Source organism: Streptomyces sp. NPDC046862 (assembly GCF_040704615.1).
Lineage (GTDB): Bacteria > Actinomycetota > Actinomycetes > Streptomycetales > Streptomycetaceae > Streptomyces.
In genome coordinates, this window is the sequence record NZ_JBEYXP010000002.1 from 173,015 (window position 1) to 287,044 (window position 114,030).

Genomic DNA, 114,030 nt, shown 5'->3' on the forward strand with positions numbered 1-114,030 from the left:
ACCGAGATCTTCTCCCAGCTGCTCGGAACGCACGTCCAGCGACTGGCGACCATCGCCCACGGCGACGGCGTCTGCACGACGTTCATCCCCAAGATTTCCCACAACGCATCTGCAAGCACGGCCGGGAGGAACCCCGCATGACTCTCCCCACGGAGACTGCCCACCCCGAGCTCGAGGGCCTGGGTAAGTACGAGTACGGCTGGGCCGACTCCGACACCGCCGGAGCTTCCGCCAGGCGCGGTCTGAACGAGGATGTCGTCCGCGACATCTCCGACAAGAAGTCGGAGCCGGAGTGGATGACCAAGCTGCGCCTGAAGGGCCTCAGGCTCTTCGAGAAGAAGCCCATGCCGAACTGGGGCTCGGACCTGTCGGGCATCGACTTCGACAACATCAAGTACTTCGTGCGCTCCACGGAGAAGCAGGCGGAGTCCTGGGAGGACCTGCCCGAGGACATCAAGAACACGTACGACAAGCTCGGCATCCCCGAGGCGGAGAAGCAGCGCCTCGTCGCCGGTGTCGCCGCCCAGTACGAGTCGGAGGTCGTCTACCACCAGATCCGCGAGGACCTGGAGGAGCAGGGCGTCATCTTCCTCGACACCGACACCGCCCTGAAGGAGCACCCGGAGCTCTTCAAGGAGTACTTCGGGACCGTCATCCCCGTCGGCGACAACAAGTTCGCGTCGCTGAACTCCGCCGTGTGGTCGGGTGGCTCCTTCATCTACGTGCCGAAGGGCGTGCACGTCGAGATCCCGCTCCAGGCCTACTTCCGCATCAACACGGAGAACATGGGCCAGTTCGAGCGGACCCTGATCATCGTCGACGAGGGTGCCTACGTGCACTACGTCGAGGGCTGCACCGCGCCGATCTACAAGAGCGACTCCCTGCACAGCGCGGTCGTCGAGATCATCGTCAAGAAGAACGCCCGCTGCCGCTACACGACCATCCAGAACTGGTCGAACAACGTCTACAACCTGGTCACCAAGCGCGCCGTCGCCTACGAGGGCGCGACCATGGAGTGGGTCGACGGCAACATCGGCTCCAAGGTGACGATGAAGTACCCGGCCGTCTACCTGATGGGCGAGCACGCCAAGGGCGAGACCCTCTCCATCGCCTTCGCGGGCGAGGGCCAGCACCAGGACGCGGGCGCCAAGATGGTCCACATGGCCCCGAACACCTCCTCCAACATCGTCTCCAAGTCGGTGGCGCGTGGTGGTGGCCGGACGTCGTACCGCGGTCTCATCGAGATCGGCGAGGGCGCTCCGGGTGCGAAGTCCAACGTGCTCTGTGACGCTCTGCTCGTCGACACCATCTCGCGCTCGGACACCTACCCCTACGTGGACGTCCGCGAGGACGACGTGTCCATGGGCCACGAGGCGACCGTCTCCAAGGTCTCCGAGGACCAGCTCTTCTACCTGATGAGCCGGGGCCTGAGCGAGGACGAGGCGATGGCCATGATCGTGCGCGGCTTCGTCGAGCCGATCGCCAAGGAACTGCCGATGGAGTACGCGCTGGAGCTCAACCGGCTGATCGAGCTGCAGATGGAGGGCGCGGTCGGCTGACCCGCCGCCCGTCCCGTAGTCAACGGCCCGCCCCTGGGCGGGCCGAGGATCGCAACACGTAGGAAGAGAGCAGACCGACAGCCATGGCTGAGGCCCCTAACATCCCGGTGGGCTCCACCACCGCCGGCTCGATCGCCGTCGCGGCCGAGTCGACCGTCGTCTCGCGCATGAGCGCGTCCCCGTCCTTCGATGTGGCGGACTTCCCGGTGCCGCACGGCCGTGAGGAGGAGTGGCGGTTCACCCCGCTGGAGCGCCTGCGCGGCCTGCACGACGGCACCGCCGTCGCGAACGGCACCGGCGTGAAGGTGGACATCCAGGCCCCCGAGGGCGTCACCGTCGAGACCGTCGGCCGCGACGACGCCCGGATCGGCAAGGCGGGCACCCCGGTGGACCGCGTCGCCGCCCAGGCGTACTCCGCGTTCGAGAAGGCCGGCGTGATCACCGTCCCCAAGGAGACGGTCCTCACCGAGCCGATCCGCGTCGCCGTGCACGGCGAGGGCGGCACCGCCTACGCCCACCAGGTGATCGAGCTGGGCGCCTTCGCCGAGGCCGTCGTCGTCATCGACCACACCGGTGACGCCGTGCTCGCCGCCAACGTCGACTACCTCCTCGGCGACGGCGCCAAGCTGACCGTCGTCTCCGTCCAGGACTGGGACGACAAGGCCGTGCACGTGGGCCAGCACAACGCGCTGGTCGGCCGCGACGCGAGCTTCAAGTCGGTCGTCGTCACCTTCGGCGGTGACGTCGTACGCCTCCACCCGCGCGTGAGTTACGCGGGCCCCGGCGGCGAGGCCGAGCTTTTCGGCCTGTACTTCACCGACGCCGGACAGCACCAGGAGCACCGCCTCCTGGTCGACCACAACACCCCGCACTGCAAGTCGAACGTCGCCTACAAGGGCGCGCTCCAGGGCGACGACGCACACGCGGTGTGGATCGGTGACGTGCTGATCGAGGCCAAGGCCGAGGGCACCGACACCTACGAGATGAACCGCAACCTGGTGCTGACCGACGGCGCCCGTGTCGACTCCGTACCGAACCTGGAGATCGAGACCGGCGAGATCGTCGGCGCCGGCCACGCCTCCGCGACCGGCCGCTTCGACGACGAGCAGCTCTTCTACCTGATGGCCCGCGGCATCCCGGAGCACGAGGCCCGCCGTCTCGTGGTCCGCGGCTTCTTCGCCGAGCTGGTCCAGCAGATCGGTGTCGAGGACATCGAGGAGCGCCTCATCGCGAAGATCGAAGAGGAGCTGGAGGCCTCGGTCGCATGACGACCATCGACCCTGCCCGTTTCGTTCGGGCCTGTGGGCTGAGCGAGCTGGAGGAGGACACCCCCAAGCGGGTGGAACTCGACGGCACGCCGGTCTCGGTCGTGCGAACCGAGGGGGAGGTGTTCGCCATCTACGACATCTGCTCGCACGCGAACGTCTCCCTTTCCGAGGGCGAGGTGGAGGACTGCCAGATCGAGTGCTGGCTGCACGGTTCCAGCTTCGACCTCCGCACCGGCAAGCCGTCCGGCCTTCCGGCCACGCGCCCTGTCCCCGTATACCCCGTAAAGATCGAAGGGGACGACGTGCTCGTCTCCCTCACCCAGGAGTCCTGAGGCACCCATGGCAACGCTTGAAATCCGAGACCTGCACGTCACCGTCGAGGCCGACAACGCCACGAAGGAGATCCTCAAGGGCGTCGACCTCACCGTGAAGCAGGGCGAGACGCACGCCATCATGGGCCCCAACGGCTCGGGCAAGTCGACCCTCGCCTACTCGCTCGCGGGTCACCCGAAGTACACGATCACTTCAGGCACCGTCACCCTCGACGGCGAGGACGTCCTGGAGATGTCCGTCGACGAGCGCGCCCGCGCCGGCCTGTTCCTCGCGATGCAGTACCCGGTCGAGGTCCCCGGCGTCTCGGTCTCCAACTTCCTGCGCACCTCCGCCACCGCCATCCGCGGCGAGGCCCCCAAGCTGCGCACCTGGGTCAAGGAGGTCAAGGAGACCATGGAGCGCCTCTCCATCGACCCCTCCTTCGCCGAGCGCAACGTCAACGAGGGCTTCTCCGGCGGTGAGAAGAAGCGCCACGAGATCCTCCAGCTGGAGCTGCTCAAGCCGAAGATCGCGATCCTCGACGAGACCGACTCCGGTCTGGACGTCGACGCGCTCCGTGTGGTGTCGGAAGGTGTGAACCGCGTCCGCGAGAGCGGCCAGGTCGGCACCCTGCTGATCACCCACTACACGCGCATCCTGCGCTACATCAAGCCCGACCACGTCCACGTGTTCGCCGCCGGCCGGATCGCCGAGTCCGGTGGCCCCGAGCTCGCGGACAAGCTGGAGGCCGAGGGCTACGAGGCTTACACGAAGGGTGGCGCATCCGAGTGACACAGCTGCCGGGCCTCCTCGACACCGAGGCGATCCGCAAGGACTTCCCCATCCTGGACCGACAGGTCCACGATGACCGGAAGCTCGTGTACCTGGACAACGCGGCGACCTCGCAGAAGCCGCGCCAGGTGCTGGACGCCCTGAGCGAGTACTACGAGCGCTACAACGCCAACGTCCACCGCGGTGTGCATGTGCTCGCCGAGGAGGCCACGGCGCTGTACGAGGGCGCGCGCGACAAGGTCGCGGAGTTCATCAACGCGCCCAGCCGCGACGAGGTGATCTTCACCAAGAACGCCTCGGAGTCGCTGAACCTCGTGGCGAACATGCTGGGCTGGGCCGACGAGCCCTACCGCGTGGACTCCGAGACCGAGATCGTCATCACGGAGATGGAGCACCACTCCAACATCGTGCCGTGGCAGCTGCTGGCGCAGCGCACGGGCGCGAAGCTGAAGTGGTTCGGCCTCACCGACGACGGCCGCCTCGACCTGTCCAACATCGACGAGGTCATCACGGAGAAGACGAAGATCGTCTCCTTCGTGCTGGTGTCGAACATCCTGGGCACGGTCAACCCGGTCGAGGCGATAGTGCGGCGGGCGCAGGAAGTCGGCGCCCTCGTCTGCGTCGACGCCTCGCAGGCCGCGCCGCACATGCCGCTGGACGTGCAGGCCCTCCAGGCCGACTTCGTGGCCTTCACCGGCCACAAGATGTGCGCCCCGACCGGCATCGGCGTGCTCTGGGGACGCCAGGAGCTCCTTGAGGACCTCCCTCCGTTCCTCGGCGGCGGCGAGATGATCGAGACGGTGTCGATGCACTCGTCGACGTACGCTCCCGCCCCGCACAAGTTCGAGGCGGGCACACCGCCGATCGCCCAGGCGGTCGGACTGGGCGCGGCGATCGACTACCTGTCGTCGATCGGCATGGACAAGATCCTCGCCCACGAGCACGCCCTCACCGAGTACGCGGTGCGGAAGCTGGGCGAGGTCCCCGACCTGCGCATCATCGGCCCCACCACGGCCGAGGACCGGGGCGCGGCGATCTCCTTCACGCTCGGCGACATCCACCCGCACGACGTGGGCCAGGTCCTCGACGAGCAGGGCATCGCGGTCCGGGTCGGTCACCACTGCGCCCGCCCGGTCTGCCTCAGGTACGGAATTCCTGCGACCACGCGAGCGTCGTTCTATCTGTACTCCACGCCGGCCGAGATCGACGCTCTGGTCGACGGACTGGAGCACGTACGGAACTTCTTCGGCTGAGGGGTTGGCGAGCGATCGCATGAAGCTGGACTCGATGTACCAGGAAGTCATCCTGGACCACTACAAGAACCCTCATGGGCGTGGTCTTCGGGATGGCGACGCCGAGGTGCACCACGTGAACCCGACGTGCGGGGACGAGATCACGCTGCGTGTGAAGTACGACGGCACGACGATCAGCGACGTCTCGTACGAGGGTCAGGGCTGCTCGATCAGCCAGGCCTCGGCCTCCGTGCTGAACGAACTGCTGGTCGGCAAGGACCTCGCGGACGCTCAGAAGATCCAGGAGACCTTCCTGGAGCTGATGCAGTCCAAGGGCAGGATCGAGCCCGACGACGCGATGGAGGAGATCCTGGAGGACGCGGTCGCGTTCGCCGGTGTCTCCAAGTACCCGGCCCGAGTCAAGTGCGCCCTCCTCAGCTGGATGGCGTGGAAGGACGCGACGGCCCAGGCCCTGGGCGGAGCCGACGCCGAAAGGAAGACGGCATGAGTGACACCGTGGAGATGAAGCCGGCCTCGGAGGAGGAGCTCCGCGAGGCCCTGATGGACGTCGTCGACCCCGAGCTGGGCATCGACGTCGTCAACCTGGGTCTCATCTACGGCATCCACGTCGACGACGCGAACATCGCGACCATCGACATGACCCTGACGTCCGCGGCCTGTCCGCTGACGGACGTCATCGAGGACCAGGCCAAGTCCGCCACGGACGGCCTCGTGAGCGAACTGCGCATCAACTGGGTCTGGATGCCCCCGTGGGGCCCCGACAAGATCACGGACGACGGCCGTGACCAGCTGCGCGCGCTCGGCTTCAACGTCTGAGGACACCCGCTCGTCCCGCACGTACATGACTGTGGCCCCCGGCGCGCTGCCGGGGGCCACAGTCATGTACAGGTGTCAGCCGCCCGTATGAGGTCAGGCCAGACCCTTCACCAGCTGGAACGCCGTGTCCGCCCAGTACAGGCGGCTGTTCTCCATCGGTTCGAGGCGCACGACGAAGTCCTGGTGGCGCAGGAAGCGGCCGGGGTAGTTGACCGACTCCAGCATGATCGCGTCCGAGGAGAAGGAGCGGCGGGGGCAGAACGTGGCGTCCTGCTCGAACAGCCGCGAGCCGTCGTTGCGGTCGACGCGCAGGACGAAGTTGCGGTGGCGTGCGTAGCGGCCGTCCTCCATGCGGAAGGAGTAGCAGGAGGAGTCCGCGAGGCCGGAGACGACCTTGAAGGACGAGTCCTCCCTGGTCTCGCTTCCGCTGCCGGAGCTCACTCGGTCCAGCCGGATCACGCCGCTCCTCAGGTGCCAGTAGCGGTCCGGGTAGTTGACGGACCGTACGGACTTCCACGACGTGGTCGAGGGCTTGGAGGACGGCGGTTTCTTGCCGGGCGCCTTCGACGCCGACTTCGACGTCGACGGATCCGGCTCGGGTTCGGCCTTAGCCCCGCCCTGCTGGGAGTCGGACACGGCCGAGCTCTTCGACGAGGCGGGCTGCGGGGAGGACAGGCCGCTCTTGCCGTCCGGGGCGGTGGCGGCCACGGTGGGCACGATCGGCTCGTCGGCCGTCGTCGTGCGGCCCGTGCGCTCCCGCGCCGCGTTCTCGGTGTGCGGCTCCTGCAGGGCTATCGCGGTCACGCTGCCTATCAGGACCGCCACGGCGAGCACGCCGGCCCCCCAGAGCCTGCGTGTGCCCGGAACCCGGGTCTGATCCGGTGACTCACCGGTTTCCCACACTTTCGGGGGCGAGCTCCACGGAACGGGGAGCAGGTCCGGATCGGATCCGGGCTTTTCATCTGGCATGCGCGGTTCCCTCAGCGTCGCCACAAGGGGCGTACGCGATATCGGCACAGGAGGAAAGGGGAGCCACCGACACGGGCGTGCGGCTGTGGCCGCGATTACCGGGTGTGTGACCGGTGAAACAGTAGTGGAACTCGTGGGTAGCAGGGAGCCTTTCGGAGAGCGGTTTCTCAAGGAATCCTGGGTTCCTGAGGGTGAGTTGGGGCTTTACATCACATTCACATCCCTTTCTCAGGGTGCCCGCGGGCATGGTTCAGCGGCCGATGTCACACCGGTGCGGACGCGCGGTTCCCCGCGCCCCTAACGGGCGCTCAACTCGTCCGCCAGGCACGCCAGGTACAGGGCCATCGTCGTGCGGTGGTCGCGCAGGGGGCGGCCGGTGATCTGTTCGATCTTGTGCATGCGGTAGACGACGGTGTTGCGGTGGATGTGCAGCGCCGCGGACGCCCGTACGAGGTTGAAGCCGCTCTCGCACCACGCGGTGATCGTGTCGCGGAGCACCGGCCAGTCCGGCTGGGACCGCAGCTCCGCGGCCGTGCGGTCGAGCAGCCGGTTGCGGGCCGGCCGGCCCACCTCCGCCAGGACCTGATGGACCCGCAGATCCGTGATGAGGTGGACGGGCAGGATGCTCGCCCGGCGGGCGCCGAGGCGGAGGGCGTCGCACGCGTCCTGGTACGAGTCGTGCAACCCGCCCACGGAGGCGGCCGGTTCGCCTATCCCGGCCCGGGCGGTGAGGCCGTCCTGGGCGGCCACGATGTCCACCACCCGCCTGCAGTCGGCCGTCAGGGCGTCCACCGGCCGCCGCTCCGGCAGCCGGTGCAGCACACCGATCCAGCCGGGCGCCGTGGAGGCCACGATGTCCTGCGGATCGGCGAAGATCTCACGGACCGTGCGCAGCAGTTCGGAACGGACCAGGGCCATGTCCCGGGCGGGCGTGCCCTGCCGGCGGGTGCCCGCCTCGGGCACCGTCACCTCGAACGCCACCGCGGCCCGCCGCAGCCGCAGGTCGAACCCCAGTTCCGCGGCCCGGAACAGCAGGAACTCACCCTCCACGACCTGCGGATCGTAGGAAGCGATGTCCGCCAGCAGCTTCTCGGCCGCGCGCTCGGCGAGCAGCCGGGAGCGCAGCATCACGGACTCCCTGAGCAGGATCTCCGTCTGCCGCTTCACCAGCAGTCCGAAGCGCCGGACCTGCGCGGGCGTGCCCGTGATCCCGACCGTGCCCACGGCGCGCCCGCCCGTGACCAGCGGCAGGGTGATGCCGGGCCGCACCCCACGGAGGCGATGGGCCTCGGACGCGGTGTGGGCGGCGGGCTCCTGGGTGCGCAGGACCTCGACGGACGCCTCGTGGAAGGTGCCGACGCGGCTGGTGTCGCCGCTGCCGATGACCATGCCCTCCGCATCGGTGATCAGCACGTTGAATCCGATGACCGCGGAGGTGTCCCCGGCGATCTCCTGCGCGAGTGACGGGCTCAGCACGAGCGGTTCCTCCCGTCGAGGGCGGGCCCGGGTTGGACGCACCGTACAGGGGTGCGAGCGATTCCAGCCACAACTTCGTACGAAGTGAACGGTGACGCCCCGCGAGGAGGTCCCTAGCGTATGGGGACCATCACACCCCGCCGAGTGCACATCCCGGTGAACGGCGGGTGTTCTCACTTCCGGTACGGAAGGCCCACGCCGATGAACCGTGTGCGCTCACTTGCTGCCGCTTTGTCCTCGCTCCTGCTGGTTTCCACCCTCGCCGCCTGCGGCTCCGACGGCGACGACGCCCCGGCGAACGTCTCCGCCAAGACCGCCTCGCTGGGCACACTCGAACCCGGCGTCATCAAGGTCGCCGTCCAGCCGTACGCGCCGTACACCAGCGTCAAGGACGACAAGATCGTCGGACTGGACGGCGACATCCTCGCCTACGTGGCCAAGAAGCTGGACCTGAGGATCAAGCCCCAGGTGACGGACTTCGCCGGCATGCTCGCCGGAGTGCAGTCCCGGCGCGTCGACATCACGATCGGTGGCGTCGCCTGGTCCGCCGACCGGCAGAAGCAGGGCCTGTTCACCGACCCGCCCTACTACTCGCCCCCGGCGATGGCCGTGCGCAGCGGCAAGACGTACAAGACGGTCGACGACCTCAAGGGCCTGCAGCTCGGCACCGTCGAGGGCTACGTCTGGGTCAAGTCCATCCAGGCCGTGCCCGGCGCCAAGCTGCACGCCTACCCCGACGCCAACGGCGTGTTCGACGACCTCGGCGCCGGCCGCGTCGACGTCGGGTTCCTCGACCCGCTGATCATCATCGCCGCGCAGAAGGAACGCCCGGACCTGAAGATCAGCACCGAGTACCTGACGCCGCCGACCGCCGCCGAGGTCAAGGCCAAGCCCGCCTACCAGTACTTCCAGCCGTACCAGACCGGCTTCTACCTCCCCAGGAAGGCCACGAAGCTGGAGAAGGCCATCTCCGAGCAGATCGACGCCATGTACAAGAACGGCGAGATGGCGAAGCTCGTGAAGAAGTACGGCGGCGATCCCGAACAGTTCCTCAAGCCCGCCGCCGACGTCGCCAGCGCGCGCCGGGGCGTGGACCGGCCGCAGGACTGGACGCCGCCGTCCATCGGACAGTGAGGGGCGAGGTCATGTCCGGTCTCTTCCAGGTCCCCTGGTCCGACTACCAGTCCGACCTGCTCGACGCACTCGGGCGCACCGTCTCGTACACGGTCGTCAGTTTCGTCGGCGCGGTCCTCCTCGGTCTGGCGGTGGCGCTGCTCCGGCTGAGCAAGGCCTGGCCCGCGCGCGCCGTCGCCGCCGTCTACACCGAGGTCTTCAAGAACGTCCCGCTCCTCGCCATCATCTTCCTGGCCTACTTCGGCCTGGCCTCGGCGGGGCTCCGCCTGGACGTGTTCACCGCGGGCTGCCTCAGCCTGGTCGTCTTCTACGCGGCCTACCTCTCCGAGATCTTCCGTTCCGCGATCAGCGGCGTCCACGCCGGACAGACCGAGGCGGGCGAGGCGCTGGGTCTCGGCCGGGCGGGCATCTTCGGCCACGTCGTCCTCCCGCAGGCCGTACGGCAGGCCCTGCCCGGCACCAACACCATGCTCGTCGACCTGCTGAAGTCCACCTCGCTGCTCGTCACCGTCTCCGCCGCCGAGCTGATGTCCGAGGGGCGGCTCATCACCTCGGCCACCTTCCGGGCGCTGGAGGTCTACCTCGTCATCTCGGCGATCTACTTCGCCCTCTGCTACCCGCTCTCCCAGCTCCTGCTGCTCCTGGAGCGGAAGGTACGGGCCGGGGTGCCCCTCTCCCCGTGGCGCCGGCGACGCATGCGGGCGGCCCGGGAACTGCTCGCGGGCGACGTCCGAGGCGGGCGGGACATCGACCGGAAGGAGGCGACGGTATGACCGAGCCCGTCAGCCCCGTCGTCACGGAGAAGACCGCCGCACCGGACCCCACCGACGCCGTCGTCCGGATCGAGGGGCTGAGCAAGTCCTTCGACGGCCGCCTCGTCCTCGACGACGTGCACCTTCAGGTCGGCCGCGGCCGCATCGTCAGCGTCATCGGACAGAGCGGCGGCGGCAAGACCACCCTGATGCGCTGCGTCAACCTGCTGGAACGCCCCGACCACGGCACGGTCGAGGTCGCCGGCGAAGTGGTGCACAGCGGCGGCCGTACGGTCTGCCGCGACCTGCCCCGGCTGCGCCGCACCGTCGGCATGGTCTTCCAGAGGTTCAACCTGTTCCCGCACCTCACGGCCGTGGAGAACGTCGTCCTCGCCCAGCGCAAGGCGGGCATCCCCGAACAGGAGGCGCTGGAGAGGGCCGTCACGCTGCTGCGCCGGGTCGGCGTGGCCCACCGCGGCCTCGCCCAGCCCGAGCAGCTCTCCGGCGGCGAACAGCAGCGCGTCGCCATCGCCCGCGCGCTGGCCCTGAAGCCGGAGGTCCTGCTCTTCGACGAGCCCACGTCGTCGCTGGACCCGGAGGCCACCCGCGAGGTGCTGAGCGTGATGCGCGAACTCGCCGCGGACGGCATGACGATGCTCCTCGTCACCCACGAACTGCCCTTCGCCCGCGAGGTGTCCGACCACGTCGTCTTCGTCGACGGCGGCCGCATCGTCGAGGAGGGCGACCCACGGGACGTCCTCGACAACCCCGCCCAGGCCCGCACCCGGGAGTTCCTCGCCGCGTACGGGTCGGCCTCATGACGGGGGCACGGGACGCGGCCGGGGCCGTCGGCGACAGCCCCGTCGTGGTCGTCGGCGGCGGCGTCGTCGGGCTGTGCACCGCGTACTACCTGGCCCGGTCCGGACTGACCGTGGAGGTCGTCGAACGGCGAGCCCTGGGCTCGGGGGCATCCCGCGGCAACGCCGGCTGGGTCTGCCTCAGCCACTCCACGCCGGTCCCGGCCCCCGGAGTCGTGCGCTACGCCCTGCGGTCGCTGGGCCGGCCCGACTCGCCGCTGTATCTGCGGCCCCTGCCCGACCCGGCGTTCGTCCGGTGGCTGTGGCGGTTCTGGCGCAGCAGCACACCCGCCGCCTTCCGGCGCGGCTACGCGGCGATCGCCGAACTGAACCGCGACACCTTCGACCTCTTCGACGGCCTGCGCGACGCCGGGGTGACCACGACCCTGACCCGCCCCGGCATGGTGCACGCGTTCCTGTCACCGGCCGAGGCCCGCCACCACCTCGCCCTCCAGCGGGAGATGGCCGACGGCCGCTACCCACTGCCCGACGACGTCGTCACCGGCGACGAGGCCCGGCTGCTCGACGGCGCGCTGTCGCCGGGGGTGCGCGCGGCCTACCTCGTCGAGGGGGAGGGCGTGGTCGACCCGGAGGCGTTCGCCCAGGGGCTCGGGGAGGCGCTCGCCGTGGCCGGGGTGAAGGTCCACGAGAACGCGGAGACGACGGGTTTCCGGACGGCGGGTGGCCACGTCACCGCCGTACGCACCGGCCAGGGCGATATCCCGTGCGCGGCCGTCGTGATCGCGGCCGGCATGCGCTCCGCGCAGCTGCTGGGCTCACTCGGACAGTCGCTGCCCCTGCAGGCGGGCAAGGGCTACAGCTTCTCGGTGGACCTGGATCCGGCGCCCGGGCACACGCTGTACTTCGGCGAGCGCCGGGCCGTCGCCTCGCCGATCGGCGGCACCACGCGGATCGGCGGAACGATGGAGCTGAGCGGCAACAACAACCGGCTCGACTGGCGCCGCGTCGTCGCCGTCGCCCTCGCCAGCCGGCACTACCTGGGCCGCTGGTTCGACGACCCGGACGACCTGGTGGGCCTGATTCGCGACCCCTGGGTCGGCGGGCGCCCGTTCCTCCCCGACGGGCTGCCCGTCATCGACCGTGTCCCGGGCCACGACAACGCGTTCGCGGCCACGGGGCACGGCATGCTCGGCGTCACACTGGGCCCGGTCACCGGGCACCGGCTCGCCGAGTACGTCCGCACGGGCCGCCGCCCGAAGCCGCTCGCGCCCTTCGGCTTCGAGCGGCTGGGCGGGTGAGCCCGGGGACAGGCCCTGGGGTCCTAGGGTTTGTCCGCGAACGCCGACAGCCGTACGGAGATCTGCTCCCGGCCGCCGCCGTTCTGCACCGGCGCCGCCGTGAGGACGTCCAGGTGCTGGTAGCCGGGCAGGACGACGGGGTTCTCGTCGGCGGGGACACGGCCGGCGAGGATGCCGTCGCCCGCGAGGAAGGTGACCCGGGGGTTGGCGGTCAGGCCGTCCGGGTGGACCAGCTTGCGGGCGAGCTGGGGGTCGTCGATGAGCTGGATGTCCGTGACCAGCCGGGTCGGGAAGTAGTCCTCGGTGAAGTCCAGCGGCTGCTCGGCGAGGCTGCGGGCCAGCTCCCGGATGTCCGAGACCTCCTTGGCTGCGGTCGTGAAGGGCGTGCCGTCCTTGGAGCGGTGCACCGGGTCGTCGGGCGCGCCCACGCGGTCGAAGTTCCGCCAGGTGTAGAGCGGGCCGTCGGGCTGGTCCGGGATCGCCTTCAGCTCCGTACCGAACAGGGCCGGGGAGCCCTGGACGTCGTTCGAGACGGGGAACTCCTTGTCGGTGATCCGGCCGCCCCCGGGGCTGTCGAACAAGCCCACGCTGGTCTGGAGGAAGGCCAGCGGCGCCGAGTTGTCGTCCATGAAGGCGCCCAGCACCGCCGCGTTGGTGAGCCGGAAGTCCCGGATCGTCGGCTTGCCGCTGAGGAACACACCCGCGTCCTTGGAGAAGAGGGTGCGGGCCGTGACGTCCAGATTGGTGTTGCGGGGTACGGAGTCCAGCAGCGCGGACTCGGCGTCCGGGGCGTTGCGTGCCGCAAGGCCGCCGATCGCCAGGAGGTTCATCGTCTCGGGGTTGAGGACCACGGGCAGGCCGAGGAAGCGCGGCAGGATGCCCGTACGCAGCCCCGCCCGTACGGCGGTGAGGCCGAGGCCGGTGTCGGGGACGGTGCCCTTGGGCAGGAGGGTGCCGTTCAAGGACCCGTTCCCGTTCCCGTCCCCGTCGCCCGAGTTGCCCTGGAGGTCGTCCAGCGACGTGGAGATCGTCGTGTCCAGCGCGAAGTAGCCGGCGCACTGGTTGAACCCCGCGTCCGCCGTCGTCGTGGGGTTCCCGTCGAAGTCCCAGGTGGCGAAGACCCCGGTGAGCACTCCGCCCAGCGAGTGGCCGCCGCACAGGACCTTCTCCTTGCGCAGCCGCTGGTCGGGGAGTTCGGCGGCGAGCAGGTCGTACTGGTCGCGGACGGTCTGCTCCAGACCGACCTCCGAGAGCCAGCCGGCCTGGTCGCTGGTCACGAACCCGGAGAATCTGCGGCCGTCGACCTCGCCGCCGCCGTAGTAGTAGTCGACGGCCTTGGCGGTGTCTCCGCTCGCGATCCCGGTGTTGTCCTCCAGGCAGTTGGACCTGCGGTCCAGCGCCCAGAACTCGATGTGCCGACCCTGCCCGGCCGCCGCCCTGACCGTGTTGCGCGCCACGCTGTCGAAGGCGCCCGCGCCCTCCAGAATTCCCGGCTGGGCGACGAGGATCCGGTCCGCCGCGGCGGAGGCGGCCGGGCCCGACGCGGAACGGTAGCGCAGGTACGACAGCCGGTCGCAGCGCTCGGGATGGGGGCCGACGGAGGCGGGCAGCGGCACCCGCAGGGAGACCTGCGTCTCGACGACGTCCGTGACGGGAGAGGTGGACGCCACCGGCGTCTCGGTACGGGAAGCGGCCGCGGTACCGCTGTCGGCGGGGGCCGCGGTGGCGCCCTTCGCGGGCGTGCCGTCCGCCGCCGGTGCCGTGGCCAGCAACGCCACCACCAACGCCCCGGCAGCCCCGGCGCGTAACCATGACCTCGTGTGATGTGTGCCTGTTGCGCTCATGCTGCCGGACTGTAACCACCGGTAACACCTCGGGCTATTGCGGATTCCGAGCAAAAGCGGCGTCCGTCGGCTCACATCCCCGCAAGGCCTGTGGAGGAGGTCGTTCATCGATTGATGTGTACGGGCGTACGCATCGATGTGTACACTCGTACACATGGGATACGTACTCCTCGCCGGGGCCATCGCCGCCGAGGTTGCCGCCACGACCGCGATGAAGTACAGCGACGGCTTCAGCAGGCTGTGGCCGTCACTGATCACCCTCCTCGGATATGTCGTGTCGTTCGTGCTGCTCGCGCAGACCCTCAAGACCCTGTCGATCGGCACGGCGTACGCGATCTGGGCCGGGGCGGGCACCGCGACCATCGCCCTCCTCGGGCTGGCGCTGTTCGGGGAGGGCCTGAGCGTCGCCAAGATCACCGGGATCGCGCTGATCATCGGGGGAGTGGTCGTGCTGAACCTGGGAGGTGCGCACTGATGCCCCGCCGGTACGACCCCGAGCGGCGGCAGCGGATCATCGACGCAGCGATCCGCGTCGTGGGTGCGCGGGGCCTCGCCGGGCTGAGTCACCGGTCGGTGGCCGCCGAGGCGGACGTGCCGCTCGGCTCGACGACGTACCACTTCAAGACCCTCGACGAACTGATGGTCGCCGCGCTGCGCCAGGCCAACGAGGGTTTCGCCAAGGTGCTTGCCGCGCGGGGCGCGCTGGAGGATCCGGGGGCGGATCTCGCCGGTGAGCTGGCCTCGATGACCGGGGAGTGGCTCGCGGGGGATCGGACGGGGGTGGAGCTGGAGTACGAGCTGTACCTCGCGGCCCTGCGGCGGCCCGCCCTGCGGCCCGTCGCCGCCGAGTGGGCCCAGGAGTTCGCCGATCTGATCGCCCGCCGTACGGATCCGGTCACCGCCCGGGCCCTTGTCGCTCTGGTGGACGGGATCTGTCTGCAGGTGTTGCTGACCGGGGTGCCGTATGACGAGGGGTATGCGCGGGAGATGCTGGGGCGGGTGCTGCGCTGACGTGGCGCGGGTTTCTGTCGCCCCCGCCGCCCCTACCCGTCCCATCCTGTCCCTGGGGGCTGCGCCCCCAGACCCCCGCAATCGGCCTTGCGGCCTCGTCCTCGAACGCCGGACGGGCTGGTTGTGCTGGCCTCTGCTGAAAGTCCCAGCCGCAGCCAGGAAAACTCAGCCCCGGCCGGTGGAAATTCAGCCCCTTGGGGGCACCTCCCAGCGGTAGCTGGGGGAGTCTGAGGAGCGGGGTCCGGGGCGAAGCCCCGTGCGGGGTTGAAGGGGCGGAGCCCCTGGATGGGGGTCCCCCCGCTCGAGCGAAGCCGAGAGTGGGGGAGGGACGGGTAGAGGCGGCGGGGGCGAGACAAATCCGGCCCCCACGACCGGCACATGAGACGCCCTCCCCACCGGTTCGCCTCCGCACCCTCCCGCCGGTTAGGTTGCCCCCATGACCGACACGACTGCTCCTCGCACCACCGGCGCCGTGGCCGCCGGTCTCGCCACCATCGCCACCGACGGCACCGTTCTCGACACCTGGTTCCCCGCGCCCGAGCTCACCGCCGAGCCGGGCCCGGCCGGCAGCGAGCGGCTGTCCGCCGAGAAGGCCGTCGAACTGCTCGGCGAGGGCGCCGCGAAGGCGATCGGCCCGGACGCCCGCCGGGGCGTCGAGGTGGTCGCGGTCCGCACGGTCATCGCCTCCCTCGACGAGAAGCCGATTGACGCGCACGACGTCTACCTGCGCCTGCACCTGCTCTCGCACCGGCTCGTCCAGCCGCACGGCCAGAGCCTCGACGGCATGTTCGGCTTCCTCGCCAACGTCGCCTGGACCTCGCTCGGCCCGGTCGCCGTCGACGACATCGAGAAGGTCCGGCTCAACGCGCGCGCCGAAGGGCTGCACCTCCAGGTGACGTCCGTCGACAAGTTCCCGCGCATGACGGACTACGTCGCGCCGAAGGGCGTCCGTATCGCCGACGCGGACCGCGTACGGCTCGGCGCGCACCTCGCCGAGGGCACCACCGTGATGCACGAGGGCTTCGTGAACTTCAACGCGGGCACGCTCGGTACGTCGATGGTCGAGGGCCGCATCTCCGCGGGCGTCATCGTCGGCGACGGTTCCGACATCGGCGGTGGCGCCTCCACCATGGGCACCCTGTCCGGCGGCGGCAACGTGATCATCTCCATCGGCGAGCGCTGCCTGATCGGCGCCGAGGCGGGCGTGGGCATCGCGCTCGGCGACGAGTGCGTCGTCGAGGCCGGCCTGTACGTCACCGCCGGCACCCGCGTCACCATGCCCGACGGCCAGATCGTCAAGGCCCGCGAGCTGTCCGGGGCCTCGAACATCCTGTTCCGCCGCAACTCCGTCACCGGCTCGGTCGAGGCCCGCCCGAACAACGCGGTCTGGGGCGGCCTGAACGAGATCCTCCACAGCCACAACTAGCACCGCCGGGACCGACCGCGCGGTCCACGGACGAGGGCGCCCTCCTGCGAGCCGCAGGAGGGCGCCCGGCTTTTCCCGCAGTGGTTCGCGGCCGGTGGCATAGCCGCGCCCGGCCGCGCGCGTCACAAGGAGTACAGGGGTGGGGCACAGGGCACCGCCGGGGAAGAGAAGGTGACGATGGATGCCGAAGGGCAGGAGAGTTTCCGGGAGTTCGTGGCCGGCCGGTCGTCGGCGTTGCTGAAGACGGCCGTACTGCTGAGCGGCGGGGACCGGCACGCGGCGGAGGACCTGCTGCAGAACGCCCTGATCAAGGCGGCGGGACGGTGGCACCGTATCGACGAGCCCGAGGCGTACGTCCGCCAGGTCCTGTACCGGCAGCAGGTCAGCCGCTGGCGCCTGAAGTGGCGACGCCGCGAGGTCAGCGTGGCCGAACTGCCCGAGGAGAGCGGCCCCGGAGACGGCGCGGCCGCCGCCGAACTGCGCCTGCTCATGCGCGGGGCGCTGGCCCGGCTCACCGCCCGCCAGCGGACCGTGCTGGTCCTGCGCTACTTCGAGGACCTGCCGGAGGCCGACGTGGCCCGCATCCTCGGCTGCTCGGTCGGCACCGTACGGTCCACCACGCACCGCTCGCTCGCCCGGCTGCGCGCCCTCGCACCCGAACTGGCCGCTCTCGGCCCGGCCGACGCCGAGCGGGAACCGTCCCGCGACTACTCGCCCGTGGAGGTGCGTCCGTGAACGTCGATGAACTGGTCCGTGACTCCCTGCGCGAACAGGCTGCCGAGACCCTGACGGTCCCGCAGGGCTTCGCCGACCGAGTGCTGGCCGCCCGGCGGCGCCGACGCACCCGTACGTTCGCGACCGCTGTCGCGGCCACCGCCGCCGTGGTCGCCGTCGCGGTCTCCGTACCGCTGCTGGACGGCGGCGAGGACGGCGTGCGGCTCGCCAGCGAGATCAACAAGAGTGACATCATCGCCCACCCGAACCAGTCGCCTCCGCGTGATCTGATCGCGGCCGGAGACGTCGCACTGGCCGCGTACTACACCTGGGACATCGACAAGCAGACGCAGGACCGTGCCCTCCACGTCCGCGACTACTGGCTGCTGAACCAGGAGACGGGCAGGTACGAGAAGACCACCCAGTGGTCCTTCATCGCGGTCGCCCCCGGCATGCGCACCGCCGCCGTCCTGGAGAAGGACCTCCCGGCCAAGCGGATCGGCCTGCTCGACCTGTTCACCGGGAAGGTCGAGCGCTGGATCCCGGTCGACCGCGGGGTCGCGGGCATCGAGTTCTCGCCCGACGGCAGCAAGCTCGTCGCGACGACGTACGGCAAGAACCCCGACGTGCTGACCAAGGCGGACTACGACTCCGACGGCGACGGCAAGAAGAACGACTGGGAGCCGCAGTGGTTCGAGTCGAGCCGGACCGGCTTCTACATCGTCGACGTGGACTCCGGCGACAGTTCGTGGAGCGAGGTCCCGGCCGACACCCAGAACCTCAACGTCCGCCAGGACTTCGGCTTCAGCCATGACGGCAAGCTGGTCTACTCGGGCCTCACCAGCGCCCCCCACATGCAGTACTACGACTTCAAGGGCAACGAGGTCGACAAGCCCGCGAACGAGAAGTACAGGAACTGGTTCGACGACGCGGGGGTGTCCCCGAACGGCAGGCTCGTCGCGGAGAACGGCGCGGTCGCCGACGCCCACACGGGCAAGGTGGTCACCAGGGTGGCCGGCGGGCAGACGCCGCTGGCCTGGGCCGACGACAAGCGGCTCGTCGTCTGGGGCTGCGATCCCGCGAAGTGCAATGGCAAGAACGAGTTCCGCAACCAGCTCCTGCTGATCACCATCGGCACCGACAAGGTCGTCCCGCTCAGCGACTTCCGCAAGGCCTCGGCCGACTACGCGGGCCGCTGGACGCCGATGTTCAGCGAGCGCTGACCAGCCGGCGGTACGCCGCCACCAGCCCGTCGGCCGTCTCCCGGCCGGCGGGCCGCAGTGGCGAACGGACCGGACCGGCGGGCAGCCCCAGTCGCCCGAGCAGCGCCTTGGCGGTCACCGTACCGGGCAGTCCTGAGCCCATCATCAACTCGGTCAGCGGGATGGTGAGTTGCTGGCAGCGGGCGGCCTCTGCGGTGTCTCCGGAGTCGAACGCGTCGATGACCGCCCGGAAGTGACCTGGCGTCACGTTCGCCACGGTGCTGATGTAGCCGCTCCCGCCGATCGCATACAGCGCCAGCACGTACTCGTCGCAGCCCGTGTAGTACGCCAACTCCGTCTCCGCCAGCACCTTCTGGGTGCCGAGCAGGTCGTACGCGCAGTCCTTGACCGCCACGATCCGCGGGTGCCCGGCGAGCCGGATCATGGTCTCCGGCTCGATGCGGGTGCCGGTGCGGCCGGGGATGTCGTACAGGACGAGCGGCAGGTCACTGGCGTCGGCGAGCTCGCGGAAGTGGGCCTCGACAGCGTCCTGCGGCGGTCTGCTGTAGTACGGAGTGACCGCCAACAGACCGTCCGCGCCCGCCTTTTCGGCTGCCAGGGCGAGCTCCGCGCTGTGCCGCGTGTCGGCCGTGCCGACGCCCGCCACGATGTGGACCCGGTCCCCTGCCGCCGCGCGGACCGCGCGCACGAGCTCCGCCTTCTCCGTGTCCGACGTGGTGGGTGACTCACCCGTCGTACCCGACAGGACCAGACCGTCACAACCCCCGGTCACGAGCCGGTCGGCGAGCCGCTGCGCGCCGTCGAGATCCAGGGCGCCCTCCGGGGTGAAGGGCGTGATCATCGCGCACAGGGCGCGGCCGAAGGGCGCTGGGTCGGAGGGCGCTGGGCCGGAGGGAGCGGGCCGGGAGGAGTGGGGGCGTGGAGTCGTCATGGAAGTAGTCTCGGCAGAGGAAACGGTGAAGCTCCACTTAATTCTCCTACGATGTATTGGTCAGAGTTGCTACGCGGATGGGATGTGTGTCCTGGACGCGGGGCGCGAGGCCCTGGTGCCAAGCCGTCCCTTTTGGGTCACCATGGCGAAGAAGGTCGGCAACGTCAGGTCATGGTCATGGGAGGCGTCATGAGGCTCGGCAAGGCACTCGCCACCGGGGTCGCGGAGGAGCAGGACCAGCCGTACGAGGAGGAGCTGCGTCTCCCCGAGGAGACCGGGGAGCCGGAGACGGCGGCGACGGCCGCGGCCGAAGAGGTACCGGTAGCGCGATGAGACTGCGGCTCCCCGAGGAACGTCCGGCGGAGCCGCCGACCGGATACAAGATCGCCCACCCGATGCTGTCCCAGGACGGCACACGGGCAGGGTTCACCGGGGTGTCGCTGGGCGGCGCGCTGCCGTACGGGGTTCTCGACGAGGCTCGTTGCGTCTACGGACTCAGACACCGCGCCCCCGCGCGCCTGTGCGACTGCGGCTTCCACTGCGTGCACGACCGCGCGGCGGCCGAGGCCCTGCTGTGCACGGCCGAGCACCGTGCGGCCGTGCTGCTGGAGGTCTCGGTGCTCGGCTCGTACATCCGCTTCGAGCTCGGCTTCCGGTACGCGCGCCAGCGGGTGAGGTGTGCGACGGTCGGGCCGTGCGCGTGCGGCGCGGCGGCCGTGGCCCTGGCCGACGCCGGCTGGGGGCGACCGGGGTGGCGCGCCCTGGCCGGCACGTGCGCGGGCTGTGTCCGCGCCCGTACGGCGGTGTCGCTCGCCACCTTCGCCCGGCTGGCGGGGGAGGGGTTGCGGGTGCGGGAGGCCGGCGGGAGTGCGGTAGCCGGTGCGGGGGCGGGTGCGGGGGCGGGTGCGGGTGCGGGTGCGGGGGCGGGTGTGGAGGCGGGTGTGGAGACGCCGGCGAAGGGGCCGTCCCGTCATCCGTCTGCCGCGTCGAATCCGTCGGCCGGCCCATCTGGCTCGTTCAGTCCATCGGGCTCCTCCGGTTCGTCCGGGCTGCCCGGTGATCTGGGCGTCCCCGAACTCATCGCCGAGGCGGCGCTGCTCCAGGCGCGGCTCGACTGGTTCCAGAGCCAGCTGGCCAGACTCGGTGAGAGTGGACCCGGTTCGCCGCCGCGGGGATCGCCCCCGCAGGGGTAGCGCGGCCAGGGCCGGGTACCCGGAGTGACCCTGGACGAGAGGAGGCGGGACACAGTGACCGGGACTTTGGACACCAGGCCCGCGCGACCCACGGCGGCCGAGCACCACTCCGTCGGTGAACTGGTCGGGCAGGCAACCGAACAGCTCTCCACGCTCGTACGGCAGGAGCTAGCCCTCGCCAAGGAGGAGCTGGCCGAGAAGGGACGGCGCGCGGGCCGCGGCGGCGGGCTGCTGGGTGCGGCCGGCGCCGTTGGTTACGTGGGCCTGATGGCCCTGTCGGGCACCGGCGCGGCGGCACTGTCGCTGGTGGTGCCCGTGTGGGCCGCCGCGCTCATCGTCACGGGAGTGCTCTTCGTCATCGCGGCCGTGCTGGCGGCGACCGGGCGCGCCCAGTTGCGCCGTGCCAAGCCGGCCACTCCCGCGCAGGCCATCGACAGCGTCAAGGCGGACGTCGAGGAGATCAAGGGAAGGGCGCACCGATGACGAGTACCTCCGGTGGTTCGGCCGGCTCGGCCGGTTCGGCCGGTTCGGCCGGTTCGACTGGTTCGGCTGGTTCGGCTGGGGCCAAGGGGCCCGACGAGCTGCGGCAGCAGATCGAGATGACGCGTCATCAGCTCGGCGACACCGTCGAGGAGTTGGTCGCCAAGACCGATGTGAAGGCGCGGGCCAGGGCTCAGGTGGCCGAGTTGAAGGGGTCGGCGTCCCATGCGGCGCACTCCGTGCGGGAACGGGTGCCGAGTGTGCGTGCGCCGCGGTCGCGGGCCGTGGTGATCGGTGGTGTGGGCGTGGGTGTCGCCGCGGCGGCCGTCGGTGCGTTGGCCTGGCGACAGCACGAGGCTCCGCGGGTTCTGTTCAGTGGGCGTCGCCGTTCCTCCGCGGCGCTCCGCCGCGACGTCACCCGGCGTCTCCACCGGCTCCGGCACCGCTAGCGTTCTCGTCTGCCGGGCTGGTGTCGGTGGGCGGCTGCGGGGTTGTTCGTGGCTGGTCGCGCCCACGCGGCAGAGCCGCAAATCGACACAGCCCCGCGCCCCTGATGGGGCGCGCCCCTGGGGGCCGTTGAGTGGCTGCGGCTCCGTTGTGGCTCGGGCGCCTGCGGTTTGTCGTGGGGCGGGGGCGCGCCGGGAGGTCTCCGTCCTCGGTCCGGCGGTTTTGCGGGCCGTCCAGTTTCTCGGCGGCGGACGCCGGCCGCTGCGGGCGGACACCTCCCGGCACACCCCCTCGCGTGCGTACGCGGCTGCCGACCGCGTGGTGGTGGGGCGGGGCGGTGCGTTGTGGTGCCAGGCGCGGCCGTGGTTTTTGGCGCGTGTTGCTGACCCGGGTCCGACGTGCGTACCAGGTGGTTGAAGAGCCGGATCCGGTCCCCTCCGGTCCTACGCGTCGTTGGTGGCAGGGGCGCGGGAGTCGACGTCGTCCATGAAGCCGAGCATCCGGGCGTTGACGACCTCCGGGTGGTCGATCTGCGGTCCGTGGCCCGTCGCGGCGATGATCTCGGCGCGGGCCCCGGTGACGAGGCGCGGTACGCGTTGCAGCTGCCGCTTCGGGTGCACGAGCAGGCTGTGCTTGCCCATGATGAGGTAGAGCGGGGTCCGGACGGATCGCAACGCGTCCTCGGAAAGCGGCACAGGTGCGGGGCGGCGGATCCGGAAAGCACGCGCGCCGAGCTGGATCCACTTCCGCACCTCGGGGACGGCGATGACCGGTTGGTCCAGCCAGGCAGCGAGGCGCGGACGCAGCGCCTTGGGGGCGAAGGTGGTGAACAGGCCGACGAACACCCAGGCGAAGAAGCGCAGCCCCACCTTCTCCAGGCCGCCGGGGTCGAGGGCGGTGACGGAGACGAGCCGCTCGGGGCGCCGATGGGCCTGGTTGAGCACGAGCCAGCCGCCGTAGGAGGAGCCGACGAGGTGGACCCGGTCGAGGCCGAGTGCGTCGAGGGCTTCGTCCATCCACTGGGCGGCCCGCTCGGGCTGCCACATCGGCTCGCGGTGGACGCTGCGGCCCGCGTCGCCGGGGGTGTCGAGAGCGTAGACAGGGCGGTCGAGGCTGAGCCCGGGGGTGTTGGGGTACCACATGGCGGACGAGTAGCCGGCGCCGTGGATCAGGACGATCGGGGTGCGGGATTCGGCTGCGGGATTCATGGGGCCGTACCGGTAGACGTGCGTGGTGCCGAAGCTGGTCTCGAGGTCCGTCTCGGAGCGGACGGGCGCCCCCATCGCGAAGAGCACGTCGGCGGCGGCGAAGTAACGGTCGCGGAGCTCGTCGTTGACGTAGCGGCCGACGTCGCGGCGCACACGGGTCGTGTTCTCGGGCACAGGGCACCTCCGGGAGGATCCGTTCTTCGTGATACGACCGTACCATGATGTTGATACGGCGGTACCATAAACGAGGGTCCGGGGAGCCTGGACCGCGAACCCACCACTGACGGGCGGAGACACCGGAACATGCCGAAGCGCGTGGACCACGAGGAACGGCGCGCCCAGATCGCCGAGGCGCTCATCCGGGTCGCCGGACGGCGCGGGCTGCACGCCGTCGGCATGCGCGACGTGGCCGCCGAGGCTGGCGTGTCACTCCGGCTCGTGCAGTACTACTTCGAGACCAAGGAGAAGCTCCTCTTCTATGGGCTCCAGCACCTGACCGGCCGCTTCACCGAACGCGTCGGTGCTCGCCTGACCGCCGCGGGTCCGGACCCGGGCCCGCGCGCAACCATCGAGGCGCTGCTGCTGGCCTCCCTCCCGACCGACGAGGAGAGCCGCACCTTCCACCTCGTCTACAGCTCCTACTCGATCCTGTCCGTGACCGACGAGGCGCTGGCCGCCCAGCCGTTCATCGACAACCCCGACGCCGCGGAGAACGCCCTGACCGGCCTCCTCGAACAGGCTCGGGCGACAGGCGTGGCCGATCCCGGCATCGATGCCCGCACGGAGGCGATCAGCCTGCTCGCGATGGCCGCGGCCATGGGCACCAGCATCCTCGTGGGTCAGCGGAATCCGGAGCCCGCCATCGCGGTACTCCACCACCACCTGGATCGGATCTTCGCGACCACCGCAACGTCGACAACCAGGGACCGCGCCGGCTGACCGGCGAAGGACAGCTGCACGAAAGAAGGCCTCACCTCATCGACTTGGGCACGGCACGTCAAACCTGGCCGTGGGCCATCAAGGCTGCGTGAGGCAAGATCAGTACACCGTCGGTCGTAAATTCCATGCACAACGACTCAAACCGGCTTTTGATTTCGGCAATGACCACCGGGTTCTGACTTGTGACGATCTGGCCGATCGTCGCCACTCCGGCGGCCGGTCCGCTCCACCACTCCTCAAGCGTCGTCCGGTGGTCCCAGGTCACGGTGTCGCACACGACGTCCTTCAGGCCCGCCTCACCGAGCAACGCGGCGAAGCCCTGTTCGGTACGGAGGAAGTCGTCCTCCGGAGCAAGAGCCGGCAGGTGAGCTGGACGGGTGATGCCTGCCGCTTGGACAGCCCTCCCCAGCAGGGCCTGCCCCGCAGCCGCGGGAACCGCCCAGATGGTGACGGCTGTCCGTCCGCCGGGGCGTGTCACCCGTCGCAACTCCGTCAAGGCCTCCCGAGGCCGTCCGACATGGTTGAGGACGAAGTTGCCGACCACGGCATCGAACTCCTCGTCGGCGAACGGCAGGCGGGGCAGAGCGGCCAGCCGCATGTCGGCTTCCGGAGCCGCCAGGGCCGCCCGGGCAACCATGCCGGGCTCGGCGTCCACCGCGGTCACCTTCGCTCCCCGCTCACATGCCAGTGCGGCAGCCGCGCCCGTTCCCGTCCCCACGTCGAGAACCCGCACACCCTCCCTGACCCCGGCAGCGTCGAGAAGCCCGGGCACCGGATACGCGCAGAGTTTGGCGAAACTCGCCGCATAGGCATCCGCCTGCCCAGCCCACGCTCGCCGCTCGGACTCATCAAACGCCGTCTGCACCACTCGTCCCCTCACCGGAACAGCCATGCCGCGACAACAACCCTGTGGACCCGACGCTAACCCATGGCTGATCGACAGCGTCCGGGGATCAGGAACACGCACCGGCAGACGAGAGCGACCTTGACCTCAAGTTTGGTTGAGGCTGAAAGGTGACCGGTACACGCACCCCTACCGATCACCGGAGGCCGGCATGACCCGCCGTACCCACGCCCACCCCGAACTCGACAACCCCGACGTGGGCGCGCCCTTCTTCAGTACCTGGAAGGTGGGGACACCCCTGCGCCAGCGGCAGACCGTGGACGTCATCGCCGCCGCCTGGGAGCGCCGGGCCTGGCCCACGGAAGGGCTGCTCGGGTACCACATCTACACCGGACTGGACGGCTCCACCCTGCTCCACCACTCGCAGTGGGCCGACGAACAGGCCTACGAGGCCTTCGTGAAGACTCAGCGGCAGGAGCGCAACGACGAGATCGACACCGCCGTGCCGGGCATCGAGCGCCAGTGGCTCGGCCGGTACCGCCGATACCGCGGTCTGGCGCGGGACGAGGCACCTGTGCCGGGGTGCATCGTGATCGTCGACGTCGAGTTCGAGGGCCCCGACCCCGGCCGGCAGCGCGCCTGGGTCGACGCCGTTCTCGAAGCCCTGGAGAGTGAGCCGAATCCGCACCCCGGCGGCATCTCCGCCCACTTCCACCTCTCCACCGACGGCACCAGGGTCCTCAACTACGCCGAGTGGGAGACCGCCCAGGCCCACATCGACGCCCTCGCCGCACCCGGCGACGGGATCGGTACGCCGGGGGCCCGCGAGCAGTGGGAGCGGGTGCAGACGTGGCCCGGGCTGAAGAGCAGCACGGTCAGCCGGTACGCCCACGCGCTCGGTCTCGTCCCCTGGTGAGGCGTCCGTAGCGGTTCCCTCGTCCACCCTCCCACCGAAAATTCAGTCCGTCTGGACAAGAAAAGTTTTCGGTGGGAGGGTGGAGTCATGTTGGACGTGACCGTGATCGAGGACCCGGAGGCGGCAGCCGTCTCGCTGGACCCCATACGGGCCCGGCTGCTCGCCGAGCTGGCCGCCGGACCCGCGTCGGCCGCCATGCTGGCCGGCAAGGTCGGACTGCCCCGGCAGAAGGTGAACTACCACCTCAAGGCCCTGGAGCGGCACGGCCTGGTGGAGCTGGCGGGCGAGCGACGCAAGGGCAACGTCACCGAGCGGCTGATGCGGGCGACCGCCGCGTCGTACGTCATCTCGCCCCTCGCGCTCGCCGCCCTGCAGCCCGACCCGGACCGCTTCCGGGACCAGCTCTCCGCCCGCTGGCTGCTCGCGCTCGGCGCCCGGCTGGTCCGGGATGTCGGCACCCTGATCAGGGGCGCCGCGAAAGCCCGGAAGCGGCTGGCCACCTACGCGCTCGACGGCGAGGTGACCTTCGCCTCGGCCGCCGACCGGGCCGCCTTCATCGAGGAGCTGACGGCCGGCATGAGCGCCCTCATCCGCAAGTACGACGCCGACGGCGCCGAGGGCGGTCGCGGCCACCGGATCGTCGTCGCCGTTCATCCCACGGTCAGGCCGGAGGGCGACGAGCCCTCGGCTGCTGAGCCCGAGACCCGTCAACTTCCCCGATGACACGACCACTTGATGTGCAGGAGCCCACCATGTCCAAGGAATTCGAGATCGTCGGCGAGTTCGAGGTCGACGCCACGCCCGAACAGGTGTGGGACGCCTTCACCAGTGGCACCGGCGGCTGGCTGTGGCCGATGGAGGCCCCCGAGCCGCACGAGGGCGGCAAGGGCCCCTTCGGCTCCACCGTGACCGCCTGGGACCCGCCGCACCGGTACACCAACCGCGTCGAGGACGTGGAGGGCATCGATGTACAGACTCTCAACCAGCTCGACTACACCATCGAGCCGCGCGACGAGGGCCGCCGCGCCTGGGTGCGGTACGTGCACAGCGGCATCTTCGTCGACGACTGGGACAACCAGTACGACGGCGCCGCCAAGCACACCGACTTCTACCTGCACACCCTGCGCCAGTACCTGACGCACTTCGACGGCCACGCGGTCGCCTTCGCCACCTTCGACGGGCCCGACGCGTCCACGGCGGACGACGCGTTCGCCGCCGTCGGGCGGGCGCTCGGCCTCGCGGACGACACCGGCGAGGGCGCGCGCGTCGAGGTGCGAGGGCCCGCGGGGCAGCCCTTCGACGCCGTGGTCGACTACCGCAACCCGTACTTCATCGGGCTGCGTACCGACCACGCCCTCATCCGCTTCTTCGGCCGCAACCACTGGGGCGCCCCGGTCGGCATCAGCGTCCACGACTTCGCCCCGGACGCCGACGCGGAGCGTGCCGAACTCGCCTGGAAGGGCTGGCTGAACGGGGTGTTCGGCGCCTGAACCCCGCTCCCGTACGCGCCTGAGCCCGGCCCCCCTGACGAGGGCCGGGCTCAGTGGTCATCCGGGTCGGCTACGGCCGGAACCGCAGCACCTGCGGGTCGTGGTCGCTGATCTGGTCGTTGAACTCCGAGTTGATGTGCACGCTGTCGTACGCGAACTCGCAGCCGCGCCGGATCGACGGGCTGATCAGGATCTGGTCCAGGACCTGGCTGTTGCCCTGGTAGTCGTACGTGTAACGCTCGCTCTTCGGCAGGGACTTGATCGCCGACCACAGGGCGCCGTCGCCCTCCAGCAGCTTCGCCGTGTCGGAGAACTCGAAGTCGTTGATGTCGCCGAGGGCGATGATGTCGGCGTTCTTCTCGGTCGCCAGGACCTCCTTGACGAACGCGTTCACCGCGGTCGCCTGGAGGTGGCGCTGGGTCTCCGAGCTCCGCGTAGGCGGCTGGTACTGCGCGTGCAGCGACTGGTCGCCGCCCTTCGACGCGAAGTGGTTGGCGATCAGGAACACGGTTCTGCCGCGGAACGTGAACTCGCCGACGAGCGGCTTGCGGCTGTTCTTCCAGGCGTCGTTGGCCGGGTCGATGCGGCCGGGGGAGACGGTCAGCCGCGCCTTGCCGCGCTCCTTCGTCACGCCGACGGCGGTGGTCGCGTCGCCGCCCGCGCGGTCGGTGAAGGAGACCCGCTCGGGGTTGAACAGGAACACCTGGCGGATGTTGCCGCCCGGCTCACCGCCGTCCGCGAGGTTCACCGGGTCGATGGACCGCCACTCGTAGGCCGGGCCGCCGGCTGCCGCGATCGCGTCGATGAGCTTCTTCACCGTCTGGTCGGCGGCGACCGTACCGTCGTTCGTCGCGCCGTTGTTGTCCTGGATCTCCTCCAGGGCGACGATGTCGGGCGACTGGAGGTTGTTCACGATCGCGTTCGCGTGCTCCGCGAACGTGTCGTCGGACGGGTCCAGGTTCTCGACGTTGTACGTCGCCACCGCGAGCTCGCCGCGGCTCTGCTTGCGGGTCGTCTCGCGCTCCAGACCGCCCTGCTTCAGGGTGCCGAGCCGGCTCGCGACGAGCGTGTAGCCGCCGAACTGGTTGTAGTCCAGCGGGCCGGCCGTGGTGCCCGCCAGAGTGTCGCCCACGTTCGCCTTCGGGAAGTCGGCGACCGCGCCCAGCGACTGGATCTGCAGCCGCCCGGTGTTCTGCGAGGTGTACGAGCCGTAGAGGGTGCCGCCGCGCCGGGTGGCGTTCTCCCGCGGCTTCACCGTCACCCACAGCTCGGTGAACGGGTCGGTGGCGGTGACCACGCGGGCGTCGGCGACCTGGACGTTCATGCCCTCCAGGGACTCGTAGTAGTCCAGGGCGTACTTCTTGGGCTCCAGGGGCAGACCGTTGACCGAACCGCTCGCGGCCGTGTCACCGGCCGGCGTGTACGCGGACGGCACCGACCTGGCGTCGACGACCGTGGCGGCCGGGACGGCGTTGCCGCTGGAGACCACCGTCACCGTCGGGCGGGAGATCTCCGTCACGGACTGGTTTCCGGACGACGTGCCGCCCGGTACGAATTCGGTCACCGTGCCGGAGACGGTGACCGAGTCACCGACGGCGACCTTCGGGGTGGAACCGGTGAAGACGAAGACGCCCTCACTCGTGGCCGGGTTGTCGTCCGCCTGCGGGTCCTGGATCCAGAAACCCCGCGACGAGCCATAGGTCCGTACGCCCGTGACGATGCCCGCCACGTTCGTGACCTGCTGGCCGGCCAGCGGCGACATCCGGGTGGTGCCCTGGATGTCATGGATGCGCACGGTGTCGGCGTGGGCGGTACTCGTGACCACCACGGCGGACGCCGCGGAACAGGCGACGGCGACGGTGAGCGCGGCGATGCGCGCGGTTCTCCTGCTCGGCAAGGGAATCCCTCCGGGGACGTGCGTGGGCGCCGGGACGAGAGTGAAACGAAGGGCGAAACGCAACCGGTGGGGCGGTGGCGACGCGCGTAGAAACGGGGTGCGGGTAGCCGTACGGGGAGCTGCTCACGGGTTTCTACGCGCGTCAATCTCCTGCCTGGTCAGGTCAGTTGTCAAGGTTTCAGCCATGTACGGCTCCTGACCGGATCGTGAACTGGGCGGCATGGGTGGAAACCCGTCTAGGCTGAGCCGCTGCTGGGTGTCACGAGGCGGTCACCGGGCCTCGTGGGTCCGGAGGCGGTCGTGGTGCCCGGTGCGCGTACTGCTGGCCCTGTTTGTTCGTGCTTGACTGGCTGGTAGTGCCGTAAACGCCGTAGCGCCTGGCTCACGGAGGTGGTGCCGAGGCGTCGCGGGGCCGTGATCTTCGTTCGGAGGAGAAACCAGCCGATGTCAGACAGCTCCCCCCTGCCGCCGGTGCGGCTGCACTCCGAAGCGGAGCTGGCGCGGGACGCGCTCGCCACACCCCTCCTCTCGCGCGCCGCGCGGCTGGCCCGTTGGGCCGGACCGGAGACGCGTGTGGGCGCCGGGGGCGAGCTGATCGACGAGCAACTGCCGCGGGCGGCCGCCGAACTGGGCCTCACCGGCGACGACGCGGCGGCCTTCGCGAGCGAGGCCTGGCGGGTGGCCGTCGACACCGGGCTCGTGGAGATCGTCGACGAGGAGGAGGGCACCGTCACCGCGGGCGCGGACCTGCGGACGCTCACCTCCGGAGGCCCTCAGGACGTGCTGGCCGTCTGGCTCGGGGCGTTGGAGGCCGTCCTGGCGGACGCGTCCGTGCCCGAGCTCGACGATCTCGTCGACGCCATGGCCGAGGGCGGCTCGGTCGACCTGTCCGAGCTGGACTGGGACCCCGAGGCGGAGGCGGAGTTCCTCGACGGGGTGCTCGGCAACCTCTACCTGCTGACCGTGAGCGAGGACGGGCCCGGCGACACTCCGCTGCCGCTTCCCGCCCTCGCCGCGTCGATGATCGTCCCCGACGACATGGGGGAGCCCACCAACGACGTGCTGGAGCAGGTGTCGGACGCGATGATGCGGCTCGACGACCAGTTCCGGCTGCTGGAGCCGGTCGGGCTCGTCTCGTACCAGCCCGTCGACGAGGCGCTGTTGACGGATGCGGAGGACGCCGACGGGGACGTCGGCGGGGACACGGCCGGGGAGAGGGCCGAGGCCCCTCCGGCCGTCGACGAGACCGACGTCACGCGATACGGGATGGTGCGGCTCACCCCGCTCGGGCTGTACGGGCTGCGGGCCCGGCTGCTGGAAGCCGGTGTTCCGGCGCCCGCGGTGGGTGATCTCGCGGACAAGGGGGCGGACGCGCTGCTGGACGGCACGGCCGCCTTCCCGCAGGCGGCCGCGCAGGCGGAGACGGAGCAGTGGCTCGCCCGCCGGGAAACCCTCGCCGCGGCCCGTGAGTTGCTGGCCGCCGCGCGGGGCTCCGACTCGGGCGCCCCGCTCCGGCGTCTGCGCTGTCAGCAGGCGCTGTCCCTCGTCGGTCCCTCGGCCGAGCCCGCGCTCCGTGAGGTCCTCGACGACGCGGAGCTGGGTGGGCTCGCGCGGGTCTGGCTCACCGAGCGGGGGGCCGCGGACGTGCCCGCGCCGTCCGAGGCCATGGTGTTCTGGCTGACCGTCGACACGGTGGCCGCGCAGCTGGCCGCCGAGGGCAACTCGGCGGAGCTCCAGGGGCTCGTGGAAGGGCTCGCCCGGCAGCACAGCGGGTTCTTCGCCGCGGCCTGGCGGGTGGACCATCCCGCGACCCCGGACGTCCTGGAAGCGATGGGGCGCCTCCACCCCGACAAGAAGGTCGCCAAGGAGGCCCGCAAGGCGGCGTTCAAGGCGAGGTCCCAGAGGGGGGAGTGAGCGCGGGGTTCAGCGCGGGGGTGGTTGGGGTGGGTTGGTCGGGTGCGGGTGGGCGGGGGCTGGTCGCGCAGTTCCCCGCGCCCCTGAAAACCGGGCAGCGCCCCTGGGGACGGGACGGGTAGGGGCGGCGGGGGCGAGGTACGTCAGGGCAACGCCTTGGCGTCGTCCCGTGTTCAACCCCCGTTCAGGCACGGGCGGGACGGTATGCCCGCAAACCGGGTCCGCCACCCTCCACGGCATCCTCCACCGTCACAGGAGACACCATGTCGCTCACCCGCAGGGACTTCGCCAGACGCTCCGCCGTCACCGGAGCAGGCGTCGCACTGGCCGGCAGCGTAGGCGCCCTCGCCACCGCCCCGAACGCCCTCGCGTCCACCGACACCGACAGCACGGGGGAGGGAACGGCGGAGCAGCACGACGGCGGAGTCGGTTACGGACCGCTGCTCCCCGACCCGAAGGGCCTCCTCGCGCTCCCCGCCGGGTTCACGTACAAGATCATCACCTACAGCGGCAAGACCAAGCTGGAGTCCGGTGAGTTCACCCCCTCCAACCACGACGGCACGGCCACCTTCTCAGGCCCGCGCGGCACCACCCTCCTCGTCAACAACCACGAGTTGAAGGGCCCCCGCGCCAACTGGCCGCACCCCGTGCCGCTCACCGAGGGCCTCGTGTACGACCCCGCCGCGTCCGGCGGCTGCACGGTCGTCGAGGTCCGCCCCGACGGCCGGGTCGCCGAGTGGGTCGGCATCGCCGGCACCTCGACCAACTGCGCCGGCGGCAGCACCCCGTGGGGCACCTGGCTCACCTGCGAGGAGACCGAGGACAAGGCCGGCGTCAACGGCATGACCAAGGACCACGGCTACGTCTTCGAGGTCGACCCCTGCGACCAGCGAGCCAACCGCGCCCCCAAGCCCCTGAAGTTCTTCGGCCGTTACGCCCACGAGGCCGTCGTCATCGACCCCAAGCGCGGCCACGCCTACCTCACCGAGGACGCCTCGAGCCCCAACGGCCTCCTCTTCCGCTGGGTCCCGCCGCAGGGCTTCCACCACGGCCCCGGCAAGTTCCGCACCCTCGCCGACGACGCCGGTGTCCTCCAGGCCTTCAAGTGCTTCGACTCCGGCGGCAAGTTCGTCGACGACCTCTCCCGCGCCACCAAGATCGGCACGGTGTACGGCGTCGACTGGGTGGACGTCCCCGACCGCGACGCGAAGACCGTGGCCGTGCGCAAGCAGTTCGGCACCGGTGAGATCACCCGCGCCCGCAAGCTGGAGGGCATGTGGTGGGGCGACGGCGGCGCGTACATCGTCTCCTCGTACGCCCGTGAGGAGAGCCCCGTCCAGCACGACGGCCAGGTCTGGTTCTACGACCCCAAGCGCCGCACCCTGACCCTGAAGGTCCTGCTCGGCGTGAACCCCGACCCGTCCAAGGACGGAGCCTTCGACGGCCCCGACAACATCACCGTCTCCCCGTACGGCGGTCTGGTCATCGCCGAGGACGGCGAGGGCGTCCAGCACCTCTTCGGCGCCACGGACAGCGGTCGCACCTACCCGATCGCCCGCAACGAACTGAACGCCGGCACCGAAGAGGAGCCGGAGTACAGCGAGTTCACCGGCGTCACCTTCTCGCCCGACGGAAAGACCCTGTACGCCAACATCCAGACCCCGGGCATCATGCTCGCCATCACGGGGCCGTGGAAGCGGCAGAAGCGGTAACTCCTGAAGCGGCAGTTAATTCGCTCGCCGGAGTCGCGACCGCCCTCCTAAAGTGATGTACGTCCAGGTGCGAAGGCAGGACCTACTTCCACTCTTAATGGGGCGGTCGCGGGTTCGAATCCCGCCACCGGTACAACGTGCCGGTGTAGCTCAGGGGCAGAGCACCTACGTCGGTTCCGCCGGCCTTGAACTCTGGACACCACAACTTCATGCACCTCCCGGTGCGCGGGCCGCGGCTACTTCTTCTCGAAAAAGAATCCCATGCCGCAGCCGACTTGATCTCGGGAGGTGCGACACATGGTGGGTGCCCGGTGCGCAGGCAGCGGTTACTTCATGGGCACAGCGGGTCGCGGGTTCGAATCCCGTCTGCGTCTTCGGGACGTTGTAGCTCAGCGGTGAGAGCAGCTGTTTTGTTCCGTCGCCGACTTTCGACCTCGGTCACCCTCCATTTGTCGTGCCTCCCTCCGAAACCCAAAAGAATTCGGGGGAATTCACCATGGCGCGATTCAACACCAGGGCGGCCCGGGCGCAGCCCACCTCCCGCGTGACGTCCACGGGCCGAGTGCTCCGCACCTTCCAGGGCGGCCGTGGCCGTGAGCGCGACCCGCGCTCCGAGCTCTATCTGCTCGCGGTCTCCAACATGGTCTCGCAGAAGACCTTCTACGAGGACGGTGCCGACCGGGACGACCGGTTCCCGCGGCTCGTGCGCGAGCTCGCCGTCACGGATCCCGTGTGGACCGCCGGCCTGCTCGGCTGGCTGCGCGGCGAGGGCAACCTGCGGACGGCCTCGCTCGTGGGCGCCGCCGAGTACGTGAAGGCGCGCCTCGACGCGGGCGCCACCGACGGGCCGGCCAACCGGCAGGTCGTCGCATCCGTACTCCAGCGGCCCGACGAGCCCGGTGAGCTGCTCGCGTACTGGACCTCGACGTACGGTCGCGCCGTCCCCAAGCCGGTCAAGCGCGGCATCGCGGACGCCGTGCAGCGTCTCTACCACGGCAAGTCCCTGCTGAAGTACGACACGGCGTCCAAGGGTTACCGCTTCGGCGACATCCTCAACCTGGTGCACGCGGCGCCGGACCCCGGCAAGCCGTGGCAGGGCGAGCTGTTCCAGTACGCGCTGGACCGCCGGCACCACCCCGACACCGCCGTGCCGCCCGCGTCGAACCGGCTGCTCACCGCGCACCGCGAGCTGATGGCGCTGCCCGTGGCGGAGCGGCGCGCGGTCGTCACGTCGGACGGCGGGGCCGAGCGGCTCGCGGCGGCCGGGATGACGTGGGAGGCGCTGGCGGGCTGGCTGCGGGGGCCGATGGACAAGGCGGCCTGGGAGGCCGTGATTCCGTCCATGGGTGCCATGGCGCTCGTTCGCAACCTCAGGAACTTCGACGAGGCCGGCGTCTGTGACGAGGTGGCGGCACGGGTCGCCGCCCGTATCAGCGACCCGGCCGAGGTCGCGCGCTCGCGGCAGTTCCCGTTCCGCTACCTGGCGGCCTACCAGCACGCGCCCTCGCTGCGCTGGTCGTACCCGCTGGAGCAGGCGCTCGGCCACTCGCTGGCCAACGTGCCCGCGCTGCCCGGCCGGACCCTCGTGCTCGTGGACCGCTCGGGCTCGATGTTCTACTCGCGGATGTCCGACCGCTCCGAGCTCAACCGGGCCGACGCGGCGGCGGTCTTCGGTACGGCGCTCGCGCTGCGGGCGGCGGACGCGGACCTCGTCGAGTTCGGTACGAGCAGCAGCCGGGTGCGGTTCCGCCGGGGCGAGTCGGTGCTGAAGATCCTCGGCCGCTTCGGCGAGCTGGGCGGCACCGACACCACCGAGGCGGTCCGCCGCCACTACAGGAAGCACGACCGGGTGCTGATCGTCACGGACGAGCAGCACGCGTACAGCCACCACGGCGACCCGACCGAGCAGGTTCCGGCCCATGTGCCGGTCTACACCTGGAACCTGGCCGGCTACCGGGCGGGCCACGGCCCGTCCGGGACGGGGAACCGGCACACGTTCGGCGGCCTCTCGGACGCGGCGTTCCGCATGGTCCCGCTGCTGGAGGCGGCACGGGACGCGGACTGGCCGTGGGCTGCCTGAGCCCCGGGAGGCAGTGGCCCGCACTTCGGTGCGGGCCACTGCCTTGTGAGACTCCCTTGTGCGCCCACCAAGGTGACATCTAACATTTCAGTTGTGACCGCCATAGAACCCGTACGCCGCACCCTCCTCAGGGACCGTGCCTACGAAGCGCTCCGGGACGCCATCGTGGCCGGGGAGATCGAGCCCGGCACCGTGGTGCGCGACGCGGATCTCGCGGAGCGGCTCGGGCTGTCGCGGGCTCCGGTGCGTGAGGCGTTCTCCCGGCTCGTGGACGAGGGGCTGCTGGAGAGCAAGCCGCAGAGCTACACGAGGGTGACGCCGGTCGTGGCCTCCGACGTGCGGGACGCCGCGGCCGTGGTGGGGGCCATGCACGAGCTGGTCACGCGGGTCGCGGTGCCCCGGCTGTTCGCCGCGGACGTGGAGTCGATGCGGTCGGCCAACGAGCGCTTCGCCCAGGCCGTGCACTCCGGTGACGTGGACAGCGCGCTGCGCGCCGACGACGAACTGCACGACGTGCTCGTACGGGTCAGCGGCAACCGGGCGGCCGCCGCCACCGTCGCCCGCTACACCCCGCTCATCCGCCGGCTGGAGCGACGGCGCTTCGGCGAGGGCGGCAACTGTCGTTCGGCGGGGTTGCACGAGCAGTTGATCGAGGCCTGCGCGGCCGGTGACGTGGACGAGGCGGTCCGTGTCACGGCGGAGATCTGGCGCAGTCTCGCGGGCATGGACGCGCTCGACGACGAAGAGCATCACTGACCGGAAGACCCCACTGACCGGAAGACCCCCGCCGACCGGAAGACCCCCGCCGACCCCGAAGAGATCCACTGATCCAGGGAGGACGCCATGTCCCTTTCTTCCTACGAGCGTTACCCCCTCCTCTTCGGGCCGTCGCCCGTGCACCGTCTGGACCGGCTCACCGAGCACCTCGGCGGCGCCGCCCTGTGGGCCAAGCGTGAGGACTGCAACTCCGGTATCGCGTACGGCGGGAACAAGACCCGCAAGCTGGAATACCTCGTAGCGGACGCCCTCGCGCAGGGCTGCGACACACTGGTCTCCATCGGCGGGGTGCAGTCCAACCACACCCGCCAGGTCGCCGCGGTCGCCGCCCGTGCCGGGCTCAAGTGCGTGCTGATTCAGGAGAGTTGGGTGGACTGGCCCGACGCCGTGTACGACAAGGTCGGCAACATCCTCGTCAGCCGTCTCGCGGGGGCCGACGTTCGGCTGGTCAGGGCGGGCTTCGGCATCGGGTTCAAGGAGAGCTGGGAGCAGGCGCTCAGGGAGGTCGAGGAGGGCGGCGGCAAGCCGTACGCCATCCCGGCCGGCGCCTCCGACCACCCCCTCGGCGGACTCGGCTTCGCCGGGTGGGCGTACGAAGTCGCCGAGCAGGAGCGGGAGTTGGGGGTCTTCTTCGACACGGTCGTGGTGTGTTCCGTGACCGGTTCGACGCAGGCCGGCATGGTCGCCGGCTTCGCCGCGCTGGAGGAGGCCGGTGGCCGTCCCCGGCGGGTGCTCGGCATCGACGCCTCCGCGGCGCCCACCCGCACCCGTGAGCAGATCGCCCGGATCGCCCATCGCACCGGCCAACTCATCGGCGTAGGCAGGGAGTTGACGGAGACGGACGTCGAGCTGGACGAGCGGTACCACGCGGGCACGTACGGGATACCCGACGAGACGACCCTGGACGCGATGCGCCTCGCGGCCACCACGGAGGGCATGGTCACCGACCCCGTGTACGAGGGGAAGTCCATGGCCGGGATGGTCGACCTGGTGGCCCGGGGCGAGATCGGCCGCGACTCCACCGTGCTCTACGCGCACCTGGGCGGCCAGCCCGCGCTCAACGCGTACAGCGCGCTGTTCTAGCGGGTGTTTCGAAGGTCCCGTGTCTAGCGGGTGTTTCGAAGGTCCCGTGCGACGTCCGGGCCCTCGGCGCCCGGACGCGGCTACCGGTCGGCCCGGCCCGGCCCGAAGCGCCGGGGCCGGCCCGAGCCGAGATACAGGGGCCACCACGACCCTTGCGGGCCAGGCGGAGGAACGCCGGTCCTACCGGGCAGGGGCCGGAACGCCCGAACCCTTCCGGCCAGGCGGAGGGACGCCGGCCCTACCGGTCGGCGGACGGACGCCCCAGCCCTACCGGTCGGCGGACGGAACGATCCCGCCCAGGCGCTCCGTGAGCGCCTGGGCGGTCGCCGTGACGTGCGTGCCGATCCCGGCGAGGCGGTCGTGCGTCACCCGGGAGGCCGGCCCCGAGATGCTCACCGCGGTGACGACCGCCCCGCTGTGGTTGAAGACCGGCGCGGCGACGCAGCGGATGTCGAGTTCGTTCTCGACGTCGTCGATGGCGTACCCGCGCTGCCGGATGCGGGCGAGGTCGGCGCGCAGCTGGTCGGGTGAGGTGAGGGTGGCCGGTGTGCGGGCGGGCAGGCCGGCCGCGAGCACCTCGTCGAGGACGTCGTCCGTGGCGTGGGCGAGGAAGGCCTTGCCGGTGGCCGTGCAGTAGGCGGGCTGGCGTCCGCCCACCCGTGAGTGCATGCGGACGGCCTGGGGGCTCTCGACCTTGTCGATGTAGACGATCTCGGGGGGATCGAAACTGACCAGGTGCACCGCTTCCCGTACGTCCTGGGCGAGCTGGTGCAGCAGGGGTGCCGCCGTCCGCCGGACGTCGAGCCGCTCCTGGTAGAGCTGGCCGAGCAGGGCGTTCTGGGGGCCGAGGCGGTAGTGGCCGTTCTCCGGGTCCTGGTCCACGAGCCGGACCTCCCGCAGCGGCCCGACGAGCCGCAGCACGGTGCTCTTGCTCAGTCCCAGCGCCGTGGCGAGTTCGGTCAGCGAGGCTCCCTGCGGGTGCCCCTCGTCCTCCGCCAGGTACATCAGGATGCTCAGTGCGCGCCGCAGGGACGACGACGCGTTGCGACGGGGCTCGGACGCGTCGGGGATGGGGTTCGAGCTGTCGGGCGAGGTCACGCCGGTTCCTCCCGTGGACGGCTGCTGTGCGGGAGGCCCAGCGTACTGCACTGCAAAACGGTATGTCACATATTGAAATCGGCCGTTGACGACGGTGGGGCGTCGGGCTAACTTCTCCGCAACGCTATGCGGAACGCGGTTTTGCATAGCACAACCTGCTGGTGGCTCGTGGCGACCAGCCCCCTCCCGGCCGCGCAGGCGCGTCCCCACCTCCCCGAAGCCCTCCCCAGAACTCTCCCGGAAGGGAGCTCCCGTGATGAGATTTCGTCACCCTACTCGCACGCTGATGACGATTTGTATCGGTGTGACCACCGCCGCATCGCTCGCCGCCTGCAGCTCCAGCAGCGGCACCGCGGCTGCCGGCCAGCAGTCCTCGACGCTCCAGGAAGTCATCAAGCGCGGCACCCTCAACGTCGCCAGCTGCCTGACGTTCCCGCCGTTCGGCTCCAAGGACAAGTCCGACAAGCCCCAGGGCTTCGACGTCGACGTCGCCACCGCCATGGCCAAGGCGCTCGGCGTCAAGGTCAATGTCGTCGACACCACGTCCGCCAACCGCATCCCCAACCTGCAGACCAAGAAGGTCGACGCGGTGGTCTGCAACTTCACGACCACGTCCGAGCGCGCCAAGCAGGTCGCCTTCAGCGATCCGTACATCGTCGCGGGCGAGGTGCTGCTGGTGAAGAAGTCCAGCGGCATCTCCGGCATCAAGGACCTCACGGGCAAGACGGTCGCGGTCACCAAGGGCTCCACCAACGGCGACGCGGTCAAGTCCGGCAACCCCCAGGCGAAGATCCAGGAGTACGACACCTCCTCCGCCGCCGTGCTCGCGGTCAAGCAGGGCCAGGCCGACGCCATGGTCGAGGACTCCAACTTCCTGAACTACCAGGCCAAGCAGGACCCCTCCCTCAAGGTCACCAAGGACTCCGTGGTGCCCCTGGAGTACAACGGCATCGGTGTCCCGCTGGGCGACGCCACCTGGCTGCAGTGGGTCAACACCTGGCTTCGCGAGTTCAACACCTCCGGCCAGGCCGACGCCCTCTACAAGAAGTGGTTCGGCGTCGACCGCGTCTACCCGCTCAACCCGTCCTACTGAGTCCCGGCGGGCGGCGGCACCCTGTCCTGCCGCCGCCCCGTGGAGGAGTCCCATGTTCGCTGACTGGAGCTACGCCCTCCGGGACTGGCCCACCTATCTCGACGCGGCCTGGCTGACCCTGAAGCTGTCGCTCGAGGCCTTCGCGCTCGCCTTCGCCCTCGGCCTGGCCGGCGCGCTCGCCCGCAGATCCCGTTTCGCCGTGCTGCGCGCGCCCGCCGCCGTCTACGTCGAGGTCATCCGCAACACACCCGTCCTGGTGCAGATGTTCGTCGCCTACTTCGCGCTGCCCTCCGCCGGCCTGCGCCTGAGCCCGGTGCAGGCGGGCGTCCTCGCCCTCGGCGTCAACGTCGGCGCCTATCTCACCGAGATCTTCCGCGCCGGCATCCAGGCCGTCCCGCGCGGCCAGCGGGAAGCGGCCCGGGTGCTGGCCCTGAGCCCGGCGCGCACCTTCGCGCACGTGGTGCTCCCGCAGGCCCTGCGCAACGTCTACCCAGCGGTCGTGAACCAACTGGTCCAGATCATCCTGGGCTCGTCGCTGCTGTCCGCCATCTCCGTCCCGGAGCTGACCGGCACGGCCATGGTCATCAACTCCCGCACCCTGATGACCGTCCAGGTCTTCGGCATCGCCGCGGTGCTGTACCTGGTCCTCACCAACGCCGTCGTCCTCGTCGCCGGGCTCGTCGGGCGGGCCGCGTTCAAGCCCCCGCTGCAGACCTCCGTACGTCCTCGTCCCCTGAGCGCCGTACGCCGTCTGCTCCCCGCCCGCGCCTCCGGTCCCGTCCAGAAGGAGGCCTGATGGACTGGTCGGTCATCTGGTCCAACCGCGACCTGTACCTCTCCGGGCTGTGGGCGACCGTCCTGCTGTCGGTCGCCGCGATCGCCACCGGAACGCTCCTCGGACTGGTCGTCGCCGCCCTGCGCACCAGCCGCGTCCCCGTGCTGGCCCAGCTCGCCCGCGGCTACCTGGAGGTCTTCCGCGGCACACCGCTGCTCATCCAGATGCTCTTCATCTACTTCGGCGCGGCCTACCTGAACCTCGCGGGCCTCACCGTCTTCGGCGCGGCACTGCTCGCCCTCACCCTCTACCAGGGCGCCTACATCGCGGAGATCTTCCGCGCCGGCATCGAGGCCGTACCCCGCGGCCAGTGGGAGGCGGCGCGCGTGCTGGGCCTGCCGCGCCCGCAGACGTTCCTGAGCGTCGTCCTGCCACAGACCCGGGCGATCGTCCTCCCGCCGCTCGTCGGCCAGTACCTCTCCCTGATCAAGGACACCTCGATCGCCGTGGTCATCGGCTACGTCGAACTGGTCCGCCAGGGACAGGCCGTCATCGACCGCGAGGGAGACCCCGCCACGTCCTACCTGGCCGTCGCCGTCCTGTACTTCGTCATCTGCTACCCGCTGTCGCTCCTCGTACGGCACATGGAGAGAAAGGCCGTCACCGCATGAAGACCACCGAGCCCGCCACCCAGGCTGCCCAGAAGGAGGCGGTGACCACCTCCCGGATCTCCCTGTCCGGCGTGCACAAGCGCTTCGGCGACCTGGAGGTCCTCAAGGGCGTCGACATCGACGTGGAGCCCGGCGAGGTCGTCGTCCTCATCGGCGCCAGCGGCTCCGGCAAGAGCACCCTGCTGCGGATCATGTGCGACCTGGAGCGGGCGAACAGTGGGGAGGTGTGGGTGGGTGGCGTCCCCCTGCACGACCGCAAGCGCGCACCCGAGATCTTCGGCCATGTCGGGATGGTCTTCCAGCAGTTCAACCTCTTCCCGCACAAGACCGCCCTGGGCAACGTCACCCTCGCCCTGCTGAAGGTCAGGAAGCTCGCCCGCGCGGAGGCCGAGGAGCGCGGCCGTGCCGCCCTGGACCGGGTCGGGCTCGGAGACAAGGCCGACTCCTACCCGGCGCAGCTCTCCGGCGGACAGCAGCAGCGCGTCGCCATCGCCCGCGCGCTCGCCATGGACCCCGCCATCATGTTCTTCGACGAACCGACCTCCGCCCTCGACCCCGAGCTCGTCGGAGAGGTCACCGGCGTCATGCGCTCCCTCGCCGAGGACGGCATGACCATGGTCGTCGTCACCCACGAGATGCGGTTCGCCAAGGACACCGCCGACCGCGTCGTCTTCATGGACGGCGGAGTGGTCCTCGAACAGGGGCCGCCCGAGCAGGTCTTCGGCAACCCCGCCGAACAGCGCACCCAGCAGTTCCTGCACCGGGTCCTCGACACCTGAGGGGCTCTCGGTCCGCACCGGCACCGCCCCTGGAAACCGCGCACATCCTCGGAGACTGCGCACCCTCGTAGACCGCGCACACCCGCCGAAGGAACCTCGTGCTGTTCCCTCTCCCACCTCCCGGCCCGCCCTCCGGCGCCGAGCCCCCGGCCGACGTGGTCTGCCTCGGGGAGACCATGGCCGTACTCGGCCCCTCGGACACCCGGCCCCTCGCCCACCAGAGAACGCTCGTGCTCACGGTGGGCGGAGCGGAGTCCAACGTGGCCTGCGCCCTGGCCTCCCTCGGACACCGCGCCGCCTGGCTGGGCCGGGTCGGCGACGATCCGCTCGGCCGGCGCGTCCTGGACGACCTGACCGCCCGCGGTGTCGACGTCTCCGCCGCCGAGACGGACCCGGACCGGCCGACCGGCGTCTACTTCAAGGACCCCGGCCCCGACGGCACCGGCACGTACTACTACCGCCGGAACTCCGCGGCGGCCGCCATGGATCCCGGCCTGACGAGCCGTCCGCCGCTCCGTCCACTGCTCCACCGGGCCCGGGTCCTGCACGTCTCCGGAATCACCCCAGCACTGTCGGACAGCTGCGCCGCCCTCGTCACCCACATCGTCTCCCGGCGGGCCGTTCCCGGACCCGTCATCTCCTTCGACGTCAACTACCGCCCCGCCCTGTGGCGGCACCGCCCCGCCGACGCGGCCCCCGTGCTGCGGGAACTGGCGCGCGCGGCCGACATCGTCTTCGTCGGACGCGACGAGGCCGAGACCCTGTGGGGCGCCGGCAGCGCGAAGGGGGTCCGTGACCTGCTCGGCCCCGGCCGGGCCCTCGTCGTCAAGGACGCCTGGAACGGAGCGACGGCGTACACGGCCGACGGCGAGGAGACGTTCGTGCCCACCCCGGCCGGCCGGGTCGTCGAGCGGGTGGGAGCCGGTGACGCCTTCGCCGCGGGCTGCCTCGCGGCACTCCTCGAAGGCCGCGCCGCGGCGGACGGACTGCGTCTGGGGCACCTGCTGGCGGCGGCGACCCTCGGCACCCGGGAGGACGTCCCGCCGGTCCTGCCCCGGGCCACACTCGACCACCACCTCACACTCGACGACGCGGCCTGGTCCGCTCTGCGCCTGACGTGACCCATGGTCTGTGCGGCACCCCGTGCCGCGGTGTCCGGATACAGTGCACAGCGTGTGGGCCGACAACCAGCAGCGGGAGCCGCTTACCGACCAGCCTGACGGCCCCCGCCGCCGGGCCACGATCCACGACGTCGCCCGGCTGGCCGGCGTCTCACGCCAGACGGTCTCCCGGGCGGTCAACGACAAGGGGGAGATCGACCCGGCCACGAAGGAACGGGTGCTGGAGGCGGCACGCCTGCTCGACTACCGGCCGAGCCGCTTCGCGCGGGGACTCGTCCGCAAGGGAGCGGTGACCGCGGGCCTGGTGATCCCCGACCTGATGAACCCGTTCTTCCCCGAGGTGGCCGCGGGTGTGCTGGAGGCGGCCGAGCAACGCGGCTGGCAGGTGGTCGTGTGGGACTCACGCACCGACGACACCCGGGAGCGGGAGGCGCTCGACGTGCTCTCCCACCAGGCGGACGCGGTCGTGGGCTACTTCAAGAACGAGGACGAGGTCCTCGCCCGGCACCTCGGCGGTGTGCCGCTGGTGCTGCTGGAGCGGGGCCCGCAGCAGACGCGGTTCGCGGCGGTGGGCATCGACGCCGCCGCCGGCCTGGAGCAGGGCGTCGCCCATCTGGTCCGCGCGGGCCATCGCAGGATCGGCATGCTCGACGGCGACCGGCTCGAAGTCCCCGGCCCCCGGCGGGAGGCCTTCCTGTCCGAGGTGCGGCGGCACGGTCTGCCCGTCGACGAGAGCTGGGTCGTGATGTGCCCCGAGCACAGCGTCATGGGCGGCGCGGCGGGCATGACGCGACTGCTGGACGCCCGGCCCGAGATCACCGCGGTCTTCGGCTTCAACGACCTGATCGCCATCGGCGCGATGCGCGCCGCCCGGCGAGCGGGGCGGCGGCTGCCGGACGACCTGGCCGTCATGGGCTTCGACGGGCTCTCGCTGGGGGAGCTGGTGGAGCCGGGTCTCACCACCCTGCACCTCGACAAGCGGCAGCTGGGGAGGCTGGCCATCGAGCAGATGGCGCGGCTGCACGCGGGGGAGGAGCCGCTGAGTGGGGCGGATGCGTGGGTGCGGCCGGAGTTGGTGGTGCGGGGGTCTGCGTAGAGTTCTGGCCGCGGTCGGGTTTGTCTCGTCTGCCCCATCGCTGCCGGTGGCCGGGTGCGGGTTCGTTGTGGCTTGTCGCGCAGTTCCCCGCGCCCCTGAAAGCCGGGGGAACCCGGCAGCGCGAGAGCACCGGCAGCCGCGCGCGCCAGGGCCGGCATGATCCGCTGACCCTGCCCTCCCGCTCCGTGGCGCCTCGGCGCATCGCTACAAAGTGTCGATACATCGACTCAGGCGCATCTCAACGCCTCAACACATCAACCGCGTACCTCCCTTGACACTGGTTTTCGGCCGCCCCGATACTCGACGGCAACGTTCACGTGAACGCTCACGGACCCCCCAGAACGCTGTCGGCCCGGACTGGATCCGCCCGCCGACATCGTTGTCTCCGTCATTTCCCCCACCCGTCAGCGGGCCGGTGGCCGCGCCTTGTCCCGGCCGAGCCGTGCCCGGAAAGTGAGTGCGCGCCGATGGAACACCGAACGATGTCCCGCAGACGTCTGCTGGGGGCCTCCCTCGGCGGCGCGGGCGCCGCTCTCCTGGGACTGTCGGGATGCGGAGCCGCCAGCGGCTCCGCATCCGCGGGCACCAGCCACCTCAGCCTCTGGTACTGGAAGGGCGCGCTGAGCGACAAACTGCTGGCCACCGCCAAGCGCGGCGTCCCCGGCCTGCCGGGGGTGAGGGTGCAGGGCTCGCAGATCCCCGACGGCGACATCGACTCCAAGGTGCGCACCAGCCTCGCGGCCCGCGCCTACGTACCGGACATCACGGTCGCGAACTCCGACAACCTCGCCACGTTCTTCCCCGACGAGGACGAGTTCATGGACCTGAGGACCCTCGGCGCGGAATCCGTCCGCGACCAGTACCTCGACTGGAAGTGGAAGAGCTGCTTCACCCCGTCGGGCCGGATGATCGGCTTCCCCCTCGACGCCGGCCCCACCGCGCTCTACTACCGCAGGGACCTCTTCCAGAAGGCCGGACTGCCCAACGAGCCTCAGGACGTCGCCGAGGAGATCCCCACCTGGGAGAAGTTCATCGACGCCGGGAAGACGCTGCGGGCGAAGGGGCCCGGCAAGCCGTACCTGGTCAGCAACATCGGCAACATCTTCCAGCAGGTCCTGCTCCAGAGCCCCAAGCAGTTCGTGGACGCCGACAACCGCTTCATCGGCGACCAGGAGCACGTCCGGCGCGCCTGGGACCTCTCCGTGGAGCTCCTCCGTCAGCGGCTCAGCGCCGGGATCACCGACGGGACACCCGACTACAACGCGGCCATGAGCGGGAGCCGGGTCGCCACGATGACCACGGCGGTGTGGGCCATCTACGGCCTGAAGGACTCCGCGCCGAAGACCTCCGGCAAATGGCGGCTGACCACCATGCCGGACGGACCGGCCAACTACGGCGGCTCGTACATGACCCTGACCCGCTACTGCCGGGACCCGGAGGGCGCCTTCGCCTTCCTGAAGTGGCTGCTCAGCCCGGTGAACCAGCTCAAGAGCTACCAGGAGATGGCCCTGTTCCCCACCACTCCGGCCTCCTACGCCGACCCCGCGATGCACAAGCCCGACCCCTTCTTCGGCGGTCAGCAGCCCATCGACGTCTTCGGCCCGGCCGCCCAGAAGGCCCCCGTCAACTACTTCAGCCCCTACGAGGAGACGGCCAACACCCCGTTCTTCCAGGAGCTGACCAACGTGGAAATGCTCGGCAAGAACCCCGAGAGGGCCTGGCGGAACGCGGTGAACACCGCCGAGACCACGCTGTCCCGGCTGGGGGTGAGCTGACATGGCCACGGTTCTCGACCCGGCGGGCGCGCCGCCGGCGGACGAGCGGCGGGCGGCCCGCGGCACCCGCGCCACCGCCCCGGGCGGACGCAGACGTCACCTCCCGCCGCTGATCGCGATCTCCCCGTTCTACGTGCTGTTCGCCGTCTTCGGCACCTTCCCGGTGGTCTACTCCCTCTACCTGTCCTTCCAGGACTGGGACGGCATCGGCGACATGCGGTTCGTCGGCCTCAAGCAGTACGGCTGGCTGCTCCAGGACTCGGTGTTCTGGCACTCGGTGCTCAACACCTTCGAGATCTGGTTCCTGTCCACGGTGCCGATGCTGTTCCTCGCCCTGGTGCTCGCGTTCCTGCTGCACTCGCAGGTCCGCTTCACCAGCGCGTTGCGGGTCGCGTACTTCATCCCCAACGTCACCTCGATGGTCGCCATGACCATCGTCTTCGGCTCGGTCTTCGCCCAGGCGGGACTGGCCAACTCGCTGCTGCGGGCCATCGGGCTCGACGGGATCGGCTGGCTGTCCTCGGAGTGGGGCATCAAGTCGTCCGTCGCCCTCATGATCATCTGGCGGTGGATCGGCTACAACGCCCTCATCTTCCTGGCGGGCCTCCAGGCCATCCCCACCGAACACTTCGAGGCCGCCCGCGTCGACGGCGCGAACAGCTGGCAGACCCTCTTCCGGGTCGTGGTGCCCCAGCTGCGCCCGGTGATCCTCTTCGCCGCCATCACGTCCACCATCAACGGCCTGCAGATCTTCACCGAGTCCCAGGTGCTCTTCCAGTCGGGCGACGTCGGAACCACCGGCGGACCGGGCCAGGAAGGCATGACCATCGTGCTCTACCTGTGGCAGAAGGCCTTCAAGGAGCACCAGTTCGGCTACGGGGCCGCGATGGGCTGGCTCCTCTTCGCGATCATCGCCGTCTTCACGATCATCAACTGGCGGCTGGTGTCGGGCTCCGACCGTGACGACCGCCGCCCCGGCCTCGCCGGTCTGCTGCGACGCAAGGGAGCCCGCGATGGCTGCTGACGACAGGACGACCGGCAGCGCGGGCCTCATGATCGGCTCCGGCAGCAGGTTCACCCGGATCGGCGTCCGGGCGGCGCTGCTCCTGGGCGTGCTGATCTCGCTGTTCCCCTTCTACTGGCTGGTGGTGATGGCCTCCGGCACCACCCAGGACATCTACCAGTACCCGCCCAAGCTCGTACCGGGCCCGCACCTGCTGGACAACATGCGGCGGGTGCTCGAAACCGTCGACTTCTTCGGCTCCCTGTTCAACACGATCGTCGTCGCCGTGCTCGGGACCGCGCTGGTGCTGTTCTTCGACTCGCTGGCCGCGTTCGCCTTCGCCAAGTACGAGTTCCCGGCCAAGAAGTTCCTCTTCGGCATGCTCCTGATCACGTACATGATTCCCGCCCAGCTCTCCCTGGTGCCGCAGTTCGTCACCATGGCCGCGTTCGGCTGGGCGGGTTCGCTGAACGCGCTCATCATTCCCAGCGCGGCCAACGCCTTCGGCATCTTCTGGATGCGTCAGTACGCCCAGAACTCGCTGCCGGACGAGCTGTTGGACGCGGGCCGTATCGACGGCGCCGGGTTCTTCCGGCTGTACTGGACGGTGGCGCTGCCGCTGTTCCGCCCGGCCCTCGCCTTCCTCGGCATCTTCACCTTCATCGGCCTCTGGAACGACTACATCTGGCCGCTGGTCGTGATGATCAACCCGGACAAGGTCACCCTCCAGGTCGCCCTGGCGAACCTCAACGTCCTGTACAACTCCGACTACGCCCTCGTGATGGCGGGCGCGCTGATGAGCGTCATCCCGCTGATCATCGTCTTCCTGCTCGGTGCCCGGCACTTCCTGAGGGACCTGGCCGCGGGGGCGACGAAGATGTGAGAGAGCGCGGCGCCGGGCGCCCCCGTCGGGGGCGCCCCGGACGTCGCGGGGGCCGGGGGACCAGGTCGGCTACAGCGCCTGGGCCGCCGGCTTCACCATTCCCCTCACCGTGCGGGACTTCACGAAGTCACCCATCGCCGTCATCTCCCACTCTCCGGAGAACTGGCGGATCAGCTTCGCCATCATCACGCCGGTCTGCGCCTCGGCGCTGGTGAGGTCGAAGCGGACCAGCTCCTCACCGGTCGCGGCGTCCAGGAGGCGGCAGTAGGCCTTGGCGACCTCGGTGAACTTCTGCCCGGAGAAGGAGTTGACCGTGAAGACGAGTCCGCTGACCTCCTGGGGCAGGCGGCCGAGGTCGACCGTGATCACCTCGTCGTCGCCTCCGCCCTCACCCGTGAGGTTGTCTCCGGAGTGCTTGATGGCGCCACCCACGATGCTCAGCTTGCCGAAGTAGCAGCTGTCGATGTGGTTGCGCTGCGGGCCGTAGGCGATGACCGAGGCGTCCAGGTCGATGTCCTTGCCGCGGTAGGCCGGCTCCCAGCCGAGGCCCATCTGGACCTGGGAGAGGAGCGGGCGGCCGCCCTTGACGAGGGAGACGGTCTGGTTCTTCTGGAGGCTGACGCGGCCCTTGTCGAGGTTGATCTTGCCGGCGCCCGGGGGAGGGGTGGCGGGCGCCGGGGGTGCGGCCGGGGCCGGCGGGGCCGCAGGCGGCTGCATGGCGGGGGCGGGCGGGGCTACGGGCGCGGGGGCCGGGGTGGGAGTCGGGGTGGCTGCCGGTTCCTCCACCGTCACGCCGAAGTCCGTCGCGATCCCCGCCAGGCCGTTCGCGTACCCCTGGCCGACCGCACGGGCCTTCCACGCGCCGTTGCGCAGGTAGATCTCCACGATCACCAGAGCCGTCTCCGTGCCGAGCTGGGGCGGGGTGAAGGTGGCCAGGACGGAGTTGTCGTCGGCGTTGCGAATGGTCGCCGTGGGTTCGATGCCCTGGAACGACTGGCCTGCCGCGTCCGGGCTCGCGGTGACCACGATCTTCTCGATGCCCGGAGGGACGGCGGTGGTGTCGACGGTGATCGCGTCGGGGCTGGTGCCGCCGCCGGAGCGGTACGTCACGCCCGGGCCGCTCGGCTGGTTGTAGAAGATGAAGTCGTCGTCGGAGCGCACCTTGCCGTCGGCGGTGAGCAGCAGGCCCGATACGTCGAGCCGCACCGGGGCGGCGACGTCCACCGCCACGTGGGCGGAGGAGAGAGGGATGTTCGAGCCGGGGGTCATAGCTGTCATGACCCGTGAACGATCCAGGTCGCTTTACCGTTCCCTTACCCGCGGGTGGTCGGCGGCCGTTCGGGTCAGCGGCGGGGGCGGGGCTGATTGCGGGGGTGGTTGCGGGCCGTTCGCTCGTTGCCGCGCTTGTAGTTGCCGGTCCAGCGGGCCATGACGAGCTGGGGGTCGCCGGTGGTCACTTCCGTGAGGAACTCGTCGGCCTTTGGGCCGCGGAGGGTGGCTGCGGGGCGGCCGTGGTGGGTGATCTGTACGGTGCCGTCGGGGTGTCGGGTGTACGTGAAGCCGTGGGGTGGGGGCATGGCGGGGATGCTAGGCCCGGCGGGCGACTGGGGACAGGGGTTTTCGCTCCCGCCGCCCCTACCTCGAGTACGGTGACTCGGCATGACCGAATCCGAGATTGAGATCAGCGAGGATCTGGTCCGCGACCTGCTTCGGGAACAGCATCCGGACCTGGCCGAGCTGCCCATCCGCGAGGTGGCGGGCGGCTGGGGCAACCAAATGTGGCGCCTCGGTGACGAGTTGGCCGTCCGGATGCAGCGGATGGACACGAGCCCCGATCCGCAGCTCAAGGAGCGCCGCTGGCTGCCGGCTCTGGCCGCGCGCCTGCCGCTGCCGATCCCCGTCCCCCTACGGGACGGTACGCCGTCCGAGCGCTTCCCCAAGCTCTGGACCGTCATGACATGGGTCGAGGGCACGCCGCTGGACCACGGCTCGATCACTCGCGGCGACCACGCGGCCGAGACGCTGTCGGGCTTCCTCAGGGCGCTGCACGCGGAGGCGCCCGCCGACGCACCGACCGCTTCGGACTTCGGCGCTCACCCCAAGAACTGCACGGACGGCTTCGAGCACTTCTTCCAGGCCGTTGCCCCCACCGGCCTCGCCGAAGAGATCCGTGAAGTCTGGGACGAAGCGGTGGCGGCCCCGGCGTGGGAGGGCCCACCGGTGTGGGTACACGGCGACCTGCATCCCGCGAACGTCGTCGTCGCGGACGGGACCTTGGCGGGTGTCGTCGACTTCGGCGCACTCGTCGCCGGCGACCCGGCGTGGGACCTCGCGGCCGCCTGGCTGCTACTCCCCGCGGGCGGCGCCTCACGGTTTTTCAACAGCTACGCGGAGGCGGACGAGGCAGCGGTGCGACGGGCGCGCGGACTGGCCGCGATGAAGAGCCTGTTCCTGATGTCGATGGGCCAGAACGGGGACCGCGGCCTGCCCGGCGGCAAGCCGAACTGGGGGCCCGCAGGCCGGTCCGCACTCGATCGTGTCCTGAAGGGCCTTTGACGTCGGCATGGATCCACTGGGTCTCCCCGGCGGCCATGCGTCCCTTCTCGTGTGCGGTGCGGCGGGTGGCCGGAGCGGCGTTCCAAACCACCCGCGCGCAACCGAACGTTCGCTTGGTGGGCGACCGTGCACCGGGGCCCGGCTCCAGGCGAAAGGTGTGGCGCGGCTCCATGAACGGCCGGCTTTTGCTACGGGACCACCACGATCTTCCGACCGACCCCGGACGCGAACTGGTCCAGCGCTTGGGGGTACTGGTCCAGCGGCAGACGGTCGCTGATGAAGATCCCGGGATCCAGGACGCCGTTCGCGAACAGCTCCGCCGCCCGCTCGAAGCTGTGCAGCACCGCCATCGAGCCCGTGATCGTGATCTCCTGGTTGTAGATGCGGTACGGATCGATCGTCACCCGCGTCGCGTAGTCCGCCACCCCGAACTGCAGGAACGTGCCCGCCTTGGCCACCCGGTCCAGGCCGTCCTGGATCGCCGCCGCGTTGCCCGTCGCGTCCACCACCACGTCCCAGCCCTGGGGGCGGTCCAGCTCCACGGGGGTCGCGGCGGAGGACGAGACACCAAGCCGCCTTGCCGTCTCCAGACGGGTCGGGTTCACGTCCACCACGTCCACGCTCGCCGCACCCGTCCGCTTCGCGAGCTCCAGCATCATCAGGCCCATCGTCCCCGAGCCGTAGATCAGGACGTGGGCGCCGAGGCGGGACTGGAGTACGTCGTAGCCGCGGACCGCGCAGGACAGGGGCTCGACCAGGGCCGCGTCCTGGGTGCGGACGTGGTCGGGGAGCCGTACGCAGTTGGCCACCGGCGCCACCGCGTACTGCGCCGCGCCCCCCGCCGTCGTCACCCCGATCGCGGCCCAGCGCTCGCAGAGGTTGTTGTGGCCGGTACGGCAGTGGCGGCACTCGTAGCAGTACAGGGACGGGTCGACCGCCACGCGGTCGCCGACCGACACCTCCGTGACCTGGGTTCCCACCCCGACCACCTCGCCCGCGAACTCGTGCCCCGGCACGATCGGCAGCTTCGGCGCGAACTCGCCCTGGAGGATGTGGAGGTCCGTGCCGCACAGGCCGCAGGCCGCGACCTCGACCACGACTTCCCGTGGCCCTGGCGTCGGGTCCGGTACCTCCGCGACGACAGCCTTGCCCACGGACTCGATGACGGCGGCCTTCATTTCACGGCTCCCAACGACAGGCCCTGGACGAGTTTGTCCTGGGCGGCGAACCCCGCGGCGAGCACCGGCAGGGAGATGACGAGCGACGCGGCGCACACCTTCGCCAGGAACAGGCCCTGGCTGGTGATGAAGCCGGTCAGGAAGACGGGGGCCGTCTCGGCGACCACGCCCGTCAGTACGCGTGCGAAGAGCAGCTCGTTCCAGCTGAAGATGAAGCAGATCAGGGCCGTCGCCGCGATGCCCGGCAACGCGATCGGCGCCACCACCCGCGCCAGGACCGTCGGCAGCCGCGCCCCGTCCACCCGCGCCGCCTCGATGATCGCCACCGGCACCTCCGCCAGGAACGACTGCATCATCCACACCGCGATCGGCAGGTTCATCGACGTGTAGAGGATGACCAGCAGCCAGATGTTGTCCAGGAAGTCCGTGTTCTTGGCGAAGAGGTAGATCGGGAGCAGGCCCGCCACCACCGGCAGCATCTTCGTCGACAGGAAGAAGAACAACACGTCCGTCCACTTGCGGACCGGGCGGATCGACAGCGCGTACGCAGCCGGCAGGGCCAGCAGCAGGACGCACAGCGTCGACGCCAGCGACGCCACCGTGGAGTTGATGAGCGACGGCCACGGGCTCGCGCCGCCGCCCACGCCGAAGAACTCCCGGTAGCCGTCGAGGGTGAGGGAGGCCGCCCAGGACGGCGGGTTGGTCGCCGCGTCCGACTCCGAGTGGAAGGACGTCAGCGCCATCCAGGCGATGGGCAGGAAGAACAGCAGGCCGACCAGCCAGGCGGCCAGGCCCAGGCCCGCTCCCCGGGCGCGGCGGGGACGTACACGTACAGCGCTCGCGGTGCTCATGCGCGGGACACCTCCTCGCGGAACAGCGACGAGACCACGCGCAGCGCGAACGTCGCGATGATGATCGAACCGATGACGACGAGGACGCCCGCGGCGGAGGCGAGGCCGTTCTCGTGGGCCTGGTAGAAGGTCTGGTAGACGGTGTAGGGGAGGTTGGCCGTGCCCAGGCCGCCCGAGGTGATCGTGAAGACCGCGTCGAAGTTCTGGACGATGTAGATCGAGCCCAGCAGGGCGCCCAGCTCGAGGTAGCGGCGCAGGTGCGGCAGCGTGAGGTGGCGGAAGACCTGCCAGTCGCTCGCCCCGTCCACGCGGGCCGCCTCGATCTGCTGGTGGTCGCGGCTCTGCAGCCCGGCCAGCAGGATCAGCATCATGAACGGCGTCCACTGCCAGATCAGGGAGGCCTCGACCGCGAGCAGCGGGGTGTCGGAGATCCAGTCCGGCTGGGGGCCGCCGACGTAGTGCAACAGGCCGTTGAACAGGCCGTACTCGGGGTTGTAGAGCACGTGCTTCCAGAGCAGGGCCGCGGCGACCGGGACCACCAGGAAGGGGGCGATCAGGAGGGTGCGGACGATGCCCCGGCCACGGAAGCGACGGTCCAGGAGCAGGGCGAGGGCGAGGCCCAGGAGCAGGCTGGCCAGGACCACGGCGACCGTGAGCAGAACCGTCGTCCACACCGAGCGGCGCAGGTCCGCGTCGGTCAGGACCTGTTCGTAGTTGGCGAAGCCCGTGAAGCTGCGGGCGTCGGGGTAGAGCGAGTTCCAGTCGAAGAAGGAGATCACCAGCGTCGCCACGAACGGCAGCTGGGTCACGAGGATCATGAAGATCAGGGCGGGGAGGAGCGGGGCCCTGGTGGCCCAGGCACGCAGGCGCGTCGAGGATGTGCCCGTCGTCCGCACGGGCGCTGTCGCCATCGGTGCTGTCGTGGTCGCGGTCATCGTCCCTCGTACTCCTCGGAGATGCGCTCGGCGAGCGCCTGCGACTTCTTCAGAGCCGACTCGACGGACTGGCGTCCGGCGATGGCCGCGCTGATCTCCTGGGAGACCTTGGTGCCGAGGTCGGTGAACTCGGGGATGCCGACGAACTGGATGCCGGGCGCGGGGCGCGGCTGCACGCCCGGGTCGGTGGGCCGGGCGCCCTCGATGGCCTCCTTCGTCATCTCCTGGAAGGCGGCGGCCTCCTTGACGTACGCGGGGTTCGTGTACGTCGACGCGCGCTTGCCCGCGGGCACGTTGGACCAGCCGATCTGGTCGCCGACCAGTTGCTCGTACTGCTTGCTGGACGCCCAGGAGACGAACTTCCAGGCCTTGTCGGGGTTCCTCGACGCCTGCTGGATGCCCCAGGCCCAGGTGTAGAGCCAGCCGGAGGACTTCGTCTTCTCGACCGGTGCCGGGGCGTAGCCGATCTTGCCCTTGACCGGGGACTTGGCGGCCTCCAGTGAGCCGGCCGCGGACGTGGCGTCGTACCACATGGAGACCTTGCCCTGGGTCATGTTGTTCAGGCACTCGGCGAAGCCGGACTGGGCGGCGCCGGACTCGCCGTGGCTGCGGACGAGGTCGACGTAGAACTTGGTGGCCTTCTCGAACTCGGGGGAGTTCAGGCGTGCCTTCCAGCCCTTGTCGAACCAGGTGCCGCCGAAGGTGTTGACGACGGTGGTGAGTGGCGCCATCACCTCGCCCCAGCCGGGCAGGCCGCGCAGACAGATGCCCTTCATGCCCGGCTCGGCCCCATCGGCCTTGGCGGCGAGGTCGGCGACCTGCTGCCAGGTGGGGTGCTCGGGCATGGTCAGCCCCTTCTGGGCGAACACGTCCTTGCGGTACATCAGGAAGGACGACTCGCCGTAGAACGGCTGCCCGTAGAGCTTGCCGTCGTCGCCGGTCAGGGACTGGCGCATGGGCCCCAGGATGTCCTGCTCGTCGAAGGCCGCGTCCTTGGCGATGTACGAGTTCATCTCGTGCAGCCAGTCGTTGCGGGCGTAGATCGGTATCTCGTAGTTGCTGAGCGTGGCGACGTCGTACTGGCCCGCCTGGTTGGCGAAGTCCTGACTGATCTTGTCGCGGACGTCGTTCTCCGGCAGGACGGTGAAGTTCACCTTGATGCCGGTTTCCTTGGTGAAGTGGGCGCGGGTGAGCTTCTGCAGCTCCACCATCTGCGGGTTGTTGACCATCAGTACGTTGATGGAGTCGCCGCCGGAACCCGTCCCGCCGGCTCCGGTCCAGCAGCCGGAGAGCAGCGGGGCGAGCAGCATCCCTGCGGCGGCCGCGACAACTGTGGTGCGCGGCCTCCGTCGGCTCGGGATTCGCATGGATCGCTCCTGGACGTATGGGAGATCGGGGAGATCAGAGGGATCAGAGGGATCAGAGGGGTGGGGAGGAATGGGCGGATAAGGGGCAAGTGTGGGTGTGGGGGTGCCCTTGGGGGAGTGGGTTCGGTTTCAGACTCGGATGACCTGGGGCCCGAGCAGTGAGTAGCGGTGGGCCTCGGGCGCGGGCAGCAGCGTGCTCGTGACGATCGTCTCCAGGGCGCCGATGTCCGCGAACCGGCAGAAGCTGACCGCGCCGAACTTGGTGTGGACGCCGGCGAAGACCGTGCGCCGCGCGGCCCGGATCGCCTGGGCCTTGACCTCGCTGACCGCCGGGTCGGGGGTGGTGAGGCCGTGGTCGCGCGAGATGCCGTTGGCGCCGATGTACGCCAGGTCGATGACGAAGCCGGCGAGCATCTTCGTCGTCCAGTGGTCGACGGTCGCGAGGGTGCCCGGGCGCACCCGGCCGCCGAGCAGCAGCACGGTGGTGCTGCCCGCCTCCGCGAGCGCGCCCGCGGTGGCGAGGGACGCGGTGACCACGGTCAGCGGCCGGTCCCTGGGCAGGGCCTCGGCGATGAGCTGCGGGGTGAAGCCCTCGTCGACGAAGACCGTCTCGGCGTCCCCGAGCAGTTCGGCCGCGGCGGTCGCGATCCGCCGTTTCTCGGGGACGTGGCTGGTGGCGCGGAAGGCGAGCGTCGTCTCGAACCCGGCGCTCTCCACGGGGTAGGCCCCGCCGTGGGTGCGGCGGACCAGGCCGTGGTCCTCCAGGGCCCGCAGATCACGTCGTACGGTCTCCTTGGCGACCCCGAGTTCGGCGGCGAGCGCGGTGACGTCGACCGACCCCGTGCGGCGGGCGGCCCTGACGATCTGGCGCTGTCTTTCTTCCGCGGTCACTGGCCGACACCTGCCCCTCCGCTGTTCCGGTACTGCCCGTTCGGGCCCGGTGGGACCCATGGGGGAAGTTCTACAGGTGGTGTGCGTCACTGACCAGGTCTGTTGCCCGCCCGATGGTGCCCGTATGTGCCCGTTTCGCGCGGCGACCGCCCGTCTCGGACCTGGGGTGCACGTGAGATCGGGCAGGAGCGGTGCCCGAATACGGCAGCGGGCGGGCCCGTTCGGTGCCCGCCCGCTGTCGTCATGCGTCGATCGCCGGTCAGTACGGCCAGATCGGTGGCTCGCTCACGAAGTGGCCGCCGAGGTAGGCGTGCGCCACGTTGTCCGGGTCGAGCTCGCCCTGCTCCGCGATCAGCTTCTCGGCGTACGGCTCGGAGTCGTCCCGCGGCTCGTAGCCGAGGGCCCGGGCGGTCGCCAGGTCCCACCACAGCCGGGTGTTGGCGGAGGAGCCGTACACGACGGTGTGCTTCACGTCCTCGGCGGTCAGGGCCGCGTGGAAGAGACGGGCGCCGTCCTCGGGGCTCATCCAGACCGACAGCATGCGCACGCTCGTGGGCTCCTTGAAGCAGGAGCCGATGCGTACGGAGACGGTCTCCATGCCGTGCAGGTCCCAGTAGAGCTGGGCGAGGTCCTCACCGAAGGACTTGGACAGGCCGTAGAAGGTGTCGGGGCGGCGCGCGGTGTCGACCGGGATCAGGGGGTCGTCGCCCTGGGGGCGGGGGGTGAAGCCGACGGCGTGGTTGGAGGAGGCGAAGACGATCCGCTTGATCCCCTCCTCGCGGGCGGCCTCGTACAGGTTGTAGGTCCCCTCGATGTTCGCCTTGAGGATCTTCTCGAAGGGTGCTTCCAGGGAGATGCCCGCGAGGTGGATGATCGCGTCGACGCCCCGGACGGCCTCGCGCAGCGCGTCCCGGTCGGCGAGGTCCGCGGTGATCGCGTCCGGCTCGCCCTCGACGGGGCGTACGTCGAGGAGGCGGAGTTCGTAGCCGTACTCCGGGAGCAGCTCCCGCATCAGGGTGCCGAGTCCGCCGGCGGCGCCGGTGAGCAGAACGGTGCGGGGAGCGGGCATCCTCGGGTCTCCTTGAGTCACCGGAAGCGCGTTGTGGGTCACCGGGTGTGTGCGGTGTCCGTGCTGTGCGCATGCGCGTATCACATTCACATGCGTGGACACGCTAAGGAGTCCTGGTCACGCCCGTCAAGGGGAGGGCGGTGGGCGGGTCAGTGGCGGGTCAACGGGGAAATCCGCTGGTGTGTTGCGTGGTGGCGCGCTTGACCGGCCCGAAGGGGGCGGCTTAGCGTGGGTGAGTTCAGAAATATAGACACTGATCAGAGACATGGACTTGGGAGAGCCCGTGACCTCAGAGCCCGTGCCCTCGGCCCCCCTCGCCGCTCGGCTCACCGTCCCCAGCGGACCGCTGTTCTTCCCTGTCACGGCCTACGGCCCGGACGGCGCGGTCGACCTGGACGCGTACCGCACGCACGTGCGCCGGGGCGTCGACGCCGGGGCCGCCGCCGTCTTCGCGTGCTGCGGCACGGGCGAGTTCCACGCGCTCGCGCCCGAGGAGTTCCAGACCTGCGTCCGCGCGGCCGTCGAGGAGACCGCGGGCCGGGTGCCGGTCGTGGCGGGCGCCGGGTACGGGACCGCGCTCGCCGTACGGTACGCGCGGCTCGCCGAGGAGGCCGGGGCCGACGGACTGCTCGCCATGCCTCCGTACCTCGTGAAGGCGGCCCAGGAGGGCCTGCTGCGGCACTACCGCGAACTCGCGGCGGCGACCGCGCTCCCGCTGATCGTCTACCAGCGCGACAACGCCGTCTTCACCCCCGCGACGGTGGTCGAACTCGCCCGCACCGAGGGCGTGATCGGCTTCAAGGACGGCCTCGGCGACCTGGACCTGATGCAGCGGATCGTGAGCGCCGTACGGAGCGAGGCACCGGGCGAGTTCCTGTACTTCAACGGACTGCCCACGGCCGAACTGACCGGCCTCGCCTACCGCGGGATCGGCATCACCCTGTACTCGTCCGCTGTGTTCTGCTTCGCACCGGAGATCGCGCTCGCCTTCCACAAGGCGTTCAACGAGGGCGACGACACGACGGTGGAGCGGCTGCTGGACGGCTTCTACCGGCCCTTCGTGGAACTGCGCGCCCAGGGAAGCGGCTACGCGGTGTCCCTGGTCAAGGCCGGGGTGCGGATGCGCGGACTCGACGTGGGGGAAGTGCGGCCGCCCCTGCACGAGCCGGCCGAGGATCATGTCAAGCAGCTCGCGCAACTGATCGAGCGCGGGTACGCGCTGCTCGAGGTCTAGAGGAGGACATGTGAAGGCGTCGGCGTTCGTCTACCCCTGGGACGTCAACGGGGACCCGGCGGCCGGGGAGTTCATCGCGGGTCTCGGGGTGCGGCAGGCCACGCTCGCCTCCGCGTACCACTCCACGCGCGCGCTCACGCCCCGCCACCCCCGGCACCGGATCGTCACGGCCGAGCACGCCGCCGTGCTCTACCCGCCCGAGGAGGCACGGTGGTCGGGACGGCGGCTGCGGCCGTACGTCGCCGGCCAGTGGGCGCCCGGTGACGCGTACGGGGAGGCGGCCGAGGCGCTGGCGGCCGCCGGTCTGGAGGTGCACACCTGGGTCGTGCTCGCGCACAACTCCCGGCTGGGCGCCGAGTTCCCGGACACGTCCGTGGTCAACGCGTACGGCGACCGGTACGCGTGGGCGCCGTGTGTCGCGCAGCCGGAGACACGGCAGTACCTGGTGGACCTCGCCGTCGAGGCGGCGGTGCGGCCGGGGGCGCGGGGAACGGAGCTGGAGTCGCTGGGCTGGTACGGGCTGCCCCACCTCCACGCCCACGACAAGACGAGTGGGATCGCTCTCGGGGACGCCGGGACGTACCTGATGTCGCTGTGCTTCTGCTCGACGTGCCGGGAGGGGTACGGCGCGCAGGGGCTCGACGCGGAGGAGCTGGCGGCGGCCGTGCGGGGCGCGCTGGAGCCGCTGTGGCGGGGCGTCTCCGACGACGGGGGCTGGCCGGTGGTGGAGAAACTGCTCGGTGAGGGCCGGGCGGCGGGCACGCGGGCGTGGCGTGACGAGGTCGCCCGCACGCTGCAGGAAGCAGCGGTCGGGGCTGTCCGGGCCGCCGCGCCCGAGGGCTTCCAGGTGTTGCTGCACGCCGATCCGGTCACCTACCGGGTGGGTGCGAATCCGGGTGTGGATCCCGCGCACATCCTGTCCGTCGCGGACGGTGTGGTCGTGCCCTGTGCCGGTGGGCCGGGGCCGTTGACGCCGTTCGCGGAGCAGGGGCGGGAGGGGGCGGTGCTGGCCGCGAACTTCCCTGTCGTGTCGGGGATGGGTGGGAGTCCGGGGACGCTGGCGGTGGACGCGGTCCGGGCGGCTGATCTCGGGGCGACGGAACTGCGGTTGTACCACGCGGGGTTGGCTTCGGACGGGGATCTGGTGGCGGTGCGGGAGGGGTTGGCGGGGTTGGGGTGAGGTGGGGTGTTGCGGGTTGGGTGTGGCTGGTCGCGCCCACGCGGCGGAGCCGCATATCGACACAGCCCCGCGCCCCTGAAAACCGTGCGGTTCCCCGCGCGAATTCAGCCCCCGGGGCGAGGGCGGCGCAGGTGCCAGGCCGGTAGGAGGGTCGCCAGGCCCAGACCCGCCAGCAGGGGCTGGAGGGCCACGATCTCGACCAGCCCGGCACCCACCGCCAGCCCGACCGCGGTGGGCGCGAAGAGCAGCGTGTTGGCGGTCCCGGCCGCCCGCCCCAGCAGCGGCCCCGGAGTCTCCCGCTGCACCGCCGTGAGCGCCGCGACCAGGACGCACGGCAGACCCACCCCCACCGCCGCCCCAGCCCCCAGCGCCACCACGTCGGACGGCACCGCCCGCACCCCCACGGCGACCGCCGTGAGCGCGATCCCGCACGCCGCGAAACGCCGTTCGCCGAGGCGCCGCATCAGCGGACCGGAGAGCAGTCCGACCGCCACCGAGCCCACGCCCTGGGCGACGTACAGAACACCGGCGTACGCGGGGGAGTGCCCGAGCGCTTCGACGAGCGCGTAGACAGTGGCGCCGTTGACACCCGAGAGGAGCATGGTGGCGCCGCCCGCCAGCACCAGCGGACGCAGACCCCGGTGGGACCACAGGAAGCGGGCGCCCTCGGCGGTTCGCGTCCGCCAGCCGGTCGTGGGCGGTTCCGGTTTCGGCTCATCGACGCGCAGGCACGCGTACAGGGCCGCTGCCAGCACGAACGTCACCGCGTCCAGCAGAGCCACACTCGCGCCGCCGTACGCCGTGTAGATCCCCGCCCCGGCCAGTGGCGCCACCAGCTTCATGCCCTCGTTGGCCGTCATGCGCAGACCGTTGAAGTCCCCGAGCAGGGACGGGTCCACGGCCGTGGCGACCAGCGCCGCCTCGGCCGCGTCGTGGACGACACCCGCCGCGCCGTACACCAGCAGGACTGCGAGGAGCAGCCACAGGCTCCGCGCGGAGTCGACGGCGAGGAGGGTGAGGAGGAGCGCCGCCAGGGCGAGGTTCGTCCGGATCAGGAGCGGCCCCCGGCGGGTGCGGTCGGCGAGCGTGCCGAGCAAGGGGCCGAACAGGGTCGGTGCCCACATGGCCAGCATGGACAGGGCGGCCAGGCCGTTCGACCCGGTGAGGTCCTTGACCCAGATGCCGGACACCAGCCACAGCGCGGACGTGCCGAAGCCGGAGATCACGACCCCGCCCAGGTAGAGCCCGGCGTTGCGGTCCCGCAGGACACGCACCAGGGTCCACCGCTGCCGTGTCGCCCGTGCCGCTCGTGTTGTCCTGGTCTTCATGCCTGGTCATCGTGGTTCTAAGGCCCTGGTAGGAGGATCCGGCAGATGCCCTAGATATGACGGGTCTCGACTGCGGGCGATGAGTGGCGATGAGTGGCGATGAGTTTCGCGTACGGCGGCGGTCTCCACCCGTGGATGGAAGTCCATTCCTGGACGGAATGAGGAGCAGCTGATGACCGAGATGACCACTCCCGACCTCGGGCCCCAGACCCGGATCGTCGCGCGTCTCGCGGAGGGCGTGACCGACGAGCAGCTCACCGCGCCGACCCCGTGCCCGGAGTACGCGCTGCACAACCTGCTGGGCCACCTGGTCCACCTGGCCATCGCCTTCCGGGACGCCGGCCGCAAGGACCTGGGCGCCACGACGGACACGAGCCCGACAGCGGCCGTACCGGACGTGGAGCCCGGCTGGCGCGCGGCCCTGCCCACGGCCCTCGACGAACTGGCGGAGGCCTGGCGCGACCCGGCGGCCCGGACGGGCGAGACCAGGGCGGGCGGCGTGACCCTGCCGGGCGCCGTCGCCGCCGCCGTGGCGGTCGACGAACTCGTCGTCCACGGCTGGGACCTCGCCCGCGCCACGGACCAGGAGTACGAGCCGGACCCGGACGCCCTGCGGGCGGCCCACGGCTTCCTCCTCGCCGCGGCCCAGGACCCGACCCGGGGCGGCGGCATCTTCGGACCCGTCGTGCCCGTACCGGACGACGCGCCCCTCCTCGACCGCGTCATCGGCCTCAGCGGGCGGGATCCGGGCTGGAAGCCCTGAAGCCCTGAAGCCCTGAGGCCCTGAGGCCCTGAGGCCCTGATGATGTCTGACGTCCACATCCCGTGAGACGCGGCAGAATTGCCGACGGAGACGGTGCCGGAGCGTTGGCTGCGGCAGTCCGGGACGGGGGTGGGGCATGTCGGGGGCGGGGCGGCGCGGCCGGTCGCGCGGGGAGCTGATCCGGCAGCGTACGCAGGCGCGGTTCGTGGGCCGGCGGGCACAGTTGTCGCTGTTCGCGGAGAATCTGGCGAAGGACCCGGACTCGCAGGAGGACCCGGCGGAGTTCCTGTTCCACGTGCGCGGGGTGGGCGGGGTCGGCAAGTCCACGTTGCTGCGCCAGTGGCAGGAGGCGGCCCGGCGGGCGGGTGCGGCGACCGCCGTGGTCGACGAGAACGACGTCCACGGCGTCCAGCAGGCGCTGACGGAGCTGGCCCGGCAGCTGGCCGAGCAGGCGGGGCCGCTGAAGGAGTTCGACAAGGCGGCCGAGCAGTACCGCAGGGAACAGGAGACGGCCGCCGAACCGGTGCCGGGGCAGGGCGAGGCCTCCGTGTCGAGCCGGGCGGTGGCGCAGGCCGCACTCGGCGGGGCGTCCGTCCTGATCCCGGGAGCCGGTGCCGTCACCTCGATGGTGAACCCGGACACCGCGGCCCAGGGGCTGGACCGGCTCCGGGCCGGAGCCCGGGCCAGGGGCCGTCGGGGGCGCGCGGGCGACACGGCGGTGAACCGGGCGTTCGTCTCCGAGCTGGAGCGGCTGTGCGACCGGTACCCGTGGGTGATGCTGTTCCTCGACACCTGGGAGCAGACCGGCCGGTACCTGGACGGGTGGCTGCGGGACCTGCTGGAGGACACGTACGGTCCGCTGCCGGTCAACGTGATGGTGGTGCTGGCCGGGCGCGACGAGCTCGCGGAACGGGAGTGGGCGCCGCTGCGGGCGCAGGTGGCGGACGTACCGCTGGAGGTGTTCAGCGAGGCGGAGACACGGGCGCTGCTGGCCGCGCGCGGGGTGACGGAGCCCGACGTGGTGGAGGCGGTCGTACGGCTGTCGATGGGGCTGCCGCTGCTCGTGGAGATCCTGGCGTTCACCCGGCGCGGAACGGCCGGGGACGCGGACGCCGACGGGGACGCCGTGGACAGAGCGGTCGGGCGGTTCATGGAGGGGATCAAGGACGACCGGCAGCAGGAGACGGTGCTGGCGTGCGCGCTCGCTCCGCAGCTGAACGAGGACATCTTTGCCGCCGCGGCACGGCGGGAGGCGCGGGGGCTGTGGGGGTGGCTGTGCGAGCAGCCGTTCGTCAGCGGCCGCGGCGACTTCAAGCAGTACCACGCCGTGGTGCGGGCGAGCATGGTGCGGCAGCAGCGCACCCACTCCCCCCAGGGCTGGGTCACGGCGCACCTCGAACTGGCGGCCGCGCACGCCGCCTGGCGGACCGACGCCGAACAGGACCTTCCCGAGACCAAGCGGTGGGGCGACCCCCGCTGGCGCCGGCACGTCCTGGACGAGACGTACCACCGCCTGTGCGCACGCCCCGCCGCCCACCTGCCGACCGCGCTGGAGCAGGCGGTCCACGCCGCTGGACGGGACGCGGAGATCCTGCAGCAGTGGACGCACGCCTTCGGACAGGCGGCCCGTGACACCTCCGATCCGGCCCTCCTCACCTGGGCCGAGCGGTTCCGGGACGCCGTCGCCGACCCGGAACCCAACTCCGCCGCCCTGACCGCCCTGCTCGCCCACGGCCGGCTGGACACCGCCGCCCGGGCGTGGGCGCACGCCCACCGGGGGTGGCACCTCTATCTCGCCGACCACGACGACGAGGCCGTGACGGACCTGGACCGCGCCGTCGCCATCGACCCCCGCAACTCCCGGGCCTGGGCCTACCGCGGTGACGTCCACTCCTGGAACGGCCGCACCGACCAGGCGGTCAGCGACCTGACGACGGCTCACGAGCTCGATCCCGCGTACGCCTGGGCACTCGCCCACCGGGGAGAAGCCCATCTGCGGGCCGGCCGCTTCGACGACGCCGTCACCGATCTCACGGCCGCTCTCGACCTCGACCCGACTGTGGCGTGGGTTCTCGTCTCCCGCGGGGAAGCCCACAACGGAGCGGACCGCCATGACGAGGCCGCCGCCGACTTCACGGCCGCGCTGGTTCTCGACCCCACGTACGCCTGGGCTCGCACCCAGCGTGGGATGACCCATCAGACGGCGGGCCGCTACGACGAGGCCGTCGCCGACTTCTCGGCCGCGCTGGTTCTCGACCCCGGGTCCGCCTGGGACCTCGCCCAGCGTGGCATCACCCACAGGCAGGCCGACCGCTACGACGAGGCCGTCGTGGACCTCACCGCCGCTCTCGATCTCAGACCCTCCTACGTCTGGGCTCTCGCGGAACGAGGAAAGGCGCACCAACAGGCCGGTCGTCACGACGAGGCCGTCGCCGACCTCACCGCCGCCGCCGAACTCGACCCCCCGTACGCCTGGGCTCTCGCCATGCGGGGAGAGACCCATCGGCTGGCCGGTCGCTTCGACGAGGCGGTTCCCGACTTCACCGCCGCACTCGACATCAATCCCGCCTACACCTGGGCCCTGACGCACCGCGGGGAGGCTCATCGTCAGGCCGGACGTTTCGACGACGCGGTCGCGGACTTCACGGCCGCGGCTTCGCAGCCCGGTTGGAAGTGGATCCTGGCGTGGCGCGGTCAGGCGCATCGTCAGGCAGGGCGTCTCGATGAGGCGGTGGCCGACCTGTCCGCGGCCGTGGAGGCGGACCCGACGTGGGACTGGGCTCTGGCGGAGCGGGGGGAGGCGCATCGTCAGGCGGGTCGCTTCGACGAGGCGGTCGCGGATTTCACGGCCGCGCTGTCGCTGAAGCCCGGTACGGAATGGGTTCTGGGCCAGCGTGGTCAGGCGCATCGTCAGGCGGGGCGTTTCGACGAGGCGGTGGCCGATCTTTCCGCGGCCGTGGAGGTGGACCCGGCGTACTGCTGGGCTTTCGGCGAGCGTGGGGAGGCACATCGCCAGGCCGGGCACTTCGATGACGCGGTCGCGGACTTCACGGCCGCGCTGGCCCTCGACCCCGCCTACGTCTGGGCTCTCGTCCGGCGCGGGGAAGCTCATCGGGAGGACGGGCGCCTGGACGAGGCGATCACCGACTTCACGGCCGCGCTGGAGCTCGATCCCGGTTCGACCTGGGCTCTGGCGTGGCGTGGTCAGGCGCGTCGTCAGGCCGGTCGTCTCGATGTCGCCGTGGCCGACCTCACGGCCGCGCTGGCCCTCGACCCCACCTACGTATGGGCTCTCGTGGAACGCGGGGAGGTCCACCGCCAGGCCGGGCGTCCGGACGAGGCCGTCGCCGACCTCACCGCCGCTCTCGACCTCGACCCGACCCGGGCCCCGGCCCTCGCCGAGCGCGGGGACGCCCACCGTCAGGCCGGGCGCCCGGACGAGGCGGTCGCCGACTTCACGGCCGCTCTGGACCTCGACCCGACCCTCGTCCGGGCCCTCGGCGGCCGCGGTGTCGCCCACCGTGAGGCGGGCCGGTACACACAGGCGCGCGAGGATCTGGAGCAGGCGCTGGCGGCCGACCCCGAGGACGTCGTCTTTCTGTTCGAAAAGGCCATGCTGGACACGGTGACGTCCGGACCCGAAGCGTGTGTGGACCAGTGGACCACCCTGTTCGCACGGCCCACCGAAGAACTGGACGAGGACGACATCAGGTTTCTGGAGCTGTTCCGTGTGCTCCTCCTGGAGCGGGAGGACACCGTCACCGAGGCGACGGAGGCCTTCCTCGACTCGGGCCCCGACCCCGACCTCGTCACGGATCTGCTCCACTACCTGGCCGAACTCGCCCGCGGGGACGGTGAGGCGGCGAACAGGGCCGAGCGGTGCCGCCGGCTCGTCGTGGCCCGCACCACCGCCTGATGGACAACGCTCACGGCGCCCGGCAGGCAGCCTTAACGGACGGTTATGGCGGCGGCGATCCCCGGACGTGGAGTCCCGGCGCCCCCTACGCTCCCCGCATGCCCCTGAGCCTCACCGTCCTCGGCACCGCGTCCCCGCACCCGGGACCGCGGCGCCCGTGCTCCGGTTATCTGTTGCGCGGCGGGGGTGCCGAGGTGTGGGTGGACGCGGGGTTCGGAACGTTCGCCGAGTTGCAACGGCACACGGACCCGACGCGGCTCACCGCGATCTGGATCTCCCATCTGCACGCGGACCACAGCGCCGATCTGCTGGCCGCCGCGTACGGGTTCGCGTTCGGCGGGCTCAGGCTGCCCGCGCCGGTCCCCCTCTACGCGCCGGCTGACGTCGGACAGCAGCTCGCGGGGTTCTTCGGGCAGTCCGACCCGGGGTTCCTGAGCGGCGTGTTCGCCATTCGTCCCCTGTACGACGGCCATGCGGTGCGGCACTGGAACCTCACTCTGAGCTCCCGTGCGGTGAGCCACGACACCGAGACCTACGGGCTGCGTGCCGAGTGCCAGGGGAAGGTCCTGGCGTACTCCGGGGACAGCGGACCCTGCGACGCGCTCGCCGACCTCGCCCGCGGCGCCGACCTGTTCGTGTGCGAGGCGGACATCGACCGGTATCGCGAAGGTGAACGGCGCGTGCACCTCACTCCCGAGGACACCGGCGCCTACGCGAAGGGTGCGGGCAGGCTCCTCGTCACCCATGTCGGCCCCACGCTCACCCGCGAGTCGGCGGCCGAGCGGGCCGCCGCGGTCTTCGGCGGACCGACCGAGTACGCGCGTGAGGGCATCACCACGGTCGTGTAGGAAACCGTGAGGTCAAGGGCCAAGTGGCGGCGCGGGCACGGGAGAAGTGGACCCACCCCTTCCGTCCGTCACCTCAACTTCCTTTGCCAGAAGCATTGACGAAACACAGACCCCCTCCTAGTTTCAACGCGTCGTACTTCGTACGTCATATATGAGACGCGATACGTGAGATCCGATACGCGAGATCCGAGAGGCCGCGCATGACCTCTGTGCCCACCCCGATCCCGTCCCGCACGCAGTTCGTGCTGGAGGGGATCAAACACCGCATCCTCACCGGACAGCTGACGCCGGGCCAGGCGCTCGTCGAGACCGAGCTCGCCGCGCAGTTCGGGGTGTCCAAGACACCGGTGCGTGAGGCGCTGAAGACGCTTGCCGGGACGGGGCTCGTCGTGATGAGCCAGTACAAGGGCGTCACGGTGCGCATGGTGGACGCGGACATGGCACGCGAGGTGTACGACGTACGGCTGCTCCTGGAGCCGGAGGCCCTGCGGCGCGCCGTACGGCGCGGGGCGACCCTGGAGGTGGCCCAGGACGCGCTCGCCCGCTCCGACCGGGCGGCGGACACCGCGGAACGCTCCCTGGCCAACCGGGAGTTCCACCGCGCCCTGTACACCTCCTGCGGCAACCCGCTCCTCGGCCGGATGCTGGACGAGGTACGGGACCAGGCCGCGCTCGTCTCCGCGGTCGCCTGGGCCGCCAACCCCTCCTGGGAGCGGGAGGCCGCCGAGCACCGGGAGATCCTCAGGCTCGCCCTCGACGGCGACGCCGACGGGGCCGCCGCCGCCCTCCACGCGCACATCGCGTCGTTCGTCCAGCGGGCCTTCCCCGAGGCCCACGAAGAGGAAGGTCATCAATGAGCAGCGTGACGTACGAGACCCAACGGGCGGCCCTGGCCGACGTCGTGGCGATCCCGGTGACACCGTTCGCCGAGGACGGCACCGTCGACGGGGACACCCACCGGGCCCTGCTGCGTCGGCTGCTCGACGGCGGGATCAGGACCCTCACACCGAACGGCAACACCGGTGAGTTCTACGCCCTGACCCCCGAGGAGCGGAAGCTCGTCACCGAGCTGACCATCGACGAGGCCGGCGACCGGGGGGTCGTCCTCGTCGGGGTCGGGCACGACGTGCCCACCGCCGTGGCCGCCGCGCGGCACGCCCGTGAGGCCGGTGCGCAGATGGTGATGGTCCACCAGCCCGTCCACCCGTACGTGTCGGACGCCGGCTGGGTCGACTACCACCGTGCCATCGCCGAGGCCGTGCCCGAACTGGGCGTCGTCCCGTACCTGCGCAAGGCGTCGCTGCCGGGAGCCCGGCTCGCCGAGCTCGCCGACGCCTGCCCGAACGTCATCGGCGTCAAGTACGCGGTGCCGGACGCCGCCCGGTTCGCCGCCTTCGCGCGGGACGCCGGGCTCGACCGCTTCGTGTGGGTGGCGGGGCTCGCCGAGCCGTACGCGCCCTCCTACTTCTCCGCGGGCGCCACCGGCTTCACCTCGGGGCTCGTGAACGTCTCCCCGGCCGTCTCGCTGAACATGATCGAAGCGCTTCGATCCGGGGACTATCGCGCGGCGATGAAGGTGTGGGAGCAGATCCGCCGCTTCGAGGAACTGCGCGGCGCCAACGCGTCCGCCAACAACGTCACCGTGGTCAAGGAGGCCCTCGCCTCGCTCGGCCTGTGCCGCCGCGACGTCCGGCCGCCGAGCAGGGCACTGCCCGAGGACGAGCGGGCCGAGGTCGCCGCCATCGCCGCCGGGTGGTCCATATGACGAGCGAGCAGAACGCGGGGAAGCGGCCCGAGGAGTACCGGAGCCACCAGTGGTACGGCACGGACGGGCTGCGCTCCTTCAGCCACCGGGCCCGCACCCGCCAACTCGGCTATCTGCCCGAGGAGCACCTGGGCAAGCCGGTCATCGCGATCCTCAACACCTGGTCCGACATCAACCCCTGTCATGTGCACCTCCGTGATCGCGCCCAGGCGGTCAAGCGGGGAGTGTGGCAGGCCGGCGGCTTCCCGCTGGAGTTCCCGGTCTCGACGCTCAGCGAGACCTTCCAGAAGCCGACCCCGATGCTCTACCGCAACATGCTCGCGATGGAGACCGAGGAGCTGCTGCGCTCGTACCCGGTGGACGGGGCCGTGCTGATGGGCGGCTGCGACAAGTCCACGCCCGCGCTGCTCATGGGGGCCGCGTCCGTCGACCTGCCGACCGTGTTCGTGCCCGCCGGACCCATGCTGCCGGGCCACTGGCGCAACGAGGTCCTCGGCTCCGGCACCGACATGTGGAAGTACTGGGACGACAAGCGCGCCGGGCTCATCGGCGACTGCGAGATGCAGGAGCTGGAGAGCGGTCTGGCCCGCTCGCCCGGTCACTGCATGACCATGGGCACGGCGTCCACGCTCACGGCCGCCGCCGAGGCGCTGGGGGTCACCGTCCCCGGTGCGTCGAGCATCCCCGCCGTCGACTCCGGGCACGACCGGATGGCCGCCGCCTCCGGGCTCAGGATCGTCGAACTCGTCCGCCGCGACCGGAAGTTGTCGGAGATCCTCACCGCGGAGGCCTTCGAGGACGCGGTGACGACCGTTCTCGGGCTCGGCGGCTCCACGAACGCCGTCATCCACCTGATCGCCATGGCCGGCCGTGCCGGAGTCCGGCTCACTCTGGACGACTTCGACCGCGTCGCGCGCACCGTGCCGGTGCTGGCCAACGTCCGGCCGGGCGGCCAGACGTACCTGATGGAGGACTTCCACTTCGCGGGCGGGCTCCCCGGGTTCCTGTCCCGGATCACCGACCTGCTCCACCTCGACCGGCCGACGGTGTCGTACGACACGATGCGCGAGCAGCTCGACGGCGCGCTCGTCCACGACGACGCGGTCATCCGCACCCGCGAGAACCCGGTCGCCGAGGAGGGCGGGGTCGCCGTGCTGCGCGGCAACCTCTGCCCCGACGGCGCGGTCATCAAGCACATCGCCGCCGAGCCGCACCTGCTCAAGCACACCGGTCCCGCGGTCGTCTTCGACGACTACAAGACGATGCAGCGGACCATCAACGACCCGTCCCTGAACATCACCGCCGACAGCGTGCTCGTACTACGCAACTCCGGCCCCAAGGGCGGTCCGGGCATGCCCGAGTACGGGATGCTGCCCATCCCCGATCACCTGCTGAAGCAGGGTGTGCGGGACATGGTGCGGATCTCCGACGCCCGGATGAGCGGCACGAGTTACGGCGCGTGCGTGCTGCACATCGCGCCCGAGTCGTACATCGGCGGGCCGCTCGCGTTCGTACGGACGGGCGACCTGATCACCCTCGACGTCGAGGCGCGCACCCTCCACCTGGGCGTGGACGACGACGAGCTGGAGCGCCGCAGGGCCGCGTGGACGCCGCCGCCCGAGCGGTACGAGCGCGGCTACGGCGCGCTCTACAACGAGCAGATCACGCAGGCCGACACCGGCTGCGACTTCGCCTTCCTGGCCAGGCCGGGCAAGGTGCCGGACCCGTACGCGGGCTGAAACCACCGCACCACCTGTGCACGACGGCACCACCTGTGCACCACCAGTGCATCACCGCACGACCCGTGCACCACCGCACGACGGCACCGTCCGCGCCACCACGCACCACCGCACCAAGGCCGCTGTTCCTCGCGGTCCGGCCCTCGAACACCGTACGTGAAAGCGCTTGCCGTCCCCTCGAGAGAGGGGGCGCACCGCACCACCGGCTCGACCCGCACACCCGAGAACGGAGATAAGTCATGGCCCAAGCCGCAGCCGTGGCGAAACAGCCCGCGCCACCCCGGCGGCGTCGCGGATCGGCCACGCCGCGCAGGCTCCCGTACCTGCTGATCGCGCCGGCGGGGCTGCTGATGCTGGGCTTCATCGCCTACCCGGTCATCAGCGTCTTCTACTACAGCCTGCAGAACTACAACCCCACCAAGCCCTGGCGTAACGGCTTCGCGGGCTTCGACAACTTCGTCCAGATCTTCACGAAGGACCCGCAGTTCTGGGACACGCTGGTCTTCAGCGCCAAGTGGGTCGTGGTCGAGGTCGGGCTGCAACTGCTGTTCGGTCTGGCGCTCGCGCTGATCGTCAACCAGTCCTTCGTGGGCCGGGCGCTCAGCCGCGCGATGGTGTTCTCCCCGTGGGCCGTCTCCGGTGTGCTGACCTCCGCGATCTGGGTGCTGCTCTACAACTCCCAGACAGGCATCACCCGTTACCTCGCGGACATGGGCATCGGCGAGTACGGCGTCAGCTGGCTCTCCGACACCTCGACCGTCTTCCCGGCCGCGGTCGTCGCCGACCTGTGGCGCGGTGTGCCGTTCTTCGCGATCCTCATCCTCGCCGACCTCCAGTCCGTCTCGAAGGACCTGTACGAGGCCGCCGAGGTCGACGGCGCCAGCCGCATCCGGCAGTTCGTCCACATCACGCTGCCGCACCTCAAGGACGCGATCATCCTGTCCACGCTGCTGCGCGCCGTGTGGGAGTTCAACAACGTCGACCTGCTCTACACCCTGACCGGAGGCGGACCGGCGGGGGCGACGACCACCCTCCCGCTGTACATCGCCAACACCTCGGTCGACGCACACAACTTCGGCTACGCGTCCGCCCTGACCACGGTCGCGTTCGTGATTCTGCTCTTCTGCTCGATGGTCTACCTGCGGTTGAGCAAGTTCGGAGGCGAGGACAAGTGATCACCAAGGACGCCGAGATCAGCGACGCCCCGGTGGCCCCCGCCCCGCACGCCGAGGAGCCCCCGCGCCGGCCGAGGAAGGCCCAGCGCGCCTGGGACGAGGTCCCGCGCTGGCAGATCTACCTGCCTCTGTCGATCTACCTGGTCTTCACGCTGATCCCCTTCTACTGGATCCTGCTGTTCGCGCTGCGCGAGCCCGGCTCCACCTCCCTCGTGCCGTGGCCCATCACGTTCGAGCACTTCGAGAAGGTGTGGACGGAGCGGTCCTTCGGCACCTACTTCCAGAACAGCGTTCTCGTGGGCGTCGCCACCCTGTTCATGACCACGATCGTCGCCCTCGCCGGCGGCTACGCGCTCGCCCGCTTCAACTTCAGGATCAAGCGCGCGTTCATGCTGGCGCTGCTGTGCTCCCAGTTCGTGCCGGGCGCGCTGCTGCTGGTGCCGCTGTTCCAGATCTTCGCCGAGATGCGGATGATCAACTCCCTCGGCAGCGTCATCATCGCCGAGACGGTCTTCCAGCTGCCGCTGTCGATGATCCTGATCAGCGGGTTCATCAGGAACGTGCCGTACTCGCTGGAGGAGGCCGCCTGGGTCGACGGCTGCAACCGGTTCAGCGGCTTCCGGGTGGTCGTGCTGCCGCTGCTGCGGCCCGGCCTGATCGCCGTTGGCTCCTTCGCCTTCGTGCACTCCTGGAACCACTTCCTCTTCGCGCTGATGTTCCTGTCCAACCAGGAGAAGCAGACCATCCCCGTCGGCCTGAACACCCTGCTCAGCGCCGACAGCGTCGACCTGGGCGCGCTGGCCGCCGGCGGCATCATCGCCGCCGTACCCGTGGTGATCGTGTTCGCCTTCATCCAGAAGTGGCTGATCACCGGCTTCAGCGCGGGGGCGGTGAAGGGGTGAGAACGGGGATGAGAACCAGAAGAGGACTCCAACTGGCCGTCCTCGCCGGGATGCTGGGCCTCACCCTCAGCACCCCCGCCGGGGCCGAGGCCCGCGACATCAGCCGCGACACGCTCGCCCCGAACGACGGGTGGGCCTCGGCCGGCGGTGGGACCACGGGGGGTTCCACCGCCGACGACGCCCACGTCTTCACCGTACGCAACAGGAGCGAGCTGGTCCGGGCGCTCGACGGGGGCAGCGCCACCCCGAAGATCATCCGGATCGCGGGCACCGTCGACGCCAACACCACCGACGACGGCGACAGGCTCGACTGCGACGACTACGCGGCCGACGGCTACTCCCTGAAGAAGTACCTCGCCGCGTACGACCCGCGCACCTGGGGCTCCGCCAAGCCCAGCGGTCCCCAGGAGGAGGCCCGGCAGGCGTCGGCCGCCAGGCAGGCCGAGCGGGTCGAGCTGGCCGTGGGCTCCAACACCACGATCGTCGGGCTCGGCGACCGGGCCGTGCTGAAAGGCGCCAGTCTCCAGCTCAGGGACGCGGACAACGTGATCGTCCGCAACCTCGAACTCCGCGACGCCTACGACTGCTTCCCCGTCTGGCAGCCCAACAACGGCGGCCTCGGCGACTGGAAGACCGCGTACGACAACATCTGGCTGCGCGGCGCCACCCACGTGTGGGTCGACCACGTCACGCTCTCCGACAAGGGACACCTCGACGAGGACGAGCCCACCTACTTCGCCCGCAACTACCTGCGCCACGACGGGCTGCTGGACATCACCAACGGCTCCGACCTGGTGACGGTGTCCTGGAGCCGGTTCGCCGACCACGACAAGGCGATGCTCATCGGCAACGGCGACACGGCCACCGGCGACCGCGGCAAACTGCGCGTCACCCTGCACCACAACGAGTTCGAGGGCGTCGTGCAGCGCGCGCCACGCGTCCGTTTCGGGCAGGTGCACGTCTACAACAACCGTTACGTCGTTCCTGAAGACGTGCACGACTACCGCTACTCGCTCGGCGTCTCCACGGAGTCCGCCGTCTACGCCGAGAACAACGCCTTCACCGCACCCGGACACATCGAGGTCGCCGACCTCGTCAAGAGCTGGAACGGCACCGCCCTCCACGCCACCGGCAGCCTCTTCAACGGCTACCCGGTCGACCTGCTCACCATCTACAACGCGTACAACTCCGGCAGCGAACGCGACCTGACCGCCGACGTCGGCTGGACGCCCACGTTGCACGGGGAGATCGACAGCGCCCGCACGGCGGACCGCGAGGTCGCCCGCAGCGCGGGCGCCGGGAGGATCCGATGACCACCGCGACGCCCCCGAAGGGCTCCCACGCCCTCCCGCTGCCCGTCGTCCTGGCGGGAGCCCGCGGACACGGCCGCTGGCACCTGGCCAACATCCGCCGCCTGGCGGACAAGGGGATCGTCCGGCTCGCCGGGGTCTGCGAGCTGACCCCGCTGACCGCCGAGGAGCTGGACGGCCTGGGCACGCCCGAGCAGTCCGCCGACTTCGGCGCGCTGCTGGACTCCACGGGCGCCGCGATCGCCGTGATCTGCACGCCCATCCCCACTCACACCGACCTCGCGCTCACCGCGGCCGAGCGGGGCGTCCACCTCCTGCTGGAGAAGCCCCCGGCGCCGTCGTACGCCGAGTTCCGCCGCATGGCCGACGGGGTCGCCGCGGCCGGGGTGGCCTGCCAGATCGGCTTCCAGTCGCTGGGCTCGCACGCCGTGCCCGCGATCCGCGAACTGATCGCCGAGGGCGCCCTCGGCGAGATCACCGGCGTCGGCGGCGCCGGGGCGTGGGCGCGCGACGAGGCGTACTACCGGCGGGCACCCTGGGCGGGCAAGCGCCGCATGAACGGCGTCGACGTCATCGACGGCGCCCTCACCAACCCCCTCGCCCACGCCGTCGCCACCGGGCTCGCGCTCGCCGGGGCCGCCCGCGCCGAGGACGTCACCGGCATCGAGACCGAGCTGCTGCGCGCCAACGACATCGAGTCCGACGACACCTCGTGCGTGCGGGTCACCACGGCCGGCGGCGGCCGCGTCACCGTCGCCGCCACGCTGTGCGCCGAGCATCCCGGCGAGCCGTACGTCCTCGTGCACGGCACCCGCGGCCGGATCACCTTCTGGTACAAGCAGGACCGCGTCCTCGTCCAGCGGGCCGGGCACGGCCCCGAGGAGATCGAGTACGGCCGCACGGACCTGCTGGAGAACCTCGTCGGCCACCTGGTCGACGGCACCGACCTGCTGGTCACACCCGACGAGACGGGCGCCTTCATGAGGGTCGTTGAAGCGATTCGACAGGCACCCGATCCGGCACCACTCCCTGCCGAGACGTGGCACCTCGTGCCCGAGGAGAACCGCCGCGTCGTCGCCGGCATCGACGGCCTGGTCACCTCGGCCGCCGACACCCTCGCCCTCTACTCCGAGCTGGGCGCCCCCTGGGCCCTCCCCACAGCTTCCGCGAACGAGGAGAGCAGATGATGAACAACGACTCGCTGGTCCTGCGCGTCGCGGGCCGCCCCGTCGGCCGCTACATCACCCGCCCCGAGCTGCCCGAACGGCTCTCCCCACGCCCCTACCTGCACCCCGTCACCACCCTGTCCGGTACGGCCGTGACCGAACTGAGTCCGGCCGACCACCTGCACCACCTCGGCGTCGGTGTCGCCGTTCCCGACGTCGAGGGGTTCAACTTCTGGGGCGGGCGCACCTTCGTCCGCGACCAGGGCCCGACCGAGCTCGACAACCACGGCTCCCAGCGGCACTCCGCCTTCCAGCTCCGCGACCCCGACGGCTTCGTCGAGGAACTGCGCTGGGTGGCGGCCGGAGGCGAGCTGCTGCGCGAGCGCCGTACGGTCGCGGCCACCGAACTCACCCAGATCGCCTGGGCGCTGGACTTCACGTTCTCGCTCACCAACACCACCCGGAGCCCGCTGTCGATCGGCAGCCCCGCCACCAACGGACGGCCGGGCGCGGCCTACGGCGGCTTCTTCTGGCGGGCCCGCAAGGAGGCCGCCGCGCCACGCGTGTTCACGCTCGACAGCGAGGGCGAGTCGGAGATCCACGGCACCCGCGCCGACTGGCTGGCCCTCGCGGGCTCCACCTGGACGCTCGTCTTCGCCGGAGCCACCGACGCCACCCGCGAGGACCCGTGGTTCGTGCGCGCCGACGAGTACCCGGGCGTGGGCTCCTCCCTCGCCCACGACGAGCGCGTGCCCATCGAGCCGGGCGAGACCGTCGTACGGCGCGTCGTGACCGTCGTCGCCGACGGCGTCCTGCCCAAGCTCGAAGTGGCGGCGCTGGTCCGCAAGGCGGTGAGCCCGTGACGAGCACGGAAGCGGCGTCCGCGTTCAGCGCCGACCTCGGCGACGGCACCTACCGCAACCCGGTCCTGAACGCCGACTGGTCCGACCCCGACATCGTCCGCGTCGGCGACGACTACTACCTCACCGCCTCCAGCTTCGGCCGCGCCCCCGGCCTGCCGCTGCTGCACTCCCACGACCTGGTCAACTGGACGCTGGTCGGGCACGCCCTGACGCGCCTGGAGCCCGGAGCCGAGTTCCGCGTCCCACGGCACGACTGCGGAGTGTGGGCGCCCTCGTTACGGCACCACGCCGACCGGTTCTGGATCTTCTGGGGCGACCCCGACCAGGGGATCTTCCAGGTCAACGCCCCCGAGATCCGCGGCCCCTGGACCCGGCCCCACCTGGTCAAGGCGGGCAGGGGGCTCATCGACGCCTGCCCTCTGTGGGACGACGAGACCGGCGAGGCCTACCTCGTGCACGCGTGGGCCAAGTCCCGCTCCGGGATCAAGAACCGGCTCACCGGGCACCGGATGCACCCCGACGGCACCAGCCTGCTCGACGAGGGCAAGGTGATCGTCGACGGGGACCGGCTGCCGGGCTGGTTCACGCTCGAAGGGCCCAAGCTGTACCGCCACGACGGCTGGTTCTGGATCCTGGCCCCCGCCGGGAGCGTCGAGACCGGCTGGCAGGGCGCCTTCCGCTCGCGTGACTTCTTCGGCCCGTACGAGGAGCGGGTCGTCCTGGAGCAGGGCGACACCGACGTCAACGGCCCCCACCAGGGCGGCTGGGTGCGCACGCAGAACGGTGAGGACTGGTTCCTGCACTTCCAGCAGCGGGGCGCGTACGGCCGGGTCGTGCACCTCCAGCCCATGTGCTGGAACTCGGACGGGTGGCCGGTGATGGGTGACGAGGGAACCCCCGTCACCGGCCACCGCAAGCCCGCCCTGCCGCCGCAGCCGCCCGCCGCGCCCGCCACCGACGACGACTTCCCCGGCGGCCGCTTCGGACGCCAGTGGCAGTGGACCGCCAACCCGCAGGACGGCTGGGCCACCCACCACTCAGGCGACGGGCTCCGGCTGACCTGCGTACGGACGGTCGACGCGCACGACCAGCGAAAGCTGCCGAACGTGCTCACCCAGCGGCTGCCCGGCATCCCCGTGACCGTGGAGGTCGAGCTCCGGCTCGACAGCGAGGAGGAGGGCGCCCGGGCCGGGCTCACCGTCCTCGGCGACGCGTTCAGCTGGATCGGGCTCCAGCGGGACGCGGACGGAAGCGTGCACCTCGTGCACCGGTTCGGCGAGTCGGTCGCCGACCGGGAACGGGACGCCGCCCACCCCCGGCCGGCCCCCGAAGGACGGGCCCGGCTGCGGATCGGGATCGCCGCCGGGGCACGCTGCCGTTTCTCCTGCGACGTCGGGGACGGCCGCGGCTTCCAGCCCTCGGGCCAGGTGTTCGCCGCCACCCCCTGGCGCTGGGTCGGCGCCCTGCTCGGCCTGTTCGCGGTCGCTCCCACCGGCGGGGGACACGCCGGGGCGGCCACGTTCACGCAGTTCCGGATCACCCCCTCGTAACCCACCCCACCCGTACTCCTTGTCACGCCTGTTGGGAGCCGCAATGACGCACCTCCGTAGCAAGCGCTTGTCGGGGGCCCCTCCGAGACCGGGCCTCGGCCGGGTTCTGGCCGCCGTCACCGTCCTGGTGGCCTCGCTGGGACTCGGGGCCCTCGCCCCGGCCGACGCCGCCGTGCCCGAGTCGGTCTCCGGCGCCCACCGGACCTGGAGCGACAAGCCGCACGGGTTCGCCTCCCTCGACGGCGGTACCACGGGCGGCGCGGGCGGCAAGGTGGTGACGGTCACCGACCAGGCCTCGCTCGCCAGGTACGCGGCGGCCGACGAGCCCTACGTCATCCGCGTGGCCGGGGCGATCGACGTCGCACCCTTCGGCTCGGACATCGTCGTGACCTCGAACAAGACGATCACCGGGGTCGGCGACTCGGGCGAGATCGTGCACGGGGAGCTGCATCTGAACCCCGGCACCAGCAACGTGATCATCCGCAACCTGACGATCCGTGACAGTTACGTCGAGGGCGACTGGGACGGCAAGACGACGGACTTCGACGCGATCCAGATGGACACCGTCGACCACGTCTGGATCGACCACAACCGTTTCGAGCACATGGGCGACGGGCTGCTCGACATCCGCAAGGACAGCCGGTACATCACCGTCTCCTACAACCAGTTCAAGAACCACAACAAGGCGTTCGGGATCGGCTGGACCACCAATGTCCAGACCGAGATCACCATCGACCACAACTGGTTCAGCGGCACCAAACAGCGCAACCCGTCAGCGGACAACTGCGCCTACGCCCACCTCTACAACAACTACCTCTCGGCGCAGGTCGCGGACGGCGACCCCGTGTGGACCTACGGCAACTGGTCGCGCGGCAAGACGAAGATGGTCATCGAGAACAGCTACTACGACGGCGTCCAGCACCCCTACCAGGCCGACGCCACCGCCGAGTTGGTGCAGCGCGGCTCGATCCTGAAGAACACGACGGGACGGCAGGACGCGTGGGGTGCCGCCTTCGACCCGAAGGACTTCTACGCCTACCGGCTGGACCCGGCCGCCGCCGTCCCCGCGCTGGTCACCCGCTTCTCCGGACCGCAGAAGCAGATCGGCACGAACACCGTGCTGAACGTGCCCGCCGACCACCCGACCGTGCAGGCCGCCGTGGACGCGGTGCCCGACGGCAACGACGGCACCGTCACGATCCGGATCGCGCCCGGAACGTACCGCGCGAAGGTCCTCATCCCCGCGACCAAGCCGGGGATCGTGCTGCAGGGGACAGGGCGGGACCGCTCGGACACCGTCATCGTCTTCGACACGCCCGCCGCGTACGGCGGCTCCAACGGGAGCGCCACCGTGCGGATCCTGGCGAACGACGTGACGGCACGTCACCTCACCTTCAGCAACGACTTCGACGAGGCCGCGCACGAGCTGAACGGCGAGCAGGCCCTCGCGATGAAGACGACGGGCGACCGGATCGTCTTCGAGGACACGGCCTTCCTGGGCAACCAGGACACGCTGATGACCGACAGCCCCAAGCTGGACGTGATCAGCCGGGTCTACGTCCGCGACTCGTACATCGAGGGCGACGTCGACTTCATCTACGGGCGGGCGACGACGGTCATCGAGCGGTCCGTCATCAAGGCGCTGAGCCGTGGCTCGGCCACCAACAACGGCTACATCACGGCCGCCTCGACCTGGAAGGACAACCCGTACGGCTTCCTGATCACCAAGTCGAAGGTGGTCAGCGACGCGCCCGCCGACTCCTTCCACCTCGGGCGGCCCTGGCACCCGGGCGGCGAACCGAACGCCGTCGCACAGGTGTTGTTCCGGGACACCGAGCTGCCCGCCGCGGTCAAGTCGTCGCCGTGGACCGACATGAGCGGCTTCTCGTGGAAGGACGCCCGCTTCACCGAGTACCGCACCTACGGGCCGGGCGCCACGGTCACCGCCGACCGGCCGCAGCTGCCGGCCGTGGACGCGGGCAGGTACACAGTCGCCAAGTACCTCGCGGGGACGGACGGCTGGGCGCCGCACGTCGGCCGGCGCTGAGCATCCCCCGGCCCGCGACGCAGGAACTCCCCCCACAACTTCACAAACCCTCGTTGGATCCAGAAGAAGAGAGCCGTTCAATGAAGATCAGCATTCGCAGAAGCAGGCGCGCCGCCGTGGCCGTCGCCCTGGGATCCGCCCTCGCCCTGACCGCCACCGCCTGCGGTGACGACGGCAGTGGCGCGGCCGGTGACAAGGGCGCCGAGGGCAGCGGCAAGGGCGAGATCGTCTTCTGGGACAACAACGGCGGTGTCCGCACCGACATCTGGAAGGAGATCATCGCCGACTTCGAGAAGGCGAACCCGGACATCAAGGTCAAGTACGTCGGGATCGCCGCCACCGAGTACCAGTCCAAGGTCGACACCTCGCTCCAGGGAGGTGGCCTGCCGGACGTCGGAGGCGTCGGCGCGGCGATGCTCGCCGGGTTCACCGCGCAGAACGCGCTGGAGCCCCTGGACGGCCGTCTGGCCAAGTCCTCCCTCGACGGCAAGCTCAACAAGAACATGGTCGAGTCGCTGAAGGCCGCGGGCGGTGGCGACGGCAAGCTGTACTCGGTCCCGACCTCCGCGAACAACGGCGTCCTGTACTACCGCACCGACCTGTTCAAGAAGGCGGGCCTGGACGAGCCGACCACCTGGGACAAGTTCTACGAGGCCGCGGACAAGCTCACCGACAAGGGCAAGAACGAGTTCGGCTACACCATCCGCGGTGGCGCCGGCTCCATCGCCCAGGCGCTGGACGCGATGTACGGGCAGTCCGGCATCACGTCGTTCTGGGACTCCAGCGGTGAGAAGACCACCGTCAACGACCCGAAGAACGTGGCGGCCCTGAAGAAATACGTCGGCCTCTACAAGAAGGTCACCCCCGCGGCCGACCTCAACAACGACTTCACCAAGATGGTCGCCCAGTGGGACTCCGGCACCATCGGCATGCTGAACCACAACCTGGGCTCCTACCAGGACCACGTGAAGGCGCTCGGCGTCGACAAGTTCCGCGGCATCCCGCAGCCGATCGGGCCGGGCGGGAAGCGGGTCCAGGTCTCCAACCCGGTCGACGGGCTCGGGATCTTCAAGGCGTCCAAGAACAAGGAGGCCGCCTGGAAGTTCATCGAGTTCGCCAACTCGAAGGCGGAGAGCTCCAAGTTCAACGAGTCCGCGGGGCAGGTGCCGTCCAACAACGACGCCGCGAAGGACGAGTGGATCTCCAAGGCCGAGCCGACGAAGCTGGCCGCGCAGGCGTTGACGGACGGGTCCACCACGATCGTTCAGTTGCCGTACTACCTCCCGGACTGGAACACGATCTCGAAGACGGACAACGAGCCGAACCTCCAGAAGGTCATGAACGGGTCCATGAAGGCGGAGGACTTCCTGAACACGTTGGCCGACCAGTTGAACAAGGCGCAGTCGGAGTGGAACGAGCAGAAGGGCTGAGAGCTCGGGTGCGTTGGTTGTAGGCCGGCCGCGGGTTTGTCGTGGCCGGCCGCGCCCCGCGGCGGAGCCGCAGTTCGAACACAGCCCCGCGCCCCTTTCAGGGGCGCGGGGTTACCCCCCAACTTCGAAAGGCACCCCCGTGTCACTCACCCGCAGACAGGTCACCACCGCGGCTCTCGCCGCCGCTCCTCTCGCCCTCGCCGCGACCCCGGCTGCCGCCGCCGGCTCCCGGCGTGTGCGGACGGTCTACATCGCCGGTGACTCCACCGCCGCCCAGAAGTACGCCGACGCCGCCCCCGAGACCGGCTGGGGCATGGCGCTTCCCTTCTTCCTGAGCAGGGACCTGCCGGTCGCCAACCACGCCGTGAACGGGCGGAGTTCGAAGAGCTTCGTCGACGAGGGGCGGCTGGACGCCATCCTCGGCGTGATCCGGCCCGGCGACTTCCTGCTGATCCAGTTCGGGCACAACGACTCCAAGGCCGAGGATCCCACGCGCTACACCGAGCCCTGGACGACGTACCAGGACCACCTGCGTCTGTACGTCGACGGTGCGCGCGCCCGCGGTGCCCGGCCCGTGCTCGCCACCTCCGTGGAGCGGCGGCGGTTCGACGCCGAGGGCAATGCGGTACCGACCCACGGCGACTACCCGGCGGCCATGCGTGCCCTCGCCCAGGAGGAGGGCGTCGCGCTGCTCGACATCCAGGCGCTGTCCATCGCCCTGTGGCAGCGGCTCGGTGTCGAGGAGACCAAGAAGTACTTCAACTGGACCGCCACCGAGCAGGACAACACCCACTTCAATCCGCCGGGGGCGATCGCCGTGGCCCGGCTGGTGGCCGGTGAGCTGCTGCACCGCCGGGTGTTGACGCCTCGGGACGTTCGCCGGCTGGACGACGAGATCCCGGAGTCCTGGATCACGTGGCCTGAACCCTCCGCCTAGGCGGATCGCGCGAGAGCGCGACCTCGGACGATTTCTCCACTCGCAAAGGAACTCGCACACATGCGTACTCGTATCTGGCATGCCCATGCCATGACATCCGTTCTCGGGTGCACCGCTCTCGTCCTCGGTGTCACCGGCCCCTCCGCCCACGCCCAGGTCCGCGACCTCGGGCGCGAGACCCTCGCCGCCGGTGACGGCTGGGGGTCGGAGGGGGCCGGGACCACCGGAGGCTCGGCCGCCGATGCCGCGAACGTCTACACCGTGACCAACTGGGAACAGTTCAGAGCCGCGCTCAAGGACGGTGGGAGCGCACCCAGGATCATCAAGGTCAAGGGGATGATCGACGCCGTGTCCGAGGGCTGTGACGCGTTCGCGGCCGACGGATACGACTTCCAGCGGTACCTCGCCGACTACGACCCGGCCGTCTGGGGCCATGACAAACCGGTCAGCGGTGAGCAGGAGGACCTGCGGGCCGCGTCCGCCGCCCGCCAGGACACGGCCATCAAGGCCAACGTCCCCGCCAACACCACCATCGTCGGTGTGGGGAAGGGCTCGGGCATCCTCGGCGGCAGTCTGCAGATCAAGGGCGTCGACAACGTCATCCTCCGCAACCTCACCATCGAGGCCCCGATCGACTGCTTCCCGCAGTGGGACCCGACGGACGACAACAAGACCGGCGCCTGGAACTCCGAGTACGACGGCGTGGTCGTCTACGGCTCCACCCACGTGTGGATCGACCACAACACGCTCACCGACGGCCGCTACCCGGACAGCTCCCTGCCTTCGTACTTCGGCAAGGTCTACCAGCAGCACGACGGCCTCGCCGACATCGTGCGCGGCGCCAACCACGTCACCGTGTCCTGGAACTCGTTCAAGGACCACGACAAGACCATGCTGATCGGCAACAGCGACAGCGCGGGATCCACCGACTCCGGCAAACTCAAGGTCACGCTGCACCACAACCGCTTCGAGGGCATAGTCGAGCGCGCCCCGCGGGTCCGGTTCGGGCAGGTCGACTCGTACAACAACCACTTCGTGGTGACGAAGGACCAGCCGTTCGCCTACGTCTTCGGCATCGGCGCGTCCTCGCAGCTGTACGCCACGGACAACGCCCTCTCCCTCCCGGCCGGGACCGGAGTCGGCAAGGCCCTGAAGAAGTGGAACGAGGCGCCGCTCACCGCCGAGAACAACTACGTCAACGGGAAGCTGACGGATCTGATCGCGGTCCACAACGCCGAGATTCCGGGGGAGGCCCTCCAGTCCGGTGCCGGGTGGACGCCGACGCTGCGCACGAAGGTCGACTCGCCGCGGGCCGTGCCGGGGATCGTCGGGAGCCGTGCGGGTGCCGGAAAGGTCTGCTGACATGGCCCCTGCTGACGCCCCATCCAGTGACATGAGCCTGACACCAGCTACCTTGAGCAGGCGTTCCTTCGTGGTCGCCAGTGTCGGGGCCGCGCTCGCCCTGGGGGTTGGAGGGAGGGCTCACGCGCGCGGGCGCTCTCCCTTCGGGCGGTACGGGTCGCCGGCCGCCCGGCTGAGCGAGCGGACCCTGTACGTCCACCCCGGCGGGCTCGGTGACCACACCACCGTCCAGGCCGCCGTGACCGCCGCAGTGGGGAGCGGGTACACCCTGGTCATCGCGCCGGGCACGTACCGCGAGACGGTCGCCGTGAGCGTCGCGCGCACCGGGATGACCTGGATCGGGGCCTCCGGTGACGCACGGGACGTCGTGGTCGTGTACGACAACGCCGCCGGGACCCCGAAGCCCGGCGGCGGCACCTTCGGCACGACCGGGTCGGCGACCACCCTCGTGCAGGCCGACGGGTTCACCGCGCGGGACATCACCTTCGCCAACGACTGGCTGCGCGCCGACCACCCCGAGATCACCGGCACCCAGGCCGTCGCCATCAAGGCGCAGGGCGACCGGTCGGCGTTCATACGGTGCCGGTTCCTCGGGCACCAGGACACCCTGTACGCCGACTCGATGGCGCTCGGCACGTTCGCCCGCCAGTACTTCCGGGACTGCTACGCCGAAGGGGACGTGGACTTCGTCTTCGGGCGGGCCACCGCCGTGTTCGAGCGCTGCCACTTCCGCACCCTGACCCGGACGGACCTCACCGCGGCGCCGTACGGGTTCGTCTTCGCGCCGTCCACCGCGGGAGCCAACCCACGCGGCTACCTGGTGACCGGGAGCCGGGTCACCAGTGAGGCGCCCGACGGCTACTACAAGCTGGCCCGCCCGTGGGTGCCCAGCTCCGACACCACCGCCCGGCCCATGCTGACCGTGCGCGAGACCCGCCTCGGCGCCGGCCTCGACGCGGTGGCGCCCTACACCAACATGTCCTCCGGCTTCCCCTGGCAGGACCAGCGGTTCGCCGAGTACCGCAACACCGGGCCGGGAGCGGTGATCTCCGTTCCCGAGAACCGGCCCCAGCTGAGCGACGCCGAGGCCGGGGCGCACACCCGCGAGGCGTACCTCGGTGACTGGACCCCGTGGAAGGGGTGCTGACATGCGACGGCGCACCCTGCTCACCGGGATCGCCGGCGGCCTGGTGGCCGTCGGCACGACCCCCGCCTTCGCGGACGCACGGCGCCGCGTCCTGCACGTGCGTTCTCCAGGCTCCGTCCAGGACGCGGTGGACGCCGTGGACGGAGCCGGCTGGACGATCGTCGTGCACCCGGGGACGTATCGCGAGGTCGTCAACATATCGGCCGACAAAGGGGAGTTGACGCTGCGCGGTGCCAGTCGCGACCCGCGCGCGGCCGTGATCGTGTACGACCATGCCAACGGCACCCCCAGGCCGGAGGGAGGCACCTACGGCACCGCGGGCTCCGCCACGTTCACCTCGGCGGCGCCCGGGCTGACCGTACGCGACCTGACCCTCGCCAACGACTGGCTGCGCGCCGACCACCCCGACATCACGGGCACGCAGGCCGTGGCCGCCTACGTCACCGGGGACCGTTCGCGGTTCGACCGGGTGCGGTTCCTCGCCCACCAGGACACCCTGTTCGCGGACACCACCGCCCTGACCGCCTTCGACCGGCAGTACTACCGGGACTGCTACATCGAGGGCGACGTCGACTTCGTGTTCGGCCGGGCACGGGCGGTTTTCGAACGCTGCCAGTTCCACACCCTCGACCGGGACGTCGACTTCACCCCGAAGGGCATGGTCTTCGCGCCCTCGACGGCCCGCGCGAACCCCTACGGCTTCCTGGCCGTGCGGGGCCGCGTCACCTCCGGCGCCGAGGACGCCGCGTACAAGATCGCGCGGCCGTGGGTGCCCACGTACGAGACGACCGCCTGGCCCTCGCTGGTCGTCAGGGACACCTGGCTCGGGCCGGGGATCGACGCGGTGACGCCGTACACCAACATGCGCGAGCAGTACCCGTGGCAGACCATGCGCTTTCGCGAGTACGCCAACTCCGGTCCGGGAGCGGTCGTCTCCGTGCCCGAGAACCGGCCCCTGCTCAGCGACGCGGAGGCCCGGTCGCACACCAGGGAGACGTACCTCGGGGACTGGAGGCCGTATGAGTGCCCGTGAGCCGGTGGGGCGGCGGGCGTTCGTGACGGGGGCCGCCGGAGCGGCGCTGTTCACGGGGGCCGGGCCCGCCCGGGCGGAGGCCGGCGTCATGGAGTCCGGCGTCGTGGAGGGCCCGCTGCCCGACTTCCACCTTCAGCTCAAGGACGAGCTCCGCTTCCCGCTCGCCTGGGGCACCTCCCCGGTCCGGGACTTCCGGGCCTGGCGGCGGGCCGCCCGCGCGAAGGTGGAGGAGCACCTGTTCGTCGGGCCCGACCACGGCACCCCGTACGCCCCCGAGTTCGGGGCACGTGCCGAAGCCGACGGCTTCACACGGGAGGCGGTGACGCTCGCCCTCACCCGCTACGAACGCGTCCGTGGCGCCCTGCTCACCCCGCACGGCACCGGACCGTTCCCGGCCGTGCTGCTGCTCCACGACCACGGCGCGAAGTTCGACATCGGGAAGGAGAAGCTGGTCCGGCCCTGGGGCGACGGCGAGACCCGGCTCGCCTCCGCGCAGGCGTGGGCGGACCGGTACTTCAGCGGACGCTTCGTCGGCGACGAGCTGGCCCGGCGCGGATACGTCGTCCTCGCCCTGGACGCCCTCGGCTGGGGCGACCGGGGCCCGGTCGCCTACGAGCAGCAGCAGGCCCTCGCGAGCAACCTCTACAACCTGGGCTCGTCGCTCGCCGGGCTCATGGCCGGGGAGGACGTGCGCGCCACCGCCTTCCTCGCCGGTCTTGACCGGGTGGACCGGCGGCGGGTGGCGGCCGTCGGGTTCTCCATGGGTGCCTTCCGCGCCTGGCAGACCGCCGCGCTCAGCGACCACGTCGCGGCCGCCGCGAGCGTGTGCTGGATGACCGGGCTGAAGGAGGTCATGGTGCCCGGCAACAACATCCTGCGCGGTCAGTCCTCCTACTACATGCTCCATCCCGGGCTCGCCCGGCATCTCGACTTCCCCGACGTGGCGAGCATCGCCGCCCCCAGGCCGATGCTCTTCTTCCACGGCGCCCAGGACACCCTCTTCACCGCTCAGGGCGTCCAGGCCGCGTACGAGAAGCTGCGCGCCGTCTGGCGCTCACGTCACGCCGGGGAGCGGTTGCACACCAAGGTCTGGCCCGACCTCGGCCATGTCTTCGTCGACCGCATGCAGGACGAGGTCTTCGACTGGCTCGACGCCGTTCTGTGACCCGTTCCGTCCAGTGATCCGCGCACCTCCCCACATCACCCGCTCGACGAAAGGTCCCCGCACCATGTCTCGTCGTACCGCTCTCACCCTGGGCACGGCACTCGCCCTCGGCGCCGGCCTCGCCGCACTCCCCACCCAGGCCCATGCCGCCACCGTGGTCGTCAGCAACTCGACCGACCTGTCCAACGCGATCAAGAACGCCACCGCCGGTACGGTCATCCAGGTGCGCGGCGGCACGTACTACCCGACGGCCACCCTCCAGTCGACGGCCAACGGCGCCTCCTCCAGCCCGATCACACTCACCGCGTACGGCTCGGAGACCGTGAAGATCGACGGCGGGAGCCTCCCCGACGGCGACTGGATCTTCAAACTGACCGCCGACTACTGGAACGTCTCCAACATCACCTTCCAGAACTCCCCGGACAGCGCGGTCGTCTGCCAGTCCTGCACCGGCACCAACTGGAGCAACATCAAGACCATCAACGGCGGCGACTCCGGCTTCACGCTCACCGGCGACGGGACCGTGAACAACACCGTCAGGAACATCGACAGTTACGGCCACTACGACCCGGCCAACCACGGGGAGAACGCCGACGGCATCGCCGTGAAGTTCGGCTCCGGCACCGGCAACCTCATCACCGGGGCACGCCTCTACAACAACTCCGACGACGGCATCGACTTCTGGTCGTTCTCCTCGCCGGTGACCATCGAGCACACCTGGTCCATGGGCAACGGCAAGAACCGCTGGGGCGACTCCGCGTTCGCGGGCGACGGCAACGGCTACAAGCTGGGCGGCGACGGCGAGGTCGTCGCGCACGTCATCAACAACTCCGCCGCCTGGGACAACGCGGGCAACGGCTTCACCGAGAATTCCAACAAGGGCGCCATCGTCATCAACCGCACCACCGCCTACGCCAACGCCAAGTGGGGCTACTACTTCGCCACCGGTGCCGCCAGGCTCGGCAAGAACCTGGCGGTGAGCAACGGCTCCGGCTCGGTGAACAAGGGCTCGTCGGTGGTGTCGTCCGGCAACAACTGGGACTCGGGCATCTCCACGCCCGCCTTCCGCTCCACCGACGCGTCGAGCACGTACAACGCCCGGCAGTCGGGCGGCGCGCTGCCCGCGACCACGTTCCTGACCACGGGCAGCACCACCATCGGCGCGACGATGAACTGAGCCCCGGCTCAGTCCCGTCTAGCGCTTCACCGGCCTGATCGACTCCAGGGTCGGCACCACCGGCTTGATGGTTCCGTCGGACGCGAACTCCATGCGGTCGATGGTCGTCTCCCGGTGCGTGCCGTCCCCGCCGGACCTGCCCGGGCCGTTCAGGGCGAACCGGTGGTAGACCATGTACCAGTCGTCCGTGCCGGGGGAGTTGACCACCGAGTGGTGGCCCGTGGCGAGGATGCCGTACTCGGGGCGCTTGGACAGGATCGTGCCCCGCTTGGTCCACGGGCCGAGCGGGGACGGTCCCGTCGCGTACGCCACGTGGTAGTTCTCGCTGCGGGTGTCGTCCTCGGACCACATGAAGTAGTACGTGCCCTTGCGCTTGATGACGAAGGAGCCCTCCCGGAAGTTGTCCGGGGTGATGTCCTTCACCTTGCTCGCGTCGAACGACACCATGTCGTCGTTCAGCGGCACCACGTAGCCGTGTCCGTTGCCCCAGTAGAGGTACGACTGCCCGTCGTCGTCCGTGAACACCGCCGGGTCGATCATCTGGCCCTTCAGCGACCCGCCCTTGGCGACCAGGGGCTTGCCGAGCGCGTCCTTGAAGGGACCGGCGGGGGAGTCGGCCACCGCCACGCCGATCTGCTGCTCGGCGCAGAAGTAGAAGAAGTACTTGCCGTCGCGTTCGGCGATCGCCGGGGCCCAGGCGTTCTTGTCGGCCCAGGACACGTCGGGCCCCAGGTCGAGGATCACACCGTGGTCCTTCCAGTGGACCAGGTCCTTCGACGAGAACGCCTTGAACCGGGTGCCGCTCCAGCCGGGGAAGCCGTCCGTCGTCGGATAGATCCAGTAGCGGCCGTCCATGTACGTGACGTCGGGGTCGGCGTACAGGCCGGGCAGGACCGGGCTGCGGGTCGGCACCGCCTCCACCGTCCAGGTGCGCTTCGTGTCGTCCGCCGCCGTGACGGTGTACTTCTGCGGTGTGCGGAAGTCACGGCGTGTACCGGACGCCGGGCTCACCGTCGCGCCCTGACCGAGCCGGAGCTTCGGCGCGAGCCGTCGCAGATCGGCGTCGGGTTCCATCGGCAGGACGACCTTGTTCGCGTTCTCCGTGACGACCGCGTACCCCTTCTGGTCCTTCACCGTCGCGTCCACGACCGAGGTCGGGCTCACCGGGTACGCGGCCAGCAGCCGGTCGTACTCCTCCTGCGTCACCGGCATGACCGTGCCGTGGCGCGGGCTCGCGGGCAGCTGGTAGTTCTTCGACATGGTCCACTTGCCCGAGTCGAGGTCGGTGGTCTCGAACGGGACGTAACCGCGACCGCCGTACTCGTCGATGAACAGGTACCACTTCTCCTCGGTGTTGGACTTGAACACCGTCGGGCCCTCACCACGGTCGATGGAGCCGCTGCCGATGCAGTCCGAGACGAAGTCGTACGACGTGTCGGTGAGCGAGGCCGACTTCTCCGCGGTGATGAACTTCGAGCACGGGCTGGAGGAGGTGGGGTCCCGCTCGTCCTTGGTATAGCGGTAGTACGTGCCCTTGTGCTTGACGACCGTCGAGTCGATGACCGAGTAGCCCGGGTCGTCCCAGACCTTCGGCTCGCTGAACGTGCGGAAGTCCTTCGTCGTCGCGTACAGCATCTTGTTGTACGTCGAGCCCGTGTGGTCCGGGTCGTCGTCGGCGTACAGTTTCGAGGCCCAGAAGACGACGAACTCACCGAGGCTGTCGTCCCAGTAGGCCTCCGGCGCCCAGGTGTTGCCCGCGTTGTCCGGGGAGACCTTCACCAGACGCTGGTCGGTCCAGTGCACGAGGTCCGTGGACTCCCACACCATGATCGACTTGCTGCCGTGCCTCTGGACGTCGTCCCAGCTGCCGCTGCTGTTCTGGTACATGCGCAGATCGGTCGCGATCATGTAGAACTTGTCGCCCTCGGGGGAGCGGATCACGAACGGGTCGCGCAGGCCCTTCTCTCCGATGGTGGAGGTGAGGACCGGTTTGCCGGCGTTCAGCTCCCGCCAGTGCAGCGGGTCGTTGCCCCGGCTGAGGGCGTACCGGATCTGCTCGCCGTCGGCTGTGCCCTCGCCGGTGAAGTAGGCGAAGAGGTAGCCGGCGTACTTGGGTTTCTTCACGGACCGTTCCGACTCGTTCGACTGTTTCGGGCTCTGTGCCGATGGCTGTGCAGCGGACTGGGCCGCGCCGGGTGGTGCTGCCAGCAGGCTCAGAAAGAGGGCCAGGAGGGGGAGCAGGAGCGTACGGGCGGTGGGGCGCATGACACATCCTGTGTGAGTCTGGTGAATTCTGTTGGATAACGGCTCCTGGAGTCTCACCAGTGGGGGACAGCGCGTCAATCGGTGTGCACGTGACGATCCTGAGCGAAATTTTCGATCGCTTTCGTCTGGACCACGGCAACCCTTTCCGGTCACGGCGGCGACCAGGGATCAGAAGCGGGCCGGGGCGGCCCCTCCGGCCCGCTTCGCCGTCGCGTCCCCCAGGAAAGGAACCTCCAGTGCCTCAGAGCACCGGACGTCATCGCAGAACCCGCACCCTGTCGATCGCCGCCGCGGTGGCCGTCGCCTCGGGGGCGTGCGGTGTCTACCTCGGCCTCGCGGACGACGGCGCCCAGGCCGCCGCCAGTACGGTCACCGTCACCTCCACCACCCAACTGGAGTCGGCCGTGGCGAACGCCTCCGCAGGGCAGACCATCCAGGTGCGCGGCGGCACGTACTACCCGACGAAGACCCTCAAGTCCGCGGCGAACGGCACCAGTTCGGCCCGCATCACGCTCCAGGCGTACGGCGGCGAGAAGGTGCGGATCGACGGCTCGAAGCTTCCCGCGGGCTCCTGGCTGGCCGGGGTCTACGGCGACTACTGGACCGTCCAGGACCTCACCTTCCAGAACTCGCCCGCCCAGGGCTTCGTCGCCACCTCCTCCGTCGGCGGGATCTTCAAGAACCTGGTCACCGGGAAGAACGGCGACTCCGGCTTCACCCTGCGCGGCGACGGCACGACGAACAACCTCGTGCGGAACCTGGACAGTTACGGCAACTACGACGCCGCGACCCACGGCCAGAACGCCGACGGCATCGCCATCAAGTTCGGCTCCGGCACGGGCAACAAGGTCACGGGCGCCCGGCTGTACAACAACGCCGATGACGGGCTCGACCTGTGGCAGTTCTCCTCGCCCGTCACCATCGAGCACTCCTGGGCCTTCGGCAACGGCAAGAACCGCTGGAACGACGCCGACTTCGAGGGCAACGGCAACGGCTTCAAACTCGGCGGTGGGGGCGTCTCGGTCGCGCACTCCGTCAACAACAACGCGGCCTGGGACAACACGCTGCACGGCTTCACCGAGAACTCCAACACCGGGGCGATTCTGCTGAGCCGCAACACCGCGTACGGCAACGCGGAGCAGGGGTTCTACTTCGCCACGGGTAAGGCGCGCTTGGCGCGCGATCTCTCGGTGGGCAACAAGACGGGGGCGTCCAAGGTGGGGGCGTCCACCGTGTCTGCGGCGAACAGTTGGGACGGTGGGGTTTCTGTGCCGTCGTTCAGGTCTACGGATGCGGCTGCTGTTTACGGGGCTCGTAAGTCTGATGGTTCGTTGCCGGCTACCTCGTTTCTGACGACGGGGTCCACGACCATCGGAGCGACGATGGACTGAATGCCGGTTTTCGGGCTGCGGGTTCGTCGTGGCTTGTCGCGCCCACGCGGCGGAGCCGCACATTGATGCAGCCCCGCGCCCCTGAAGGGGCGCGAGCGCCCTCCAACGGTCGTCACCGTTGGAGGGCGCTCCTTCTGTCTGGCCGAGGGGGGCTCAGGCCAGCAGATCTACGCACTGTTAGGGACGCGGAAAGTGAGCATGTGGTTGTTTCCGCGTCTGTGCGTTTACCTGTAGGTGATGTCGGACGACGAGTAGAGGCAGTTGGTGCTGTCCGGGCCCGTACCGACCGCCGTGTTGTTGTTGTACTTCTGGCAGGGGACGACCTTGCGGCTCGCGTCGTTGAGGATCGTGATGCCGCGGAGCGTGGCGACGTCGTTGCGGTTGACGTTGATGCCGACCAGACGTGCGGTGGAACCCGTCCCCGTCACCTCGATGTTGCTGAGGTTGACCTTGCGCGTGTACTGCGTGGAGCAGTCGCCGCAGGAGCGGTACAGCGTCTTGAACTCGCTGACGGCGAAGTTGGAGATGTTCAGGGTGCCGGGCCCGTTGTGCTGGAAGACCTTGTCGGCGGCCTTCTTCGCTCCGCCGCCGGTCACCGTGTAGGTGCTGCCGCCGCGGAAGGTCGCGGCGTCCTCGCCGACGTCCTCCCACCACACGTTCTGCAGCGTGCAGTTGCCCTCGCAGTGGATGCCGTCGGCGCCGGGCGCGCCGATGATCACGTTCTTCAGCGTCGCGCCGGCCGCGAGCTTGAAGATCGGGTCCTGGCCCTCCTCCTGGCCGTCGCCGGCCAGGTCGCCGCTGCCGTAGTACCGCACCATGCCGCCGTCGCGGACGCCGGACACGGAGATGGTCGACGACACGGGCCGGCTGGAGGTGGGGGTCGGCCAGCTCGCCGCGCTCGCGGCCGTCAGCATGTCGCTGCTGACGATGGCGGCACCGGTCAGCGCGAACGCTCCCAGGCCGCTGAGGACGGCACGCCGCCGTAACGACCGGCGGCGGGGGTGGTGCACGCGGTGCTCCGCACGTGAAGTCATGTCCCGTTCCTTCGGTGGGGGGATCAGAGCTGCTGCTTGCGACTGCTGGTCGCCACCGGGCGGGAAAGGGTTGCCGGGTGCCGGAAGTTTTTTCCGGCCGGCTTCACGTGCTGGTCAGGAGCGCGTCAGGGGGACGTCCTGAGCCGTCAGTGGGATGTCGTAAGTCGGCGGTGAGACGTCACGAGTCGCCGTCGGCGGTGTTCTCGTCGCCGCTGCGGGCGAAGTCGCCGCCCACGGTGTACTGCTTGCCGTCCGCCGTCGCGGTCATCGTGTACCGGTCGTCCTTCGCGTCGCGGCCGCCGCGCGCGTGGTCGTACTGGCCCGCGAAGACGAACTCGCCCTCCGGCACCGTACGGCCCTCCTTCAGGACCCACCGGTACACGAGGAAGCCGTCGTCCTCGCCGACCGTCAGCGTGAAGTCCTCCTCGGGCAGCGAGCGCCAGGCGCCGGCGTCGTTGACCCCGTCGGTCAGGGCGACGCGCAACTCGACGGTGAGCGCGGTGAGTTTCTCGCCGGTCTTGAGGGTCAGGTTGCTCTGCGCCCAGAAGTCGTTGCTGTGCGGGTCGACCGAGCCGTCCGACCAGAGGGGACCGTCCTCGTTGTCCGATGTCTCGGGCAGCGGGGCCGCGGGGGTGTTCTTGGCGGTCGGAGTGCGCGAGGGGGTGGGGCTCGGCTTCCGGTCCGGCTTCTCGGCCGAGGGGGTCGGGTCCGGCTTCACCGGCGGCCGGGACGTCGCGTCCGGTGAGGGCGTCGGGCTGGGCGAGACAGCGACCGTCTGGTCCGCCGGCTCGTCGCCCTTCACCGCCGAGGCCACCGCGTAGCCACCCACGGCGAGCAGGCCCGCGACCGCGGCGGTCGCGCCCACCACCCGGGCCCAGCCGGCCAGGGGCGGACGCGCGGGACGCTCGGGAAGGGCCTCCCCGGCCATGCCGCGCTCGATCCGGGCCAGGATGCGGGCGCGGTCGGGCTCGTGCGCCTCGCCCGCCTCGCGCAGGCGGGCGCGCAGCTCCTCGTGCACGTCCCGCACCTCTTTCATCGGTTCCTTCCTCCAGTAGCCCCGAACGCGGCCCTCTGGATCTGTCGCGGGGGAGCCGTCGTCCCGAGCAACCGCTGGAGTTCGGCCATACCCTTCGACGTCTGGCTCTTCACCGTACCGACCGACACGCCCAGCGCGAGCGCGGTGTCCTTCTCGGAGAGGTCGAAGGCGTGGCGCAGTACCACGCACGCCCGCTTGCGGAAGGGCAGTCTGCGCAGAGCCTCCTGCACGTCCACCATGCCGGGTATGTCGGGGTTTTCGGTCTTCTCCTCGCGCTGCGACCAGAACAGGGTGATCCGGCGGCGCTCACGAACGGCGCTGCGGATGCGGGTGCGGGCCAGGTTGGTGACCACGCCGCGCGCGTACGCCACCGGGTGGTCGGCCGCGCGCACCCGGTCCCAGCGGTGCCACAGTGCGAGCAGCGCGTCCGCCGCGAGGTCGTCAGCCGCGTCCGCCTCGCCCGTCAACAGGTGGGCCAGCCGCGCCAGTTCGGCGTAGTGCCGCTCGAAGAAGGCGTGGAACTCCGCGGAGGCCGCGTCGTCGACGACTGTGCCCACGGGTGACCTCTCTCCTCGTTGCGGCTCCTTGCACCCGGTGGGTGCCGGTGCGTGTCATGTGAACGACATGTGATCATCCGTGGATGACCCGGGCGAGATCCGGAAGAGTAGCAGCGATCGTGAACGGCGTTCGTACGGGGCTTCGAACGGTGTCCCGCAGGCGGAACCCTGATTCCGTAACACGGAGAAAACCTGAAACGCGTTCAACGACGGAACAATCCAGCCAGCAAACCGTGCAACCCGCACGCACGTGACGAGGAGTACCGCCATGTCCGAAGCACAGAAGGTGGCCGACCGGCCGGGCGCCGCGCCACCTGGGGCGAACAGCGTCGATCGCTTCTTCAGGATCACCGCCCGGGGCTCCAGCTTCGCCCGGGAGATACGCGGCGGCTTCGCCACGTTCTTCACGATGGCGTACATCCTTGTCCTGAATCCCATCATCCTGGGCAGCGCCAAGGACAAGTTCGGGCACCAGCTCGACGGCGCCGAACTCGCCACCGCCACCGCCCTCGTCGCCGCGGTGATGACGATCATCATGGGCGTGGGCGGCAACCTGCCCCTCGCGCTGGCCGCCGGCCTCGGCCTCAACGCGGTCGTCGCCTTCCAGATCGCCCCGCTGATGAGCTGGCCCGACGCCATGGGCCTGGTGGTCCTCGAAGGCCTGCTCATCTGCGTGCTGGTGGTCACCGGGCTGCGCGAGGCGATCATGCACGCCATCCCGCAACCGCTCAAGCAGGCGATCAGCGTCGGCATCGGCCTGTTCATCGCCTTCATCGGCTTCGTCGACGCCGGGTTCGTCAGCCGGATTCCGGACGTCGCGAACACCACCGTCCCGGTGCAGCTCGGTGCCACCGGCGCGCTGTCCGGCTGGCCCATCCTCGTCTTCTGCCTCGGAGTGCTGCTGACGATCGGTCTGCTCGCCCGCAAGGTCAAGGGCGCGATCCTGATCAGCATCCTCGTCATGACCGTCGTCGCGATCGTGGTCAACTCGGCCGCCGACATCAAGAGCTGGGGCCTGACCACGCCGAAGGTCCCCGACGACTTCGTGGCCGCGCCCGAGTTCGGGCTGCTCGGCAACTTCAGCCTGTTCGGCGCGTTCGGCGAGACCACCGTCATCACGGTCGTCCTGCTGGTCTTCACCCTCATCCTGTCGGACTTCTTCGACACCATGGGCACGGTCGTCGGCATCAGCGCCGAGGCCGGACTCCTCGACGAGGAGGGCCGGGTGCCGAACCTCGGACGGGTCCTGCTCATCGACGGTGCGGCGGCGGTCGCGGGCGGTGCCGCCTCCTCGTCCTCGGCGACCTCGTACATCGAGTCGGCGGCGGGCGTCGGCGAGGGCGCGCGCACCGGCTTCGCCAACCTGGTCACCGGCGGGCTCTTCGCCTGCGCCCTGTTCCTGACCCCGCTGCTGACCATCGTCCCGATGCAGGCCGCCGCCCCGGCGCTCGTCGCCGTCGGGTTCCTGATGATGACCCAGGTCAAGCATATCGACTGGGACAAGTACGAGATCGCCATCCCCGCGTTCCTGACGATCGCCGTGATGCCGTTCACCTACTCGATCACCAACGGCATCGGCGCGGGCTTCGTCGCGTACGTCCTGATCAAGACCGTGCTCGGCAGGGCGAAGCAGGTGCACTGGCTGCTGTGGGGCACCTCGGCGCTCTTCCTGGTGTACTTCGCGATCGATCCGATCGAGCAGCTGTTCGGGGTCAAGTGACCGCCAGGGGAAGGGGCGTGTGACGCCGACGGGCCGCCCCCGGGGGAAGGGGCGGCCCGTCCTTTCAGATGGCCTGCGTGCGGCGGAGGTTCACTCCCGGGACTCAGTCCTTCAGTAGCGCCGCCGTCATCATCGCCTTGGCCACCGGGGCCGCCAGGCCGTTGCCGCTGACCTCCGAGCGGGCCGCGTCGGACTGCTCGACGATCACCGCGACGGCGACCTCCTTGCCGGTCGAGTCCGACTTCGCGTACGAGGTGAACCAGGCGTAGGGCGTCTGGCTGTTGTTCTCGCCGTGCTGGGCCGTACCGGTCTTGCCGCCGACGGTGGCGCCGGAGATCCGCGCGTTGGTGCCCGTGCCCTTCTCGACGACGGTCCGCATGGCGGACTGGAGTTGCCCGGCCGTCGAGGAGCTGACGATCTCCCTGGTGGAGGTCTTGCTGCCGTAGTCCTCGATCACATTGCCCTCGGCGTCACTGGTCCGGTCCACCATGTGCGGCGAGACCAGCTTGCCGCCGTTGGCTATGGCCGCCGACACCATCGCCATCTGGAGCGGGGTGGCGGTCACATCGAACTGGCCGATGCCCGACAGAGCCGTCTGCGCCTTGTCCATGTCCTTCGGGTACACGCTCTCGTACGCCCGCACCGGCACGTCCCGCGCGGCGTCGTTGAAGCCGAACTTCTCCGCCATCGCCCGGACCTTGTCCTGGCCCAGGTCAACGGCCATCTTCGCGAAGACGTTGTTGCACGAGTACTGCAGGGCCACCCGGATCGAGGCGTTCTCGCACGGCGCGCTCGGGTTCTCGTTGGACAGGTCGCGGTTCGTGAGAGGAAGCGTGTACGGGTTCGGGCTGACCGTCCTCTCGTCCACCGACGAGTACAGCCCGTCCTCCAGCGCGGCGGCCGCGACGACCAGCTTGAACGTGGACCCCGGCGGCAGGGGCTGCCGGAGCGCGCGGTTGACCAGCGGCTTGTCGGTGTCCTTGGTCAGCTTCTGCCACGCCGCCCCGTCGCCGGTACCGCTGATCGTGCCCGGGTCGTACGACGGTGTGGACACGACCCCGAGGATCTTCCCGCTCGACGGGTCGATCGCGACGGCCGCGCCCTTCTTGTCGCCGAGCGCCTCGTACGCGGCCTTCTGCACGTCCGGATCGATGGTCGTGACCACGTCGCCGGGCGCCGCGCGCTTGTTGGTGATGACGTCCAGCGGGTTCTTCAGCTGGGTGTCGGTGCCGTCGAGGAGGTCACGGTAGACGCCCTCCAACTGGGTCGCCCCGTACACCTGCGAGCTGTAGCCGGTCACGGCCGCGTACAGCGCGCCGTCCTTGTACGTGCGCTTGTACGCCAGGTCGCTGCCCGTGGTCCGCTTCGAGGCGGTGATCGCGTCGCCGGCCACGATGATGTTCCCGAGCGGCTGCGCGTACTGCTCCATCACCAGCCGCCGGTTGTCCTTGTTGTCCGCGAGCGCCCGGCCCTCGTAGAACTGCACCCAGGTCGCCCTGATCAGCAGGGAGAACACGAGCAGCAGTACGAAGACGGCGGTTCGCCTGATCGTCTTGTTCATGCCGCTCGGAAAGACGAACGGGATGGGATCAATCGTTCCCTTCTGAGGGTTTTCTCATGGTGCCTTCATGAAGTCACGGTGCCTTCATGAAGCCCGACTCGTAGGCCGCGATCACCGCCTGCGTACGGTCCCGGGCCCCCGTCTTCGCCAGCACGGCCGCCACGTGCGTCTTCACCGTCGCGGGGCCGACGCCCATGCGCGCGGCGATCTCGGCGTTGGTGAGCCCGGCCGCCATGGACCGCAACACCTCGCTCTCCCGCCCGGTGAGCCGCGCCACCCACGGGGCCCGGCGGCGCCGGCCACGGGCGTGCTCGGCGGCCAGCGCCCGCACCGCCGACGGGAACAGCACGCTGTCACTGCGCGCCACCAGCCGCACGGCCTGCACGAGCTCGTCGGCGTCCGCCCGCTTCAGCAGGAACCCGGCGGCGCCGACGCGCAGCGCCTCGTACACGTACGCGTCGTTCTCGAAGGTGGTGACGACCACGACCCTCGGGGGCGCGTCGAGCGTGGTGAGGATCTGTTCGGTGGCGCGGATGCCGTCGATCTCCGGCATCCGTACGTCCATGAGCACGACGTCCGGTCCGAGTTCCCGTACGACGGACACGGCCTCGGCCCCGGTCGCCGCCTCGCCCACCACCTCCAGGCCGGGCTCGGCGGAGAGGATGGCCCGCAGCGCGGTGCGCACCATGCGCTCGTCGTCGGCCAGGACGACACGGATCGGGGCGGGCGGCATCGGGGTTCCGGCGGCGGACGTCATACGGGGGCCTCCAGCGGCAGACGGACGTGCAGTCTCCAGGTGCTGTCCACCGGGCCCGCCTCGGCCGTGCCGCCGAGCAGCCGGGCCCGGTCGGCGACGCCGCGCAGGCCGTGGCCGCCGCCGGGACGGGGAGGGGTACGCGGCGGGGCGTCGTGGTGCAGCGGGTTCTCCAGGATGATCTCCAGGTGGGTGCCGGCCGTCCCGATCCGCACGGTGACGTCGCCCCGGCCGTCCGTGTGCCTCAGGGCGTTGCTCAGGCCTTCCTGCACGATGCGGTACGCCTCGCGGGAGACCGGCGGGGACAGGGAGGCGGTGTCGCACGTGACGGTGGCGGTGACGTCGGTGCCTCCCGCGCGGGTGCGGTGGAGCAGGCCGTCGAGGTCGGTGGCGAGGGTGGGTGCCGGGGCGAGTGCCGGTACCGGTGCCGTTCGCGAGGTGTCGTCGTCGCCGGCGGATGCCTCGGTGTCCCGTAACACCCTCAGTACGGCGTCGAGTTCTCCCACCGTCCGGCGGGTCGTCTCCTCGATCGCCGCGAGGGCCTCCCGGACGAACCGCGGGTCGGTGTCCAGCACCCGGCGGGCCGCGCTCGCCTGGAGGGTGACGGCGCTGAGGGCGTGGCCGACGGAGTCGTGGAGCTCGCGGGCGAGACGGTTGCGCACGGCGAGGTCCTCGGCGCGGGCCTCCGCCGCCGCGAGGCGTTCCTCGGGCGAGGGACCGAGCAGCGCGGGCGCCCAGTGGGCGAGGAGTCGCCCGGCGAGCGCCGCGCAGGCGGCGAGCGCGACGAGGGTCACGACGCCCGCGACCGGCGCGAGCACCAACGCCCAGGTCTCGTCGAGGAATTCGGGAAAACCGAGCCGTGAGTCCCGGGTGACGACGAAGGCCGGCAGCGCGATGAGCACGGCGGCGAACGGCGGCACCGCGAGCGACATCCCGGCGACGACCCCGCCGAGACCGAGATGGAGCGCGAACCACGCGGCGGTCCGCCCCCGGGCGTCCCCGCCGCGCGCGGGCCCGTCCGCGAGCCGCTCCCCGTCGACGTCGCACAGCGCCCGCGCCGCCGCCACGCACATCGGCCGGGTGAGCGGGAAGAGCGAGGTGAGCGCGGCGAGCGGCAACCCCACGGCGAAGGCGACGACCTGCAGGGAGAACGAGCCGAAGGCATAGTGCGCACCGAGGGTCGGGCCGACGAGGAGCTCGGCGAGAAGGACGTACGGCATCGCGAGCGCGCCACCGAGGATCAGATGGATCCACCGCCGCCGCGCCGGCCGCCCGAACAGGAACCGGGCGAAACCGCCCACGCCGTGACCCCCGGCAAGGCGGAGCGCTCTGCCGGGTAACGGCGACTGCGTCATGCCCCCACACTCTCCTGCCCGGCCCCGGGCCCGCGTCCTGCCCGGAGACGATCCGCCTCCGCCGCACGGAGGAGGAGCCTCGCCGCACGGGGGCGACGTCCGGCCCCGGGGCGGCTCGTCAGAGCCTGCGGGTGGCGAGCGTCAGGCGGTCGCGCGCGTCGAACAGGGCGTCCTTCACCATCTGCTCGTGGGCGGGGGTGAGGCGGGCCACCGGCACCGAGCAGCTGATGGCGTCGCGGGCGGGCGTGCGGTACGGGATCGCCACGCCGAAGCAGCGCAGCCCCAGCGTGTTCTCCTCGCGGTCGACGGCGAAGCCCTGCTCGCGGACCTGGTGGAGCTCCTCGATCAGCTTCTCCCGGTCGGTGATCGTGTGCTCGGTCAGCGCGGGGAGGGTCTCCGGGAGCAGCTTGCGGACCTGCTCGTCGGTGTGGGTGGCGAGCAGCGCCTTGCCGAGCGAGGTCGAGTGCGCGGGCAGCCGGCGCCCCACGCGCGTGAAGGGGCGCAGATAGTGCTGGGACTGGCGGGTCGCGAGGTAGACGACGTTCGTGCCGTCGAGCCGCGCCAGGTGGATCGTCTCCGTCGTGTCGTCCGAGAGGCGGTCCAGCGTCGGGCGGGCCACGGCCACCACCTCGTCGCCGTCGATGTACGAGGTGCCGACCAGCAGCGCGCGCACCCCGATGCCGTACCGTGTGCCCGTCGCGTCCGTCTCGACCCAGCCGAGGTCGACGAGCGTGCGCAACAGCATGTAAAGGCTGGACTTGGGGTAACCCACCGCCTCCTGCACGGCGGCGAGGGAATGCATTCCGGGGCGGCCGGCGAAATACTCGAGCAGTTCCACGGTGCGTACGGCGGACTTGACCTGCGCCCCGCCGCCCGTCTCGGCAACCGTCATCGCCCTTGACCCCTTCGTTCGACGAGAACCTGAAGATATAGTCTCCAACAGAATATTCATCATCAGAGACAGTGTTCAGCATATCGAACGCCCCTGGTGAATGACGTAACAACTGCGGCAGAGCAAGCGGCATTCAATGTGGAGGGACCCGCGGTGGCAGCAGCACCAGTCTGGAGTGTCGACCCCCGAACCGGGAAGCAGCGTGAACAGGTTGCGGTGGAGGCCACGGCCCAGGAGGTGGACGAGGCCGTCCGCGCCGCCCACGCCGCGCGGGGCGCCCTGGCCGACCGTACCGTCCGCGCCGCGTTCCTGCGCTCCGCCGCCGAGCAGCTCCAGGCGGCCAAGGACCACCTCGTCGAGGCCGCCGACGCGGAGACCGCGCTCGGCCCGGTCCGGCTCACCGGCGAGCTCGCCCGCACCTGCTTCCAGCTGCGGGCCTTCGCGGACATCGTCGACGAGGGCGCCTTCCTCGACGTGGTGATCAACCACCCCGACGACACCGCGACCCCGCCGATCCCGGACCTGCGCCGTTACAAGGTGCCGCTGGGCGTCGTGGCCGTCTACTCCGCCTCGAACTTCCCGTTCGCCTTCTCGGTCGCGGGCGGCGACACCGCGAGCGCGCTCGGCGCGGGCTGCCCCGTCGTCGTCAAGGCCCACCCCGACCACCCGGCACTGTCCGAGATGGTCGCGGCCGCGCTGCGCCGGGCCGCCGCCGAGCACGACATCCCCGCGGGGGTCGTCGGCCTCGTGCACGGCTTCGAGGCGGGCATCGAACTGATCAAGCACCCGCTGGTCACGGCGGCCGGCTTCACCGGTTCCGTTCGGGGCGGCCGTGCCCTCTTCGACGCGGCGGCCGCCCGTCCGGTGCCGATCCCGTTCCACGGCGAGCTCGGCTCCCTGAACCCCGTCGTGATCACCGAGGCCGCGGCCGCCGAGCGTGCCGAGGCCATCGGGTCCGGGCTCGCGGGCTCGATGACGCTGGGCGTCGGCCAGTTCTGCGTGAAGCCCGGTCTGGTGCTCGCGCCGACCGGTGCGGCCGGTGACCGGCTCCTGAAGTCGCTCACCGACGCCGTGAGCGACGTCGACTCCGGGGTCCTGCTGGACCACCGCATGCGGGACAACTTCATCGCCGGTGTCTCCGAGCGTGCCGAGCTCCCCGACGTGGAGTCGCCGGTCACCGCGGGTGCGGGCGGCGAGCACACGGTGAGCCCCGGCTTCCTGACCGTCCCCGCGAGCCGGCTGGCGGCTCAGGGCGAGCACGATCTGCTGCTGGAGGAGTGCTTCGGGCCGCTCACTGTCGTGGTGCGCTACGAGGACGAGTCCGAGGCGAACGCGGTGCTGTCGCGTCTTCCGGGCAACCTCACGGCGACGGTTCACCTGTCGGAGGGCGAGGCCGCGGGTGAGGGCCGGGGAGCCGAGATCCTCGCCGAGCTGACGCCGCTCGCCGGGCGTGTGCTGGTGAACGGCTGGCCTACGGGTGTGGCTGTCGCTCCGGCCCAGCACCACGGCGGTCCTTACCCGGCGACCACTTCCACGTCGACCTCCGTCGGCGGTACGGCCATCGAGCGGTGGCTGCGGCCGGTCGCCTATCAGGGGGCGCCTGAGGCCTTGCTGCCGGCTGAGCTCCGCGATGACAACCCGCTGGGACTGCCGCGGCGCTTCAACGGGCAGCTGGAGCGGTAGTAGGGCTTTCCTCGCGGGAGCGCCGTGAGGGTGCGGGGTTCGTTGGCGGCTGCGGATTGGATGTGGCCGGCCGCGCCCGCGCGGCGGAGCCGCACAGTGGCACAGCCCCGCGCCCCTTACGGGGCTCGTGCCGCACCCTCCTTCGAGAGCTGGGACACTCTCCCAATGGACGTGAAGATTCCCGAACTCCCCTTTCCCCTGCGTACGTATGGGCCCGACGGGCACTGGTCCCAGGAGGACGGTGTACTCAGTGGGTGGGCTGGGGCTCGGGAGGATCGGTTCGTGGCGCCCACCGGGGAGGCGCTGGATCCCGCCTCGGACGCTCCGCGGCTGCTCGGTGAGCCGGAGGGGGACTTCCAGCTGATCGCCCGCGTCACGGTGGGCTTCGCGGCCTCCTTCGACGCGGGCGTCCTCTACGTCCAGGTGGGCCCGCGGGCCTGGGCGAAGCTGTGCCTGGAGTACTCGCCGGACGTGCCCACGGTCTGCACGGTCGTCACCCGCGGTCACTCCGACGACGCCAACTCCTTCACCGTGGAGGGAAGCTCGGTCTGGCTCCGGGTCAGCCGCACCGGCCGGGCCTTCGCCTTCCACGCCTCCCGCGACGGCAAGAAGTGGACCTTCGTCCGGCTGTTCACCCTGGGCGACGAAGGGCCCACGTCGGCGGCGCTCGTCGGGTTCATGACCCAGTCACCGGTGGGCGAGGGCTGCGTGGTGACCTTCGACCACATCGAGTACCGCGACGCCTGGCCCGACGGGCTACGTGACGGCAGCTGAGGGGCGGAGCCCCACGGTGGCCAGGGCCGTGGCCGTGAGCAGGCCGGCGCCCAGCGCGAGGCTCTGCCGCAGGCCCGCCTCGAAGCTCCCGGACACCAGCGAACCGAACACGGCGATGCCCAGGCCCCCGGCCACCTGCCGGGCCGAGTTCAGGATGCCCGCCGCCAGCCCCGCCCGGGACGGCGACACGGCGTCCATCATCGCGGCCGTGAGCGGGGGCACCGACAGGGCGCAGCCGAGCGCCAGGGGGATCAGCAGCGCGGCCACCGCCATCGACGGGGTGTCCTCGTCGACGTAGAGGAGCAGCAGCAGTCCCGCCGCCGCCAGGGACTGGCCCACGAGCATCGGCAGGCGGGGGCCACGGCGGCTGGTCAGCTTGCCCGCCGCGATGTTCGTCACCGCGATCAGGCCGGTCATCGGCAGGAACATCAGGCCCGCGGCGAGCGCGGAGCGGTGCTGCACCTGCTGGAAGAAGAGCGAGAAGAGGAACACCGTCCCGTAGAAGGCCACGCTGACCGCCGCTCCCGCCGCGACGGACACCGTCACCGCGCGCGTACGGAACAGGCCCAGCGGGACCACCGGGTGCGCGCTGCGCGCCTCGAGGCGGACGAAGGCGACGGCCGCCACGAGCGCGACCGCCCCCGCGACCCATCCCGTCGTCCCGCCCTCGATCACCGCGAAGGCCAGGGCCGTGAGCGCCACGATCGCCGTCACCTGGCCGGGGATGTCGAGGGGCGCGGGGCGGCGCTGCGAACGCGGTGCCCGGACCAGCAGCACCAGTGCCGTCAGGCCCAGCGGCACGTTGATGAAGAAGATTCCCCGCCAGTCCCACACCGTCGTCACCGCACCGCCCACCACCGGACCCAGGGCGACCGCCGCCGAACCGCCCGAGGTCCACACCGCGACGGCCCGCGCCCGCCGGCCGGGCTCCGTGTACGCCTGGCGCACCAGGGCCAGCGACGCGGGGAGCACCACCGCCGCGGCCACGCCCTGCACGACCCGCGCCACGATCAGCACCGGCAGGTTCGGCGCCAGCCCGCACCCCGCCGACGCCAGCGTGAACACGGCGATGCCCAGCGCGTACGCCCGGCTGGCCCCGGCCCGATCGGCGAACGCCCCGGTCGACAGCATCAGCGCGGCGAAGGACAGGGTGTAGGCGTCCACCACCCACTGGAGCCCCGACAGTCCGCCCCCGAGGGCCGCCCCGATCGACGGCAGCGCCACGTTCACCACGGACGCGTCCAGGACGATCAGCGCGAAGCCGAGGAGAGCGGCGGTGAGGGTGAGGGACGGGGAGGTACGGGTGCCCATGCCGAGGATCTCCTGCCGCGTACCGTGGTGGCTCGAATGCCCGCACATCATCCGCCAGGATCAGCCGTACGGGAGGAACCGCCACGGGAAAGGGCGGCTGGTCGCGGAATGAGCCGGGCTGATTGAAGGTTCACAGAGTGAGAGCGGAGGGCGGAGCCGTCCCCGCCTTCGTGTACCCATACGCCGTACCGCCGTACGACCTGGAGAGAACTGCCACCATGCGCGTCGAGATCTGGTCAGACATAGCCTGCCCCTGGTGCTACGTGGGCAAGGCCCGCTTCGAGAAGGCGCTCGGGGCCTTCCCGCACCGTGACCAGGTCGAGGTGGTGCACCGTTCCTTCGAGCTCGACCCGCACCGCGCCAAGGGCGACATCGAGTCCGTCCTGAAGATGCTGAGCCAGAAGTACGGGATGAGCGAGGCGCAGGCGCGGGCGGGCGAGGAGAACCTGGGCGCCCAGGCCGCCGCCGAGGGCCTGGCGTACCGCACCGAGGGCCGCGACCACGGCAGCACCTTCGACCTGCACCGCCTCCTGCACTTCGCCAAGGAGCGGGGCAGGCAGGACGCGCTGCTCCAGATCCTCTACCGGGCCAACTTCGCCGAGGAGCGGTCCCTCTTCGCCGACGCGGACGCCCACCTCGTCGAGCTCGCCGTCGAGGCCGGCCTCGACGCGGACGACGCCCGGGGGGTCCTCGCCGATCCGCAGGCCTACGCCGAGGAGGTGCGTGCCGACGAGCGCGAGGCCGCGGCGCTCGGCGCGAACGGGGTGCCGTTCTTCGTCCTGGACCGCAAGTACGGGGTTTCGGGGGCTCAGCCCGTTGAGGTGTTCAGCCGGGCTCTGACGGAGGCGTGGGGCTCCGCCGGGTAGCGCCGTCGGGGTGGGGTTGTGTGCGGGGTGCGGATTGGTTGTGGCTGGTCGCGCCTACGCGTCGGAGCCGCATATCAAATACAGCCCCGCGCCCCTTCAGGGCGCGACAGTCCAGGTCACGGGCCACACATAAGCAGCGCTTCGGGGAAACGCGCAAAACATCTCAATGGACGAGGAGTTCCCTGGACCGCACAGTGGAGCCATGGAGACCTTCGAGAGCCTCGTTCGAGCCGAGTTCGCCCCGAAGAACACCTATCTGAACACCGCGAGCACCGGACTGCTGCCCGCCCGCACGGTGGACGCCATGCGGGTCGCCGTGGAGTCCGCCGCGGTCGGCAGGCCCACGGACATGTTCGCCGACGTGGAGGCCGCCCGCGCCTGCTTCGCCCGACTGCTCACGGTTCTTGACCGCAGGGTCGCGGCCGGGGCGTCCGTCGCCGTCTACAGCGGGCTCATCGCCGCCTCGCTGCCCGAGGGCGCCGAGGTCCTCACCGCCGAGGCCGACTTCACCTCCGTGGTGAACCCCTTCCACGTGCGCGGCGACCTGAAGGTGCGCACGGTCCCGCTGGAGCGGATCGCCGAGTCGGTGCGCCCCGGCACCGCGCTCGTCGCGGTCAGCGCCGCCCAGTCCGCCGACGGACGGATCGCCGACCTGGACGCGATCCGCGAGGCCGCGCGCACCCACGGCGCCCGGACGTACATCGACGCCTCCCAGGCGGCGGGCTGGCTGCCCGTCGACGCGGACGCGTACGACTTCGTCGCCTCCGTCGCCTTCAAGTGGCTCGTCTGCCCGCGCGGAGTGGCCTTCCTGGTCGTCCCGGAGGACCTCGGCGGACTCAGCCCCGTCTTCGCCGGCTGGGTCGCCGGGGAGGTGCCGTGGGACAGCTGCTACGGCCCGGTCCAGGAACTCGCCCACTCCGCCCGCCGGTTCGACGAGAGCCCCGCACTGTTCAGTTACGCGGGCGCGCGGACCTCGCTCGAACTCGTCGAGGAACTGGGCGTGGAGACCATCAGGAAGCACGACCTCGCCCTGGCCGAACGCTTCCTGGCCGGGCTCGGCGCACTCGGCCACGCAGCGGTTCCCGCGCCCGGCTCACCCATCGTCTCCGTTCCCCGACTCGGTCACCGACAGGCGGAATTGAGCCGTGCCGGAGTCGAGGTCTCCAACCGCGCCGGTCACTTGAGGGCGGCCTTCCACTTGTACAACACGCCTGCCGACGTCGACCGGCTCCTCGACGTCCTGTCCGGCTGAGCCCCCGGCACGGTCCGGCCGGCGGACCGGCCCGATCCGGCCGACCCACTGGCGCGGGCCCGGCATGGACGCTAGGAAGGCATCACGGAGGTGATGGTGCCGGTGGAGCAGGCGGCCGAGAAGACCGCGCGCGTTCCCGCCGATGCGGAGCTGCATCGGCGGCTGGTGTACGGGGACGAGTCCGCGCTGAACGAGGCGTACGCCGCGTACGGCGGGCTCGTCAGGGCGGTGGCCGTACGGGTCACGGGCAGCCCGGCCGCCGCGGAGGACGTGGCGCAGGAGGTCTTCGCGCAGCTGTGGAGCCGGCCCTACGCCTTCGACGCGCGCCGGGGCTCCCTGCGCGCCTGGCTGTCCACGGTCACCCACCGGCGGGCCGTGGACTGGGTGCGCAGCGAGGCCCGGCACCGCAAGGACGCCCGCGCCGACGACGTGGCGCTGCAGGCCATCCCCGACGCCGGACCGCGGCCCGACGAGGCGGTCGTCGAGCGCGAGCGCTCCCTGCTGCTGCACTCCGCCCTCGCCGAGCTTCCGCCATCCCAGCGGGAGGTCGTGCACCTCGCCTACTTCGCCGGGCGCACCTACCGGCAGGCGGCCGTGGAACTGGGGATACCCGAGGGGACCGCGAAGACCCGGCTGCGCAGCGCGCTGCGGAAACTCGCGGAATCCCTGGCGGACCCGCCGGACCCGGCACCGGCGAGGGGCGCATGATGGAGGTACGGGCAGCGGAAGGAGGCGGGTGATGGCCACGGACCACGACGGCGTACGGGAGCTGCTGGCCGCCTGGGCCGTCGGCGCACTGCTGCCCGGCGAGGAGAAGACGGTCCCGCTGCACCTGGCCGAGTGCGAGTCCTGCGCGGCGGAGGCCGAGCGGCTCAGGGAGACCGTGCGCCTGCTGGACGGGCCTCGCTCCGCCCCCCGGCTGAACGGCGCCGACAGTGGCACGAACAGTGGTGGCACGGGCACGGGCACAGGCACGGGCAGGGGCACCGGCAGCGGCGCGGGCGGCGTGCTCGCCGCCGCGCTGCGCACCCGCGGCCCCCGCGCCGCCGGGGTCGCCCCGCACGCCGCCCCCTACGCCGCGGCCGTCGCCGGGCTCCAGGCGCTGGTGCGGGAGCTGGAGGGACGCTGGGCGACACCGGTCGTGCACGACTGGAACGCGCACGCGACCGTCGCCCACCTCCTCGCCGCCGACGAGCCGCTCGCCCTGCGGCTGGGCCTCGACGCACGCGTCCCCGCCTCGCCGGTCCCCGTGGGCACCCACTGGGAGGACGCCTGGAACGCGCGGACCGCCGACGTGATCGCGCACGAGCTCACGCGCACCCCCGAGGACACCGTCGCGGCGTGGGGCGCGCAGGCCGCCGACCTGCTGGCCACACCCGAGGCACACGACACCGTGCGCGCCGCGCGCGCCACCACACTGATGGGCCTCAGACTGCCCGTCGCCGACCACTTCCTCGTGCGCGCCTTCGAGACCTGGATCCACACCGACGATCTCGGCCGCGCCCTCGGCCTGCCCGTCCCGCCGCCGCCCGACGAGCACCTCTGGCTGCTGGTCCGCCTCGCGGTCCGGGTCCTCGGCCTGGCCCTGAGCAGCGCACCGCCGGTGCTGCTCGCGATGGCCGGGACGGAGCCCGACGCCCAGTGGGTCATCGGCTCCGAGGACGAGCCGGTCCAGGCCGAACTCGTCCTGGACCCGGTCGACTTCTGCCTGCTCCTGGGCGGCCGGTACGAGCCGGACGCGGTACCGCGCGGAGTCACGGGCGACGAGGGCGCCGTACGGAACATCCTGGAGACGGCGTCGGCGCTGTCCTGGCTGTGACCGGCCGACACGGCCCCCGACACACCCACCGACGCGGCCGGGCCCGGCACCTCACAGGGAGGTGCCGGGCCCGTTCAGCCGTGCCGCGTGGGTCACTTCACGGGAGTGAAGTCCCTCGCCCCGATGTACTCAGGCCTGGGAACCGGCGCCGAGAACGGCTCCACCGCCGTGTTCTCCACGCTGTTGAACACGATGAACACGTTGCTGCGCGGGAACGGCGTGATGTTGTCGCCGGAGCCGTGCATGCAGTTGCAGTCGAACCAGGTCGCCGAGCCGGCCTTGCCCGTGAACAGCTTGATGCCGTACTCACCGGCCATGGCGGTCAGCGCCTCGTCGGACGGGGTGCCCGCGTCCTGCATCTGGAGGGACTTCTTGTAGTTGTCCTTCGGGGTGGCCCCCGCACACCCGAGGAACGTCCTGTGCGACCCCGGCATGATCATGAGACCGCCGTTGGTGTCGTGGTTCTCGGTCAGTGCGATCGAGACGGACACCGTGCGCATGTTCGGCAGGCCGTCCTCGGCGTGCCAGGTCTCGAAGTCGGAGTGCCAGTAGAAGCCGCTGGCCCCGAAGCCCGGCTTGACGTTGATCCGCGACTGGTGGACGTAGACGTCCGAGCCGAGGATCTGACGCGCCCGCCCGACGACGCGCTCGTCACGCACGAGGTTCGCGAACACCTCGCTGATCTTGTGCACCTCGAAGACGGACCGGATCTCCTTCGACTGGGGCTCGATGATCGAGCGCTCGTCGGCGCGGATCTCCGGATCGGTGACGAGCCGCTCCAACTCTGCGTGATAGAGCGCGACTTCGTCGTCACCGATGAGTTCCTCGATGGCCAGGAAGCCGTCCCGCTCGAACGACTGGAGGTCGGTGAGCGAGACCGGGCCGGGCGTGCCGGGCGCGCCCCAGACGACCGGGTCCTGGCGCGGCACGGACACCTCCGTGGCGCCGCGGCTGGGGTAGAGGTCGGTTACGGCGGGGGTCGTGGGCGTCGTGGTCATGGTGGGGTCAGGCCTCCTCGGTCATCAGCGGGTAGACGCCGTTCTCGTCATGGTCCTCCCGTCCGGTCACGGGGGGATTGAAGACGCAGATGCAGCGGAAGTCCTCCTTGATGCGCATCGTGTGCCGCTCGTGCCCGTCGAGGAGGTACATGGTCCCGGGCGTGATCGTGTACTTCTGCCCGGTCTCGTCGTCGGTGAGCTCGGCCTCGCCCTCGACGCACACGACGGCCTCGATGTGGTTCGCGTACCACATCGACGTCTCCGTACCCGCGTACAGGATCGTCTCGTGCAGTGAGAAGCCGACCCTCTCCTTGGCGAGGACGATGCGCTTGCTCTCCCAGGTACCGGACGCGGCCTTGACGTGCCGGTCGGTGCCCTCGAGTTCCTTGAAAGAACGGACGATCACGGTGCTGTGACGCCTCCTCGGTGTTGTTGGGGTGTTGACATGTGGGGTGTGGCTTGTGGGTGTGGGGCTCCGGAGCTCCCGGAGCCCCGGAGCCCCGGAAGTCAGGCGGTCTCGCGGACGGCGCGGGCCAGGGTGCGCAGACCCTCGTCCAGTTCCTCCGGCGTGATGGTGAGCGCGGGCAGCAGCTTGACGACCTCGCTCTCCGGGCCGGACGTCTCGATGAGCAGGCCGAGTTCGAAGGCGCGCTTCGCGATCCGGTTCGCGCGGTCCTTGTCGTGGAACTCCATGCCCCAGACCAGGCCCCGGCCGCGGTACTCCTTGACGGCGTCCGGGTTCTCCTCGGAGATGGCGGCCATCGCCTGCTCGACCTGCTCGCCGCGCTTGCGGGTCTGCTTCTCCATGGCGGAGCCGTCGGCCCAGTACGTCTCCAGGGTCGCGGCGGCCGTCACGAACGCCGGGTTGTTGCCGCGGAAGGTGCCGTTGTGCTCGCCGGGCTCCCAGATGTCGAGCTCGGGCGTGAACAGGCACAGCGACATGGGCAGTCCGTAGCCGCTGATCGACTTGGACACGGTGACGATGTCGGGGGTGATGCCGGCCTCCTCGAAGGAGAAGAAGGCACCGGTCCGTCCGCAGCCCATCTGGATGTCGTCGACGATCAGGAGCATGTCCTGGCGGTGGCACAGGTCGGACAGCGCCCGCAGCCACTCGGGGCGCGCGACGTTGATGCCGCCCTCGCCCTGCACGGTCTCCACGATCACCGCGGCCGGCTTGTTGAGCCCGGAGCCCTGGTCCTCCAGGAGCCGCTCGAACCACAGGAAGTCCTCGACCGTGCCGTCGAAGTAGTTGTCGAACGGCATGGGCGTGCCGTGCACGAGCGGGATCCCGGCGCCGGCGCGCTTGAAGGCGTTGCCGGTCACGGCGAGCGAGCCGAGCGACATCCCGTGGAAGGCGTTGGTGAAGGAGACGATCGCCTCCCGGCCCTTCACCTTCCGCGCCAGTTTCAGCGCGGACTCCACGGCGTTGGTGCCGGTCGGGCCCGGGAACATGACCTTGTACGGCAGGTCGCGCGGCCGCAGCACCAGGTTCTGGAACGCCTCCAGGAAGGCGCGCTTGGCGGTCGTCGACATGTCGAGCCCGTGGGTGACGCCGTCGCGCTCCAGGTAGTCGATCAGCGCCCGTTTCAGCACGGGGTTGTTGTGGCCGTAGTTGAGTGATCCGGCACCGGCGAAGAAGTCCAGGTACTCGTGGCCGTCCTCGTCGTACATGCGGCTGCCCTGCGCGCGGTCGAAGACGGTGGGCCAGCCGCGGCAGTAGCTGCGCACCTCCGACTCCAGGGTCTCGAAGACGCTCAGGTCGGGCTGGGTGATGGTCACGGCGAATCGCTCCTCGATGCGTGGGGGGATTGCAGGAGTGCGGGATCGGATGGCTGGTCTGGGGTCGGGCTGGGGGAGACGGACGGGGCGGGTCGATGGATCACGGCGGGTCGATGGATCACACGGACATCACACGGACAGCGGGCCGATGCGGTGGAGCACCTCCGGCTCGTGCCCGCCGTCGGGGAACTGTCCCGCCTCGAACAGGACGTCGCGCTCGACACCGGCTCCGTGGCGGGCGGCGTACGAGGCGAACAGGCGCTCCGAAGCGGTGTTGCCCGGGGTGATGGTGGTCTCGACGGTGGTCAGCCGGTGCTGCCGGGCGACCTGGAGCGTCAGCCCGTCCAGCAGCGCGGCGGCGACACCGCGACCCCGCTGGGCGGCGTCGACGGCCACCTGCCACACGAGCAGGGTGTCGGGGCGCTCTGGCCGGATGTATCCGGTGATGAAGCCGACGGGCCGCCCGTCCTCCGTGTCCCGCGCCACCACGGAGGTGCCGGCGAAGTCACGGCACCAGAGCAGGTAGCTGTACGAGGAGTTCAGGTCGAGGGTGCGGGAGTCCCGGGCCAGACGCCAGAGCGCGGCGCCGTCCGCCACGTCGGGACGGTCGATCCGCAGCCCCTCTGGCATTTCCAGGAATTCCGCGGGCAGGTCCGGCAGGTTCGGCAGGTCTGCTTGTGCGGCAGTCATGCGAATTGAATTTACCCAGCGAAAGTTGAAATTGCATCGTTGGAGGGCCTTACGTGAACGGCCTCTTTATGTTATCCCGCGCGCGCGTACGGCCGCGTGAGAGGGCTCCGAAAGGTAAGGGTTTGCCCGGATAATGGGGGAGGAAAAGGATGCACTGTGGGGTCGGTCACATGACCGTAACTCTCACGAGATCTACCCGGATTACGCCGGTTGGCGTTCGCGGAATCTTTGCGTTTAGCTACCGGAAAAGCGGGCAGAAGGATATGGGAAGCTGTGCTGAATTTCTTTATTGCATTTACGTGAACAGCGTATGTGAATTTCCGCACCCCGCCCCTCTCGAGCGGGGTGCGCGGGTCATCAGGGGCGGCGGCGGACGGGTTCAGAACCCGGTGACGCCGTCGATGCGCTCGCGGACGATGTCGGCGTGGCCGTTGTGGCGCGCGTACTCCTCGATCAGGTGGATCATGATCCAGCGGAGGCTGACCTCCAGCCCGGCCATTGGACCGTTCGCGATCCGCCCCGTGTCGTCGAGGGAGCGCCCGGCGGACAGCTCCTCACCGCGTGCCACCTCCTCTCGCCACACCGCGAGTGCCCCGTCGATGCCGCGGTCGGGGCTGAGCTCGAAGCCGGTCGGGCCGAACAGGTGGGGTACGTCGAGGCCGCCCAGTACGCGCTGGAACCAGGTGCGTTCCACCTCGGCGAGGTGCTGTACGAGTCCCAGCAGGGTGAGCTCCGACGGCTCGGCCGACGCCGTCCTTAACTGGGCGTCGTCCAGGTCCGCGCACTTCAGCGCCAGCGTGGCCCGGTGAAACGCGAGCCAGCTCTCCAGCATGGGCCGCTCGTCTCCGGTGAAGAGGGGGATGGGGCGGCCGTCGGGGAGGGTCTGGGGTATGTCGGTGGTGTTGGTGTCGGTGCCGGCGTTGGTATTCATGCGGGGAGCATGGCAGAGGGGGTGGTGGGGTGGGTGCAGCACACTCCGGTGGGGGCCCTGGCCTCCAGCCCCTCCGGCGTTTGAGGAGCGGGGGCCCGGAACGGGGGTGAGGGGGCGGAGCCCCTGGGGATGGGACGGGTAGGGGCGGCGGGGGCGAGGAGCATGCCCCCGGGACCGCTCCGGGCCGCTAGAGGAGGCAGGCCTCCCGGAGAACGTCCAGTTTCCCCGCGTCGTCGCTGCCGGCCGCCGCCGTGTACGTCACCACGCGCAGATCCGCCCCCGGAACGACGAGGACGTCGCAGTCGAGCAGGACGTCGCCCACCTCGGGATGCCGGATCGTCTTGCGGTCGCTCGTGTGCTGCGCGGCCACCGTCTTCGTGTCCCAGAGACGATCGAAGGCGTCGGACACCTCACGCAGTTCCCGCACGAGACGACCGAGCCGGGCATCCCCGGGATAGCGGGACGCCGCGTCCCTGAGGTCGGCGACGATCGACGCCGCGAAGACGTCCTCCCCGCGCTCCGACCGCACGGGAAGCATCGCGGCACGAGCGACCCCGTCGCCGAACAGCGCACGCGCGAGGTTCCGTTCGGCGACCGGCACGGTGGAGGGGTCTCCGAGCAGGGCGCTCCACATGGTGTTCCACCACACCAACGTCCAGTTCGCGGCGAACACCCCGATCGGGACGTCGCCCAGGCGTGCGGTGAGCCGTTGGATCCCCGGGGGGACGTGCGTGTTGACCGTCCCGTCCCGGGGCGGCAGGAGCCCGGCGCTCCGGTACAGCTGGTCACGCTCGGCGCGGGAGAGCTGAAGGGCCCGGGCGAGGGCGCCGACGACCTGGGCCGAGGGGTTCTTCGCGCGTGACTGCTCCAGCCGCAGGACGTAGTCGACGGAGAGCCCGGCCAGTTGTGCGAGCTCCTCGCGGCGCAGCCCGGGGGCCCGGCGGCCGTCCGTCACGGTGAAGCCGGCATCGACCGGGGACAGACGGTCCCGCCAGGCGCGCAGGAGCCCGGCGAAGTCGGAGCGGTCGGAGCGGTCGGATCGGTCGGAGAGATCGGGGCGGTCGGATCGGCCGCAGCGGTCGGAGCGCGAGAAAGCCATGGGGTCATTCTCGCCGCGTGGCGCCGGACGAGCCTGGGACTGCCAGTCCTACCGACGGGGACGGCCCTGGTCCGGCACCCGCGCACGCCGCGAACGTGGAGACGCGCCCCAGCCGGACGTGACCGGCCGACCCGTCGAGGAGTTCCCCATGACCCACACCATCGTGATGACCGGCGCGAGCCGAGGGATCGGCCGCGTCGCCGCCGAACGCATCCTGAACCGGGCGCCGGACGTGCACCTCCTCCTCGTCGTCCGCGCGTCGTCCGGCGCCCGGCCGACCGCGGAGCTCGGCGCGGGCGGACGCGCGGTGTCGTACGTGGAGGCTGACCTCGGCTCGCTGGAGAGCGTCCGTTCGGCCGCGACCGGGATCCGCGACCGGCTGGGGCGCGGTGACCTGCCGCCGCTGCGCGGCTTCGTGGGCAACGCGGGCGCGCAGTACACGAACGCGCTCACCGAGACACCCGACGGGTTCGAGACCACCTTCGCCGTCAACGTGCTCGCCAACCACCTCTTCATCCGCCTGCTGACGGACCACTTCACGGCGCCCGCCCGGATCGTGATCACTGTCAGCGACACCCACTTCGGCGACTTCCGGCACAACCTGGGCATGGTGCCCGGCCCGGCCTGGACGTCCCCGGACCTCCTCGCCCGCACGGGCGCCTTCCCCGGGCCGCACACGGCGGCGGGCGGGCGTACCGCGTACTCGACGAGCAAGCTGGCCGCGATCCACCTGGTGCACGAGTACGCGCGCCGGCTGCCGGCCGGGATCGACGCCGTCGCCCACAACCCGGGCTTCGTCCCCGGTACCGGCCTCGCCCGCCACGCGGGCCCGCTCGCCCGGTTCGCGATGCGGCGCATCCTCCCGGTGATGGCCCTCACGCCGTTCGCCACCGGCCGCGACACCGCGGGCCGTCACCTCGCCGATGTCGTCCTCGGCGCGACGCGTGCGCCGACGGGCTCCTACGTCGACCGCGACCGCCTGGCCCGCTCGTCGGAGGAGTCCTACGACCCGCGCCGCGAAACCGAACTCTGGGAGGCCGTCGAACGGTTCACCGCGGCGTACGCCACCGCCACCAGCGCGGACGCGTCCTCGGACGACAGGACGAAGGAGGACAGGGCGAAGGAGGACAGGGCGAAGGAGGACAGGACGACAGGCCAAGCGGTCCACCCCGAGTGAACCGGGCCACCCGCTCGGCGTCCTAGGCCGGCCACGCCTCCGCCGCCGCCCTCCGAGCCGCCTCCACGTCCACCGGGAACCCCGTCTGTGTCAGCGCGGCCCCCAGCGCGGCGAGAGAGGCCCGGACAACCCCGACCGTCGCATCCGGACCGTAGTGGTTCACCCGGATCATCTCCTTCGCGAGGGCGCCGCCCCCCGCCGCCAACGGCACGGACGGATCGACGGCCAACGCCCTGGCGGTCACCTCGGCCGCGTCGGCATCGGCGGGCACCCGTAGCGTCGTGGCCACCGGAGCGGCGTCCCCGGCCTCACGCACGTACGGCTCCAGGCCTCCGCCCAGCGCGAGAGCCCCCGCCCGCGTGGCCGCCGCCGCCGAGGCGTGGCGGCCCGTCACCGATGCCAGACCCTCCGTCTCGATCCGCTCCACACACGCCTCCAGCGCGAGCATCTCCAACTGGGCCGGAGCGTGGAGCAGGGCACGACGTCCCCCGTCGATCCACCTCTCCTTCCAGTCCAGCAGGGAGAGATACGAGCGTCGGGGAGCCCCCGGGTTCGCCGCCATCCGCTTCCACGCCCGCTCGCTCACCGAGATCGCCGACACCCCGGCCGGTCCGCCCATCGCCTTCTGCGCCCCGATCACGCACAGGTCCACACCCCACGCGTCCGGCAGCACCGGCTCCGCCCCGATCGAGGCGACCGCGTCCAGGTAGAAGAGCGCACCGTGCTCCCGGACCACCGCCCCGATCCCGGCCACCGGGTTGGTGTTCCCGGTCGCCGCCTCCGCGTGCACCAGCGACACGAAGTCGATCGACGGATGCTCGGCGAACGCGGCACGGATCTGCTCGGCGGTGACCGCCGTGTGGAAGGGCACCGCGAGGTCGATCACTCTCGCCCCGCAGTCCCGCAGCCAGTTGCCGAAGGTCTGCCCGTAGGGGCCGGTGATCACGTTGAGGGCGGTCGTTCCGGGGCCCGCGGCGCCGCGGATCGCGCCCTCCAAGGGCAGCAGCGCCTCCCCCTGCGTGATCACCACGTCCTGCTCGGTGGCCAGCAGCCGAGCCACCCGGTCCTCGATCGCGGCGAAGCGCGCGGCGCTCATGGGGGCCAGATCCAGAAAGGGGTGTGTCACGGGGGTGCTCTCCTCGCTCGGGGGTAGGCATTGGCTTGGTCATGGGCGTGGCCTGATCTGGTCCGCATGTGCATGCGGACCACGTTCGAGCGTAACCGTGCCAGCTGTGTCGATAAGTCGCAGGTCGGGCAGCTCGATGACCATGGGAATGATTTGGGGGAGTCCAAGCTTTCCTTATAATCGGAACCATTCGTTTCTCACAGGAG

104 protein-coding genes and 1 pseudogene (1 of these 105 running past the window's edge) are annotated in these 114,030 nt (G+C 70.6%); 71 read left to right on the forward strand and 34 right to left on the reverse strand.

The features are described from left to right. The 8 genes from AB0959_RS02685 to AB0959_RS02720 all read left to right on the forward strand — a co-directional run. A protein-coding gene (locus AB0959_RS02685) for a metalloregulator ArsR/SmtB family transcription factor (RefSeq protein ID WP_366824406.1) crosses the window boundary here: on the forward strand, positions 1–141 show its 3' portion. 594 nt of this gene lie to the left of the window's left edge; the window shows 141 of its 735 coding nt (coding positions 595–735); its start codon lies beyond the left edge, outside the window; it ends in the stop codon at positions 139–141. After that, positions 138–1,559, forward strand: coding sequence for a Fe-S cluster assembly protein SufB (gene sufB / locus AB0959_RS02690; RefSeq protein ID WP_366824407.1), 1,422 nt, complete (start codon positions 138–140; stop codon positions 1,557–1,559). Before AB0959_RS02685 ends, sufB begins: the two co-directional genes overlap by 4 nt. A gap of 83 nt (positions 1,560–1,642) precedes the next feature. Continuing rightward, entirely contained in the window at positions 1,643–2,827 is a 1,185-nt protein-coding gene (gene sufD / locus AB0959_RS02695; RefSeq protein ID WP_366824408.1) for a Fe-S cluster assembly protein SufD, read from the forward strand. After that, the gene (locus AB0959_RS02700; RefSeq protein ID WP_366824409.1) at positions 2,824–3,159 is read left to right on the forward strand and encodes a non-heme iron oxygenase ferredoxin subunit; all 336 of its coding nucleotides are present in this window, start codon (positions 2,824–2,826) and stop codon (positions 3,157–3,159) included. Before sufD ends, AB0959_RS02700 begins: the two co-directional genes overlap by 4 nt. A gap of 7 nt (positions 3,160–3,166) precedes the next feature. Further along, entirely contained in the window at positions 3,167–3,931 is a 765-nt protein-coding gene (gene sufC / locus AB0959_RS02705; RefSeq protein ID WP_366824410.1) for a Fe-S cluster assembly ATPase SufC, read from the forward strand. Beyond that, positions 3,928–5,184, forward strand: coding sequence for a cysteine desulfurase (locus AB0959_RS02710; RefSeq protein WP_366824411.1), 1,257 nt, complete (start codon positions 3,928–3,930; stop codon positions 5,182–5,184). Before sufC ends, AB0959_RS02710 begins: the two co-directional genes overlap by 4 nt. Positions 5,185–5,203: 19 nt before the next feature. Then, complete coding sequence (sufU, locus tag AB0959_RS02715) at positions 5,204–5,671, forward strand: Fe-S cluster assembly sulfur transfer protein SufU (RefSeq protein WP_366824412.1); 468 nt, start codon at positions 5,204–5,206, stop codon at positions 5,669–5,671. Next, a complete protein-coding gene (locus AB0959_RS02720; protein ID WP_366824413.1) occupies positions 5,668–6,000 on the forward strand; it encodes a metal-sulfur cluster assembly factor in 333 nt (110 codons plus the stop codon). The genes sufU and AB0959_RS02720 overlap by 4 nt, the downstream gene beginning before the upstream one ends. 93 nt (positions 6,001–6,093) lie before the next feature. Here the strand turns inward: AB0959_RS02720 and AB0959_RS02725 are convergent, their stop codons facing one another. Next, entirely contained in the window at positions 6,094–6,834 is a 741-nt protein-coding gene (locus AB0959_RS02725) for an AbfB domain-containing protein (protein WP_366824414.1), read from the reverse strand. Positions 6,835–7,266: 432 nt separating this feature from the next. After that, positions 7,267–8,445 carry a sugar diacid recognition domain-containing protein gene (locus tag AB0959_RS02730; RefSeq protein ID WP_366824415.1) on the reverse strand — a complete coding sequence of 393 codons (1,179 nt, stop codon included), beginning with the start codon at positions 8,443–8,445 and terminating at the stop codon, positions 7,267–7,269. 201 nt (positions 8,446–8,646) lie between these two features. Between AB0959_RS02730 and AB0959_RS02735 the strand changes: the two genes are divergently transcribed. From AB0959_RS02735 to AB0959_RS02750, 4 genes are read left to right on the forward strand one after another with little or no spacing between them, the layout of a single operon-like run. Further along, positions 8,647–9,579 carry a transporter substrate-binding domain-containing protein gene (locus AB0959_RS02735; protein ID WP_366824416.1) on the forward strand — a complete coding sequence of 311 codons (933 nt, stop codon included), beginning with the start codon at positions 8,647–8,649 and terminating at the stop codon, positions 9,577–9,579. Positions 9,580–9,590: 11 nt separating this feature from the next. Beyond that, positions 9,591–10,352, forward strand: coding sequence for an amino acid ABC transporter permease (locus tag AB0959_RS02740; protein WP_366824417.1), 762 nt, complete (start codon positions 9,591–9,593; stop codon positions 10,350–10,352). Beyond that, positions 10,349–11,152 carry an amino acid ABC transporter ATP-binding protein gene (locus tag AB0959_RS02745; protein ID WP_366824418.1) on the forward strand — a complete coding sequence of 268 codons (804 nt, stop codon included), beginning with the start codon at positions 10,349–10,351 and terminating at the stop codon, positions 11,150–11,152. The genes AB0959_RS02740 and AB0959_RS02745 overlap by 4 nt, the downstream gene beginning before the upstream one ends. Then, entirely contained in the window at positions 11,149–12,447 is a 1,299-nt protein-coding gene (locus AB0959_RS02750) for an FAD-dependent oxidoreductase (RefSeq protein ID WP_366824419.1), read from the forward strand. The genes AB0959_RS02745 and AB0959_RS02750 overlap by 4 nt, the downstream gene beginning before the upstream one ends. 23 nt (positions 12,448–12,470) lie before the next feature. On the opposite strand, the gene AB0959_RS02755 is transcribed toward AB0959_RS02750, so the two are convergent. Beyond that, the gene (locus tag AB0959_RS02755; RefSeq protein ID WP_366824420.1) at positions 12,471–14,291 is read right to left on the reverse strand and encodes a hypothetical protein; all 1,821 of its coding nucleotides are present in this window, start codon (positions 14,289–14,291) and stop codon (positions 12,471–12,473) included. Positions 14,292–14,445: 154 nt separating this feature from the next. Between AB0959_RS02755 and AB0959_RS02760 the strand changes: the two genes are divergently transcribed. The 5 genes from AB0959_RS02760 (at position 14,446) to AB0959_RS02780 (ending at position 18,665) form a co-directional block, all read left to right on the forward strand. Beyond that, on the forward strand, positions 14,446–14,766 hold the full coding sequence (locus tag AB0959_RS02760) for a multidrug efflux SMR transporter (protein ID WP_366824421.1): 321 nt from the start codon (positions 14,446–14,448) through the stop codon (positions 14,764–14,766). Beyond that, a complete protein-coding gene (locus AB0959_RS02765; protein WP_366824422.1) occupies positions 14,766–15,302 on the forward strand; it encodes a TetR family transcriptional regulator in 537 nt (178 codons plus the stop codon). The genes AB0959_RS02760 and AB0959_RS02765 overlap by 1 nt, the downstream gene beginning before the upstream one ends. A gap of 436 nt (positions 15,303–15,738) precedes the next feature. After that, positions 15,739–16,728 (forward strand): 2,3,4,5-tetrahydropyridine-2,6-dicarboxylate N-succinyltransferase, encoded by a 990-nt coding sequence (gene dapD, locus AB0959_RS02770; RefSeq protein ID WP_366824423.1) that lies wholly within the window; start codon positions 15,739–15,741, stop codon positions 16,726–16,728. 177 nt (positions 16,729–16,905) lie between these two features. After that, positions 16,906–17,463 (forward strand): SigE family RNA polymerase sigma factor, encoded by a 558-nt coding sequence (locus AB0959_RS02775; protein WP_366824424.1) that lies wholly within the window; start codon positions 16,906–16,908, stop codon positions 17,461–17,463. Continuing rightward, positions 17,460–18,665: a WD40 repeat domain-containing protein gene (locus AB0959_RS02780; RefSeq protein WP_366824425.1), complete on the forward strand. Its 1,206-nt coding sequence runs from the start codon at positions 17,460–17,462 to the stop codon at positions 18,663–18,665. The genes AB0959_RS02775 and AB0959_RS02780 overlap by 4 nt, the downstream gene beginning before the upstream one ends. Here AB0959_RS02780 and dapA read toward each other — a convergent pair. Continuing rightward, positions 18,652–19,596, reverse strand: coding sequence for a 4-hydroxy-tetrahydrodipicolinate synthase (gene dapA, locus AB0959_RS02785; protein WP_366824426.1), 945 nt, complete (start codon positions 19,594–19,596; stop codon positions 18,652–18,654). The genes AB0959_RS02780 and dapA overlap by 14 nt on opposite strands. A 189-nt stretch (positions 19,597–19,785) precedes the next feature. On the opposite strand from dapA, the gene AB0959_RS02790 reads away from it, so the two are divergent. From AB0959_RS02790 to AB0959_RS02805, 4 genes are read left to right on the forward strand one after another with little or no spacing between them, the layout of a single operon-like run. Next, entirely contained in the window at positions 19,786–19,929 is a 144-nt protein-coding gene (locus AB0959_RS02790; protein WP_366824427.1) for a hypothetical protein, read from the forward strand. After that, the gene (locus tag AB0959_RS02795) at positions 19,926–20,789 is read left to right on the forward strand and encodes a hypothetical protein (RefSeq protein WP_366824428.1); all 864 of its coding nucleotides are present in this window, start codon (positions 19,926–19,928) and stop codon (positions 20,787–20,789) included. Before AB0959_RS02790 ends, AB0959_RS02795 begins: the two co-directional genes overlap by 4 nt. A 54-nt stretch (positions 20,790–20,843) precedes the next feature. Then, positions 20,844–21,272, forward strand: coding sequence for a phage holin family protein (locus AB0959_RS02800; RefSeq protein WP_366824429.1), 429 nt, complete (start codon positions 20,844–20,846; stop codon positions 21,270–21,272). Continuing rightward, complete coding sequence (locus AB0959_RS02805; RefSeq protein WP_366824430.1) at positions 21,269–21,718, forward strand: DUF3618 domain-containing protein; 450 nt, start codon at positions 21,269–21,271, stop codon at positions 21,716–21,718. Before AB0959_RS02800 ends, AB0959_RS02805 begins: the two co-directional genes overlap by 4 nt. 441 nt (positions 21,719–22,159) lie before the next feature. Here AB0959_RS02805 and AB0959_RS02810 read toward each other — a convergent pair whose 3' ends face one another. Next, complete coding sequence (locus tag AB0959_RS02810; protein ID WP_366824431.1) at positions 22,160–23,098, reverse strand: alpha/beta hydrolase; 939 nt, start codon at positions 23,096–23,098, stop codon at positions 22,160–22,162. Positions 23,099–23,227: 129 nt separating this feature from the next. Here AB0959_RS02810 and AB0959_RS02815 point away from each other — a divergent pair, with 129 nt between their 5' ends. Then, positions 23,228–23,863, forward strand: coding sequence for a TetR/AcrR family transcriptional regulator (locus AB0959_RS02815; protein WP_366824432.1), 636 nt, complete (start codon positions 23,228–23,230; stop codon positions 23,861–23,863). Positions 23,864–23,921: 58 nt separating this feature from the next. Here the strand turns inward: AB0959_RS02815 and AB0959_RS02820 are convergent, their stop codons facing one another. Next, on the reverse strand, positions 23,922–24,755 hold the full coding sequence (locus tag AB0959_RS02820; RefSeq protein ID WP_366824433.1) for a class I SAM-dependent methyltransferase: 834 nt from the start codon (positions 24,753–24,755) through the stop codon (positions 23,922–23,924). Positions 24,756–24,918: 163 nt separating this feature from the next. Here AB0959_RS02820 and AB0959_RS02825 point away from each other — a divergent pair, with 163 nt between their 5' ends. The 3 genes from AB0959_RS02825 to AB0959_RS02835 all read left to right on the forward strand — a co-directional run bounded on the left by AB0959_RS02825 (position 24,919) and on the right by AB0959_RS02835 (position 27,113). Beyond that, complete coding sequence (locus AB0959_RS02825; protein WP_366824434.1) at positions 24,919–25,623, forward strand: antibiotic biosynthesis monooxygenase; 705 nt, start codon at positions 24,919–24,921, stop codon at positions 25,621–25,623. Positions 25,624–25,710: 87 nt separating this feature from the next. Continuing rightward, positions 25,711–26,346, forward strand: coding sequence for a winged helix-turn-helix domain-containing protein (locus AB0959_RS02830; protein ID WP_366824435.1), 636 nt, complete (start codon positions 25,711–25,713; stop codon positions 26,344–26,346). Positions 26,347–26,375: 29 nt separating this feature from the next. Further along, the gene (locus AB0959_RS02835; protein ID WP_366824436.1) at positions 26,376–27,113 is read left to right on the forward strand and encodes an SRPBCC domain-containing protein; all 738 of its coding nucleotides are present in this window, start codon (positions 26,376–26,378) and stop codon (positions 27,111–27,113) included. Positions 27,114–27,183: 70 nt separating this feature from the next. Here AB0959_RS02835 and AB0959_RS02840 read toward each other — a convergent pair whose 3' ends face one another. After that, on the reverse strand, positions 27,184–29,010 hold the full coding sequence (locus tag AB0959_RS02840) for an endonuclease/exonuclease/phosphatase family protein (protein ID WP_366824437.1): 1,827 nt from the start codon (positions 29,008–29,010) through the stop codon (positions 27,184–27,186). A 444-nt stretch (positions 29,011–29,454) separates the two neighbouring features. Here AB0959_RS02840 and AB0959_RS02845 point away from each other — a divergent pair, with 444 nt between their 5' ends. From AB0959_RS02845 to AB0959_RS02865, 5 genes are all read left to right on the forward strand, one after another. Next, a complete protein-coding gene (locus tag AB0959_RS02845) occupies positions 29,455–30,924 on the forward strand; it encodes a hypothetical protein (RefSeq protein ID WP_366824438.1) in 1,470 nt (489 codons plus the stop codon). Positions 30,925–31,187: 263 nt separating this feature from the next. Further along, positions 31,188–32,636 carry an alkaline phosphatase PhoX gene (locus tag AB0959_RS02850; protein ID WP_366824439.1) on the forward strand — a complete coding sequence of 483 codons (1,449 nt, stop codon included), beginning with the start codon at positions 31,188–31,190 and terminating at the stop codon, positions 32,634–32,636. A gap of 496 nt (positions 32,637–33,132) precedes the next feature. Continuing rightward, positions 33,133–34,716, forward strand: coding sequence for a TROVE domain-containing protein (locus AB0959_RS02855; protein WP_366824440.1), 1,584 nt, complete (start codon positions 33,133–33,135; stop codon positions 34,714–34,716). 93 nt (positions 34,717–34,809) lie between these two features. After that, positions 34,810–35,472: a GntR family transcriptional regulator gene (locus AB0959_RS02860; protein ID WP_366824441.1), complete on the forward strand. Its 663-nt coding sequence runs from the start codon at positions 34,810–34,812 to the stop codon at positions 35,470–35,472. Positions 35,473–35,559: 87 nt separating this feature from the next. Next, positions 35,560–36,576 carry a 1-aminocyclopropane-1-carboxylate deaminase gene (locus AB0959_RS02865; protein ID WP_366824442.1) on the forward strand — a complete coding sequence of 339 codons (1,017 nt, stop codon included), beginning with the start codon at positions 35,560–35,562 and terminating at the stop codon, positions 36,574–36,576. A 267-nt stretch (positions 36,577–36,843) separates the two neighbouring features. On the opposite strand, the gene AB0959_RS02870 is transcribed toward AB0959_RS02865, so the two are convergent. Next, on the reverse strand, positions 36,844–37,674 hold the full coding sequence (locus AB0959_RS02870; protein WP_366824443.1) for an IclR family transcriptional regulator: 831 nt from the start codon (positions 37,672–37,674) through the stop codon (positions 36,844–36,846). A gap of 304 nt (positions 37,675–37,978) precedes the next feature. On the opposite strand from AB0959_RS02870, the gene AB0959_RS02875 reads away from it, so the two are divergent. From AB0959_RS02875 to AB0959_RS02915, 9 genes are all read left to right on the forward strand, one after another. After that, positions 37,979–38,767: a transporter substrate-binding domain-containing protein gene (locus AB0959_RS02875; protein WP_366824444.1), complete on the forward strand. Its 789-nt coding sequence runs from the start codon at positions 37,979–37,981 to the stop codon at positions 38,765–38,767. A gap of 52 nt (positions 38,768–38,819) precedes the next feature. Next, positions 38,820–39,563, forward strand: coding sequence for an amino acid ABC transporter permease (locus AB0959_RS02880; protein ID WP_366824445.1), 744 nt, complete (start codon positions 38,820–38,822; stop codon positions 39,561–39,563). Then, on the forward strand, positions 39,563–40,213 hold the full coding sequence (locus tag AB0959_RS02885; protein WP_366824446.1) for an amino acid ABC transporter permease: 651 nt from the start codon (positions 39,563–39,565) through the stop codon (positions 40,211–40,213). Before AB0959_RS02880 ends, AB0959_RS02885 begins: the two co-directional genes overlap by 1 nt. Next, entirely contained in the window at positions 40,210–40,992 is a 783-nt protein-coding gene (locus AB0959_RS02890) for an amino acid ABC transporter ATP-binding protein (protein WP_366824447.1), read from the forward strand. The genes AB0959_RS02885 and AB0959_RS02890 overlap by 4 nt, the downstream gene beginning before the upstream one ends. A 98-nt stretch (positions 40,993–41,090) precedes the next feature. Continuing rightward, entirely contained in the window at positions 41,091–42,113 is a 1,023-nt protein-coding gene (locus AB0959_RS02895) for a sugar kinase (protein ID WP_366824448.1), read from the forward strand. 52 nt (positions 42,114–42,165) lie between these two features. After that, complete coding sequence (locus AB0959_RS02900; RefSeq protein ID WP_366824449.1) at positions 42,166–43,209, forward strand: LacI family DNA-binding transcriptional regulator; 1,044 nt, start codon at positions 42,166–42,168, stop codon at positions 43,207–43,209. Positions 43,210–43,691: 482 nt separating this feature from the next. Continuing rightward, positions 43,692–44,984 (forward strand): extracellular solute-binding protein, encoded by a 1,293-nt coding sequence (locus AB0959_RS02905; RefSeq protein WP_366824450.1) that lies wholly within the window; start codon positions 43,692–43,694, stop codon positions 44,982–44,984. A 1-nt stretch (position 44,985) separates the two neighbouring features. Next, positions 44,986–46,008, forward strand: coding sequence for a sugar ABC transporter permease (locus AB0959_RS02910; RefSeq protein ID WP_366824451.1), 1,023 nt, complete (start codon positions 44,986–44,988; stop codon positions 46,006–46,008). After that, positions 45,998–46,870 (forward strand): carbohydrate ABC transporter permease, encoded by an 873-nt coding sequence (locus AB0959_RS02915; RefSeq protein WP_366824452.1) that lies wholly within the window; start codon positions 45,998–46,000, stop codon positions 46,868–46,870. The genes AB0959_RS02910 and AB0959_RS02915 overlap by 11 nt, the downstream gene beginning before the upstream one ends. Before the next feature lie 69 nt (positions 46,871–46,939). On the opposite strand, the gene AB0959_RS02920 is transcribed toward AB0959_RS02915, so the two are convergent. Together AB0959_RS02920 and AB0959_RS02925 are read right to left on the reverse strand one after the other, a co-directional pair. Next, positions 46,940–48,139, reverse strand: coding sequence for a TerD family protein (locus AB0959_RS02920; RefSeq protein ID WP_366824603.1), 1,200 nt, complete (start codon positions 48,137–48,139; stop codon positions 46,940–46,942). Between the two features lie 74 nt (positions 48,140–48,213). Next, entirely contained in the window at positions 48,214–48,447 is a 234-nt protein-coding gene (locus AB0959_RS02925) for a hypothetical protein (protein WP_366824453.1), read from the reverse strand. A gap of 82 nt (positions 48,448–48,529) precedes the next feature. Here AB0959_RS02925 and AB0959_RS02930 point away from each other — a divergent pair, with 82 nt between their 5' ends. Next, the gene (locus tag AB0959_RS02930) at positions 48,530–49,426 is read left to right on the forward strand and encodes an aminoglycoside phosphotransferase family protein (RefSeq protein WP_366824454.1); all 897 of its coding nucleotides are present in this window, start codon (positions 48,530–48,532) and stop codon (positions 49,424–49,426) included. 52 nt (positions 49,427–49,478) lie between these two features. Here AB0959_RS02930 and AB0959_RS02935 read toward each other — a convergent pair. The 7 genes and pseudogenes from AB0959_RS02935 to AB0959_RS02965 all read right to left on the reverse strand — a co-directional run. Next, positions 49,479–49,598, reverse strand: a pseudogene (locus tag AB0959_RS02935) (helix-turn-helix domain-containing protein); the annotation flags it as partial. 16 nt (positions 49,599–49,614) lie between these two features. Beyond that, positions 49,615–50,604, reverse strand: coding sequence for a zinc-dependent alcohol dehydrogenase family protein (locus tag AB0959_RS02940; protein WP_366824455.1), 990 nt, complete (start codon positions 50,602–50,604; stop codon positions 49,615–49,617). Beyond that, positions 50,601–51,455, reverse strand: coding sequence for a carbohydrate ABC transporter permease (locus tag AB0959_RS02945; protein ID WP_366824456.1), 855 nt, complete (start codon positions 51,453–51,455; stop codon positions 50,601–50,603). The genes AB0959_RS02940 and AB0959_RS02945 overlap by 4 nt, the downstream gene beginning before the upstream one ends. Continuing rightward, entirely contained in the window at positions 51,452–52,390 is a 939-nt protein-coding gene (locus AB0959_RS02950; protein WP_366824457.1) for a sugar ABC transporter permease, read from the reverse strand. Before AB0959_RS02950 ends, AB0959_RS02945 begins: the two co-directional genes overlap by 4 nt. Continuing rightward, on the reverse strand, positions 52,387–53,757 hold the full coding sequence (locus AB0959_RS02955) for a sugar ABC transporter substrate-binding protein (protein WP_366824458.1): 1,371 nt from the start codon (positions 53,755–53,757) through the stop codon (positions 52,387–52,389). Before AB0959_RS02955 ends, AB0959_RS02950 begins: the two co-directional genes overlap by 4 nt. 129 nt (positions 53,758–53,886) lie before the next feature. Further along, positions 53,887–54,708 (reverse strand): DeoR/GlpR family DNA-binding transcription regulator, encoded by an 822-nt coding sequence (locus tag AB0959_RS02960; RefSeq protein ID WP_366824459.1) that lies wholly within the window; start codon positions 54,706–54,708, stop codon positions 53,887–53,889. Positions 54,709–54,907: 199 nt separating this feature from the next. Beyond that, complete coding sequence (locus AB0959_RS02965; protein WP_366824460.1) at positions 54,908–55,717, reverse strand: NAD(P)-dependent oxidoreductase; 810 nt, start codon at positions 55,715–55,717, stop codon at positions 54,908–54,910. 298 nt (positions 55,718–56,015) lie between these two features. Between AB0959_RS02965 and AB0959_RS02970 the strand changes: the two genes are divergently transcribed. After that, positions 56,016–56,951, forward strand: coding sequence for a 5-dehydro-4-deoxyglucarate dehydratase (locus AB0959_RS02970; protein ID WP_366824604.1), 936 nt, complete (start codon positions 56,016–56,018; stop codon positions 56,949–56,951). A gap of 10 nt (positions 56,952–56,961) precedes the next feature. Continuing rightward, positions 56,962–58,131, forward strand: coding sequence for a hypothetical protein (locus AB0959_RS02975; protein WP_366824461.1), 1,170 nt, complete (start codon positions 56,962–56,964; stop codon positions 58,129–58,131). Positions 58,132–58,235: 104 nt separating this feature from the next. Here the strand turns inward: AB0959_RS02975 and AB0959_RS02980 are convergent, their stop codons facing one another. After that, positions 58,236–59,459 (reverse strand): MFS transporter, encoded by a 1,224-nt coding sequence (locus tag AB0959_RS02980; protein WP_366824462.1) that lies wholly within the window; start codon positions 59,457–59,459, stop codon positions 58,236–58,238. Between the two features lie 172 nt (positions 59,460–59,631). Here AB0959_RS02980 and AB0959_RS02985 point away from each other — a divergent pair, with 172 nt between their 5' ends. The 20 genes from AB0959_RS02985 (at position 59,632) to AB0959_RS03080 (ending at position 85,754) form a co-directional block, all read left to right on the forward strand. After that, positions 59,632–60,222 carry a TIGR03086 family metal-binding protein gene (locus AB0959_RS02985; RefSeq protein WP_366824463.1) on the forward strand — a complete coding sequence of 197 codons (591 nt, stop codon included), beginning with the start codon at positions 59,632–59,634 and terminating at the stop codon, positions 60,220–60,222. Positions 60,223–60,358: 136 nt separating this feature from the next. Next, positions 60,359–64,138 carry a tetratricopeptide repeat protein gene (locus AB0959_RS02990; RefSeq protein ID WP_366824464.1) on the forward strand — a complete coding sequence of 1,260 codons (3,780 nt, stop codon included), beginning with the start codon at positions 60,359–60,361 and terminating at the stop codon, positions 64,136–64,138. Between the two features lie 98 nt (positions 64,139–64,236). Beyond that, the gene (locus tag AB0959_RS02995) at positions 64,237–64,986 is read left to right on the forward strand and encodes an MBL fold metallo-hydrolase (RefSeq protein WP_366824465.1); all 750 of its coding nucleotides are present in this window, start codon (positions 64,237–64,239) and stop codon (positions 64,984–64,986) included. A gap of 200 nt (positions 64,987–65,186) precedes the next feature. Then, entirely contained in the window at positions 65,187–65,843 is a 657-nt protein-coding gene (locus AB0959_RS03000) for a GntR family transcriptional regulator (RefSeq protein ID WP_366824466.1), read from the forward strand. After that, a complete protein-coding gene (locus AB0959_RS03005) occupies positions 65,840–66,751 on the forward strand; it encodes a dihydrodipicolinate synthase family protein (protein ID WP_366824467.1) in 912 nt (303 codons plus the stop codon). Before AB0959_RS03000 ends, AB0959_RS03005 begins: the two co-directional genes overlap by 4 nt. Further along, positions 66,748–68,490: an L-arabinonate dehydratase gene (gene araD / locus AB0959_RS03010; protein ID WP_366824468.1), complete on the forward strand. Its 1,743-nt coding sequence runs from the start codon at positions 66,748–66,750 to the stop codon at positions 68,488–68,490. The genes AB0959_RS03005 and araD overlap by 4 nt, the downstream gene beginning before the upstream one ends. A 239-nt stretch (positions 68,491–68,729) precedes the next feature. Further along, on the forward strand, positions 68,730–69,665 hold the full coding sequence (locus AB0959_RS03015; RefSeq protein ID WP_366824469.1) for a sugar ABC transporter permease: 936 nt from the start codon (positions 68,730–68,732) through the stop codon (positions 69,663–69,665). 32 nt (positions 69,666–69,697) lie between these two features. Further along, the gene (locus tag AB0959_RS03020) at positions 69,698–70,567 is read left to right on the forward strand and encodes a carbohydrate ABC transporter permease (protein ID WP_366824605.1); all 870 of its coding nucleotides are present in this window, start codon (positions 69,698–69,700) and stop codon (positions 70,565–70,567) included. A gap of 8 nt (positions 70,568–70,575) precedes the next feature. Further along, on the forward strand, positions 70,576–71,880 hold the full coding sequence (locus AB0959_RS03025; protein ID WP_366824470.1) for a pectate lyase: 1,305 nt from the start codon (positions 70,576–70,578) through the stop codon (positions 71,878–71,880). Continuing rightward, positions 71,877–73,064 carry a Gfo/Idh/MocA family oxidoreductase gene (locus tag AB0959_RS03030; RefSeq protein WP_366824471.1) on the forward strand — a complete coding sequence of 396 codons (1,188 nt, stop codon included), beginning with the start codon at positions 71,877–71,879 and terminating at the stop codon, positions 73,062–73,064. Before AB0959_RS03025 ends, AB0959_RS03030 begins: the two co-directional genes overlap by 4 nt. Further along, positions 73,061–73,906 (forward strand): PmoA family protein, encoded by an 846-nt coding sequence (locus AB0959_RS03035; RefSeq protein ID WP_366824472.1) that lies wholly within the window; start codon positions 73,061–73,063, stop codon positions 73,904–73,906. The genes AB0959_RS03030 and AB0959_RS03035 overlap by 4 nt, the downstream gene beginning before the upstream one ends. Next, entirely contained in the window at positions 73,903–75,456 is a 1,554-nt protein-coding gene (locus AB0959_RS03040) for a family 43 glycosylhydrolase (RefSeq protein ID WP_366824473.1), read from the forward strand. The genes AB0959_RS03035 and AB0959_RS03040 overlap by 4 nt, the downstream gene beginning before the upstream one ends. Before the next feature lie 43 nt (positions 75,457–75,499). Then, on the forward strand, positions 75,500–77,503 hold the full coding sequence (locus AB0959_RS03045; RefSeq protein ID WP_366824474.1) for a pectinesterase family protein: 2,004 nt from the start codon (positions 75,500–75,502) through the stop codon (positions 77,501–77,503). A gap of 80 nt (positions 77,504–77,583) precedes the next feature. Then, positions 77,584–78,933 carry a sugar ABC transporter substrate-binding protein gene (locus tag AB0959_RS03050; protein WP_366824475.1) on the forward strand — a complete coding sequence of 450 codons (1,350 nt, stop codon included), beginning with the start codon at positions 77,584–77,586 and terminating at the stop codon, positions 78,931–78,933. A 139-nt stretch (positions 78,934–79,072) separates the two neighbouring features. After that, positions 79,073–79,870, forward strand: a complete 798-nt coding sequence (locus AB0959_RS03055) for a rhamnogalacturonan acetylesterase (RefSeq protein ID WP_366824476.1) — start codon at positions 79,073–79,075, stop codon at positions 79,868–79,870. A gap of 60 nt (positions 79,871–79,930) precedes the next feature. Then, positions 79,931–81,232, forward strand: coding sequence for a pectate lyase (locus tag AB0959_RS03060; protein WP_366824477.1), 1,302 nt, complete (start codon positions 79,931–79,933; stop codon positions 81,230–81,232). 31 nt (positions 81,233–81,263) lie between these two features. Beyond that, positions 81,264–82,379, forward strand: a complete 1,116-nt coding sequence (locus AB0959_RS03065) for a pectinesterase family protein (RefSeq protein WP_366824478.1) — start codon at positions 81,264–81,266, stop codon at positions 82,377–82,379. A gap of 1 nt (position 82,380) precedes the next feature. Then, positions 82,381–83,412, forward strand: coding sequence for a pectinesterase family protein (locus tag AB0959_RS03070; RefSeq protein WP_366824479.1), 1,032 nt, complete (start codon positions 82,381–82,383; stop codon positions 83,410–83,412). Next, entirely contained in the window at positions 83,399–84,577 is a 1,179-nt protein-coding gene (locus tag AB0959_RS03075) for a dienelactone hydrolase family protein (RefSeq protein WP_366824480.1), read from the forward strand. Before AB0959_RS03070 ends, AB0959_RS03075 begins: the two co-directional genes overlap by 14 nt. A gap of 64 nt (positions 84,578–84,641) precedes the next feature. Then, complete coding sequence (locus AB0959_RS03080; RefSeq protein WP_366824481.1) at positions 84,642–85,754, forward strand: chondroitinase-B domain-containing protein; 1,113 nt, start codon at positions 84,642–84,644, stop codon at positions 85,752–85,754. An 18-nt stretch (positions 85,755–85,772) separates the two neighbouring features. Here AB0959_RS03080 and AB0959_RS03085 read toward each other — a convergent pair whose 3' ends face one another. After that, positions 85,773–88,019: a family 43 glycosylhydrolase gene (locus AB0959_RS03085; protein WP_366824482.1), complete on the reverse strand. Its 2,247-nt coding sequence runs from the start codon at positions 88,017–88,019 to the stop codon at positions 85,773–85,775. A gap of 236 nt (positions 88,020–88,255) precedes the next feature. Between AB0959_RS03085 and AB0959_RS03090 the strand changes: the two genes are divergently transcribed. Next, positions 88,256–89,410 (forward strand): right-handed parallel beta-helix repeat-containing protein, encoded by a 1,155-nt coding sequence (locus AB0959_RS03090; protein WP_366824483.1) that lies wholly within the window; start codon positions 88,256–88,258, stop codon positions 89,408–89,410. A 224-nt stretch (positions 89,411–89,634) separates the two neighbouring features. On the opposite strand, the gene AB0959_RS03095 is transcribed toward AB0959_RS03090, so the two are convergent. From AB0959_RS03095 to AB0959_RS03105, 3 genes are all read right to left on the reverse strand, one after another. Beyond that, a complete protein-coding gene (locus tag AB0959_RS03095; protein WP_366824484.1) occupies positions 89,635–90,444 on the reverse strand; it encodes a pectate lyase in 810 nt (269 codons plus the stop codon). A 178-nt stretch (positions 90,445–90,622) separates the two neighbouring features. After that, a complete protein-coding gene (locus AB0959_RS03100; RefSeq protein WP_366824485.1) occupies positions 90,623–91,480 on the reverse strand; it encodes a hypothetical protein in 858 nt (285 codons plus the stop codon). Continuing rightward, complete coding sequence (locus tag AB0959_RS03105; RefSeq protein WP_366824486.1) at positions 91,477–92,037, reverse strand: SigE family RNA polymerase sigma factor; 561 nt, start codon at positions 92,035–92,037, stop codon at positions 91,477–91,479. Before AB0959_RS03105 ends, AB0959_RS03100 begins: the two co-directional genes overlap by 4 nt. A gap of 268 nt (positions 92,038–92,305) precedes the next feature. Here AB0959_RS03105 and AB0959_RS03110 point away from each other — a divergent pair, with 268 nt between their 5' ends. Continuing rightward, positions 92,306–93,757 (forward strand): NCS2 family permease, encoded by a 1,452-nt coding sequence (locus AB0959_RS03110; RefSeq protein WP_366824487.1) that lies wholly within the window; start codon positions 92,306–92,308, stop codon positions 93,755–93,757. A gap of 103 nt (positions 93,758–93,860) precedes the next feature. Here AB0959_RS03110 and AB0959_RS03115 read toward each other — a convergent pair whose 3' ends face one another. The 4 genes from AB0959_RS03115 to AB0959_RS03130 all read right to left on the reverse strand — a co-directional run bounded on the left by AB0959_RS03115 (position 93,861) and on the right by AB0959_RS03130 (position 98,319). Then, complete coding sequence (locus tag AB0959_RS03115) at positions 93,861–95,318, reverse strand: penicillin-binding transpeptidase domain-containing protein (RefSeq protein WP_366824488.1); 1,458 nt, start codon at positions 95,316–95,318, stop codon at positions 93,861–93,863. A gap of 73 nt (positions 95,319–95,391) precedes the next feature. Continuing rightward, positions 95,392–96,051 carry a response regulator transcription factor gene (locus AB0959_RS03120; protein WP_366824606.1) on the reverse strand — a complete coding sequence of 220 codons (660 nt, stop codon included), beginning with the start codon at positions 96,049–96,051 and terminating at the stop codon, positions 95,392–95,394. A 20-nt stretch (positions 96,052–96,071) separates the two neighbouring features. Next, positions 96,072–97,373, reverse strand: a complete 1,302-nt coding sequence (locus AB0959_RS03125) for a histidine kinase (protein ID WP_366824607.1) — start codon at positions 97,371–97,373, stop codon at positions 96,072–96,074. A 172-nt stretch (positions 97,374–97,545) separates the two neighbouring features. Continuing rightward, positions 97,546–98,319 carry an IclR family transcriptional regulator gene (locus AB0959_RS03130; protein WP_366824489.1) on the reverse strand — a complete coding sequence of 258 codons (774 nt, stop codon included), beginning with the start codon at positions 98,317–98,319 and terminating at the stop codon, positions 97,546–97,548. A 153-nt stretch (positions 98,320–98,472) separates the two neighbouring features. Between AB0959_RS03130 and AB0959_RS03135 the strand changes: the two genes are divergently transcribed. Both AB0959_RS03135 and AB0959_RS03140 read left to right on the forward strand, forming a co-directional pair. Beyond that, positions 98,473–100,002 (forward strand): aldehyde dehydrogenase (NADP(+)), encoded by a 1,530-nt coding sequence (locus tag AB0959_RS03135; protein WP_366824490.1) that lies wholly within the window; start codon positions 98,473–98,475, stop codon positions 100,000–100,002. Between the two features lie 165 nt (positions 100,003–100,167). Further along, positions 100,168–100,776 (forward strand): DUF1349 domain-containing protein, encoded by a 609-nt coding sequence (locus tag AB0959_RS03140; protein ID WP_366824491.1) that lies wholly within the window; start codon positions 100,168–100,170, stop codon positions 100,774–100,776. Here the strand turns inward: AB0959_RS03140 and AB0959_RS03145 are convergent. Continuing rightward, positions 100,759–102,087, reverse strand: coding sequence for an MFS transporter (locus AB0959_RS03145; RefSeq protein ID WP_366824492.1), 1,329 nt, complete (start codon positions 102,085–102,087; stop codon positions 100,759–100,761). The two genes, AB0959_RS03140 and AB0959_RS03145, sit on opposite strands and share 18 nt — an antisense overlap. 218 nt (positions 102,088–102,305) lie before the next feature. Here AB0959_RS03145 and AB0959_RS03150 point away from each other — a divergent pair, with 218 nt between their 5' ends. The 4 genes from AB0959_RS03150 to AB0959_RS03165 all read left to right on the forward strand — a co-directional run bounded on the left by AB0959_RS03150 (position 102,306) and on the right by AB0959_RS03165 (position 106,024). Next, entirely contained in the window at positions 102,306–102,953 is a 648-nt protein-coding gene (locus AB0959_RS03150; RefSeq protein WP_366824608.1) for a DsbA family oxidoreductase, read from the forward strand. Between the two features lie 166 nt (positions 102,954–103,119). Beyond that, positions 103,120–104,205: an aminotransferase class V-fold PLP-dependent enzyme gene (locus tag AB0959_RS03155; RefSeq protein WP_366824493.1), complete on the forward strand. Its 1,086-nt coding sequence runs from the start codon at positions 103,120–103,122 to the stop codon at positions 104,203–104,205. Between the two features lie 93 nt (positions 104,206–104,298). Next, complete coding sequence (locus tag AB0959_RS03160) at positions 104,299–104,913, forward strand: sigma-70 family RNA polymerase sigma factor (protein ID WP_366824610.1); 615 nt, start codon at positions 104,299–104,301, stop codon at positions 104,911–104,913. Positions 104,914–104,944: 31 nt separating this feature from the next. Beyond that, on the forward strand, positions 104,945–106,024 hold the full coding sequence (locus AB0959_RS03165; protein ID WP_366824494.1) for a maleylpyruvate isomerase N-terminal domain-containing protein: 1,080 nt from the start codon (positions 104,945–104,947) through the stop codon (positions 106,022–106,024). Positions 106,025–106,116: 92 nt separating this feature from the next. Here the strand turns inward: AB0959_RS03165 and thpD are convergent, their stop codons facing one another. From thpD to AB0959_RS03195, 6 genes are all read right to left on the reverse strand, one after another. Further along, positions 106,117–107,022: an ectoine hydroxylase gene (thpD, locus tag AB0959_RS03170; protein WP_366824495.1), complete on the reverse strand. Its 906-nt coding sequence runs from the start codon at positions 107,020–107,022 to the stop codon at positions 106,117–106,119. Positions 107,023–107,029: 7 nt separating this feature from the next. Beyond that, complete coding sequence (locus AB0959_RS03175) at positions 107,030–107,428, reverse strand: ectoine synthase (protein ID WP_366824496.1); 399 nt, start codon at positions 107,426–107,428, stop codon at positions 107,030–107,032. 101 nt (positions 107,429–107,529) lie between these two features. Beyond that, the gene (gene ectB, locus AB0959_RS03180) at positions 107,530–108,801 is read right to left on the reverse strand and encodes a diaminobutyrate--2-oxoglutarate transaminase (RefSeq protein WP_366824497.1); all 1,272 of its coding nucleotides are present in this window, start codon (positions 108,799–108,801) and stop codon (positions 107,530–107,532) included. 129 nt (positions 108,802–108,930) lie between these two features. Beyond that, positions 108,931–109,491: a diaminobutyrate acetyltransferase gene (gene ectA, locus AB0959_RS03185; protein WP_366824498.1), complete on the reverse strand. Its 561-nt coding sequence runs from the start codon at positions 109,489–109,491 to the stop codon at positions 108,931–108,933. A 379-nt stretch (positions 109,492–109,870) separates the two neighbouring features. Then, entirely contained in the window at positions 109,871–110,422 is a 552-nt protein-coding gene (locus AB0959_RS03190; RefSeq protein ID WP_366824499.1) for a DinB family protein, read from the reverse strand. A 187-nt stretch (positions 110,423–110,609) separates the two neighbouring features. Beyond that, positions 110,610–111,521 (reverse strand): helix-turn-helix transcriptional regulator, encoded by a 912-nt coding sequence (locus AB0959_RS03195; protein WP_366824500.1) that lies wholly within the window; start codon positions 111,519–111,521, stop codon positions 110,610–110,612. 148 nt (positions 111,522–111,669) lie between these two features. Here AB0959_RS03195 and AB0959_RS03200 point away from each other — a divergent pair, with 148 nt between their 5' ends. Continuing rightward, positions 111,670–112,698 (forward strand): SDR family NAD(P)-dependent oxidoreductase, encoded by a 1,029-nt coding sequence (locus AB0959_RS03200; RefSeq protein WP_366824501.1) that lies wholly within the window; start codon positions 111,670–111,672, stop codon positions 112,696–112,698. Between the two features lie 22 nt (positions 112,699–112,720). On the opposite strand, the gene AB0959_RS03205 is transcribed toward AB0959_RS03200, so the two are convergent. After that, the gene (locus AB0959_RS03205; protein WP_366824502.1) at positions 112,721–113,824 is read right to left on the reverse strand and encodes an aminotransferase class V-fold PLP-dependent enzyme; all 1,104 of its coding nucleotides are present in this window, start codon (positions 113,822–113,824) and stop codon (positions 112,721–112,723) included. Between the last annotated feature and the right edge of the window lie 206 nt (positions 113,825–114,030).

Bases quoted from the DNA above. Each gene is read 5' to 3' on its own strand.
- sufB (WP_366824407.1), top strand. From the start codon at position 138: ATGACTCTCCCCACGGAGACTGCCCACCCCGAGCTCGAGGGCCTGGGT.
- sufD (WP_366824408.1), top strand. From the start codon at position 1,643: ATGGCTGAGGCCCCTAACATCCCGGTGGGCTCCACCACCGCCGGCTCG.
- AB0959_RS02700 (WP_366824409.1), top strand. From the start codon at position 2,824: ATGACGACCATCGACCCTGCCCGTTTCGTTCGGGCCTGTGGGCTGAGC.
- sufC (WP_366824410.1), top strand. From the start codon at position 3,167: ATGGCAACGCTTGAAATCCGAGACCTGCACGTCACCGTCGAGGCCGAC.
- sufU (WP_366824412.1), top strand. From the start codon at position 5,204: ATGAAGCTGGACTCGATGTACCAGGAAGTCATCCTGGACCACTACAAG.
- AB0959_RS02720 (WP_366824413.1), top strand. From the start codon at position 5,668: ATGAGTGACACCGTGGAGATGAAGCCGGCCTCGGAGGAGGAGCTCCGC.
- AB0959_RS02735 (WP_366824416.1), top strand. From the start codon at position 8,647: ATGAACCGTGTGCGCTCACTTGCTGCCGCTTTGTCCTCGCTCCTGCTG.
- AB0959_RS02740 (WP_366824417.1), top strand. From the start codon at position 9,591: ATGTCCGGTCTCTTCCAGGTCCCCTGGTCCGACTACCAGTCCGACCTG.
- AB0959_RS02745 (WP_366824418.1), top strand. From the start codon at position 10,349: ATGACCGAGCCCGTCAGCCCCGTCGTCACGGAGAAGACCGCCGCACCG.
- AB0959_RS02750 (WP_366824419.1), top strand. From the start codon at position 11,149: ATGACGGGGGCACGGGACGCGGCCGGGGCCGTCGGCGACAGCCCCGTC.
- AB0959_RS02755 (WP_366824420.1), bottom strand. From the start codon at position 14,291: ATGAGCGCAACAGGCACACATCACACGAGGTCATGGTTACGCGCCGGG.
- AB0959_RS02760 (WP_366824421.1), top strand. From the start codon at position 14,446: ATGGGATACGTACTCCTCGCCGGGGCCATCGCCGCCGAGGTTGCCGCC.
- AB0959_RS02765 (WP_366824422.1), top strand. From the start codon at position 14,766: ATGCCCCGCCGGTACGACCCCGAGCGGCGGCAGCGGATCATCGACGCA.
- dapD (WP_366824423.1), top strand. From the start codon at position 15,739: ATGACCGACACGACTGCTCCTCGCACCACCGGCGCCGTGGCCGCCGGT.
- AB0959_RS02775 (WP_366824424.1), top strand. From the start codon at position 16,906: ATGGATGCCGAAGGGCAGGAGAGTTTCCGGGAGTTCGTGGCCGGCCGG.
- dapA (WP_366824426.1), bottom strand. From the start codon at position 19,596: ATGACGACTCCACGCCCCCACTCCTCCCGGCCCGCTCCCTCCGGCCCA.
- AB0959_RS02790 (WP_366824427.1), top strand. From the start codon at position 19,786: ATGAGGCTCGGCAAGGCACTCGCCACCGGGGTCGCGGAGGAGCAGGAC.
- AB0959_RS02795 (WP_366824428.1), top strand. From the start codon at position 19,926: ATGAGACTGCGGCTCCCCGAGGAACGTCCGGCGGAGCCGCCGACCGGA.
- AB0959_RS02805 (WP_366824430.1), top strand. From the start codon at position 21,269: ATGACGAGTACCTCCGGTGGTTCGGCCGGCTCGGCCGGTTCGGCCGGT.
- AB0959_RS02815 (WP_366824432.1), top strand. From the start codon at position 23,228: ATGCCGAAGCGCGTGGACCACGAGGAACGGCGCGCCCAGATCGCCGAG.
- AB0959_RS02820 (WP_366824433.1), bottom strand. From the start codon at position 24,755: ATGGCTGTTCCGGTGAGGGGACGAGTGGTGCAGACGGCGTTTGATGAG.
- AB0959_RS02825 (WP_366824434.1), top strand. From the start codon at position 24,919: ATGACCCGCCGTACCCACGCCCACCCCGAACTCGACAACCCCGACGTG.
- AB0959_RS02830 (WP_366824435.1), top strand. From the start codon at position 25,711: ATGTTGGACGTGACCGTGATCGAGGACCCGGAGGCGGCAGCCGTCTCG.
- AB0959_RS02835 (WP_366824436.1), top strand. From the start codon at position 26,376: ATGTCCAAGGAATTCGAGATCGTCGGCGAGTTCGAGGTCGACGCCACG.
- AB0959_RS02845 (WP_366824438.1), top strand. From the start codon at position 29,455: ATGTCAGACAGCTCCCCCCTGCCGCCGGTGCGGCTGCACTCCGAAGCG.
- AB0959_RS02850 (WP_366824439.1), top strand. From the start codon at position 31,188: ATGTCGCTCACCCGCAGGGACTTCGCCAGACGCTCCGCCGTCACCGGA.
- AB0959_RS02855 (WP_366824440.1), top strand. From the start codon at position 33,133: ATGGCGCGATTCAACACCAGGGCGGCCCGGGCGCAGCCCACCTCCCGC.
- AB0959_RS02865 (WP_366824442.1), top strand. From the start codon at position 35,560: ATGTCCCTTTCTTCCTACGAGCGTTACCCCCTCCTCTTCGGGCCGTCG.
- AB0959_RS02880 (WP_366824445.1), top strand. From the start codon at position 38,820: ATGTTCGCTGACTGGAGCTACGCCCTCCGGGACTGGCCCACCTATCTC.
- AB0959_RS02885 (WP_366824446.1), top strand. From the start codon at position 39,563: ATGGACTGGTCGGTCATCTGGTCCAACCGCGACCTGTACCTCTCCGGG.
- AB0959_RS02890 (WP_366824447.1), top strand. From the start codon at position 40,210: ATGAAGACCACCGAGCCCGCCACCCAGGCTGCCCAGAAGGAGGCGGTG.
- AB0959_RS02905 (WP_366824450.1), top strand. From the start codon at position 43,692: ATGTCCCGCAGACGTCTGCTGGGGGCCTCCCTCGGCGGCGCGGGCGCC.
- AB0959_RS02910 (WP_366824451.1), top strand. From the start codon at position 44,986: ATGGCCACGGTTCTCGACCCGGCGGGCGCGCCGCCGGCGGACGAGCGG.
- AB0959_RS02915 (WP_366824452.1), top strand. From the start codon at position 45,998: ATGGCTGCTGACGACAGGACGACCGGCAGCGCGGGCCTCATGATCGGC.
- AB0959_RS02920 (WP_366824603.1), bottom strand. From the start codon at position 48,139: ATGACCCCCGGCTCGAACATCCCTCTCTCCTCCGCCCACGTGGCGGTG.
- AB0959_RS02925 (WP_366824453.1), bottom strand. From the start codon at position 48,447: ATGCCCCCACCCCACGGCTTCACGTACACCCGACACCCCGACGGCACC.
- AB0959_RS02930 (WP_366824454.1), top strand. From the start codon at position 48,530: ATGACCGAATCCGAGATTGAGATCAGCGAGGATCTGGTCCGCGACCTG.
- AB0959_RS02940 (WP_366824455.1), bottom strand. From the start codon at position 50,604: ATGAAGGCCGCCGTCATCGAGTCCGTGGGCAAGGCTGTCGTCGCGGAG.
- AB0959_RS02945 (WP_366824456.1), bottom strand. From the start codon at position 51,455: ATGAGCACCGCGAGCGCTGTACGTGTACGTCCCCGCCGCGCCCGGGGA.
- AB0959_RS02950 (WP_366824457.1), bottom strand. From the start codon at position 52,390: ATGACCGCGACCACGACAGCACCGATGGCGACAGCGCCCGTGCGGACG.
- AB0959_RS02955 (WP_366824458.1), bottom strand. From the start codon at position 53,757: ATGCGAATCCCGAGCCGACGGAGGCCGCGCACCACAGTTGTCGCGGCC.
- AB0959_RS02960 (WP_366824459.1), bottom strand. From the start codon at position 54,708: ATGGGTCCCACCGGGCCCGAACGGGCAGTACCGGAACAGCGGAGGGGC.
- AB0959_RS02965 (WP_366824460.1), bottom strand. From the start codon at position 55,717: ATGCCCGCTCCCCGCACCGTTCTGCTCACCGGCGCCGCCGGCGGACTC.
- AB0959_RS02980 (WP_366824462.1), bottom strand. From the start codon at position 59,459: ATGAAGACCAGGACAACACGAGCGGCACGGGCGACACGGCAGCGGTGG.
- AB0959_RS02985 (WP_366824463.1), top strand. From the start codon at position 59,632: ATGACCGAGATGACCACTCCCGACCTCGGGCCCCAGACCCGGATCGTC.
- AB0959_RS02990 (WP_366824464.1), top strand. From the start codon at position 60,359: ATGTCGGGGGCGGGGCGGCGCGGCCGGTCGCGCGGGGAGCTGATCCGG.
- AB0959_RS02995 (WP_366824465.1), top strand. From the start codon at position 64,237: ATGCCCCTGAGCCTCACCGTCCTCGGCACCGCGTCCCCGCACCCGGGA.
- AB0959_RS03000 (WP_366824466.1), top strand. From the start codon at position 65,187: ATGACCTCTGTGCCCACCCCGATCCCGTCCCGCACGCAGTTCGTGCTG.
- AB0959_RS03005 (WP_366824467.1), top strand. From the start codon at position 65,840: ATGAGCAGCGTGACGTACGAGACCCAACGGGCGGCCCTGGCCGACGTC.
- araD (WP_366824468.1), top strand. From the start codon at position 66,748: ATGACGAGCGAGCAGAACGCGGGGAAGCGGCCCGAGGAGTACCGGAGC.
- AB0959_RS03015 (WP_366824469.1), top strand. From the start codon at position 68,730: ATGGCCCAAGCCGCAGCCGTGGCGAAACAGCCCGCGCCACCCCGGCGG.
- AB0959_RS03025 (WP_366824470.1), top strand. From the start codon at position 70,576: ATGAGAACCAGAAGAGGACTCCAACTGGCCGTCCTCGCCGGGATGCTG.
- AB0959_RS03030 (WP_366824471.1), top strand. From the start codon at position 71,877: ATGACCACCGCGACGCCCCCGAAGGGCTCCCACGCCCTCCCGCTGCCC.
- AB0959_RS03035 (WP_366824472.1), top strand. From the start codon at position 73,061: ATGATGAACAACGACTCGCTGGTCCTGCGCGTCGCGGGCCGCCCCGTC.
- AB0959_RS03045 (WP_366824474.1), top strand. From the start codon at position 75,500: ATGACGCACCTCCGTAGCAAGCGCTTGTCGGGGGCCCCTCCGAGACCG.
- AB0959_RS03050 (WP_366824475.1), top strand. From the start codon at position 77,584: ATGAAGATCAGCATTCGCAGAAGCAGGCGCGCCGCCGTGGCCGTCGCC.
- AB0959_RS03060 (WP_366824477.1), top strand. From the start codon at position 79,931: ATGCGTACTCGTATCTGGCATGCCCATGCCATGACATCCGTTCTCGGG.
- AB0959_RS03065 (WP_366824478.1), top strand. From the start codon at position 81,264: ATGAGCCTGACACCAGCTACCTTGAGCAGGCGTTCCTTCGTGGTCGCC.
- AB0959_RS03070 (WP_366824479.1), top strand. From the start codon at position 82,381: ATGCGACGGCGCACCCTGCTCACCGGGATCGCCGGCGGCCTGGTGGCC.
- AB0959_RS03075 (WP_366824480.1), top strand. From the start codon at position 83,399: ATGAGTGCCCGTGAGCCGGTGGGGCGGCGGGCGTTCGTGACGGGGGCC.
- AB0959_RS03080 (WP_366824481.1), top strand. From the start codon at position 84,642: ATGTCTCGTCGTACCGCTCTCACCCTGGGCACGGCACTCGCCCTCGGC.
- AB0959_RS03085 (WP_366824482.1), bottom strand. From the start codon at position 88,019: ATGCGCCCCACCGCCCGTACGCTCCTGCTCCCCCTCCTGGCCCTCTTT.
- AB0959_RS03095 (WP_366824484.1), bottom strand. From the start codon at position 90,444: ATGACTTCACGTGCGGAGCACCGCGTGCACCACCCCCGCCGCCGGTCG.
- AB0959_RS03100 (WP_366824485.1), bottom strand. From the start codon at position 91,480: ATGAAAGAGGTGCGGGACGTGCACGAGGAGCTGCGCGCCCGCCTGCGC.
- AB0959_RS03110 (WP_366824487.1), top strand. From the start codon at position 92,306: ATGTCCGAAGCACAGAAGGTGGCCGACCGGCCGGGCGCCGCGCCACCT.
- AB0959_RS03115 (WP_366824488.1), bottom strand. From the start codon at position 95,318: ATGAACAAGACGATCAGGCGAACCGCCGTCTTCGTACTGCTGCTCGTG.
- AB0959_RS03120 (WP_366824606.1), bottom strand. From the start codon at position 96,051: ATGCCGCCCGCCCCGATCCGTGTCGTCCTGGCCGACGACGAGCGCATG.
- AB0959_RS03130 (WP_366824489.1), bottom strand. From the start codon at position 98,319: ATGACGGTTGCCGAGACGGGCGGCGGGGCGCAGGTCAAGTCCGCCGTA.
- AB0959_RS03140 (WP_366824491.1), top strand. From the start codon at position 100,168: ATGGACGTGAAGATTCCCGAACTCCCCTTTCCCCTGCGTACGTATGGG.
- AB0959_RS03145 (WP_366824492.1), bottom strand. From the start codon at position 102,087: ATGGGCACCCGTACCTCCCCGTCCCTCACCCTCACCGCCGCTCTCCTC.
- AB0959_RS03150 (WP_366824608.1), top strand. From the start codon at position 102,306: ATGCGCGTCGAGATCTGGTCAGACATAGCCTGCCCCTGGTGCTACGTG.
- AB0959_RS03155 (WP_366824493.1), top strand. From the start codon at position 103,120: ATGGACGAGGAGTTCCCTGGACCGCACAGTGGAGCCATGGAGACCTTC.
- AB0959_RS03160 (WP_366824610.1), top strand. From the start codon at position 104,299: ATGGTGCCGGTGGAGCAGGCGGCCGAGAAGACCGCGCGCGTTCCCGCC.
- AB0959_RS03165 (WP_366824494.1), top strand. From the start codon at position 104,945: ATGGCCACGGACCACGACGGCGTACGGGAGCTGCTGGCCGCCTGGGCC.
- thpD (WP_366824495.1), bottom strand. From the start codon at position 107,022: ATGACCACGACGCCCACGACCCCCGCCGTAACCGACCTCTACCCCAGC.
- ectA (WP_366824498.1), bottom strand. From the start codon at position 109,491: ATGACTGCCGCACAAGCAGACCTGCCGAACCTGCCGGACCTGCCCGCG.
- AB0959_RS03190 (WP_366824499.1), bottom strand. From the start codon at position 110,422: ATGAATACCAACGCCGGCACCGACACCAACACCACCGACATACCCCAG.
- AB0959_RS03195 (WP_366824500.1), bottom strand. From the start codon at position 111,521: ATGGCTTTCTCGCGCTCCGACCGCTGCGGCCGATCCGACCGCCCCGAT.
- AB0959_RS03200 (WP_366824501.1), top strand. From the start codon at position 111,670: ATGACCCACACCATCGTGATGACCGGCGCGAGCCGAGGGATCGGCCGC.